We start from the raw sequence: 107,008 nt of genomic DNA on the forward strand, positions 1-107,008 counted from the left end.
TCATGCCTGATGACCATAGCGAGCTGGTCCCACCCCTTCCCATCCCGAACAGGACCGTGAAACAGCTCCACGCCGATGATAGTGCGGATTGCCCGTGTGAAAGTAGGTAATCGTCAGGCTCCTTATGCAGTACGTCCAGAACCCCGGTCGCTCCGAAAGAGCACCGGGGTTCTGGCGTTTGGGCGCCGGAAATTCTCGAAAGAATTAAAAGAACGATCAAGACTCGCGCATCTGCAATCAGGCAGGAATATCCCGAGTGCAATGCAATATTCCCTAATACGTCGATGTAATCGGCCCGGTTCAAATCGAACTTACTATAGGGATAGCGGGCATAGTGCTCAGCGACCAAGGCGCAGAGACCGGTGATATCGAGCTCGCGAGCAGAGCCATATCGGGCAGACCAACTCGTAGGGCAACTTCCAATATGTTCGTACGCGTACTCCACAGTGCGTCTGCTAACCCTGCGGCCGCATGTAAAGCGCTTTCGCCCAGATAATAACTATTGCTACGCTTGCATTCAATCGCCCAAGCGCCCAGTCGCCCGCCTTCCTGTATTTACCGCCAAACAAAAAGCCCGTCACTTGCGTGACGGGCTTTTTCATTTCATCGCCAAATTACAACGGCGACTAAAATCGCTTACCGCTCCAGGAACGGACGCAGCTTGTCTGCGCGGCTCGGATGCATGAGCTTGCGCATCGCCTTGCTTTCGATCTGGCGGATACGCTCGCGGGTGACGTCGAACTGCTTGCCCACTTCTTCGAGCGTGTGATCCGAAGTGGTGTCGATGCCGTAGCGCATGCGCAACACCTTCGCCTCGCGCGGCGAGAGCGCTTTGAGCGCCTCGTCGATCGCAGCGCGCATGTTCGCGTGGATCGCTGCATCGGCCGGCGAAGCCGAGCCTGCGTCCTCGATCATGTCGCCGAGCGTTGCGTCGCCGTCGTCGCCCACCGGGCTTTCGAGCGAGACCGGCTGCTTGGCGATCTTGAGGATGCCGCGCACCTTCTCTTCGGTCATGCCCATGCGCGCGGCGAGATCGGCCGGATGCGCTTCCATGCCCGTCTGCTGCAGGATCTCGCGCGAGATGCGGTTCAGCTTGTTGATCGTCTCGATCATGTGCACCGGCACGCGGATCGTGCGCGCCTGGTCGGCGAGCGCGCGCGTCACGGCCTGACGCACCCACCACGTGGCGTACGTCGAGAACTTCCAGCCGCGGCGATATTCGAACTTGTCCACCGCCTTCATCAGGCCGATGTTGCCTTCCTGGATCAGGTCGAGGAACTGCATGCCGCGGTTCACGTACTTCTTCGCGATCGAGATCACAAGACGCAGGTTGGCCTTGACCATCTCGCCCTTCGCCTGACGCATCTTTGCTTCGGCGGCGGTCATGCGGCGGTTGATGCCCTTGATCTGCTGGAGCGACAGCGACGCAGCCGCTTCGATCTCGGCGAGCTTGCGCTGTTCGGCCTGGATGGCCGGCAGGCTACGCTCGATGGAGGGGCCGTACTTGCTCGATGCAGCGGCGGCGCGCACGCCCCATTCGAGGTCCGTCTCGTGGCCCGGGAACTGCTCGACGAAGGCTTCGCGCGGCATGCCGCAACGGTCCACGACGATCGCCAGCACGTTGCGCTCGATCGCACGAATCCGCGCGACCTGCTCGTGCAGCAGCGTGCACAGACGGTCGATGGTGCGGGCCGTGAAGCGGATCGGTGCGAGTTCGCGCTGAATGTCCGCGCAGATCTGCATTTCGGCGGCCGATGCGCGCGCGTTGGCGTCCGTCGTGCACGCCATCTGTTCGAACAGCGTGCGCACGCGTGCGAAGATCGCAAGGCTGTCGGCCTTCAACTGCGCGAGCAGGGCTTCGTTGGCCTTGCTGTTATCGGCGTCATCGTCGTCGTCGCCGTCGGCGTCATCCGATTCTTCGTCGTCCGATGCCTGCGCTTCGGTTTCTTCGCTCGTGTCGGCGTCGGCCATCGCGGGTTCTTGCGTGGCTTCGTCGCTGCCGATGCCGTCGACGAGTTCGTCGATGCGCATTTCTTCGGCCGCGATGCGGTCGGCGTCGGCGAGAATCGTCGCGACGATCGACGGGCAAGCCGCGATCGCCTGGATCATTTCCTGGAGGCCGTCTTCGATGCGCTTGGCGACTTCGATTTCACCGGCGCGCGTGAGCAGCTCGCTCGAACCCATTTCGCGCATGTACATGCGCACGGGATCGGTCGTGCGGCCGAATTCCGAGTCGACCGTCGAGAGCGCGACTTCGACTTCCTCGTCGGCTTCGTCGTCGGCCTGCGAGTCTGCGCGCGTATCTTCGTTCAGCAGCAGCGTGTCGGCGTCGGGCGCCTGCTCGTAGACCTGCACGCCCATGTCGTTGAACGTGGCGACGATGGTTTCCAGCGCGGCCGTCTGCGCGAAGTTATCGGGCAGGTGGTCGTTGATGTCAGCGTGGGTCAGGTAGCCGCGTTCGCGGCCGAGCTTGATGAGCGCACGCATTTGATGCTGGCGCTTTTCGAGTTGCGAGCCGCCGTCCATCTGAATCGTATCGCCGGTCTTGTCCTTGGCTGCGCGGCGGGCGGGGCGGGCAGACGAGGGCTGCACGTCTTCCCGGTCATGGCTTGTCAATACAATCTCCTCGAAAGGAATTGCCCAACGAGGGCAAAAAGGGTCACGCGCCAGCGGCGTGGCGTCCTGGCGATGACGAAAAATTGCAGGGGAATGGGCGGGGGCGCGTGCCGGTTCCGCCGAGCGAGCGCCAAACGCACAATGGCGTGGCGGCCTGGATTTTCGTGCAATGCAGAAAGATCGCGTATGGTAGTGCGTTACGCCACGTGAGGCAACCGTAATCGTCGCGCCGACGCACCAGACACGCTTGCCCGGGGTCGAAACGAATTTGAAAGGTCGTCAAAATGGCGTTTTGGGTGCTTCGCGGCTTTCCACAAGCGTAATTAGACGCGACTCCCGGTTAATGGTTCGCACGTTTCATAGGCGGGCTAAAAAACATGCGCGATGCCTGGAATTGCGCTGAAGTGGCGCCTGGTACACGAGACACGCTGCGATCGATCCCCACTATGCCGATTGCAGTGCGCCGCAATATCAATAAGAACGCCCGGCCATGCATCTGCGTTGACCGCCGCGCGCCTGCTGACGCGTTATTGAGGGAATTGAATTCGTTGCACTCGCCTTCACTTGCCTTGCTCACGGCGCAGGCTCGCCGCACAGGCACTGTGCCGCGCAGCGCGACGCGGGCGTTGTCAGCCGACGTAGAGCTCATAGGTAGAAAGCAAACGAAACGTTACGGATGCGCCGGGTTGCGCATTGCCGTCTTGTTTATAGGCTATAGGCGAGCGTCGCGAAACGCGGTGCCTCGTTGTGCAGCAGCTCGTGCGCAGCCAAAAGGTAACCGCGTATGGGATTTTTGCCTTGTTGCTACGGCTTGCGGGACGTCGCAGCCAACCCACAAGGCCCATGGAAGCCTCTCCAACCCCAGTTGGCGCGTCTTTTAGTCTGTTGGCGCTCACCAGCTGAGACCCATCGCGCCGCGACCGCTCCCAAATCCGGTTACCTGATGCGCGCCATGCGCGGCAATGGCTAGCCGGGCGGCCACAACGGCGGCACTCATCCGGGCCGCTCTCTCAACTCCTTCAGTCCCTTGATCACGACGAGCAGCGCGCGGCCGTGCTCCTCCGAGCCGTCCCACACGTCGACGATGGCGTTGCGCAGCAATTCGTTATACGCGGCCGCATGCCGCGAGGCGGGCTTCACGCCGTAGAAACTGCATAGCTTATTGAATGACGCGCTCCGGCGCAGCCTGCGGCCGTTCGACAGCCGGAGCCGCGAGACCGTTGGCTGGCTGACCCCGGAGAGGCGCGCTATTTCACTGGACGAGCGCGTGTCGGCCGATAGCTGGCGCAGCAGTTCCTGAACGGGAAAATCTGTGTCTGGGGCTTCCATGCCATGCATTATACCTATACAGTAACGCTTATTGAATTGCTCGCCGGTTTGGCGGGCGCTGCATTCCGAGGAAGTCGATGGCACTGAAACACCTACCGCCCACGTTTTGCTGGTCCAGGATCGGATCGGAGACGGGAGAAGATCTCCCCACGATCGTCCTTCGCAAGGAGTGGGAGCGGCGGCTGGGTGGCGGGCGGTTTCTGTGGGGCATCAATCAGTCGCTCGGCAGCAGCGCGCAGGTTGCCGCGCTGCGCACGGGATTTTTGCTCGCGCTGTTCTCGCCGGCGGCAAGCCGTCCGCGAGTCGCTGACGTCAAGCGCGAGGACGCGCTCGTCTGGAACGCGTGGGTGGACGCAAGCGGCCAGGTGCGGCCGCTGCCGCAGCACGTGTTCGTCACGAGCCGCACGCGCTTTCCTTCGGGCAAGCCGCGCGATCATCACTACGCGCTCGTGTGCGCGTCGCCCACGGAGCTCAGCATCGGTAGCAGCCTGCGCGTGCAGCCCGAGCGTCTGCGCAGCGTGAGCACGGCGAAGGCGCCTTGCGCCTCGCAGGGCACGGTGGTGGTGGACCGCGTCGAGCGCGCGGCGCCAAGGGCGGGAGCGGATTTCGGCGCCCGGGGTTATCCGGTCGCGTTCGGCGTGGAGCTCGAGGCACCGTATTTCGTGCGTCTTGCACAGCCCACGCGCGTGAAGGCGCGCGACATGGCTGCGCTCCACGAGGCGGTGCGCAACGCCGACTTCGAGGCCTGGCTGGCGCTCACGAAGCGTCTGCGCGGCGAGGCGCCGGCGCAGCATGCGCGCGGCGTGACGAGCGATCTCTTCGACTTGCTGGCGAAGGCGCGCGACCTGGGCGCAATGCGCTCGACTTCGCGCGATACCGATTTCGACACCTGCGCTGAAATGCCGCGCAGCCGTTGTGGCGAGACTTCGGCGCTGCTGGCGCGCGGCGTCACGCGCGAACTCTTTGCGCGCGACCTCTTCGATATGGTGCCGGCGGAATGCACGACGCCCGTGAGGCGAGGCGGCGGCCCCCGTGTGAGGGGGGCGTCGTTCGGAGCCACGGTCAAGGAAACTTCCTACGGGACGCAGCCTGGTGGCCTCTCCCAAGGAGACTTGCTGTGCGGCGCCGACTGGACGCAATTAACGATGGAGCTGTATGGCGATCAACATCCGTTCAAGCGAGGCCGAAGCCGCCCGACGCTTTCTTGAGGCCAGCCGCAACGTCGATCAGGCATTTCGCGCCATGCGCGTCGTGCATGACGAAGCGGACGACTCAGACCCGACACTCGCCTGCGGCGAGGCCCAGTCTCGTCTCGATCTTGCGCTGGACGAACTGGCCCGCGCGCAGGCGCTGTTCGACTCGGTTGCGCGCGTGCAAGGCCGAAGGCGCGCCCGGGGAGGGATGGATGCATGACCGATCGCGCCGAACCGGGGGAACCGACCGAACCGACCAGGCAGACCAGGCAGACCAGGCAGACCAGGCAGACCAGGCAGTGCAAGCGGGCGGAACGCCGCGATGACGCAAGCGGCAGCACAAACCGGCGTCGGCCCCATGGCGCTGGTGGCTGTCGAGCAACGGCTCGCACCTCACCGGCGCATCGTCGATGACGATCTCGCCGCCGCGCTGCTTCCCGCACCCGCCCGCTGGCTCATTGCGTTGATGGGCGCACGCACGGCAGCGCGCATGGCCGCGATGGCCGAGCGCAAGTATCCGGGCCTGTGGGGCGGCATGCTGTGCCGCAAGCGTTATATCGACGAAAAGCTGCTCGAAGCGCTCCCGCAGATGGAAGCGTTCGTGAATCTGGGTGCGGGCTTCGATACGCGTGCTTACCGGCTGCTGCACGATAGCCGCGTGCATGCGTGGGAGCTGGATCAGCCGGTCAATATCGCGGCTAAACGCAAGCGCCTGGCGAAGCGTTTCGGCGCGATACCGTCATTCGCGACGCTCGTGGCGGTCGACTTCGAGCATCTCGCACTCGATGCCGTGCTGGCCGCGCAAGGCTACACGCGCAACCGGCGCACCTTCTTCGTCTGGGAAGGCGTCACGCAATATCTCGATGAAGCCACCGTGCGCGCCACACTTGAAATGCTTGCGCGGGCCGCGCCCGGCAGCCGCCTCGCCTTTACCTACGTGCGCCAGGATTTTCTCGAGGCAAATGTGCCGCAAGGGCAGGAGGCGCTCTACCGCCGCTTTGTCTCGCCACGGGCGACCTGGCGTTTCGGCCTCGATTGCGAGGCCGTGCGCGCGTTTCTCGCGCCTTATGGCTGGCGTGTGATCGAGCAGCCCGAGCCCGAAGCGCTCGCGCGCCGCTATATCGCGCCCACCGGTCGGCCGCTCACCTGCATGCCGATCGAACGCACGGTCTACGCCGAGCGCGTGTAGCGCCTCCCAATGCGGCAGGTGGCAGGCGGCCTGCGAGTTGCGCCAAGAAGCGCCGACGCACTATTCCCGTGGTGGCTGCGCCTTGAGTTCGAGCAGTTGCGCGACGAGCGGCCAGCGCCCGGCGGCTTCCTGCCAGGCGTTCTCGGCCTGCACGTCGAAGTAGCGCTCGGCGTCCACGCCCTCGACGAGTCGCGCGAGCGCGTCGATATCGCCGGGCAGGGCCGCATTGCTGCGCGCGCGCCGTCCGTTCAGCCAGCCTCGCAGCGCCATTTACTTGCCTCCGTCCACCCAGACGCCGTCCGGCGTATGGATCACATAGCCCGTGGGCGTGGTCATCATCACGGTGGCTTCGTTTTCGCCCACCATGCGCGTTTGCGGCAGGTTCGTCGCGTACTGCGCGAGCGGCTGGGCGCCCGGCAGGAACGGGCTGCTCGCGACGAGGTTCGAGAGCAGTTGCGCGAGCGCGAGAAAGCTCGTCGGCGTAGCGATCGTGACTGGGCCGCCCGCGTGCTCCGTGCCCGCGGGCAAGCCCACCACCTTCACGCCCACCGGCACGTGCACGATATTCGGCGTGGGGATTTCGCGCATGCCGGCGATCTGGTTGTCTTCGCCACGTAGCGCTGCGCCGTGCTCGGGCACGAACACGATCACGGCCTTGCGGCCCGATTGCGCGACCAGATCGATCAGTTTGTCGACGTCGCCGAGCAGCAATTTCAGGCGGATCGGCCAGGACTGCAGGCTCGTGAGTTTGGCGTCGGCGCCGGGCATGCGGTTGCCGTCGTGCAGCGTCACCGTGTTGTAGTAGAGCGCGACCGGGCCGCCACCGGCCGCGAGGCGCTGCTTGTACCAGCGCGCGAGCACGTCATAGTCGCCCGTGAGCGGTGAGCCGTCGAACTCCTTCATGGCCACGGGCACGCCGTCGTTCGGCGGGATCGTCACGCCCGGCACGCCGATTTCCTTGATCACGGTGCCGCGGAAGTCGTCGAAGCGGCCGTTGTGGTTGAGCAGCGCGTTGGGTTTATAGCCGGCCTGGGCGAGTTGCGCGAACAGGTGGCATTCGGGCGGCGCCGGGTCGTAGAGCGCCTTGTGTGCTTCCTGCCCGCAGGTCGCGCGCAGCACGCGGATGGCCGCCGGGCCGCTATAACTCGCAGCGGAGCTGAAGTTCGTGAAGACGTAGTCGAAGCGCGAGAAGAGCGGGTTGTTGCGCATTTTCACGACGTCCATATCGTCCCACGAGAGCGAGCAGATATGCACCACGATGATGTCGAACTGCGCGTTCGTATCGGTCGTGAGCGGCGTGAAATTCACGTGGCGGCCTTCCTCGTTGGAGCGGAACGCGGCGAGCTGCTGGTCGTAGCTGCCCGCCTGGTCGTTGCGCGGCTCGTCGCCGTTGCGGTTGTTCGCGTTGCCGCCCTCGTCGCCGTTCCTGGCGGACGCGCTGGTGGCGTTCGCGACCAGCGTGCCCGCGCCCTGCCACAGCGGCACCGCGACGAGCGCGATCAGCACGAAGGTCGTCACGCGAATCCAGCGGTTGACGAGGAAGTAGAGCAGCACCGCGAGCACCGCGCTCACGACCATCGCGAGCGAGACGACGCGCCCGCTCAGCTCCAGCATGTACGACGGCGTGAAGGTGAGCAGCACGGGGAGCTGCGAGATCGCCCGGCCGATGGGCGGCATGTCCGACTCGTGATAGACGAGCGCGATGCCCGCGATCACCGCGAGTACGTTGCGCGCGTTGCGCAGCCAGCGCATTTTCACCGGCAGCAGCAGCGCGAACGCGAACAGGATGTTCAGCAGCCAGTCTGCTTTGAGCTTGCCGAGCGAGTAGAGGTACAGCTTGGCTACGAAGTAGAGATTCCAGAGGCCCATGTTCAGTCGCGTTCCAGCGTGAATTTCGTGTCGTTATGGCGTGTGCGCATCGTGTGTGTTTCGTGCCCTGCTTTGTGCCTGATTTGTGCGTGCGTTGTGTTTGCTTTGCGCTTGCGCCGTGCTTGCCTTGCGCCGCTCACGGCCGGCGCGCCGGGTTGCGCCGCTCGGGCCGGCGCCGCGTGAAGAGGTTCTCGAGCGCATCGAAGAATGCATCGACGAGACGCAGATAACCCTGCCAGCTCAGCGCGATGAGCTCGACGAGCCCGTTCAGCGGCGCGTCCTCGCGCGACACGTCGTCCCATTCGAGCCAGGCGTCGGCGCGCCCGAACGTGCACTCGACGAGCCGGCGCTCGCGCTCCATGGTCAGGTTCTCGAAGCGCACGCCCAGATGCCCGTCGACCAGACGCGCGACCACGGCCGGGAAGTCATGCTCGAGCGTGCCGCGCGAGAGGCACACGTTCACGCGCTCGCCGGCTGCGAGCTTTTCGGCGCCGGCTTCGGCGGGCAGCACGAGGCCTAAGCCGCCCATCGAATAGTTCTCGGTCTTGCAGGCGAGCGTGCGGCCGTCGGGCAGCGTGAGCATGGCGGGCACGCGCAGCGGGATGCGGTGCGCGACGCGCACCTGGCGCGCTTCCTTCGCCACGCCCACGGCGAGGCCGAGCACCGTGAGGTTCACGCAAGCCCAGAACAGGTTCATGAACACCGTGGCGGGCTCGTCGCTGTGCCAGATCGTGAGCCGTCCGATGCCAGCCAGAATGGCGACCACGTTGATGCCGAGCAGCACGAGATACGGCGTGGAAATGGTCCAGTCGAGATAGTCGCGCTCGATGTGGCCGCCCTTGGAGGTCACGTTGAACTTGCCGAGCTTCGGGTTGATGAACGCCATCGTAGTGGGCAGCACGATGTACCAGGCGAGCACGCTCTCATAGGCTTCGGCCCAGAACGAATGGCGGTAGCGGCCCTGGATGCGCGAGTTGGCGGTGGCGCCGATCAGCAGATACGGCAGCACGTAGGCGAGGATCACCGGCGCGGGCGTGTTGATCACGTGCAGCCCGAAGAACAGGAACGCGCACGGCATCACGAGGAAGATCAGGCGCGGGATGCCGTAGAAGAAGTGCAGCATGGCGTTGCTGTAGCACAGGCGCTGGAAGAACGAGAGCCCCTTGCCGAACCACGGGTTGTCGATGCGGAAGATCTGCGTCATGCCGCGCGCCCAGCGGATGCGCTGGCCGATATGGTCCGCGAGGCTCTCGGTCGCGAGGCCCGCGGCCTGCACGGTGCGCAGGTACGCCGAGGTGTAGCCCGCGCGGTGCAGGCGTAGCGAGGTGTGCGCGTCCTCGGTGACGGTCTCCACGGCAATCCCGCCGATCGACTCGAGCGGCTTGCGCTTGATGATCGCGCACGAGCCGCAGAAGAAGGTGGCGTCCCAGAAGTCGTTGCCGTCCTGGATCAGCCCGTAGAAGAGACTCCCTTCGTTGGGCACGCGATGGAACGTGTCGAAGTTGCGCTCGAACGGATCGGGCGAGAAGAAGTGGTGCGGCGTTTGCACCACCGCGCATTTCGGATCGGCGAGGAAGGTGCCCACCGTGGTCTGCAAAAACGAGCGCGTGGGGATGTGGTCGCAGTCGAAGATCGCGATCAGCTCGCCATCGGTGAGCGGCAGCGCGTGATTGATGTTGCCGGCCTTCGCGTGCATGTGCTCTTCGCGGCGGATATAGCCGATGCCCGCCTGCGCGGCGAAATCGCGGAATTCGTCGCGGTCGCCGTCGTCGAGGAGGTACACGCGCAGTTTCTCGCGCGGCCAGTCGATCGTGCTGGCCGCGAACACCGTTGGACGCACGACCGAGAGCGGTTCGTTGTAGGTCGGAATATAGATGTCGACGGTCGGCCAGTCGGCGGGATCGTCGGGCAGCACGCTCGGCTTGCGGCGCAGCGGCCACGCCGTCTGCACATAGCCGAACACGAGCACGACCCACGTATAGAGCTCGGCGGCGAACAGCACGTAGCCCACGAAGGCTTCGGCGGGGCTCGACAGATGCAGCGTCTGGGTGCTGCGCCACCAGATGTAACGGCCCGTCATGAGGATCGAGAGCATCACCATGAGCATGGTTGCAAGATGCCCCGGGATGCGGCGCGCGACCATGACCATGAGCCACACGAGGAAGAACAGCAGCACCTGGCCGCCGAGCGGCAGCGGCGTCGTGCAGATCGCGACCGCCGTGACGAAGGCGAACCATAGCAGGCACTGGCGCAGGAAGGGCACGTGGTCGAGCGTGGCGGAGAACTGCTCGAGGCGCGCGCGGATGCCGTCCCAATCGATGACGGGCAGCCGCGTCCCGAGCATCGCGCGAGCCTTCGCGGTGCGCCGGTAGAGCGGCCCGATACGCTTGTCGAGCCACAGGCGCAGCGCGATGCGGTGCGGATGCGGCGCATCGCGCTGCGAGCGCAGGTCGGCGGCGAGGCGGCGGCGCACGCGGCGCGGACGCAGGAACAGACGCAGGAGCCACGCGCGCGTGCTGCGGTCGTGGTCCATGTCGAGTTGCTCGACGATCTCGCGGCCCAGCGCCGCGAACGCGAGCGCGGGCCAGTCGCGCTTGCCGGGACGCGGCGGCCGGAAGAACAGGCGCAGCAGCCATGGGCCGAACGCCGCGTCGGCGGCGACGCTCAGCTTGCGCGCGCCCGCCTGGCGCAGACCTGCCCACAACGCCGACCATAGCCTGATCGCCTGCGCGCGGATCATCGGCTGGCTCCCGTTGCGCCTTTGCGCATGCTGTCCTGCCCGTCCCGCGCCCCGGCGGGCGCATTCGTCGACCAGTGCGAGATCCACGAGGCGATGCCGTTCAGGTCGTGGGCGGTCTGCGAGGCGGGCGCGCTCATGCAGAAGTTCGCGCCACCCGCGAGCGCGGCGGGCACGCCCGTATCCGCATGCACGAGATACGGCAGCATGGCGGGGCCCAGGCGCGCGCGCAGCAGCGCGACGAGATCGGTGTGCAGCGGCCGCGCGGGCACCACGCCATTGGCGACGAACACGGCACGCTTGCCCGCGCGCGCGAGCGCCGCGGCGAAACGCGGCAGTGTCGCGCAGGTGGTGGCGTCGGGCGTGAGCACGCCGAGCACGAGATCGGCGGCATCGATTGCCTGGCGCGCGTGCGGCGAAGGCCAGGGCGCGGCATCGATGAGCGCAATGGCGTGCGCCGGGAGGTCCACACGCGCGAGGCGCTCGCGCAGCCAGTAGCGATGAGCGGCGAGGTGCGTTGCGCTGTCGTCGTCTTCTTCTTGCGGCGCGCTGCCCCAGGGGAGCACGAGCACGCCGTCGTCGCTTTGCAGCGCGGCGCGGGCCCAGCCGTCGCCGGTGGGGTTCGCGTTATGCAGATCGGTAACGAGACCTTCGCGCGCGCTCTCGCGCAGGCCGAAATGCAGCGCCAGCACGTTGCGGGGATCGCATTCGACGGCGAGCGCCGCGTGCTCGCGCGCGGCAAGAAGGCTCGCGAGCGCGGCGGTGAGCGTCGAGCGGCCCGCGCCGCCCACGGCGGAGACGATCGCGATAGTCCTCATGAGCGGGGCTCCGCAAGGTTGTCCGCCGCGGCGGGAGCGGTGGGCGAGGTGTGGGCGTGGGGCACGGCCGAAGGCCGCCGCATCACGACATCGGTACGGCGCTTGCCGCGAATCACGAGCGCGCCCAGTTGCGGCGGCAATTCGAGCGGCCGGGCCCTCGCGGGCTTGGCCCAGTTGGGCACGAAGCGTCCGAGGCGCAGCCGCCACGCGAGCCACCAGAGCGGCGCAGCGAGGATCAGCCCCCAGACGAAATAGCCGAGGAAGGTGTTCATGTCAGTCTCCGCCGGGCCGCCCCAAGGAGACTGACGGCCCCCTCGGGGGGCAGCGAACGCGGTGAGCGTGGGGGTCGTTTCATGTCAGTCTCCGCCGGGCCGCCCCAAGGAGGCTGACGGCCCCCTCGGGGGGCAGCGAACATAGTGAGCGTGGGGTCATTTCATTCTCTTGAGCGGCAGCGACACCGGGCGCGGCTCGGCGCGCGGCGCCTTGCTACCGCCCGCTTGCCACGCGATGGGTGCAAGCGTCGCGGCAGCGGGCAGCGTCGGCAGCAGACCGCCGGTTCGAGGCGCGTCGTCCGGCGCGGCGCTATTGCTGTTGCCGTTGCCGGCGGGCGCGCGAGCCTCCGACGCGGGCGTCGCCTGCGGTGCAGCCGGTGAATGCGGCGCGTTCAGCGCGAGCCAGCCCGAGTAGTCGGGCGGCGTTTGCGTCTCGATCTCGTCGGTCAGCGTCTCGAGCAGCGCCGTGATCGAGTTCGGATCGCCGCAGCGCTGCTCGCCCTGGAAGAGTTCGGCGAGCGGGCGCTTGAACACGCGCTGGAGCACCGCGTCGGCGTCGCCGATGCGGCAGGCGAAGAAGAACACGTAGAGGCTGTCGCCCGCCGCGCTCATGATGTCGCCTGCGCGCCGCTGCACACAGGCCTTGAGCGCGTCCACATGGGCCACGTCGGACATCAGCGCGAGGCGGATCAGCACGCTCGGCAACTGGATCACCCGGCTGCGCTCCACGGCGGCGCCCACGAGCTCGACGAAGCGCGCCGCACCGACGTAGCCGGTCTCCTCGCCGTGCATCACGCCGGCGAGCGCCTGGCGGTAGTCGGCGGGCACGGGCCGCGAGTACACCTGGCCTTGCAGGCTCTCGACGATCGCCTCCACCTGCGAGAGCGTCGTGTGGCGCGGCACCACGCGGTTCGCGCCCAGATTGAGCATGAGCGATTCGTAGCGCAACGCCACCATTTCCTCGCGCACGATGATCTTGAGCGCGTTGCCGCATTGCAGCCGCAGCGTGTGCACCTGCCCGGCGAGCGCTTCGAGCTGGCGGCTCGCGCCGAATTCGAGGATCACCGTGGCGGCGACAGCGGTGCGCGCGGCGACCAGCGCGGCTTCGTTGTCGTCGACCACTTGCCAGCTGGGCGGCAGCGCGCGCTCGTTGAGCACGGCGTCGCGCGAGACGATCACGCGGCCCTCGTCGGGCGCGAGCAGACCCACTTCGCCGGGCGAGCGCTCGAAGGTGCCGCCCGGGTTCGTGATCATGAGTCGATGATCGATGGCCGCGAAGCGCAGCGGCAGCGACTGGCTGCCGAGTACGGCAACGCCTGAACGCCAGAACGCCACTTCCCAATGGAACTGGCCCTGCGTTTGCAGCAGCTGCGCGGCGCCGGCAAAGCGCGCCTGGAAGGCGGCGAGTCCGGACTGCTCCTCACTGAGGCCTGGCGGCTCGGCCAGCAGCAGCACGCCGTGGCGGTGCTGCGTGCACCAGTTCGCGAGCTGCGCGCCCTGGCGCGCGAGCGTGGCGGGGTCGTGCCAGGCGAAGAAGGCCTCGGCGCCTTCGATGTAGAACTGGCTCGCGGGCGCCGCGCACCGGTTGGCAAGCGCGTCGAGCGCCTCGATCAGCACCTGCGTACCGTCGCGCTCCGGCAGTGGCGTGAGCGAACAGACGTTGGCCCAGTGATGCGTCGCGCCGGGACGGTCGATGTCGATGCCGTGATCGCGCAGCGTGGCCACGATGCTCGCGCCGTCACGCGTGGAGAGCACCGTCGCGGGGCCTTCGAGCGCGGCGGCGGCGGTTTGCCAGAAGAGCGCGTCGCGCGCGGGTGACGCGCTGGCATAGACCACATGCACCTGGCCCGAGCCGAGCGCGGCGAGCGCGGGCGGCAGGCCTTCGATGGCGAGCGGTGCGCGCTGCGAGAGGCGCGCGAGCAGCGACGGGTGCGGCTCGCGGCCGGCGCTGGCGCCGGTACTGATACCGGCAGCGGGCGCAGCCGCACGGGCGTCAGCGGGCCGCCGCGTGGACTGCACGGGCTTCGTGGGCTGCGCCGGTTCGGACACAGGGTCGCGTGCGGGCTCGTTCATCGTCGGGTCTCGGGCAGCGCGGTTGGCGTCGAAAGCTTCATGTCAATAATCCGGGTAGGGCCTCACCGGCGTTGGCGGGTAAGGTACCGGGCCATGCTGCGGCGAGAAGAAGTAGCGCAGATACACGAGGCCCACGTTCGGTGCGTAATCGCGCGAGCGGTCGAGCCGGAAGCGGCCGCCCGCCACGAAATGCGGCGTGACGCGGTATTCGAGCGCCGCTTCGACGGCGTAGCTGAAGCCGCCGCCCGAGCCGCCGCCGAAGTACGGATTGCCGGCCATGGCCTGCAAATCCGGGCGCGTGGGGAAGAACGGCGAGCGGTCCTCGTTCGTCAACGACATGCCGACACTGCCGTCGATCTCCCACGAGAGCCTTTTGTAGCGGCCTTTCCAGTCGAGCGGGATGCCGACCGAGAAGTAACGCTGCGGGCTGTAATAGCCGCCGTTGCCGAACGTGTAGAAGTGCTCGTTCTTCGAGTATTGCCAGTAGTTGAGCGTGAGGCCGCTCGACACGTCCTGGTCGGGCCGCTTCCAGACCGTCCAGCCGTAGCCGCTGCGCACCTTGAACTCCTGGTTGGTCGGCACGTTCGAGCCGGTGAGCAGGCCGAAGCCCACGCTCGTGAAGAGCGTGCCGGGCCCGAAGTCGTGCGCGCCGCGCAGTGTGGCGCTGTTGCGCACCACGCCGCCCCAGGTCTCGCCGGTGACCGGATCGCGCCCACCCGCCCAGGACACGAGGCTGCTCGTCATGGCGCGGCGCGAGACATCGAAGGACACCGAAGCGCGCGGGAAGTCGTAGCGATACAGGAAGCCGCCCAGCACGCTCGTGATCGGGAAGCCGAGCGGCGTGGAGCCGATATCGGCGCGCCAACTGGTGTTCGCGCGGCTGTACTCGTAGCCCGCCGCGAGCGCGACGCCCGTGGCGGTCTCGTTGATCGCGGGAATATTGGCGTTGCCGAGCGCCGGAGCCTTGCCGTAGTCGTAGATGCCCTCGCTTCCCGCGGGCAGTGTGCCGGCGTTCAGGTAGACCGTATCGGCGTGGAAGAAATAGTGGCCCGTGTAGCCATTCGGAACGCGCACGTAGAGCGGAATTTCCGTGGCGTGCAGCTCCGAGATGCCGGAGTCGCCCGAGAGGTTCGACTGATACCACTCGGTCGCGACCTGCCCCTGGCGGCGGTCCTGGAGCCCCTGGAGCGCGCGGCCAGCGGAGGTGAGGCCGTCGGCGCCCGGCTGCTCGCCCGCGGCCCGCTCCTGTGCGAGCGAGCCGCGGTAGAGATTCGCGGCGTCGTCGTAGTCGCCGCGCGACTGCGCCACGCGCCCGGTCTGGGTGGTGACGTCGGAGCGCTCGGGGTAGCGCGCGCGCAGCGGGTCGACCACGTCCTGCGCCTCCTGGTCGAGCCCCTGCGCCGTGAAGCGCCGCGCGATTGCCAGGCGCGTGTCCACATCGTCGGCGGGAGTGTCGGCCAGTACATCGCGCACCATCGCGGCGGCCTCCCCGTCGCGGCCCATGCGCTCCAGCATGCGCGCCACCGTGAGGCGCGCATCGGCGTCGCCGGGCTGTTGCGCCAGCACCCGTTGCGCGGCCGCCATCGCGCCTTTGTAGTCGCCCTTCGCTTCGAGCAGGTCGGCTTGCTCCAGCAGCCAGCGGCGGTTCGACTTGAGCCGCCCGGGCACGGCGTCGAGCGTGCGATGCGCGCTCGCGAGGTTGCCGCTTTCGATCTGCCGGTCGGTCGCGCGCACGGCGAGGCGCAGTTCCTGGTCGTCGAGATTCGTGCGCTCTTCATCGGTGAGGCCGGGGCGTGCGCGCGTGGCGTCGATCCACCTGGCCCAGTCGTCGTCGCGATTGGCGGCGGCGAGCAGCTCGCCATAGCGCACGCGCGCGCCGTTGGCCGCCGGGTCGTCGGGGTGCGCCGCGAGCCAGTCCTGCACGAGCGCGAGACCCTTGTCCGTTGCGCCGATGGCGATCCATTCGCGCCCCACCGAGGCCAGCATCTGCGGGTCGTTGGCCGCGCCGGCGTCGGCGGCGGCGGCATCGAGTGCGGCGCGGGCCTCGTCGTTCTGGCCTTGCGCGATCAGCCGGCGCGCCTCGCCGAGCTTTTTCTGCGCCGCGAGACTGCCCATCAGGCTGCGCATGCCGGCACTGCGCCCGGCGGCCGGCACGGCGTCGAGCTGGGCGGCGGCGCCGTCCACGTCGTCGACGGAATTCAGATAGAGCGCCGTGGCGTAGCGCATGTCGGGTGACGGCGAGACCTTCAGGCCGTCGTCCACCACGTCGCGGCCCAGCTTGGGCAGCCCGAGATCGCGGTACAGGCGCGCGAGCGTGAAGCGCGTCCAGGCGTCGTCGGGCGTGAGGCGCACCGCGTCTTCGAGCTTGGCGATGGCCGGGCTCTTGCGGTTCTCGGCCAGCAACTGGTCGGCCTGGATCGAGAGCAGCTCGGCGTGCAGGCGCTTGAGTTCCGCCGTGGAGCCCGCGAGGCGCGGCGCCGTGGCGGAGATCAGCGGGCCGATCTCGCTGTCACGATGCGTGGCGCGCAGCACGGTCACGAGGCTGCGCAGCGCGTCGATGTCGGGCGTTTTCGCCTCGACGAGCGGGCGCAGCACGGCTTCGGCCTCGGCCCACTTCTTCTGCGCGATGAGCGAGTCGGCCAGGATGCGCGAGGCGTCGGCGTTGCCCGGATCGAGCTTGAGCGCTTCGCGCGCGAGCGTCTCGGCCTCTTCAGGCTTGCCCTGGCTGTTGGCCGCGCGCGCCTTCGAAAGGGTGCCCCAGATCGCGGCCGTCTTTTCGAGACTGCGCCACTTGCCGGCGTTGTCGGGGTCGAGCGTGATTGCGCGCGCAAACCATGCGCGCGCCTCGTCGTGGCGGCCTTCGCGCAGGCGCACGAGGCCGAGCGCGCCGAGCGTCGCGCCGTCGTTCGGGTTCGCGCGCTGGGCCGCTTGCAGCGAGGCTTCGGCATCGTCGAGATCGCCGCGCTGCAGTTGCGCGAGGCCGCGGTTGCGTGCGGCCGCGCCGGGGCCGGCCAGGCGCGCGCGTGCCGTGGTGGCGGCGTTGCCCGAAGCATTGCGCGAGGCGATGCTCGCTGGCGGCACGTAGCTTCTGCCGCTGGCCGCCGCCGCGTTGGCCTGCGCCACGGCTTTCGGCCCGAGCTTCTGCGCGAGGTCGGCGACAGTTTGCTGGGCGTCGGTGTCGTCGGGCACTTCCTGGAGATAGCGCTGATACCAGACGTAGTAGGCCGGGTCGTCGCGGCCCGCGCTGTTGAGCGCGCTGCGCCAGTCTTCGAGTGCGCGCGCCCGGTTGCTGTCCTGGCGCCGATAGACGCCGTAGATCAGATTCAGGCCTTCGATGCGCGTGCCGGGGCGGTCGGTGAGCAGGTCGCCCAGTGTCAGCGCGGCGACGGTATCGTTCGGGTTCTGCTTCACGCGCGCCCGCAGCTCGCTGATGGCCTGCACGCGGCCGTGGTCCGTGCCGGCAATGATGCGGTAGTAGTCGCGCGCGAGGTCGCCACTGGGCGCACCGTGCGGGAACAGTTTCCTCATGCGAGCCGCGGCTTCCTCGCTCTTGCCCGCGCTGGAGAGCAGGCGGATCTGTGCAAGCTCGTTGCGGTCGGTCGTGGCGAGACGGTATGCGTCGGCGAGTTCCTGGGTCGGGCTTGCGTTGGGCGCGGTTTTTCTCAGTTGCGCGAGGATCTTGGCCGCTTGTGCCGTGTGGTTCGAGCGCAGCTCGATCTGGCCCATGAGCGCGAGCGCGTCGACCTGCTGCGGATCGAACAGCAGCGCTTTCTGCACGAGGCCGCTGGCGACGTCGGGGCGGTTCTTCGCCATCCACATGCGCGCCGCCGAAAGCAACTGCGCGGCCTGCGCGTTGGGCGCGGCCGCGTTCGCGGCAGGTTGCGGAGTGTTTTGCGCGCCTGCTGCGTTCTGCGCTCCCGGAGCGTTTTGTGCGCGCGCGAAACATGGCAGCGCCGCGATCAGGAGCGCGAGCAGCGGCGTGAGGCGCGGGTTGAAGCGCGGGCCGGAGTGCGGACTGAAGCGCCGACTGAAGCGCGAGGTCAAGCGCGCGCTCGGGCGCGGTGCGCCTGCGTATTCGTTCAACGTGGCGCCGGGCATCGGGTCGTCCATGCGGGCGCGACGCGGCCTTGCGCGTCGAAGTGGTAGAGGCCTTGCATATAGCCGAGGCCGAACAGCATCAGCACGCTGCTGTAGTAGCCGGGCGGCGACTTCTGCGCGAGCGTGCGGCTGCGCGCGACCTGTGCGTCGGCGAGGTCGGTGCGGCCCAGCGCGGAAAGATACGGCGCGAGCGCCGCCGAGAAACCGCCGTTGCCTTCGTTCGGACCCGGCGCGCCGCTCTGCGTGTCCACGCGCTCGGGCGGGAAGCCGTGCGCGGCCACGAACGCCGAGAGCGGCGCGAAGGTGGCGAGCGTGGCGCTGCGCAATGGATCGTCGCTGGCGAGCATGCCCGCCCACAGATAGACGCGGATGGCGTTGTAGGCGCTTTCGGCGTGGGTCTGCGCGTCGGGGGCGAAGGCGCCCTTGTTGCCGTTTTGAACTCGATAAACCACCCAGTCCGGCGAGTAGCCGTGCGGTGCCGTGTCGTTCACGAGCTTCGTCGAGCTGGCGAGCAGCGACCTCCATTCGAGCGCTTCCGGCGCTTGTTGCAGCGCGAGCGCGAAGCGACGCATGAGTTGCAGCGGCACATAACTCGGATTGAGCCGCCACGTGTTCTTATCGAGCTTGAAGCCCGCTGGCCCCGGCAGCACCGTGCGGCCGAGCCCCGGCAGATCGGCGCTCTCCTGGCGCACCACGTTGCGCGCGACCAGCATGCCGAGCGCGGTATAGCGGCGCACGTTCCAGAGACGTCCCGCTTCGAGCAGCGAGTAGGCGATCCAGAGGTCGGCGTCGCTGGCGGAGCTCGTGTCGATCACGCCCCACGCGGGCTTGGGCGCGGGCGCGCCGCTCGCAGCGCTTGCCGCCGGGCTTGTGGAGGCGCCGGATGCGCCGGATGTGCCGGATGCAGCGAATGTGCCGGATGCGGGCAAAGCCGCGCCATCCTCGCCGATATCGGTGCGCCCCCAGATCCACGCGGGCAGATGCGTGGCGAGATCGCCTTGGGCGAGATTGTTCTCGGTCCACGCGAGGATCTTGTCGAAGCTCGCGCGGTCGTTCGCGACGAGCGCGAAGAACAGCGCGTAGGACTGGCCCTCGGACACGGTGACCTGGCGCGGCGTGCTCGCGTCGATGACGCGGCCATCGGCGCTCAGCAGATCGTGTTTGAACATGTTCCAGTCGGGCCACGCGCAGGCGGGCGCTTGCGCCGTTGGGGCTGCCGGCGCTATCGCCGCGCCGCCCGCGCCCGCTTGCGCGGGCGGGCTCGCGGCCTGCGCCGCATCGACGGACAGCAGCGGCGCGAGCACGCAGGCGCCGGCCGCGAGCCAGCGCGCGAGGCGCGGCGCACGGCGGGACACGAGGCGGGACACGCGGGGAGCCGCGCATTGAGCCGCGCGGGAGGCCGTGCGGTGGGCCAATAAGCCGTGCATCGTCAGTCTCCGGTGCGGCGCGAGGCCATGCGGCCCAGTGCCCAGAACACCGTGAACGCGACGATGAGACCCGCGAGAATGCCCGCGAGCGCCATCAGCGACGGATAGCGCGAGATATGTACCCACAGGCGCGCATACCACGGCAGGTCGCCGACGAAATAGCGCTCGCCCACGCGCAGGCCTTCCACGTCGCCTTGCCGCACGACGCTCAGGTCGCCGCGCATCCGCGCGACCTTGCCGCTGTCCTGCATGGCGTCGAGCACGTCGCCGAGCTGCGCCGAAGACGTGCTCGCGAGCGCCACGACGCTGCGCCCCGAAGCCAGCGGCGACTCGAAGCCGACCAGCGCGGCCATCGGCCCGCCGAGCGAGACGATCGAGCGGCCCTTGGGCGTGTCGTTGTCGTCGTTGTCGTCGTCTTCGGTGCCGCCGAGCCAGCCCGGCCAGCCGCTCTTCTGGTCGCGCGTCGCCACTTCGGTCTTGCCGCGCTCGATGAGAAGCGGCAGGTCCTTGCCCCACTTCGCGAGCAACTGCGCGGCCGAGCCCGAGCCGATCACGAGCAGGTCGTCGCCGCTCACGCTGTCGATCTGGCTGGCGGGCACGAGCTTCACACGCAGCGAGGGCAGGCCGGTCCACTGGCCCATGTGGCCGAGCATCGTGAGCACGGCTTCCTGATCCTGCGCGTCGGGCGCGTCGGGGATTACGACGGCGGTTTCCGAGAGGTCCGCCATGCGCGTGAACGGATAGCCGCTGTTGGCGAAGTCGGCGAGGTTCGGCAGCGCGGTGTAGTGCGCAAAGCCGCTGAAGTCGACCACCGAATCGGGGTCGATGGCGGCGCGCGCGATATCGGCGGCCGACGAGGAGCACAGGCTCGCCTTCTGCGAGTCGATATGAAACTGGAACTGGAACTGGTTGTTCGAGCCCACGCGGAACGCCGGAATCTCGATGTTGCTGGTGGCGCGCGCATCGGTGCCCGAGAGCACCGGCACGGCGATGCGCGCCTCGTCGGAGGCGCGCGTGACCGGCTTCAGGCGCTGCGAGCGCACAAGCTGGTCGTTGATGCTCACGTTGAGGATCGAGTCGTTCCAGCTGGACGGCGCCGTGTAGCGATAGCGGATGTCGAGCGGCACATTGCTGCGGGCCCACGCATAGAGGTCGGCCGGCACGCGCATGTTCACGTGGATCGCGGGCGGGTTGTAGCCCGAGACCTGCAACTGCTGCGGATCGCTCACGAGTTCGCGCAGCAGCACGGGACGGTCGGTGGGCACCCAGTTGGGCGCGTCGTAGGGCTTGCGCGCCGGGCCGAGATCCACCGACTGCACCACCACGCTGCTGCCGGCCATGCCGGCCTGGCCGAGCACGAGCGCGTCCGCGGCCTTCTCCAGCTCTTCGGGCGTGCGGCCCGCGAGCACGAGCAGCTTGCGTCCCGAGCCCGGCGCGGCGGCGGGATTGGCCATCACCGTGATCGTCGGGCCTTTGATCTCGGGCAGCGCGATGCCTTCGGGCACCTGACCCGGCAGCGCGAGCGCGATGGCGTTGGCGTCGGCGGGCGCCGTGCGCACCACGGGGAAGCGCGCGCCGCGATAGCTCGCGAGCGCGCCGAGCCACGACGAGACCACGCTGGCCGCGTGCAGCGCGGGCAGGCCCGCGTTGGCGGCGAGCACGAACGGCACGCGCACGAGGCGGTAGTCGTGCTGGTCGAAGAACGGCGCCGGCAGCAGCGCGAGACTGTTGGGCAGATCGACGGCGGCCGTATCGAGCGTGAGCGTGGTTTCGGGCGCCACGTCGGTCCACAGCGTCGAGTGATGCGGGTCTTCGCAGTGATCGAGCGTGTAGTGCGCGATCATCTGCACGCTGATGCGGTTGAAGTCGGTAAAGAGGCGCGGGTCGAGATTGATCTCGCTCGTCACGAGCTGGCCGGCCGTTTCCTTCACGAGCGGAATGGTGGCGACCACTTCGCCGTTCACGAGTACTTTCAGGTGCGACAGCGCGTAGATCAGCGAAGGCGAGTACGTGTAGACGAGTCGCAGCTTCGCGCCGGTGACCACCTCGTCGGTGCGCACGTCGGCATTCAGGTAGCCCGTGGGGTCGATCCCGCGCAGTTCCATCGTGCCGTAAGAGCCCATCTGGCGCAGCGTGAAGATGTGCTGGCGGGGCTGGCCGAGCGCGGCGGGCGCGGCATTGGCGCCCGGCGGCGCAGCGATGGTGCCGGGCGCGGTCTGGACGACGGCGGGGCCGGTGCCGCCCGCAGTGGTAACGAGCGCGCCGGGCACGCCGCCCAGTGAGGCAGCGGCGGGGGGGCTTGAGGCTGCGGCGGTGCGTGAGGCTGCGGCGGTGCGTGAGGCTGCGGAGGCCGCCGATACTGGCGATGTCGGCGCGGGGGTTGTACCTGGTGCGCCTGGCGTGGCAGGCGCCGTCGCGGATGCCGCTGCGCCGGGTGTCGTCCTGACGGCTGGCTTGACGGCCGGTTGGTCGGCGGCAAGCAGGCTGGACGCCAGCAGCAGCCCTGCCGTCAACGCGCCAAGGCGGACAGGTACGGAAACTCGCATCGCAAACGGCCCCTTATTTTCTTGTTCGCGACGGCGACCTCCGCTATGCATCGTCAGCCGTCTGGTTATATTCGTGGTCTCGCATTGCCAACCGTAATTGGGGTCTTGCGCTGACGCATCTTGAAAGTCGTCGGAGTTTATCCGACTCTCGTCAAGTTCGGCAGAAGATTGCTAACCGGTTAACGACCACGCGCGCCGAGGACGATGCACGGCCACCGTTAGCCGGATCGCGTCGATCAGTGCGCGTGCGGCGGGCGAAGGCGCGCTGTCCGCGCGCAAGGTGAGGCCGATTTCGCGCCGCGTGTTCGAAAGCGACACGTCGAGCACCGCGAGCTGGCCCGAGGCAATTTCGTAGTGCAACTGCTGCGCGGATACCGCCGCGATCATCTCCGTATCCATCAACAAGCCGCGAATCACCGCGAGGTCGGCGGTCTCCACGCTCGGCATCGGCGGCTTGAGCTTCAGGCGCTTGAACTGCGCTTCGAAGAGCCCGCGCGCGGGCGAATGGATGTGCGGAACGATCCATTGCGCATCGCGCAGGTCGCTCACGCTCAGGCCCTTTTGCTGCGCGAGCGGGTGGCCATTGCGCGCGAGCACGACCATGTCTTCGGCCATCAGGCGCTCGTTGGCGAGGCCGCTCGCCGCATCGTTTTCGCGCAGCGCGCCGAGAATGAAATCGACATCGCCCGCGCGCAAGCCCGCCACCAGCGAGTCATAGGCGCTTTCGTCCGTCACCACGCGCACGCCGGGATGCAGCGCACTCATGCGCGCGATGGCGGCGGGCAGAATCAGCGTGCGGCCGAGCGGCAGGGCGCCCACTGTCACCGTGCCGCGAATGGTGCCGTGCAGCGCAGCGATATCGTCGGGCACGTGACGCAGTTCGTTTAGCGCGCGCCGCACGTGCAGAAGAAAAATCTCGCCTTCGGGCGTGAGCTGCACGCCGCGCGGGCTGCGGTGAAACAGCGTGATGCCCGAGCCGATTTCAAGCACGCGCATCGCGCTGCTCACGGCGGGCTGGCTGATGCCGAACGCGCTGGCGGTGCTCGGCATGTGCCGATGGCGCGCGAGCGCCACGAAGAGCTGCAGGCGCCGCGTATTGAGCAGCCACGCGGGCAGCGTGCCCTCGGGCAAGGCGCGGCGGGGCGTCTGGCGCGCCGCGCACCACTGCGCCAGCGCTGCCAGTTCGAAAAAGGTGCGTGCGCAACGATTCAGCACCACGCACCCCACCGCCGTGGGCACCATGCCGGAAGGTTTGCGCTCGAAAAGCGGCTCGCCGAGCGCTGTTTCCAGCTCCTGCACCGAGCGCGTGACGGCCGATTGCGCGCGATACAGCGAGGCGGCGGCGCGCGTGGCGCTGCCTGTGTCGGCGACGAGACGGAACGCGCGCAAATGCGCGAGGTTGAGCAGATCGGCGGGACTCATGCAGCCCCCGCGATCAGATACAGACGCTCGGCCGAGAGGTCGGGGCTCTTCTTCGAGATGCGGGTGTGCGCTTTCATGAGGGCCTCCACGCGTGCGTCTTCGCCATTGAGCAACGCGCCGACGATGGCATGGTGCTGCCGATGCGCGTATGAAAGCATCATGTGCTGCTGTTCGCGCGCCGCCTGGTCGAATACCTGGGTGGCCGGAGCAACGAACGGAATCTTGTCGTTCAGGCCGCGCGCCGCGCTGACCGTATGATTCTGCGCCGCTTCCACGATTGGCGTCTGGAAACGGCCATGCGTCGCCGCGTAGTGCATGTGCTGCCTGAGAGCGATGCTGTGAAGCCGCACGCTTCGCGCTTGCGGGACGAAGCCGTCGCGCGAATGAACGCGCAGGCGTGGTAACGTTGGGCGCGCGCCGCCACTGCGCGCGCATTTATGAATAACGCAAAAAACGAAGAGAAAGGAGCAGAACGTGGTCTACGAAATGGCGCACATCTCCGTGCTGGCCGGCAAGAACGCCGAATTCGAAGCAGCCGTGGCGCAGGCCTTGCCGCTATTCCATCGCGCACGCGGTTGCACCGGCGTCGAACTGCAGCGCAGCGTGGAGGAGCCGAACCAGTACGTGCTCGTCGTGCAATGGGACACGCTGGAAGATCATATGGTCCACTTTCGCGAATCCGCTGATTTCCAGGCATGGCGCGGCCTCGTGGGCCCGTACTTCGAGAAGCCGCCGGTCGTGGGGCATACGCAGGTGGTGGTGAAGTAAGCGCCGGGCCAGCGCAGAAATCACCCTGGTTTGATCCATGTACATACATGGATTTACATCGCTGTGGATACTGTCTATATTCCAAACACCATAGATCCCGCCCATGCAACTGGAAATGCACACAACCAGGGTGTTCAAGAACGGTAATTCGCAGGCGGTTCGCATCCCTGCCGATCTTGCCTATGAGCGCAATGATATCGAGGTTGAAATCGAGCGCGTAGGGGACGAAATTCGCATTCGCCCAGCACGCCGGACGCTGGGTGGCGTGCTCAAGAAATTCGCGAAATTCGGGCCCGAATTCATGGCGGAGGGGCGTGGCGGGCAGGGGCAGGCTGATCGCGAGGACCTGTGATGCCGCGTTTCATGCTCGACACGAATATGTGCATCTATCTGATGAAAAATCAGCCGGAGCAGGTGGCGCGGCGTTTTGCGCAATGCTATGTCGGCGACGTCGTCATGTCGGCAATCACCTATGCCGAACTCGAATATGGCGTCGCCGTTTCTGCTGGCCGTGCACGGGAGAAGCGCAATCTTGCCGCGCTCGTCGAAGACATACCGGTTGTACCATTTGACGCCGCTGCCGCCGTTGCGTATGGACCCATTAGGGAGGCGACGCGGGAGCGCAAAAAGGATCATCTGGACAAGCTGATCGCCGCGCATTCGGTCGCGCTCGAAGTTTCGCTGGTAACGAATAACGAACGCGATTTTGCCCACTATCCGGGCGTGAAAGTGGAGAACTGGCTCAAGGAGTAGCCACCGCACCCGCGCATCCCCTACCCGTCCATCGGCGCGTTGGCGCCAGTCATTTGCGTTGCTCCGCAGTCCCGGATGCCGCGACGATCTGCCGGGCAACTTCGGCAAGCTTCAGGCTCTGATTCATGGCGCGCTTGCGCAGCGTCGCGTAAGCGGCCGGCTCGGACATCTTCTGCTGCTCCATCACGATGCGCTTCGCGCGATCGATCAGCTTGCGCTCGGCCAGTTCGTTCTCGGCCTGGGCGAGCCGCTCGCGCAATTGCGCTTCCTGGGCGAAGCGCGCGAGCGCGACTTCGAGAATGGGCGCGATACGCTCGCCCGCGAGGCCCTCGACGAGATACGCCGTCACGCCCGCATGCACGGCCGAGCGAATGAGCTGCTGGTTTGCGTCGTTGCTGAACATCAGCACGGGACGCGGCGCCGTGGCGTTCATCGCGGCGAGTTGTTCGAGCGTGTCGCGCGAAGGCGATTCGGTGTCGATGATGATCACGTCGGGCTGCTCGCGCTCGACGGCGCGATGCAGCGCTTGCGGCGTCGCGGGCTCGACGAGCATCGCGTAGCCGAGACGTGCGAGCGCCTCGCGCAGATCGCCGATGGGCTTGTCGGTGTCGGTTACGAGCAGGACGCGGAGCATGGTGTTTCGGTGATCGGCGGTAGGGGGAACTTCGACGGTGATCGGTCGAACGTGCAACATTCCAGCAAGTTCCAGCAAGGTATGTGCCAGTTGTTGCGATGCACGCAAATGAGGCTGGCACTGTGGCGGCTGCATGGAAAGGGGATATGGGCGACGGTGTGGTGCACCGCGAAAGTGCGTTGCGCGGCGCGCCGCACTCAACTGGCGCAGTGCCGGGATTTGAACGATGCAGGAATCACGGCTCGCGCCCGTCGCCTAATTCGCAACTAACAGCCAGCCCCGCCAAACAACTTCAAACAGTGAGCGAGGTGGAGAAAAGAGGCTCTCCCTCACCAGGACATTCGAAGCAAGCAACGCGGTGGCAAAAACGCAGCGGTAAAAACGCAGCGGCAAAAAAAAGCGCCGGCATGGCCGGCGCGCATCGAAATCCCACCCCCTCGGTGTATCAGCCCGTTTTACGAACCGGCGGAAAGCGTCGCTTGCTGCTGCCGATGCCGATGCGGCGGAAACGCTCCTTCTTGGTCTCTTCCTCGAAGTGCGAAAGCGAGACCTTCACGAGGTCGGTGCTCGAGACAATGCCGACGAGTCGCATCGACTGGCGATCGGACACCACCGGCAGACGCTCGAGCCCATGCACGGCCAGGCGCGCGGCGATCCGGCGGCAGGTTTCCTCAGGTACCGCCACGTCCGGCGAGCGCAGCGCGAGCAGTGCGCCGAGCGGCTGGTCGAGCGCATCGCTGGCGTCGCCCGCGCGCACCGCTTCCAGCATCGCGCGGTCCACCATGCCAAGCACGGCGCCGTCGCGCACCACGGGCCAGGCGCGGCGCTTCTGCGTCGGACCGAAGTATTGCGCAAGCGCCTCGCGCACGCTCACGGTGGCGTCGATCGTCTCGACGTTGCGCGTCATCACTTCGTCGACATAATGGCGCTCGAGCGGATCCACGCCGTACTCGCGATAGATGTGATAGCCGCGCCGCGCGATCTTCTCGGTCATGATCGAGCGCTTCATGACGACCGTTGCGAAGCCGTGCGCGACCAGCGTGGCCGTGAGCAGCGGCAGGAGCGCGTTGGCGTCGTGCGTGAGGCCGAAGGCGAACACGATGGCCGTAAGCGGTGCGCCGAGCGTGGCACCGAGCGTCGCCGCCATGCACACGAGCGGCCAGAGCGCGGGGTCGCTGCCGGGCAGCACGGGGCTCAGCACGCAGCCGAGGCCCGCGCCCAGCATGAGCAGCGGTGCGAGCACGCCGCCCGAGGTGCCCGAGCCGAGCGCCACGACCCAGATCACGGCCTTCACCACGAGGATGGCGATGGCCACTTGCAGAACGATGTGCTGATGGAGCAGGTCGCCGATCACGTCGTAGCCCACGCCCAGCGCGCGCGGCTCGATGAAGCCGCCGATGCCCACCACGAGGCCGCCGATCGCGGGCCACCAGGACCAGTGCAGCGGCAGGTGCGCGAACAGGTCCTCGACCTTGTAGAGCGCTGCCGAAAGCCCCGAAGCCAGCGCGCCCGAGAGCAGCCCGGCGATCACGCACGAGAACAGCGCGAGCGCATGCGGCGTCGGCGTCTGCATCGCGAAGAGCGGCTCGGTGCCGAAGAACGCGGCGCGCGCGAAGCCCGCCACGGCGCACGCGAGCGCGACCGGCAGGAAGCTGCGCGGGCGCCATTCGAACAGCAGCAGCTCGACCGCGAGCAGCACGGCGGCAACGGGCGTGCCGAACACGGCCGTCATGCCCGCGGCGGCGCCGGCGACGAGCAGCGTCTTGCGCTCGGCGGAGGTGAGCCGCACGCACTGCGCGAGCAGCGAGCCGATCGCGCCGCCCGTCATGATGATCGGGCCTTCCGCGCCAAACGGTCCGCCGCTGCCGATCACGATGCCCGAAGACAGCGGCTTGAGCACGGCCACTTTCGGCGACATCTTGCTCTTGCCGAACAGGATGGCCTCGATGGCTTCCGGAATGCCGTGGCCGCGGATCTTGTCGGAGCCGTAGCGCGCCATCAACCCGACGATCAGCCCGCCCACCGCCGGCACGGCAATGACCCAGAGCCCGAGCGTGTTCAGCGCGGGCGAATGGTCGGCGAACGAGAAGCGGCCGTAGAAGAACAGGTTCGTGAACCAGTGGATGAGGCTCAGGAGCACGAACGCGGCGAGTGTGGCCAGCGCGCCGATGACAGCAGCGAGTGCGCTGATGCCGGGCAGACGCGCGTTGGCCGAAAAGTCGCGCTTGTGGGAATCGTCGAGATGCATGGTCGTCAAAGATCGATTTGCGGAATGGTGAAAGTGCCGTCGAGCGACTGCAGCTCTGCGCGATGGAGTTCGGCAAGGCGCGAAAGCAGCTTTTCGCCGCCATCGAGCAGATGCACTTCCACCTGGCGTCGATCGCGCTCGCTCACGCGCCGCTCGACGAGGTCGAGCGCCTCGCAGCGCGAGACCAGCGCCACCACGCCGTGATGCTGCGCCTGCAGGCGCTCGGCAATCTCGCCGATGGTCGCCCAGGCGCGGCCCGGATAACCCTTCACGTGCAGCAGCAGCAGATATTGCAGCGGCGTGATGCCTTCGCCCTGAGCCGCCTGTTCCGAGAAGCGCTCGAAGCGGCGCATCTGATAGCGGAACTCGGACAATTGCTCGAAATCGGTCTTCGCCAGACCGCGCGCGTTGTTCTTCATTGGGAATTCAAATTGGTGCGATTCGAAATGCGAATATATCACAATATGATATTTCCGGGCGGACCTTTCCGGCGTGTGGCGTGTAATGCCCAACAGGCGCAATACGCGCAATACGCGCAACCCGCTCGGGAATGCGCGAGGCTCAGGCGCTCTGGCGCTGTAGCGGCTGGGCTTGCCGGTACAGGCCCGAGATCAGATCCGCCTGCGTGACGATGCCCACGAGGCGCCGCTCGCCGTCCACCACGGGCACGTGGTGGTGGCCGCGTCCCGCGAAAATGCCGAGCAGCTCCACGATCGGGGTTTCGCCGGAAATGGTGCGAACGTGCGTGCTCATGATCGTGCTCACGTGCACGCCGTCGGCGGGATGCGCGGCGAGGCCGCTGCGCAGCGAATGCATCAGCGCGCGCAGCGGGTGGCGGCCGAGGCCTTCCTCAGCGAGGTCCGCGCGCGTGACGATGCCTTTCACGTGGCGCTGGGCATCCACGACCGGCAGCGCCTTGATGTCGTGCCGCTTGAGCAGCGTGCGCGCTTCGCCTGCCGTCGTCGCCGGCGTGATGCTGACCACGTCGCGCGTCATGACATCGGCGCAATTGAGCTCGCCGAAGCTGCGCGCATAAGCGCGAATCTCGGTTTCGCGCAGCAGGGTTTCGAGGTCGTCGGTGTCGATGTCGAGCAGTTCGTCGCGGTCGCGCAGCACGGCTTCGAGATCGGCGCGCGAGAAGCCGCCCGGCGTGGTCGCGGGCTGCACGGCCTTGGGCGGCCGCGCCGCGTGCGGATAGCGGTGGCCGGTAGCCGTGTGATAGACAAGCGCGGAGACGAGCAGCGTGAAGGATTGCAGCGCGACCGGCTCGAACACGAACTCATAGCCGAGCCCGTGCACGGCGGGGCCGCCGAGCACGGCGGTGAGGGCCACGGCGCCCGAAGGCGGATGCACGCAGCGCAGCGTGAACATCGCGCAAACCGCCACGCCGATGGCGACGGCGGCCGCCTCCACCGGATCGTGAATGAACATCGCACTGGTCACGCCCACGGTGGCGGAAACGAGATTGCCGCCGATGATCGACCACGGCTGCGCAAGCGGGCTCGCCGGCACGCCGAACAGCAGCACGGCGGAGGCGCCCATCGGGGCGATCAGCCAGGGGATAGTCGAGGAGTTACCGAGCAGAAAATGCGAAACGGCGCCAGTAACTGCAATGCCGACCAGGGCGCCCAGGCCCGAGCGCAGGCGCTCGCGCCAGCGCAGGGTAACGGGAGACGGAGCGAAACGCGTGAGCCAGCGAAGAATTCTGAAGCGTGACACGGTTGAAATGCCGATAAAAGGTGCGGAACCAAAACGCAGAACTGCGTCCCCTCCGGAGCGCCCGGGATTTTTTTGAGACCGCGATTGTATCGCAATGTGATATATGTTGCGACGCGTTGTCGCTGATACTTGCAATTTGGGATGGATCGCCGGCGACCCGCATTCAAAGCGCCTCGATGTAACAAAACCCCCGCATTTGTAACTCGGCGCCCCCGTGGCACCGTGCGGCGCCGCGTTCGGTTACGCTGGCGAGCGTCCCGTGTGCTGCGTCCCTGGTCTTGCTAACTTGCGCGAGCCAACCCTTTAGACCGGTGCCGGTTGACGCGGCAACACCGCATTCCAACAATCGACACGGACGAAAAAATCGCATGAAGAAGCTCTTTTTTCTGGGCGCGCTGTTCGCGTGGTTCAGCGCGTCGCTCGTATTCGGCACGAGCGCATTCGCGCAGGGCGTCGATCAGTCGGACCCGCAGGCGCTCATCAAGTCGGCCACACAGCAGGTGCTGGACGAAGTGCGCACCAGGTCCATCGCGCCCGACGACATGGCGCGCATTCGCGACATCGTCGACCGGGACATCCTGCCCTATGTCGACTTCCACCGCACCACGCAGCTCGCGATGGGCCGCCACTGGCGCACCGCCACGCCCGCGCAGCAGCAACAGATTGCCGGGCAGTTTCAGTTGCTGCTGATCCACCTTTACTCGGGCGCGCTCGCGCAGCTCAAGCCCGATCAGCAGATCGAATACGCGCCCATGCGCAACGCGCCAGGCGACACCGACGTGGTTGTGCGCGCACTCGCGCAGACGAGCGGCAACCCCGTGGAAATCGACTACCGTTTGTACAAGACGCCCCAGGGCTGGCGGCTCTACGACCTGAACGTGATGGGCGCCTGGCTGATCCAGACCTACCGCGCACAGTTCAACGAGAAGATCCAGCAATCCGGCGTGGACGGGCTGGTCCAGTTCCTCACCTCGCGCAACCAGGAGCTGGAGGCACGCAAGCCTTGAGCGCCTTGACTTGAATGCCTTGAGCGCGGGCGCTCGCGCCCGTCGCCGGCTTTTATTTCTTGCCCGCGTTCAGCCTGATCCGCGCTGCACGCACTACCCTGAATTCAGGCGCGCCCGATGCGCGTCCCACCCGACCGCCCGACCAGCCAACGCTTCGACATGAATTTCCAGAGCCCGCCTGAGAGGCCATACTCCGACTCGCCGAACGGACTGCCGTCGAGCCGCCGCAACCGCGTCTTCGCGTCGAGCACGCCCACGCTGCACACGCTTGCCGCGCTCGTCACCGGGGGGCTGGTGGTGTGCGGCCTCTACTTCGGGCGCCCGATGCTCGTGCCGATCACGCTCTCGGTGCTGCTGAGCTTCCTGCTCGCGCCGCTCGTGAACGCGCTGCGCCGGCTGCATATCCCGCAGTTCCTCTCGATCCTGATCGCGGTGCTTGCCACCGTGCTCGCGCTGGCGGGCGTGGGCGCGCTGATCGCCGCGCAAGTCGTGCAACTGGCCGCCGACCTGCCGCAGTATCAGGAAGCCATCATGGAGAAGGCGAAAACGGTGCAGGAAAAGACCGTGGGCCGCGCCGACTCGCTGATGTCGCGCGCCGCCACCGAGCTTCAGCGCATCACGCCCACGCCGCCGCCCGCGCCGCCGCAGCCGCGCGGGCGCGCCGCGCGCAACCAGCCGCAGCAACCGATGCCGGTCGAGGTCCACACGCCCGCGCCCACGCCGCTCCAGCTTGCGCGCAAGGCGTTCGCGCCAGCGATCGCGCCGCTCGAGACCGGTTTCATCGTGCTCGTGGTGACCATCTTCATCCTGCTGCAGCGCGAGGACCTGCGCGATCGCCTCATTAGCGTGTTCGGCTCCGACGACCTGCACCGCACCACCACGGCCATCAACGACGCCTCCGAGCGGCTCTCGCGCTACTTCGTCGCGCAACTGGGCGTGAACGTTTCGGTGGGCTGCGTGATCGCCGTCGGGCTTGCGGGCATCGGCGTGCCGGGCGCGCTGCTGTTCGGGGCGCTCGCGGCGCTCCTGCGCTTCGTGCCCTACATCGGCATCTGGATCGCCGCGATCCTGGCGACATTGGTGGGCGCCGCCATCCAGCCGCAGTGGACCATGGGGGTGTCGACGCTGATCTTCTTCATCGTCGTCGACGTGGTGGCGGGGCAGTTCGCCGAGCCGATGCTCTATGGCCGCCGCGCGGGCCTTTCGCCGCTCGCGGTGGTGGTGGCGGCGATCTTCTGGGCCTGGCTCTGGGGGCCGGTCGGGCTCGTGCTGTCCACGCCGCTCACGCTGTGCATCGTCACGCTCGGCCGCTACGTGGACCGCCTGAACTTTCTGACCATCCTGCTCGGCGACCAGCCGGCGCTCACGCCCGCGCAGACCTGCTACCAGCGCCTGCTCGCCGACGACCCGCACGAGGCGCTGCTGCAAGCCGACCGCCTGCTCACGGAGATGCCGCTGATCGACTATTACGAGCAGGTGGTGTTCGAGGGCCTGCGTTTCGCGCGTAACGACGTGCTGCGCGGCGTGCTGCCCGCCGAGCAGCTCGCGCGCATCAATCAGGCGCTGCTCGATATCGTCGAAGACCTGGAATCGGTGGACGACTCGCGCCATCTCGCCAGCAGCGAAGGCGAGAGCAAGCGCAAGTCCGCCGAAGGCGGCGACGAGGCGGCGCTGGCGATTCCCCGCGATGGCCGCGCCGTGCTGTGCGTGCCGGGACGCGGCACCTTCGACGAAGTGGTGGTGGCGATCGTCTGCCAACTGCTCGCGCGCGCCGGCATTCCCTGCACGGCGACGACCTACGAGGAGGTGCGCAACACGCGCGCGGGAATGGTGGACGCGCTATCGACACATGCGATCTGCGTGGTGTCGCTGGACACGGCCGAGTCGCCGCCGTATCTGCGCAACCTCGTGCGGCGCTTGCGCGAGCGTGCGCCCGCCGTGCCGATTGTCGTGGGCGTGCGCGCGGTGCGGCGCGAAGAGGGCCTGAGCATCGCCGACGATGCGCTTACGCACCTCGCCGCCACGCTGCGCGACCTCGTGGATGAGTGCGGCGCGGCGCTTATGACCAGGCCCGAAGCCAGGCCAGAAGCGCTCGAGCACAAGCCGGCGAATCTGGGAATGTGACAGTCATGCTGGCGTCACATTGAGGCACGAAGATATGCAGCCCTATGCCCCTCTGGTTGTGGCATTGCCAGGAGACATGAAGTGCTGAGCCCTCACGAGTTTGCAACGCTGATGCTGATCCGCCACGCGCCGGAGCAGATCGACATGGACCGCCACGAACTCGACATCTTGCTTGAACGCCAGCTTGTCGCGCTCGAACGGCGCGACGAAGGCCGCCATCTGCCGTCGCTCACGGTGGCGGGCCGCTCGCTGCTCGATGCGCTCGGCCGCGTCGAGCCCGTGTACTTCGAGCCTGTGTACTTCGCGCAAGAGGACATGGGCGGCTTCGACGCGCATTGAGGTCCGCGTTGAAAACTATCGATGGCCCCGGGGCGCACACAAATTCGCGCAAAAAAATGCGCCGACAGTTGCCCGCCGGCGCTCATAACTTTGACTCTGCATGGTCCCAGAATGAACGGGGACAGGGTATGGCGCTCCACGTGCAGGCCGGCAAGTCATTTGGCCCGCTGCGTTGCGCCATGATCTGATTGACGGCGATTGCCGCGCCGCGCTGTATGCGGATAAACCCGTTTCTCTGCAACCCTGGCGATGCGCGGCGGGTTCACCAGTCGATGCGGTGCTTCTCTTCGGTTTCGCGATGACGATGATCGTCGTCGCTGTGCAGGTAAAGGCTCGTCGTGCTGAGCGAGGCATGGCCGAGGTTGTCGCGCACGAGCCGTAGATCGACGTCGCCGTCGGCCATGTGCGAGCCCGCGCTGTGCCGCAGCCAGTGCGCCGACGCGCTTTCGAGCCGCGCCGCGCGCGCCGCGTTTGCGGCGGCTCGGGCTGCTGCGGCTTCCGCTGCCGCTTCTGTCTGCGCCGGCGTTGCGCCTCGTGCCGCGTGTTCCGCCCCGGCGCCCGCGACCACCTCTGCTTCACGTGCGGCCACCTCGCGCAGACGTTGCGCCGCCCCCGCGAAGATCCCCTTGATGATGGTATGCAGCGCCGCGCGCGTGAGCGGCTTTGTCGACTTGCCGAGCGGCAGCACGAGCGGCGTGGTTTCGTGCGGCGCGGGTAGCGCGGCCAGGCCGCGGTCGCGGCGGTAGCGCGCGAGTTCCGCCATCATCTCGGCGCTGGCGGGCACGAGCCGCCGCTTCTCGCCCTTGCCGAGCACGTCCAGCCACCAGCGCTGCGCACCTTGTGCGTCGCGGCGCGCGAAGAAGTCGCCCATCGTGTTCGTGCCGACTTCGGAGATGCGCAGGCCGCCCAGATAAAGCAGCGTGAGGAGCCAGCGTGCGCGCGAGTGGCGTTCGCGTTGCCGCTCGCTCTCGCGCGGCAGGCTCTCGACGTAGGCCTTCACGTCGTCCCAAAGCTCGCGTTCGAGGTAGCGCGTGATGCGCGGCGGCGCGCGGCGCGAGCGCTGACGCGAGAGCGACAGCGGATTGCCCGCGAGATAGCCCGCGCTCACGAGCCATGAGAACAGCGCGTTGAGGATCACCATCGCCTGACGCTGGCTTGCCGCGGAGAGCGGGCCGTAGAAAGGGCGCCAGCGCGGGTCGTCGCGTGCGTGCTTGCGCCCGCCGCCCGCGACCCAGCGCGCCGCGGGCTGGGGATCGGCGAGAAAGTGCTGATACGCAAGCAAATCCTCATGCGTGAGCGACGAAAGCGGCTTGCCGAGCTGCACGATCGACCAGAGGAGAAGCCGCTCCGCTTCCTTGCGATAGGTCTCGAAGGTCGCCTTCGAGTCCGCGACGCGCGCGAGCCACGCGCGGATGGCGTCGAGGTCGTTGGTCGCCGCGATCTGCATGCGGGCGTTCGCGCGGTTCGCGCCATCGCGGCCGTCGAGATCGGCGGGCAGGTCGAGCGCGTCTAGCGCGTCTAGCGGGCGCGGAGCGAGAAGGGCGGTTTGCATCGCGATGCGCTGGTGCTGACGCCGCCGCGGTCCTTGCCAGGCAGCAAGCAACCGCGGTCAGGCGCGTTCAGCATTCAATTACTTGCCAATGCCGATCAGTTCGACTTCGAACGTGAGGTCGCTGTTGGGCGGAATCGGGCCAACAGCGCGATCGCCATAAGCGGTTGCCGCCGGGCAGGTCAGCTTTGCCTTGCCGCCGACTTTCATCGTCTGCAACCCTTGCGTCCAGCACGGGATCACTCGGCCAAGCGGAAAGGATGCCGGGCCGCCGTGTTTATCGGAGCTGTCGAATTCGGTGCCGTTGGCAAGCGTGCCGCGATAGCTCACGCGCACGACGTCGTTGGCGGTCGGTTGCGCACCGGTGCCTTGTTTGATGTGCTCGACCACGACGCCCGAAGGCAGCTTCTCGACGTTGCTGGCGGCGAACGCCGTCGATGCGATGGCGGCGGTGGCAAGTACGGCAATCAGTGATTTCATGCGATGTCCTCGTTGAATGGCGCACCGATTATATCGGGAGCCTCGCTCGAACCCGGATCATCGCGGATGAGGCAGGGCAAACGAAGCGGGCGCAAACCGCGCGCCCGCATGAACGATCAGAGACCGCTGACCGTCTTGACCGTCACCCACTGGCCGTTCTTCACCTGATAGACGGTGGACGAACCGTTCTTCAGCGAGCCATTCGCGTTGAACTCGATATGGCCGGTGATGCCGTCAAAGCTGATGCTTTGCAGCTTCGCGCGATAGTCGGCGGGCTTCGTCGAATTGGCTGCCTGCATCGCCTTGATGGCAGCCCATGCCGCGTCATAGCCGAACGGTGCGTAGGAGAGCACGTCCTCGCCGTACTTTTGCTTGAAGCGTTCGGCGAACTTCGCGCCTACCGGCGTGCTGTCGAGCGGCCGACCGTATTCCCATGCCATGGCGCCTTCGGACACATTGCCCGCGAGCTTGATGAAGTCGACGTCCTTCACGCCGCCGCCGCCCACGTACTGCGCCTTGATGCCGAGCTGGCTCATCTGCTTCATGATGCCGGCGGCCTGCGGATTGAGGGCGCCCACGAAAATCAGATCGGGGTTCTTGCTCTTGATGGTCGTGAGCTGCGTCTTGAAGTCCGTCGCCTGGTTTGTCGTGTACTCGCGGTCGATGATGTCGCCGCCGTGCGCTTTGACCGCCTTCACGAATTCATCGGCTTCGCCCTGGCCGAACGCCGTGCGGTCGTCGATAACGGCGATGCGCTTGGCCTTCGTCGTCGTGACCGCATAGGCGCCCGCGGTGCCCGCGTTTTGCGCGTCGCTCGAAATCACCATGAAGACGTTCTTGAAGCCGCGGCCGCTGATGACCGGGTTCGTGGCGGCCGGATCGATGTCGGGCAGGCCCGCTTTTTCGTAGAGATCGGAAGCGGGGATGGTCGTGCCCGAATTGAAGTGGCCGACCACCACCGATACGCCTTCGTCCACGAGTTTTTGCGCGACTTGCACGCCGACGCGCGGGTCGGCCTGATCGTCTTCAGCGACAAGCTGGAACGAGACGGGTTCGCCGTTGATCTTGACGCCTTGTGCCTTGGCGTCGTCGAGAGCCATTTTGACGCCATTCTCCAGATCCTTGCCGTAATTGGCGTTGGGTCCGGTGAGCGGGGCGGCAAAGCCGATCTTGACGACGGTATCCGCGCGAGAGGCGAGCGGTGCAACAGCGAGAAGTGCTCCAACTGCAACAGCGACAGGGGTGAGAGTCTTCGCAAAGCGCATGTTGTTTTCCTTTGATGGTGTCGAGCGGACCGCTGCGAATGAGAATCGCCGTAGCGAAGCGCCGAAAGCGACTATAGAAAGCCAATATCGCGCCGTCTTGAACTTTCGCGACGATTCCTATGCGCATTTCGGCACAGCAGACCAAATCGAAGCAATTAGGGCAAATACGGCGAGCCATCAAATTTATTACTTGTTATTTCTTTTTTCCTTTCATTTTGGGGTGGGGCTGTTTTTGCGTTTTCGCGTTTCCTTGTTTTCGTGTCGGTCTATTAGCGTTGCCCCTGTGCGGGGCGGCACCTACTTTTCTTTGCCGCGGCAAAGAAAAGTAGGCAAAAGAAAGCCGCTCAAACCGCCAGTGCGACGCAGTACACCTCTTGCCGTTAATCGGAGCGGTTCCGGAGCGTCTGTCATCACGCGCCGTATAACAGAGTGACTAAGGGCTCATACCTCCGGCGGCGCTACGCGCGCCGTGGGGCATAACTCCAAACAATCAGGATGCCTGTGCATTGACGCAGTGCATGCGCAGTCGAGTGCCCAGGCAGCACGCTGGGTTTCCCTTGCATACCCGACCGCTGCGCGCGCAGCGAGCAGCGGGATGTGCGGGCCCTTTGTCACTATGTTTGAAGGCGCGAGGTGACGGATGCCCCGGAACCACTTCGATCACAGGCAAGTGGTGGACGGCGTCACACTGGCGGTTTGAGCCGCTTTCTTTTGCCTACTTTTCTTTGCGGCTGCAAAGAAAAGTAGGTGCCGCCCCGCACAGGGGCAACGCTAATAGACCACCGCGAACACAAGGAAACGCGAAAAAACCAGGCACGAAAATAGTAAACAGACCTAAGTGGCACACACGCCATAAATTTCCACGCTCACCGCGCGCAGCGCCTCGATCATGATTTGCGCCGCAGGCGACAGCAGGCGATCGGCGCGCGTGATGATACCGAAGTCATCCATCTGGCAATCCATCGGCAGCGGCAGCACCGCGACCATGCCGTGCGCCGCGTAATAGTGCGCCACGTCCTCGGTGAGCACGGCGATCATGTCGCTTTGCTCCAGCACACGCGTAATGAACAGCAGCGCGGGCGTCTCCACCACGTTCGAGGGCGGCGCGAGGCTCGCGCGCTGGAACATCAGCTCGAAGCGATGGCGCAGCACGCTGCCCACGGGCGGCACGACCCACGTGGCGCGCGCCACGTCGGCGAGCGCGAGCGGCGCATGGGCGGGCTCGCGCGCCGCTTTCGGCGCGTCTTCCCGCAAAGGCGCTTGCGCCGCCTTCAGCAGCGGATGCCCGGGCCGCACCACGGCGCACACCGGCTCGCCCGTGAGCGGCTCATAACGCAATTGCAGCTTGTCGTGCTCGGCGGAAAGCCGCCCGAGCACCACGTCGAGTTTTTCCTGCGCGAGATGTTCGAGCAGCACGTTGCTCGCGTCGATTTCCACCGAGACGCGCATGTTCGCATGCATGCGCTTGACCGCTGCCACGGCAGCGGGCAGCACGCGCACGCCCGGGGAGGTGATCGCGCCCACCGCCACGTGACCGAGGCGCCCCGCCTTTAGCGCGGCAAGTTCCTCCTGTGCCTGGTCGAGACTGCCGAGCACGGCGCGCGCGTGGCGGATCAGCGCGTCGCCGTAGAGCGTGGGCCGCATGCCGCGCGGCATGCGTTCGAACAGTACCGCGCCCAGCATCTCCTCCAGCTCGCGCAGGAGCTTCGAGGCCGCGGGCTGCGTCATGTTCAGCGCCGCCGCCGCGCGGTGAATATTGCCTTCCTCCGCAAGCGCGACGACCAGCAGCAACTGACGCGTCTTGAGCCGCGTGCGCACATACCAAGGGCTCGAATCGAGCATGTTTCGCCTGTCTGTCCCAGATAGTTCTTGGTGTTTATACCAATGCCGATTTCGATATCGAAAGCGTCCGATATTTCATTAGAAGGTTATCAGACTTCTCCCTAGACTAAGCCGAACGTTATCCCATACAAGACCCAGGCGATGTCGGCAACGAAACCCAAACTGCGCTCCCAACAGTGGTTCGGCACCACTGACAAGAATGGCTTCATGTACCGGAGCTGGATGAAGAATCAGGGCATTCCCGATCACGAATTCGACGGTCGTCCCATCATCGGCATCTGTAATACGTGGTCCGAACTGACGCCTTGCAACGCGCACTTTCGCAAGCTCGCCGAGCACGTGAAGCGCGGCATTTATGAGGCGGGCGGTTTTCCGGTGGAGTTCCCGGTTTTTTCGAACGGCGAATCGAACCTGCGCCCCTCGGCGATGCTCACGCGCAATCTCGCGTCGATGGACGTGGAAGAGGCCATTCGCGGCAATCCCATCGACGCCGTGGTGCTGCTGTGCGGCTGCGACAAGACCACGCCCGCGCTCTTGATGGGCGCGGCAAGCTGCGATGTGCCCGCCATCGTCGTGACGGGCGGCCCGATGCTCAACGGCAAGCTCGAAGGCAAGGACATCGGCTCGGGCACGGCGGTGTGGCGCCTGCACGAATCGCTCAAGGCGGGCGAGATCGACCTGCATCACTTCCTCTCGGCCGAGGCGGGCATGTCGCGCTCGGCGGGCACCTGCAACACCATGGGCACGGCCTCGACGATGGCTTGCATGGCCGAGGCGCTGGGCGTCTCGCTGCCGCACAACGCGGCCATTCCTGCCGTCGACGCGCGCCGCTACGTGCTCGCGCACATGTCGGGCATCCGCATCGTGCAGATGGCGCTGGAGGACCTCACGCTCTCGAAGGTGCTCACGCGCGCGGCGTTCGAGAACGCGATTCGCGCCAACGCGGCCATTGGCGGCTCGACCAATGCCGTGATTCACCTGAAGGCGATTGCGGGGCGCATCGGCGTGCCGCTCGAACTCGAAGACTGGATGCGCATCGGCCGCAACACTCCCACCATCGTCGATCTGCAGCCTTCGGGCCGCTTTTTGATGGAGGAGTTTTATTACGCGGGTGGCCTGCCCGCCGTGCTGCGGCGCCTGGGCGAGGCGAATTTGCTGCCGCATCCCAATGCGCTCACGGTCAACGGCAAGTCGCTCTGGGACAACGTGCGCGCGGCGCCCAGTTACAACGACGAGGTGATCCGTCCGCTCGACAAGCCGTTGATCGACGATGGCGGCATCTGCATCCTGCGCGGCAATCTCGCGCCGCGCGGCGCGGTGCTCAAGCCCTCGGCGGCCACGCCCGAATTGCTCAAGCATCGCGGCCGTGCGGTGGTGTTCGAGAACTTCGACCACTACAAGGCGACGATTGCCGACGAGTCGCTCGATGTCGACAAGGACTCGGTGCTCGTGATGAAGAACTGCGGCCCGCGCGGCTATCCGGGCATGGCCGAGGTCGGCAACATGGGCCTGCCGCCCAAGCTCCTGCGCCAGGGCGTGAAGGACATGGTGCGCATCTCGGACGCGCGCATGAGCGGCACGGCCTACGGCACGGTGGTGCTGCACGTGGCGCCCGAAGCGGCGGCGGGCGGGCCGCTCGCGGCGGTGCGCAACGGCGACTGGATCGAGCTCGACTGCGAGGCGGGCCGGCTGCATCTGGACATCAGCGAAGAAGAATTGAAGCGCCGCCTGAGCGACGTCGATCCGGCGGCGGCGCCCGGCGTGGCGGAGCAACTGGGCAAGGGCGGCTACGCGCGCCTTTATGTCGATCACGTCTTGCAGGCCGACGAAGGCTGCGACCTCGACTTTCTCGTGGGCCAGCGCGGCGCCGCCGTGCCGCGCCACTCGCACTGATGTGAGACGAAACGATGACGAATCCGCACGCGCTTGAACCCGTCGCGACCGAGGCCCGCTCGGGCGGCGAGAGAGCGGTTTGAGCGCACTATGAGGGCGCAGTGAACGCGTGGCCCCATGCACTCTTTCTGGCAGGACTGACGACATGAATACGACCCCGAGCACGACCCCGAGCACGAACACCGGACCGCGTTATCGCGGCATCTTTCCGGTGGTGCCCACCACCTTCACCGAGACCGGCGAGCTGGATCTGGAAAGCCAGAAGCGCGCCGTCGATTTCATGATCGACGCGGGCTCGGACGGCCTGTGCCTCCTCGCGAACTTCTCCGAGCAGTTCTCGCTCTCCGACGACGAACGCGAAACCATCACGCGCACCGTGCTCGATCACGTGGCGGGCCGCGTGCCGGTGATCGTCACCACCACGCATTACGGCAGCAACGTATGCGCGGCGCGCAGCAGGCGTGCGCAGGAGCAGGGCGCGGCGATGGTCATGGTGATGCCGCCGTATCACGGCGCAACCTTCCGTGTACCCGAGCAGCAAATCTACGAGTTCTACGCGCGCGTGTCGGACGCCATCGATGTTCCCATCATGATTCAGGACGCGCCCGCGAGCGGCACCGTGCTTTGCGCGGCGTTTCTCGCCCGCATGGCGCGCGAGATCGAGCAGGTGGCGTACTTCAAGATCGAGACGCCTGGCGCCGCGAACAAGCTGCGCGAACTGATCCGCCTCGCGGGCGCGGCGGCCGAGGGCCCGTGGGACGGCGAGGAAGCCATCACGCTGCTGGCGGACCTCAATGCGGGCGCGACCGGCTCGATGACGGGCGGCGGCTTTCCCGATGGCATTCGCCCGATCATCGAGGCGCATCGCGCGGGCCGTCTCGACGAAGCGTTCGCGCTCTATCAGAAGTGGCTGCCGCTCATCAACCACGAAAACCGCCAGGCGGGGCTGCTCGCCTGCAAGGCGCTCATGAAGGAGGGCGGCGTGATCGCGTGCGAGCTGCCGCGTCATCCGCTGCCCGCGATGCATCCGCAAACGCGCGCCGAGCTGATTGCCATTGCGCGCCGTCTCGATCCGCTCGTGCTGCGCTGGGGCAAGTGATTGATTCGGGATGCAGATTAACCAGATGAATGGTTTCGATAAAAAGGCAGGGGCCGTCATGAATGCGTCGAATGCGTCGTATAGCTTGGCCGTCGTCGGCGTGGGCAAGATTGCGCGCGACCAGCATTTGCCCGCCATCGCGGGCAACCCCGGCTTCGCGCTCGTGGCGAGTGCGAGCCGCAATGCGCAAGTCGAGAACGTGCGCAACTACACCGATATCGACGCGCTGCTCGGCGCGGAATCCGAACTCGATGCCGTTTCGCTGTGTGCGCCCCCGCAGGTGCGTTATGCGCAGGCGCGCGCGGCGCTCGAAGCGGGCAAGCACGTAATGCTCGAAAAACCGCCCGGCGCAAGCGTGAGCGAAGTGGAGGCGCTGCGCGAACTGGCGCGCCAGCACAACCGCACGCTATTTGCCACATGGCATTCGCGTTGCGCGAGCGCCGTCGAACCGGCACGCGCCTGGCTTGCCGAGAAAACGAATCGCACGATCCGCGCGGTGCACGTGCGCTGGAAAGAGGACGTGCGGCGCTGGCACCCCGGCCAGCAATGGATCTGGGAGCCGGGCGGCCTGGGCGTGTTCGATCCTGGCATCAACGCGCTTTCCATCGTCACGCGCATCCTGCCGCGCGAGGTGCTGCTGCGCGGCGCGACGCTGCATGTGCCGAGCGATTGCGCGACGCCCATCGCCGCCGAACTCGATTGCATCGACACCGATGGCGTGCCGGTGCGCGCCGAATTCGACTGGCGGCACGGCCCCGTCGAGCAATGGGAGATCGACGTGGAAACCACGGACGGCCTGCTCTCCATCGCCGAGGGCGGCAAGCGCCTGGCCATTGCGGGCGAGCCGGTCGAACTGGGAGCGGAGCGCGAATACGCCGCGCTTTATGAGCGCTTTCACTGGCTCATCGCGCACGGCGCGCAGGACGTGGACGTGCGCCCGCTGCGGCTCGTGGCCGATGCGTTCCTGCTGGGCCGGCACGTCGAAGTCGAAGCCTTCGGGCATTGAACCGAACCGGTTTGCAGCGCGTTTCATCACTGCGGTAACAACGACATCAGAGACTCATCAGAGGAGACAACAGCATGACCAGCAAGATCCGCCGCTTCACCCTGCGCGCCGTATTCGCGGCCATGTGCATCGCGCCGCTCGGCATCAACATGGCCGCGCACGCCGATGCGCCCACCAAGATCGGCTTTCTCGTGAAGATGCCCGAGCAGGCATGGTTCATCAACGAGCAGAAGGCTGCGACGGCACTCGGCCAGAAGGAGCACTTTTCGGTCGTCAACATCGGCACGCCCGATGGCGAGAAGGTGCTGGCCGCCATCGACAACCTGGGCGCGCAGGGCGCGCAAGGCTTCGTGATCTGCGCGCCCGACGTGCGTCTCGGACCGGCGATCCAGGCGCGTGCGAAGCGCTACAACATGAAGTTCGTGACGGTGGACGACCAGCTTGTCGATTCGTCGGGCAAGCCGCTCGCGAACGTGCCGCACCTGGGCATGTCGGCGTTCAAGATCGGCAACCAGGTGGGCCAGGCGATCTCGGATGAAATGAAGCGGCGTGGCTGGAAGCCCGAGGAAGTCGGCGCGCTGCGCATCACCGATTATGAATTGCCCACCGCGAAGCTGCGCACCGATGGCGCGACGCAAACGCTGCTCGCCAACGGCTTCAAGAAGGACAACATCTTCGACGCGCCGCAGAAGACCACCGACGACGAAGGCGGCTTTAACGCAGCCTCGCCCGTGCTCGCGCAGCATCCGAACATCAAGAAGTGGGTGGTCTACGCGCTCAACGAAGAAACGGTGCTGGGCGCCGTGCGCGCAACCGAGCAATTGCACCTGCCCTCCGCGGACGTGATCGGCGTGGGCATCAATGGCGCGGGCGAAGCGTTCGCCGAGTTCCAGAAGAAGCAGCCCACGGGCTTCTACGGGACCATTGCGGTGAGCTCGACGAATCACGGCAAGGACAGCACGCAGAATCTCGTCGACTGGATCCGCGACGGCAAGCAGCCGGCCGCCGATACGCAGACCACAGGCAAGCTGATGACGCGCGATAACTGGCAGACCGTGCGCACCGAGCTGGGCATCTAAGGCACGCGCAAGAGCAAGGGCAGGAATGCAATGACTGAAACCATGACTCAAGCGAGTGCGCAAAGCGCGGCGAACGTGGCGGCTCAACAGGCACAGCAGGGGCGGCAGGGGCGGCCGGCACTAAAAGCACTGGAGGCGCGACAGGCGGAAAGCGGGCAGCGCGCGTATCTGGAGCTCGACGGTATCACCGTGAGCTTCCCGGGCGTGCGCGCGCTCGACCGCGTCTCGCTGGCGGTGCGCGCGGGCGAAGTGCACGGCCTGATGGGCGAGAACGGCGCGGGAAAATCCACGCTGCTCAAGGTGCTCTCGGGCGTGAACCAGCCGCAGGAAGGCACGCTGAAGCTCGACGGCGTGGAGCAGCGCTTCACGACCACGCGCGCGGCGCTGGACGCGGGCATCGCGATCATCTATCAGGAATTGCATCTCGTGCCCGAGCTCACCGTGGCCGACAACCTGATGCTCGGGCAATTGCCCAACCGCCTCGGCGTGCTGGACGAGCGCACGCTCGTGCAGCGCGCGATGGATGAACTCAAGCGCCTGGGCGAGCGCATCGACCCGCGCACGCCGGTGAAGCATCTCTCCATCGGCCAGCGCCAGATGATCGAAATCGGCAAGGCGCTCATGCGCGACGCGCGCGTGATCGCCTTCGACGAGCCCACCAGCTCGCTCTCGGCGCGCGAGACCGAGAACCTCTTTCGCATCATCAACGCGCTGCGCGCGGACGGCCGCGCGATCATCTACGTCACGCACCGCATGGACGAAGTGGATGCGCTATGCGACCGCGTGACGGTGTTCCGCGACGGCAAGCGCATCGAGACCTTCGAGTCGGTGGCCGACCTCGACCGCAACCGTTTGATTGCCGCGATGGTGGGCCGCTCGATCTCGGACGTCTACGGCTATCGGGCGCGCGCGGCAGGCGACGTGCTGCTCGAAGCGAAGGGGCTGATGGGGCCGGGGCTCGCCGAGCCCGTGTCGTTCACGGCGCGGCGCGGCGAGATTGTCGGCTTCTTCGGTCTCGTGGGTGCGGGTCGCTCCGAGCTGATGAAACTGATCTACGGCGCCACGCGTGCCAGCGCGGGCCACGTCGAACTCAACGGCAAGCGTGTGAACTTCGCGAGCCCGCGCGACGCCGTGCGCGCGGGCATCGCGCTGTGCCCCGAAGACCGCAAGCAGGAAGGTATCGTCGCGATTGCCTCGGTGGCGGACAACCTCAACATCAGCGCGCGGCGTCACTTCAGCCCCGCGCGCTTCCTGCTCGACGCGAAGCGCGAGCGCGCGCTCGCGCAGGATTACATCCAGAAACTCGCGATCAAGACGCGCAATGGCGATACCGCCATCGGCACGCTCTCGGGCGGCAACCAGCAGAAGGTGATCCTTTCGCGCTGGCTCGCGGAGCGCATCGAAGTGTTTTTGATGGACGAGCCCACGCGCGGCATCGACGTGGGCGCGCGCGCCGAAATCTACAACCTGCTCTACGAGCTTGCGGAAGCGGGGCGCACTGTGATCATGGTGTCGAGCGACCTGGCGGAGGTGATCGGCGTGGCCGATCGCATCGTCGTGATGCGCGAAGGGCGCATCGCGGGCAGCGTGCCGAAGGCCGGGGCCACGCCCGACGAACTGATCAAGATGGCGCTGCCGCGCTAAAAGCAGAATTGCCGCGCGCGCCTGCAAGCACAGCCGCGCGCGATCCGAACCGATGATGAACCAGAGATGAGTCAAGCCATGCAGCCACAGGGCACGCCAACCGTCAACGAAGCCGCCGCGCCAATCACGCCTTCGCGTGCGCGCGCGTGGGACATGATCAACAAGTCGGGCATCGCGGTGGTGTTCGTGGTGCTGTTCGCGGTGCTTTCCGCAACGGTGCCCGACTTCCTCACGACCCGCAATATTCAGGGCCTGCTGCTTTCCGTGACGCTGATCGGCTCGATTGCCGTCACCATGATGTTCGTGCTCGCGTTGGGCGAGGTCGATCTTTCGGTAGCGTCGATCGTGGCGTTCTCGGGGGTGGTGGCCTCCACGGTCATCACGCAGTCGCATAGCGTGGTGCTGGGCATCGCGGCGGGCGTGCTCGCGGGCGGCGCCGTGGGCCTCGTGAACGGCGTGCTGATCGCGCGCTTCAAGATCAATTCGCTGATTGCCACGCTGGCGATGATGGAAGCGGTGCGCGGGCTCGCGTTCCTCACCTCGAACGGCGACGCCGTGATGATCTCGGAAGAGCGCTTCTTCGATCTGGGCGGCGGCTCGTTCCTCGGTATTTCGTATCCGATCTGGAGCAACATTATCGGCTTCGCGGTGTTCGGGTTTCTGCTGAAGAAAACCGTGTTCGGCAAGAACGTGCTGGCGGTGGGCGGCAATGGCGAAGCGGCGCGGCTCGCGGGTCTGCCGGTTACGCGCATCAAGATCACGGTGTTCGTGCTGCAAGGGCTCGTGACGGGCTTTGCGGGCGTGATGCTGGCCTCGCGCATGAGCTTGGGTGATCCGAAGACTTCGGTGGGGCTGGAATTGGGCGTGATCTCGGCGTGCGTGCTGGGCGGTGTTTCGCTCACGGGCGGCGTGGCTACGATCTCGGGTGTGCTGGTGGGCGTGCTCATTATGGGCGCCGTGCAGGACGCCATGAGCCTTATGAATGTGCCTACGTTTTATCAATATCTGATTCGTGGCGGCATTCTGCTGCTGGCTGTGTTGTTCGATCAGTTTCGGCGTAGCAGGCGGGCGGTGTGAGGTGTGGGGCTGCGAGTTTTTATTCGCGGTTCCTTTCTCTTTTCGCGTTTTTATTCGCGTTTCCTTGTTTTCGTGTCGGTCTGCTAGCGTTGCCCCTGTGCGGGGCGGCACCTACTTTTCTTTGCCGCGGCAAAGAAAAGTAGGCAAAAGAAAGCCGCTCAAACCGCTAGTGTGACGCCGTCCACCTCTTGCCGTTAATCGGAGCGGTTCCGGAGCGTCTGTCATCACGCGCCGTATAACGGAGTGACAAAGGGCTCATCCCTCCGGCGGCGCTCCGCGCGCCGTGGGGCATAACCCCAAACCATCGGAATGCATGTGACTCGATGCAGTGCATGCATATTCGAATGCCGGTGCAGTACATGTGATCTCCCCTGCATACCCGACCGCTGCGCGCGTAGCGAGCAGCGGGATGTGCGGGCCCTTTGTCACTATGTTTGAAGGTGCGAGGTGACGGATGCCCCGGAACCACTTCGATATAAGGCAAGTGGTCCACTGCGTCACACTAGCGGTTTGAGCCGCTTTCTTTTGCCTACTTTTCTTTGCGGCTGCAAAGAAAAGTAGGTGCCGCCCCGCACAGGGGCAACGCTAATAGACCGACACGAACACAAGGAAACGCGAAAAGCGAAAAGCGAAAAGCGAAAAGCGAAAAGCGAAAAGCGAAATATTTACGTCTCCAACGCCGCTCCACCCAAAATGATATTGGCATCCGCACGCGCATTATCGAGCTGCACGACACTCGCTTGCCTCGCCGCAAGCGCATCGCGATTCTCAATAGCCGTGAGTATCGCCTTATGACGCGGCAGCGAAAGTGCATGCGTATTCGGATGCCGGCTCGTGAGCTTGATCGACTCCGAGAGCGCAAGCGAAAGCATATTCCCGATATAAGCGAGCATGTCGTTGTGCGTGGCCGCCATGATCGCGCGGTGAAACTCCAGATCAGGTTCGAGCAGATCGGCCGCCGTCTTGGCCTGCTCCATGCGTGCATAGGCGGCGGTAATGCGCGCCCGGTCTTCGTCGCTGGCGGAAATGGCGGCAAGCGCGGCCGCCGCGGGTTCGATGATCTGCCGCACCGTCATCAGCGAGCGGAAGAACTCGCCTTCGGGAATGCTGTTCACGGTCCAGTACAGCACGTCGGGATCGAGCATGTGCCACTCTTCGCGCTTGCGCACCACGCTGCCCACGCGCGGCTTGGACACCACAAGCCCCTTGGCCACCAGCACGCGCGTGGCCTCGCGCAGCACCGGACGGCTCACGCCATAGCGCTCGCACAGGGTGGGCTCAGCGGGCAGGCGCTGGCCGGGCGCGAGCTTGCCGCTCACGATCTGCATGCCAAGTTCCTGCACGATGCGCCCGTGCATGCTCTTGCGTTTCTCTAGATTGCGGTAATCCATGTCTGTCCTGCCGGAACATCCGGACCGCTCGCAACATTCGCAACATTCGCAATGTTCGCAATGTTCGAAACGTTCGGTCTGGATGATCCGTTCGGACACTCCCTGTGGTAAATGCCCGGTGTGCTCGATGTACCCGGCGCGCTCAGTGCGTGGGGTTGGCGCGCATGGCCCGATATTCCCGCCGCACGATATCCATGAGTTCCGCCACCGAGGTAAGCGCACTTTTCTGTTCGTAGGTCACGCGGCCCCGCTGCATCAACATGATGCGGTCCGCGATATCGAGCGTCTGCGCATAATTGTGCATGATCATGATAATGGATAGGCCGCCTTTTTCCTTCAATCGCATCACGAGGTCGATGATGAGCCCAGCCTCGCGCGCGCCCATTGCGGCGAGCGGCTCGTCAAGCAGCAGGATCTTCGCATTCGAATGCACGGCGCGCGCCACGGCAATGGCCTGGCGCTGACCGCCCGAAAGGCGTTCGACGGGTAAATCCACCGAAGGCACGTGCACGCCGATATCGTCGAGACACTGCGCGGCGCGCTCGCGCATCTGCTTGTGGTCGAGCAGCCGGAACGGCCCGCGCCGCACGATCTCGCGGTTCAGGAACATGTTGTGGTAAATGCTCAGCGAATTCGCGAGCGCGAGATCCTGATACACGCATTCGATGCCGAGCGCGCGCGCGTGATCGACCGAGCGCAATAGCGTCTCCTGGCCGTCAATATGAAGCGTGCCGCCCGTCTGCTGATGAAAACCCGTGAGTATCTTTACGAGCGTGGATTTGCCCGCGCCGTTGTCGCCGAGGATGCCCAGAATCTCGCCCTTGCCGAGCGTGAGCGAGACGCCGTCGAGCGCCGTTACCGCGCCAAAGCGTTTCACGAGCTTGTCGCCGCGCACCGCGAGCGGCGCATCGGGTGCGCTGAGTGCGCTGGGTGCGCCTGTTGCGCCCGTTGCGCCGGGGGCCGCGCCCATGCCGGGAGAGGTGGTTTGCGATTCGTCCATCAGCGGCCTCCCTTGCGGCGCAGACGTCCGACGTGGATATTGAAGACCATGGCGGCCAGAATCGCGGCGCCCAGGATGATGTTGAACGTGAATGCGTTGATGCCGATGAGCGTGAAGCCGTCGTTGAGTATGCCGAGCACCGCCGCGCCGATGAGCCCGCCCACGATGGTGCCCGAGCCGCCCGTGAGCGGCGTGCCGCCGATCACGGCGGCGGCCACGGCGAGGAACATGATCTGGTTGCCGCCCGCCTGCGGGTCGATGGAGGTGATGCGAAAGGCTTCGAGAATGCCGGTGAAGCCCGCGAGCACCGCAGCGATAATGAAGTTGCCGAGGCGCAGCCGGTTCACGTGGATGCCGGCCTCGCTCGCGCCGAGCGGGTTCGCCCCCGCCGCCTGCGTATGCAAGCCCCAGCGCGTGTGCCGCAGCAGCACGTGCATCGCGAACGCGATGGCCACGGTCCAGATAATTTCGCTGTAGCCCCACGCGCCCATGAAGGCGGAGAACGTGGGCGAGCCCGGCGTGGCGGCAGGCGTGCCGCGCGAGACCGTGAGCGTGATGCCGTTGATGAGAAAGAGCGTGCCGAGCGTGGTGACGAACGAGGGCAGCCGCAGCCATACGGTCACGGCGCCATTCACGAAACCGATGAGCGCGGCGGCCACCAGCCCCGCGATCACGGCGAGCCACATGGGCGCGCCCGCGTCATTGGCGAACACCATGATGAACGGCGCGAACGCGAACACCATGCCCGACGAAAGATCGATATCGCCGCCGATCATCAGCATGATTTCGCCGAACGCGATGATCGCCACCGGCGCGATGAACTGCGAGAGATTGACGAGGCTGGCGTTGGTGAACAGGAAATCGTGGTTCGCGAATTCGAACCAGGCGGCCAACAGCACGGCCACGAGCAGGATGCGCAACTCGGGCGCCCATTGCGATGCGAATGAAACGCCCGCGCGCCGGGGCGCGCGGACTGCTTCGACGTTGCCGGATTCGTTCACGGTATCCATCACGACTTGATTGCGCCGCTCATCGGGACGATTTGCGGCTTGGTGGTCTTGCCTTCATAGCGCGTCGAGGTATTCAAATACGGCTCGACAGTCGACTTCGTCACGAATTTCAGTCCCGTATTGATATCGGCCGGACCGACCAGTCCGCCCGAGGCGAGGAACACGAAGGCCTCCATCACAGTGTAGAACCCCTGCACGTAGGGCTGCTGGTCGATGGTGAAATCGAGGAAGCCTTCGTGAATGAGCTGGACCGTGCTGGGCAGCAGATCGAAGCCGCCGCCATGCACGCCCTTCTCGGGCAACTTCGATTCCTTCATCACCTGCGCCACGCCCTGCGTGCTGCCCGCATCCACGGCGAACATGCCCTTGAGGTCCTGGTGGCCCAGATAGAACGACTTGATCTTCGAAAGCTCCTCGTTGACAGTCGCGCCCGTGGCCACGGTCTGAATGTCGATCTTCTTGCCCGACTTCTTGATGGCGTCGCTCGCGCCGTCGAGGCGCGGCTGGATATTGAGCTGCCCCGGCGTCGCGATGAAAAGCCCGACCAGTCCGCTGTCGATGAGGCTCACGATGCGCTCGCCCATCTGGTAGCCCGAGAGATACAGGTCCTGGCCGATATAGGCGAGGCGCGGATTATGCTTGCCGCGCGGTGCATCGGCGTTATAGGCGAACACCGGAATGCCGGCGTCGAGCGCGGCCTGGATGGGCTTGTCGAACGCGCCCGGGTCGACGATGGGCACGGCAATGGCGTCGGCTTTCGCCGCGATCGCCGAATTCACGGCGCGCACCATTTCGCCTGCGTCCGAGGTGGCCGAACCGGTCCACTGATAGTCCATGCCGAGCAATGCGCAGGCATCCTGAATGCCATATTGGGTGGGCACGAAAAACGGGTTCGTGGTCACATGATTGACGAATACGATTTTCCACTTCTTGTGCGAGGGAAAGGCCCCTTCTGCTGCCTGCGCCTGCGAAATCAGTCCGCCCGCGCCGCCGCCTAGCGCGCTCATGAACGAGAGCGCGGCGCCTAGCCCCGCGCCCTGCATCAGTCCTCGCCGCGCGGCGCTGAACGCGCCACCGTTGTGCTCCTGGTCGTCATCCCGCTGCTGTGCCATGTCTTCCTCCGGCTCTCTTCTTCGTGGGTCGATGTGGTCGACGTTGAGTCGATCGCGTGCAGATTCTGGACGGCACCGGCAGTGCGCTGGGCAGCGCAGGACGGTGGCGCAAAGACGTGCAACCCCCATGCGGGGAGCGTCGCGCCAGGCGGTACCGAAAAAATGGTAGTGCAGCGCGGTTGCGCCTCCTAATCCATGTATACCCCTAACTAGTCCGACTATTGGCGGAGCGGGTAACGACGGGTAACCAAGGCGGGTAACAAAGCGCTTACGACGCGGCTTGTTACGCGTCGCGCCTCATGCCTGCCTCATGGGTGGCTCATGCGAGGCTCATGCGTGGCTCAGGCCTCGCGTGGCGGCGCGGCGGCGAGCTTGGCCTGATCGAGCGGCGCGGCCGGCTGCGTGCGCCGGCGCGATGCGCGCGCGGCACCCTTGCCGCCGCCGGTGGACTTGCGGCGCGCGGCGTGGCGCTCGGTGGCGCGCTGCAACAGACAGAACGCGCAGAGCAGCGCGCCGATCACGATGCGCGTCCACCACGAGCTGAGCGTGCCATCGAACGTGATGAGCGTCTGGATCGTGCCGAGAATGCCCACGCCGAACACCGAGCCGATCACATAGCCCACGCCGCCCGTGAGCAGCGTGCCGCCGATCACGGTTGCGGCGATGGCGTCGAGTTCCATGCCTTGCGCCTGAAGACCGTAGCCCGAGAGCACATAGAGCGTGAACACCACGCCGCCGAGCGCGGAGCAAAAGCCCGAGAGCGCATAGACGGCGATCTTGGTGCGCGCGACGGGCAGGCCCATGAGCAGCGCCGAGCGCTCGTTGCCGCCGATCGCGTAGACGTTGCGCCCGAAGCGCGTGAAGTGCGCGATGACGATGCCCGCCGCGAGCATGGCGAGCGCGGTGAGCGAACCCGTGGTGAGCGAGCCGCTGCCCACGGGAATGCTGAATTGGGACAGCGCGTGAAAGCCGGCGTCGTTGATCGGGATGGATTCGGTGGTGATGAGAAAGCAGGTGCCGCGCGCGAGAAACATGCCGGCGAGCGTGATGATGAAGGGCTGCAGCCGGAAGCAATGAATGAGCGCGCCCATGGCCGCGCCGTAGAGCGCGCCGAACAGCAGCACGAGCGGCACGACCACGGCCACGGACCAATGCAGCTTCTCGGTGCCCACGGCGCACAGGATCGTGGTGAGCGCGACCACGGCGCCCACGGAAAGATCGATGCCGCCCGAGATGATCACGAAGGTCATGCCGATGGCCACGATCAGCAGGAACGCATTGTCGACGAGGAGTCCGAATAAAACCTGGAGCGAGAAGAAGCCGGTGTACATCACCGAGCCGAAGCCGAACAACGCCGCGAACAGCAGCACCGTGACGACGATGGGCAGCACGCGCGGATCGACGAAGCGCGAGATGGCGCGGCGCGATGCGGCGAGCGCGCCGGCGGCGGCGGGGGCGTTGTCTGCGCCGGCAGTGTTGCTTGTATTGCTTGTATTGCGGTTAGCGGGCGATGGGCGGTTCATGCCTGGGTTTCCCGAAGTCTTTATTGATGTCCCGGGCCCTGGACCCGTGCATGGCGCGTGAGCGCGATGCGCCTGAGTTGCTGGGCGGCGAACGCGCGCGCAGCGGGCGACTGGATCACGCACACGCACAGCACGACCACGGCCTTGACCACGAGCGTGGCCTCGGGCGGCACGCCGATCGAATAGGTGGTGTAGGTGAGCGTCTGAATGATGAGCGCGCCCAGCACCGTGCCGGCCAGGCTGAAGCGCCCGCCCGAGAGCGAGGTGCCGCCGAGCGTCACGGCGAGGATCGCATCGAGCTCGAGCAGGAGGCCCGCGTTGTTGCCGTCGGCGCTGCGCACGTTCGAGCTGATGAGAATGCCGGCGATGGCCGCCGTCACGCCGCAAAATGCATAGGTGCCGAACACCACGGCCTGCGAAGAGAGCCCCGCGAGCCGCGCGGCCACGGGATTCACGCCAATCGAGCGGATGAAGAGGCCGAGCGCCGTGCGATTCACGATGAGCACGGTGAGCACCGTCACGGCGATGGCGATCCATACGGCGCAGGGCACCAGCGCGAGGTAGCCGCCGCCCGCATACAGATAGCCTTTCGCGCCGATGGGGATGATCTGTCCGCCCGTGAGCAGTTGCGCGACGCCGCGCCCGGCCACCATGAGGATCAGCGTGGCGATGATCGGCTGCATGCCGACGAAGGCCACCAGCAGCCCGTTCCACATGCCCGCGAGCAGGCCCACGGCGAGCGCCGCGCCAAACGCGGCGCCCACGCGCGAGGGGTCGTCGGCGAGCACGGTGGCGGCTGCCGCGCCCGCGATCGCCACCACGGCGCCCACCGAAATATCGATGCCGCGCGTGGCGATCACGAGCGTCATGCCGAGCGAGACCACGGCGAGCGGCGCGGCGCGCATCAGGATGTCGATGGGCGCGCCGAACAGATGGCCGCCGAGCAACGTGACGGAAAGGAAATTCGCGCGATGCGCGACATCGACGGCGAACAGCGCGACGAGCGTGAACGCGGGCCACACGAGCGGATGCTTGAGCAGCAGCGCGAGCCACGCGGGCAGGCCCGAACGCGGACCTGAAGGTGAACTTGAAGGTGAACTTGAAGATGGGTGCAGGTTCATTTGCGATCTCCGGCAATGAGGCCGTAGACCTCGTGCTCGGAGCGCGCCTCGCCCGATAGCTCGGCCACCTTGCGCCGGTCGCGCAGCACGGCGATGCGGTCGCTCACGCGCACCACCTCGCTGATCTCCGAGGAGATGAAGAGAATGCCGAGCCCCTTCGCGCAGAGCGCGCGCACGCGGTCCATGATTTCGAACTTGGCGGCCACGTCGATGCCGCGCGTGGGTTCGTCGAGAATCAGCAGGCGCGGCTCGGTCGCGAGCCAGCGCGCGAGCAGCACCTTCTGCTGATTGCCGCCCGACAGCAGGCCGATGGGCTGCTCCGCATCGCGCGCCTTGATGCCGAGTTGCGCAATATACGCATTGGCGAGTTCGCGTTGGCGCGCCCGCCCGATCATGCGCCACCAGCCGCGCCGCGCTTGCAGCGCGAGCACGATGTTCTCGCGGATCGAAAGCTCGGCGACGATGCCTTCCTTCTTGCGGTCCTCGGGACAATACGCCATGCCGTGACGAACCGCGTCGCGCGGCGAGGCGAGCTTCACGGTCTCGCCGTTGATGCGCACGGCGCCCGCGTCGGCCCGGTCCGCGCCGAACAACAGACGCGCGGTTTCCGTGCGCCCCGAGCCCAGCAGCCCGGCGAGGCCGAGAATCTGGCCGGGCCGCACTTCGAGATCGAGCGCATTGAGCACGCCGCGGCGCGCGATGCCCTGCGCGGCGAGATATGGCTCGCCGGTTTGTGCGGGGGCGCCAATGGCGTTTGCCTCATCAACGCCCGGCGCACGAGTCGGCTTGCTGGCGTGGGCGAGCCGCTCATCGGCGTGCTCATCGGCATCATTCACGCCCACCATCTTGGCGACCAGCGTCTGCACCGGCAATTCGGCGGCGAGATATTCGCCTTCGCGCTCGCCGTTGCGCATTACGGTGATGCGGTCGGAGATCGCATAGGTCTGCTCAAGAAAATGCGTGACGAACAGAATGGCGATGCCCGACGCCTTCAGCTTGCGCAACACGTCGAAGAGGCGCGTGACCTCGCCCTCGTCGAGACTCGAAGTGGGCTCGTCCAGAATCAGGATGCGCGCATCGACGGAAACGGCGCGCGCGATCGCCACCATCTGCTGCATGGCGATGGGGTAGGTGTCGAGCGATTGCGTGACGTCGAGCGAGAGATTGAGCCCGGCGAGCGCTTCGGCCGCGCGCCGGTGGATCGTCTTCCAGTCGATCAGGCCGCGCTTGCGTGGCTGGCGGCCCGCGAAAATATTCTCCGCCACCGAGAGATTCGGGCAGAGATTGACCTCCTGATAGAGCGTCTGGATGCCCGCGGCCTCGGCCTCCTGAGGCGTCGCGAAGCGCACGGGCTGACCGGCGAGACGGATCTCGCCGGCCTCGGGCTCGTGCACGCCCGTGAGCACGTTGATGAGCGTGGACTTGCCCGCGCCGTTCTGGCCCATCAACGTGTGGACCTCGCCGGGGAAGAGGCGGAAATCGACACCGTCGAGCGCGCGCACGCCGGGGAACGTGCGCGTCAGGCCGACGGTTTCCAGCAACGGCGTGGGGCTCATGCGTGCGTGCACCTGCTTGCGGTTTGCTTGCGCCGGGTTTGGGCGCGGGTTGTGCGTGGTACGTGCGCTCAGTACTTGCGCGACGGCAGCGTCTGCGCCGCCACGTTCTCCGGGAACACCGTCTCGTTCGTGACGATGCGCTTGGGCAACGACTTGCCCGCCACCACGTCCTTCACGGCGCTCATGAGTTGCGGCCCGAGCAGCGGGCTGCATTCCACATCCACATTCATCTTGCCGGCGATCATCGCCTGGAAGCCGCCCTTGGTAGCGTCGAACGACACCACGCTCACATCCTTGCCCGGCTTCATGCCCGCTTCTTCCATGGCCTGGATCGCGCCGAGCGCCATGTCGTCGTTATGCGCGTAGACCACGTTGATCTTGTTTCCATACGTCTTCGCGAAGGCCTCCATCACCTGCTTGCCGCCCGCGAGCGTGAAGTCGCCGCTTTGCGAGGCAATGATCTTGAACTTCGGATCGTTCTTGATCACCTCGATGAGACCCGAGTGACGATCGTTCGCGGGCGCCGAGCCCACCGTGCCCTGCAATTCGACGATATTGACGGGGCCCGGATTGCTCTTGTAGTGATCCTCGAGCCACTTGCCCGCGCGGCGGCCTTCTTCCATGAAATCGGAGCCGATCATCGTCACATAGAGCGACGGGTCTTTCACGTCGATATTGCGGTCGGTGAGGATCACGGGAATCTTCGCGCGCTTCGCTTCCTGGAGCACCGGCTCCCAGCCCGATTCCACCACGGGCGAGAAGGCAATCACGTCCACCTTCTGCGCGATATACGAGCGGATCGCCTTGATCTGGTTTTCCTGCTTCTGCTGGGCATCCGAGAACTTGAGATTGACGCCCGCGTCTTTGGCGGCGGCCTTGATCGATACGGTATTGGCGGTGCGCCAGGCGCTTTCCGCGCCCACCTGCGCGAAGCCCAGGGTGATCTGTTTGTCTTCGGCGTGCGCGACGCCCGCCGCGAACGAAAAAGCCGCGGCGGCGGCGATGAGGCCGCTTGCCATGCGAGTAGCCAGTTTCATGCGTGTCTCCGATGTCGCTTGATTGTCTTCGCTTAGTAGTTCTTTGTTTAATTCACAGCGCCTTCGCCCGCGTCCCTCAATGGCCGGACTGTGCCGCGAGTCGATCGCGCCATCCCAAACCAGCGTTTATCCGCTATGGTTAAAGCCGCTGGCTACCCACCTTGAAAGATTCAATAGCCAAACTATATTCAACTGCCAACCCGGTTTTTATTAGCGTTTTCCCGATCTTTCACCCTTATATAGTCATGCTATTTATGGGTTTTTCTCACTAAGTGGGCAAAGCCATGAACACTCGCAAAACCAGGCTCCGCTCGGCCGCGTGGTTCGGCACCATGGACAAGAACGGCTTCATGTACCGGAGCTGGATGAAGAATCAGGGCATCCCGGAACACGAGTTCGCGGGCAAGCCGATTATCGGCATCTGCAATACATGGTCGGAGCTCACGCCCTGCAACGCGCACTTTCGCAAGCTCGCGGAGCACGTGAAGCGCGGCGTGTACGAGGCGGGCGGCTTTCCCGTGGAATTTCCCGTGTTCTCCAACGGCGAATCGAACCTGCGGCCCACGGCCATGTTCACGCGCAATCTCGCTTCGATGGACGTGGAGGAGGCCATACGCGGCAACCCCGTGGATGCGGTCGTGCTGCTCGTGGGCTGCGACAAGACCACGCCCGCGCTGCTGATGGGCGCGGCGAGCTGCGATGTGCCGGCGATCGTCGTGAGCGGCGGGCCGATGCTCAATGGCAAGCACGAAGGACGCGACATCGGCTCGGGCACGGTGGTATGGCAATTGAGCGAGCAAGTGAAGGCGGGCAAGATTTCGATGCATGAATTCATGTCGGCGGAAGCGGGCATGTCGCGCTCGGCGGGCACCTGCAACACCATGGGCACGGCTTCCACGATGGCGTGCATGGCCGAAGCGCTGGGCGTGACGCTGCCGCACAACGCCGCGATTCCCGCCGTGGATGCGCGCCGCTACGTGATCGCACATTTATCGGGAATGCGAATTGTCGAGATGGCGCTAGAAGACTTGCGGCTCTCGAAGCTGCTCACGCGCGCGGCATTCGAAAACGCGATTCGCACGAATGCGGCCATTGGCGGATCGACCAACGCGGCCATTCATCTGAAGGCAATTGCGGGGCGCATCGGCGTGAAGCTGGATCTCGACGACTGGACACGCATCGGCCGCCACACGCCGACCCTCGTCGACTTGCAGCCCTCGGGCCGTTTTCTGATGGAGGAGTTCTATTACGCGGGCGGCCTGCCGGCGGTACTGCGGCGCCTGGGCGAAGCGAAGCTGCTGCCGCATCCCGACGCGCTCACCGCGAACGGTCACACGCTATGGGAGAACGTGCGCGAAGCGCCCAGCTACAACGACGAAGTGATCCGCCCGCTCGCCAACCCGCTCGTTCAGGACGGCGGCTTGTGCGTGCTGCGCGGCAATCTCGCGCCGAACGGCGCGGTGCTCAAGCCCTCGGCGGCCACACAAAAGCTGCTCAAGCATCGCGGCCGCGCCGTGGTGTTCGAAGACTTCGACGACTACAAGGCGCGCATAGCCGATCCCGCGCTGGACGTCACAGCGGACTCGGTGCTCGTGATGAAGAATTGCGGGCCAAAGGGCTATCCCGGCATGGCTGAAGTGGGCAACATGGGCCTGCCGCCCAAACTGCTCGCGCAGGGCGTGACCGACATGGTGCGCGTGTCCGATGCGCGCATGAGTGGGACGGCCTACGGCACGGTAGTGTTGCACGTGGCGCCCGAAGCACGCGCGGGCGGGCCGCTTGCAATTGTGCGCGACGGCGACTGGATCGAGCTCAATTGCGAAAAAGGCACGCTGCGCGTGGACATTGGCGACGAGGAGATCCGCACGCGGCTCGATGCGTGGGCCGCCGCGAAACGGCCCGAACCGGCGGACGGCAGCGGCTATCGCAAGCTTTATGTCGAGCATGTGTTGCAGGCTGACGAAGGATGCGATTTTGATTTTTTGGTGGGCTGTCGTGGGGCGGAGGTGCCGAGGCAATCGCATTGAAGGAACGCGCAGGCGCGTTGCGTGAGAGTTTGTTGGTGTTTTCTTGTTTTTCGCGTTTCCTTGCGTTCCCCGCGTTTCCTTGTTTTCGTGTCGGTCTGCAAGCGTTGCCCCTGTGCGGGGCGGCACCTACTTTTCTTTGCAGCGGCAAAGAAAAGTAGGCAAAAGAAAGCCGCTCACACCGCCAGTGTGACGCAGTGGACCACTTGCCCATTATCGGAGCGGTTCCGGAGCGTCTGTCACCACGCGCCGTACAACGGAGTGACAAAGGGCTCATCCCTCCGGCGGAGCTACGCGCGCCGTGGGGCATAATCCAAAACCAGAGGAATGCATACGAATCGATGCAGCGCATGCGTGTTCGAGTGCCCGTGCAGTACGTGTGGTTTCCCATGCAGACCCGACCGCTGCGCGCGTAGCGAGCAGCGGGATGAATGAGTCCTTTGTCACTGAGTTTGAAGGTGCGAGATGACGGATGCCCCGGAACCACTTCGACCACGGGCGAGTGGTGTACTGCGTCACACTAGCGGTTTGAGCCGCTTTCTTTTGCCTACTTTTCTTTGCGGCTGCAAAGAAAAGTAGGTGCCGCCCCGCACAGGGGCAACCCAGGCAGACCGACACGACCACAAGGAAACGCGAGGAACGCAAGGAAACGCGGGGAACATAAGAAAGCGCGAAAAAACGAATACAAAAAACCGGCTCACCATGCACGCGCCTTAAAATAAGTTGCCAACACAACCAATTAAAAGGCACCCCAAAAAATAAAAACCTACATCTCAACAACACCAGGAATAGCAACATTCGGATCAACATCGGCACCATAATCCACGCCTTCGACCCCAAACCCAAACAGACGCAGAAATTCCGCCTTATAGCCCGCGAAATCGGTGGTGGCATAGAGGTTCTCGTCGGTGACCTGATCCCACGCCGCCTTCACGCGCGCCTGGATTGCCGGATCGAGCTCCTTATAGTCGGCGCGCAGTCGCCCTTCATCATCGAGCACCGGCGCAGCGCCGTAAAGAGAGTCGCGATAAAGACCATAAACCTGCTCAATACAGCCCTCATGCGTACCGCTTTCCTTCATCGCCTTGAAAAGCAGCGCAAGATAAAGCGGCATGATGGGAATCGCCGAGCTAGCCTGCGTAACCACGGCCTTGAGCACAGCAACGCGCGCATCGCCCGAGCGTGCCGCGAGCCTGGCGCGAATGCCCAGCACCTTCTGATCGAGATCCTTCTTGGCCGCGCCAATCGATCCATTCCAGTAGATGTCGTGCGTGATCTCCGCGCCAAGGTAGGTGAATGCCGTGGTCTTCGCGCCATCGGCCAGCACGTCCGCTTCGAGCAGCGCGTCGATCCACATCTGCCAGTCCTCACCGCCCATCACGGCCACCGTGGCGTCGATCTCGCTTTGCGTCGCCGCTTCGAGCACCGTTTCCTTGATGATTTCCTTGTCGGTGTCGATGCCGCGCATGCGCAGCGTCTTGCCCACGGGTTTGAGCGTGGACACATGCACTGCGCCCGTGACCGGGTGCGTGCGGCGCGGCGCGGCAAGGCTGTAAACCACGAGGTCGACCTGGCCGAGATCGCGCTTGATGGTCTCGATGGTTTCGCGCTTCACGGCGTCGGAGAACGCGTCGCCGTTGATGGTCTTCGCGTAGAGCCCTTTTTGCGTAGCGAACTTCTCGAACGCGGCGGTGTTGTACCAGCCCGCGGTGGCGGGGCGGGTGTCGGTGCCTGCGCGCTCGAAGACGACGCCCAGCGTGGCCGCGCCCGAGCCGAACGCCGCCGAAATGCGCGCGGCGAGCCCGTAGCCCGTGGATGCGCCCAGCACGAGCACGCGCTTCGGGCCGTGGGGGATGGGGCCGTGTGCGTCGACGTATTCGATTTGCTGCGCGACGTTGGCTTCACATCCCACGGGATGGGCGGTCACGCAAATGAAGCCGCGAACGCGCGGTTCGATAATCATCAGACTTCTCCGTATTTCGCAGATGCATGCAGGAACGGCCGGCATTTTAGCGCGAGCCAATAATCCGGGCCATGGCGGCCCGTTTATGGGCTGGGCGCGTGTCGGCGGCTCACGCGCGAGCCTTATTGCGCGGCGGCCAGCGTAGGCGTGCGCTCGCCGAGACAACCGAGCCCCGCCAGCGTCGCCTCGATGGCCGCGTCGAGCGGCGTGTGCGGCTCGCGGCCGAGCGTTGCGACGAGTCGCGCGTTGTCGAGTTGAAGCGTTTCGCGCCACAGGTAGCGCATCTCCAGCATCTCGCGCGGCGTCGCGGCAAACGGCGCCGCCGCATAAATCAGCGGCCACGGGAATGCCTTGCGCTGCGCGTGCAAGCCATGACGCTGCGCGACGCGGCAGATGGCGGCGGCCATTTGCGTGCCATCGGCGTCCCAGTGCCCGCCCATATGAAAGCGCGCGAAGGGCGCGAGTGTCGTGCGCATCTCGATCAGTTCGAGAATCGCACGGGCGACATCGGGCACATAGGCCCATGCGTGGCCCACGCCGCGCACGCCCGGCTCGCGCACGGTGCGCACGGGTTGTCCGGCCTTTACGAAACCCTGCGCGAGCCAGCTATTGCCCACGCGCGGGCCGAAAAAGTCGCCGGCGCGCACGATGATCGAGCGCACACCGTGCGCCGAGGCCGCTTCCAGGCGCTGCTCCAGGGCGACGCGAATCGCGCCCTTGCGCGTGCGCGGCTGTTGCGGCGCGTCCTCGCCGACGAGCGGCAGCGCTTCGGGGCCGAAGTTGTAGACGGTGCCGGGCAGCACCACAGTGGCGCCCACGGCTTGTGCGGCGGCGAGCGTGTTGTCGATCATCGGCAGCACGAGTTCGGCCCAGCGCCGGTAGCCCGGTGGGTTGACCGCGTGCACGATCACGTCGCAGCCCTGCGCGGCGCGCCTCACGGCGGCGCGGTCCATGACGTCGCCGTGCAGCCGTTCGACGCCGCGGCTGGCGGGCGCGGTGGCAATCGCATGGGTTGCGCTCGAAGTGCTCGAAGCACCCGAAGCACTTGCCGTGCGCTGCAACGCCCGCACGCGCCAGCCAGCGCCGATCAACTGCCGCGCGACCTCACCGCCGATGCCGCCGCCCACGCCCAGCACGAGCGCCGTGCGGCCCGTTTCGAAAGATCCCGTAGCCATGTCCGTTCTCCGTTTGAAGCGTTTCGATGGCGTGATTCTGCGCGTCTCGCGACATATAAAAAATTGCCGAAAGCTGTGTGGCGGCTATACATTTATGCATGGGCTCACCCCCACACACACTGACCAGATAGAAGGTTACGAAACGATGGACATCATGGACGAACGCGAACCGAACTGGGAGTGGTACCGGAGTTTCCTGCAGGTCCTGGAAACCGGTTCGCTGTCGGCAGCCGGGCGTTTGCTGGGGCTCACGCAGCCCACCATCGGCCGTCACATCCAAAGCCTCGAAGCCGCACTGGGGCTCACGCTTTTTACGCGTTCGTTCGACGGGTACTCGCCAACCGAAGCGGCTCATGAGTTGAGGCCCTATGCGCTCGAGCTTGCGGCGACCACGGCCGCGTTTCGGCGAGTGGCGAGCGGCTACGGGTCCGGGGTTCGCGGTGCGGTACGGGTGACGGCGAGCGAGGTGATAGGCGTCGAGGTTTTGCCGCCGATATTGACCGCTCTGCGCCACGCGTATCCGGAACTGACCATCGAACTCGTATTGTCGAACAAGGCGGACGATCTTTTGCGTCGTGAAGCAGACATCGCGGTACGTATGTTCCGGCCCGTCCAGGAGGCACTGGTTGCGAAGCGCATTGGAGCGATCGAAGTCGGTTTGCACGCTCACGAACGCTATCTGGCGCAACATGGCGTGCCGGCGTCGATGAACGAGTTGTCTCGCCACACGATGATTGGCTTCGATCAGGAGACCGCATTCCTTCGCTCGGTCGTGGAAAAGAATAAAGCGTATATGCGAAGCGGCTTTGCATTTCGGGCCAACAGCGACCTTGCCCAACTGGCTGCGATTCGCGCGGGATTCGGCATTGGCGCGTGTCAATCGCCCTTGGCGGCAAGAGACGGGAGACTGGTCAGAGTGCTCCCGGGTGCGTTTTCACTGACGTTGGACACGTGGGTCGCCATGCACGAAGATTTGCGCGGGAGTGCTCGCTGCGCAGTGACATTTGCGGCGCTGGCTTCAGGTCTGAAGGCGTATATACACGGCACGTTGCCGGAAAGGTGATTCTTCAAAAAGGCCCGCGTTCTGTCCTTCACGGGATCTCGCAGCAACTGATCCGGTGGACCCTCTTCGACGACAACGCCGCCATCCATAAACAGAATCTTGTCGGCAACCTTTGGGTTGCATTGCCGGCGAGTCCGACTTTGAAAGCAGTCGCAGCGCAAGCTCGCGGGCCGCATCCTTTTTCATGCCGTGAAGTCTTGCACGCCATCCAGCCAGACCTCGCCGCTGTTCAAGGTCTCCAGATGGTTGATCGAACGAAGCAGCGTCCCCGGTCACGGCCCGAGAGTCAAGCCGCGCTTGCGACCTCGATGACAGGTTCGCAGCGAATCGGAAAATTGACCGAATTCGCGACGTAGCACTTCTCGTGTGCGGCGTGATGGAGTTGCCCGGCAAGGCTGGGGTCGTCGCCGGCGCGTATCGTCACGCGCGGATGCAGCACGACCTCGCTGAAGCGTCCCGCCTCATGGCCGCCATCGATCATGGTGCCTTTCGCCTCGTCCACGTAAGCAAGCACCGCGATGCCCGCATCGGCGCACAGATGCAGATACCAGAGCTTGTGGCACGCGCTGACCGAGGCCACGAGCAGTTCCTCGGGGTTCCAGCGATCGCGGTCGCCGCGAAACGCCGGATCCGACGAACCGGCGATGGCGGGTTTGCCCGCCGCTTCGATCGTATGATCGCGCCCGTAGTCGCGATAGCCCGAAGTGCCGGTGCCACGATTGCCGGTCCATTGCACGGTTACTGTGTACTTGTGCTCTGTGTGCGCCATTTCGGTTCCTTGTGCTGTCGGTCAGCGCGCATTATCCCATCCCGGGCGTCTGCCGGGCTGGCGCACCGTGTGCCCGATCTCGCGGTGAACGCATGGCGATGCGCTACGCATTTTTAGGTGAAATTCGGTCGAATTTCAGGGGAATTTCAGCAGAAGTCATCGATCCCGGCGATAATCGCTGCGATTAGCCACCACTGCCTCTGATCGCAGCGCCTCACCCGGCGCGCCTACGCCACGCGCCGTTCGACGAAAACAAGAATTCACGCGACAAATTTATGTATTCGATCTTGCCCGCGTTCGTATCCGCCTTGTTTCTCGGGTTCGGTGTGTACGTGCTGCTCACGGAAGGCGTGACGCGCCTTTCGTTGCCGTTCGCGGCGATGTGCGGGACCACCTTCGTCTGGCAAGGTACCTGGGCGTTCCTGTTCCAGATTTCCGAGCCCGATCTTGCGGCGGCGTTCGTCAAGTTCGGCTATCTGTTCATCCTGTTTCTGCCCACGACGTTCTATCACTTCGTGATCGAAGTGACTACGCGGCGCAGCGAGCGTCCGCTGCTCTTCGCCTCGTACGGTTTGAGCATCGTGCTCGCCATGGTGCTGCTGGTGAGCAACGAGGTGGTGTCGGGCTACGGCAGTTTCTTTTTCGGCAAGTATCCGCGCGCGGGATTGCTGCATCCGGTGCACGTCGCGCAGACCGTGCTGCTCGCGCTGCGCAGCGCATGGCTGCTGCTCGCGGCGCGGCGCCGGACCCACGCGCGCGACCGCCGCAAGCTGCTCGATCTCTGCTTGCTGAGCCTGTGTCTTTACGGGCTCGCCGCATCCGACTACGCGGTCAACTACGGCATCGCGTTCTATCCGGTGGGTGCCATCTTCATCGCCGTGAGCCTTGGCATTCTCGCCGTGACTATCGTGCGTTACGGCCTCATGCGCCCGTATTTGCTAGCGGCGACCGTGGCGCACGAAGTGGCCACGCCGCTTGCCGCGATCGGCATGCACGCCGAGGAAATCGGCAACGTACTGCCCGAACTCATGCGCGGCTACCAACTGGCCGTGCAGCACCAGTTGTGCGTGGATGGCCTCTATCCGGGACAGTCGGAGCGCCTTTCGTCGCTGGCCTCGTCGATACAGCGCCAGGTGGACAGCACCAGCACCGTCGTCGAGATGTCGCTTGCGTCGTTTACGCTCGACCGGCTCGACCGCCGCACCTTCGAGGCCTGCTCCATTCGCTCCTGCGTGAACGCGGCGCTCGAGCGCTTTCCATTCCGCTCCGGCGAACGCGAACTGGTCAAGGTCTTGCCGATCGACCCGCAACTGAAGTTCTCGGGCTCCGATTCGCTGATCGTGTTCGTGCTGTTCAATCTGCTCAAGAACGCGTTGTTTGCGATTCACGCGAGCCATTCGAGCCATTCAAGCCACTCGAGCGGCAGCGGCCGTGTGGAAATCGGGGCGACGAACGAGGATGGCTATTGCGTGCTGCGCTTTTCCGACAACGGCCCCGGCATTGGCCCCGACGTGCTCCCGCATATTTTCGAGCCGTTCTATTCGACCAAGTCTCACGGCAAGGGGGCGGGCATGGGGCTCGCGTTCTGCCAGCGCGTGGCTCTCGCGCTGGGCGGCGCGATTGCCTGCGAATCCGAGGCCAATGTGGCGACCACGTTCACGCTTCATCTGCCCGAACCGGGGTCCGCCGCCGACCGGGCGCTCCACGATCCGGCGGGCAAGCCCCGCCGTTGGGCGGCGGGGCAGGACTACCCGGGTTGAATCGATTGACGGCCTGAATCTGGCCTGAATCTGGCCTGAATCTGGCCTGGATATCACGTCGACATCACGTGGATATCGGCTGGATTCGCGCCTTGGTTGGCCCGTTTGTTGGCCCGTTAATTGGCCCCTGCGGGCAGAATGAACTCATATTCCTTGACGCGCTCGATGATCCCCGGCGGGAAACGGCGAATCCGCTTGTCGGTGCCGGCAAAGAGAATCTGCTGATAACCGAGCGAAACGGGACGCCCGTCCACGCAAAAGCGAAACACCAGATAGGCGGAGCATTGGCGCACCTGGAAGGTATTCAGATAGCAATCGACGCGTTGAAACGGAAACGTCTCTTGCACATATTCCTGGTGCGCACGCTTCGTGACGAAGATACCGCCCGCCGCGAGCAGATTATTGTGGATGCATTCGTGGAACCAGCGCTCGCGGCAAATACCCTGCCATTCGAAATAGCGGGCGAAGTAAGTGTTCATGAACGCATTCGAATCCTTGAGGTAAATGTCGATGACATGATGGAAGGTCTTGCTTGGCGTGGCTTCCATGATTTCGTCGGAAAGGCCATGGGCGCCACGGGAGAGCACAGCGGGGATCGATTCACGGGCATTCATTGAAGTGCTCCAGATGAAGATGGCCGCAAGCGGCGGCCACGCATGCCTTCGATGTTTGAGGACATGCGCCAATTCTCTTCGTCTTCCCTTGCCGCCAAAACCGGCTTCATCACATAGTCGAGACGATCTTCCGGAAGCTCGAGTGTGGTGGGTCGTATGCAAACGCGCACTCGCGTGCCGGTGCAAACGATTCCGTACGTCCGAATGCGGGATGAAGGCCGTCCGGGGCATGTGCAACGGTTGCCGGGCGCGCCCGCGAGGCCGCATAATCTGGCAGCTTGCGGTGCGCCGTGCGCAATGAGTGGTGCATCGCGTCGCGTCGCGGGTCTGTAGCGAGTACTGAGGCCATTACATGAGTTCCATCGTCAGACAGCCGGTTTTCTACCCCGTATCCGTGGTTTTCCTCGACGACAGTGTGGATTTTCTTCACGCACTGCGCGGCTTCTTCCCCAATGCGTCCACGCATCATTTCTTCACCTCGCAGGCCGAGGCGCGCGCGTTCGTGGAGGCACACGGCGCAGGCGGCGCGGGCCGCAGTCCGATGTCGGGCGCGGTGTGGTCGGAGTTCGAGAAGCGCGGCGGCAATGCGCTGGGCCAGGACGCAATGGCCGACGCCAACCGCTTCTCGGAAGTCGCGGCCCTCGTGGTGGATTACGACATGCCGGGGCAGGACGGGCTCGAATTTCTTGCCTCGTTGAAAGACGCGAACTGCACGCGTATCCTGCTCACCGGCACTGCAAACGAATCGCATGCCGTGGACGCGTTCAACGCGGGGCTCATCGACTTCTACCTGAAGAAGACCGATCCGGGCATGACGCGCAAGCTCGCTCAGGCGCTTGCCAATGCGCAGCGCAAGTTCTGCGCGGTGCGCGGGCATATCGGCGTGCACGGCGTGGGCGCGGCCTATGCCGGGCGGGGCACGGCCGAGGAACTGGAGGCGCTCGTGCAGCGCGAGCGTATCGTCGAATATTATTGGCGGCCTGAGCAGAACGCCGTGCTCACGTTCGACGCGGCGGGCAACGCGGGCGTGTTTCTCGCGTGGGACGCCCACGACTGGGCGGCGCAATGCGATGTCGTGACCGACGAGGGCGGACCCGCCGCCCTGCGCGAGGAGATGGAAGGGCGCCGCATCATGCCGGTGTTCTGGCCCGGCGAAGCATACCGGCCGGGCATGGCCCGGGTGGAGTTCGCGGTGCCGCAGCCGGTGCCGGGCACGCAGGACACGCACGTCAGCTGGAAGCGCATCGACGGCCTGGAGCTTGCGCCGGAATTCGTAACCTATGCACAGTGGTTGCGTTCGCAACGGCCTGCTTGACTTAGCGATGTCATCGCCGGTGTGATAGCGTGAACAGGCCCTGGCAAACGCGCGGCGCAGCGGATGGCGGTCCTCCGGCGTCGCGCTGTCAAAGGACCAACGCAGGACAAACGCATGCAGACCACCGAACTTACCGATTGGCACCAGTTCATGGAGCTGACGACCCAGCTCGACGGCTGGGCATTTCGCGGGCAGCAAAACGCCCAATGGCGGCTGGAGAGCTCGCTTTCGCGCTATATGCGCGATTTCCTCGGCGACCCCAGCCAATGGCGCGCGCGCGAGGAACGCGCGATCCGGGTGTTTCGGCGCAAGGCGCACAACTTCCTCGCGCATCCCGCCATTCTCGCCGACGACCTGCGCTGTCTCGCGCTCATGCAGCACCACGGCGCGCCCACGCGGCTGCTGGACTTCACGAAGAGCCCGTTCGTGGCGGCCTTCTTCGCGCTCGAACGCGCAACCGGCGACTCCGCGGTCTACGCGCTGAACACGCCCGCGCTCTGGAACAACCGCGCCCGGCCGAAAGCCGACCCGGTGCTCACGCGCGACGTGATCGACCCTCGCGTGCCGGGTCACTTCGAGCGTTATTTCTTCTGCAATACCAATGAAATCCTGTGGTCGGGCGAGCCCACCGAAATGGACGACCGGCTCGTGGCCCAATCGGGCACTTTCGTCGTGCCGGGCGTGATTGACCGGCCGTTGCAGAGCATCCTCGACGGCTACGAAAGCAACGAGGAATTGCTGCATCAAATCGTGTTGCCCGCGCGCATCCGCATGGACGCGATGAAGTGGCTCTATCGCATGAACATCACGAATGCCTCGCTGTTTCCGGGGCTGGATGGTCTCGCGCGCTCGATAGGCGTGGAGCTGGAGATCGTGTGGTCGGGGATGATGCAGGCGCAGTGAGGGGCGGGTGGCGCTGGGAAGCCGTCTGGAACCCACAGTGGCCAAGGCTGTTTTAATGAAACGGACCTGTGCGTTTCATATGCAAGCGGCTCTGGAGTCAGTGCTCGACGGGGATACCCGCGCCGTTCAGCACCACACGACGCGGTCGTATGCGACCGTGCGCCGGTAGACGTTCTTGCCGCGCCAGCTCGAATACTCCATGTACGCGCAGTCGAGCACCACGATCCAGTTTGTTACGTTCATTGCCATCCCCATAGTTGGTTTGGTTTGAATGCAAGACTAGTCTACGTCTGCGATTTGTGGGACGAATTCGCGAGCAAAGCGAGGTTAACCGCTCAGTTCTCGTATTTGCGTTGCGCGCCAGCAACTCTTCCGCCCCACGCCTCGCCTTACACATTGCGGCGCAACCGCGGTGCCCGGGCATGCTAAAACCCTGCGCCGCCCGCACGTGCCCGGGCTCCAGGCGAAAGAACCGCATACGCGTGGATTCAGGTTTGCCAAAACGTGGCCGTTAACCCTGTTATTAACCGTCTCGTTCACCGAGTTGCACCCAGCCAACCGGCTGGCCCGCTGGCCCAATTCGCGAGTTCCAGGCGATTGCCGCCCGGCTCGCCGTACCCGGCAGCGCACCGATTCCGCCCAGGCAAGTCTCTTACCGATGATTACCGCTCCACTTCCGCTCGATGAGGATCTGCGCCTGCGTTCGCTCAAGCGTCTCGAGATTCTCGACTCGGAGCCGGAAGAGGCGTTCGACCGCATCGCGCGGCTGGCGGCGTGGGCGTTCAAGGTGCCCATCGTGCTGGTCTCGCTCGTCGACGAGGATCGTCAGTGGTTCAAGGCGCGCCATGGGCTCGCGACGTGCGAGACGCCGCGAAGCGTATCGTTCTGCGCGCATGCGGTGTTCAGCAAGCGCATGCTCGTGGTCGAAGACGCACTCGACGACGAGCGCTTTCTCGACAATCCGCTCGTGCTGGGCGCCCCGCACATCCGCTTCTATGCCGGCGCGCCACTGCTGCTCGCCGACGGCCAGGTGGCGGGCACGCTATGTCTCATCGACACCGTGCCGCGCAGCTTCGACCCACACGACGCCGAAGTGCTCGCCGGCTACGCGCAGCTCGTGGAGCGCGAACTGGAAGTGCGCTCGCAACTGATCCGCTTGCAAACGGCGCATGAGCGCGACCGCCGCTCGCTCGCGATCAGCGAGGCGCGCTTTACCACGGTGTTCAAGGAAACGCCGGTCGGCAATGCCCTCGTCGATCTCGACGGCCGCTTTCTCGACGTCAACCAGGCGTTCTGCGCGATCGTGGGCTACAGCGAAGACACCTTGCGCACGCTCACGTTCGCCAAGGTCACGCATCCCGACGATCTCGCGGAGGACCTCGCGCTCGTGGCCGAATTGCTCGCGGGCAAGCACACCGCCTACGCGATGGAGAAGCGCTACATGCGCCCGGACGGCACGGCGATCTGGGTCAGTCTGGCGGTGACGCTCGTGCGCGATGCAGCGGGCGTGCCGCTGCATTTGATCGCCGCCGTGCAGGACATCGACAGCCGCAAGAAGAGCGAGAAGGCGCTGCGCAACTATCACGTGGAGCTGGAGGAACGCGTGCGCGAGCGCACCGCCGAGTTGCGCCGCAGCCGGGATGCGTTGCAGACCATTACCGATAACCTGCCCGCGCTGATTGCCGTGGTCGATCGCGACCTGCGCTATCGATTCAACAACGAGGCCTTCAGGCGCGTGTTCGGCACGCCGTCGGTGGCACTGCGCGGTGCGAGCATTCAGGACACGCTAAGTCCCGAGGTGTTCGAGTCATTGCAGCCGCTCTTTGCGCGTGCGCTGGCGGGCGAGCGCGTGACCTGCAACGAGGTGCGCTATCGCGCCGACGAAGAGCGTGTGTGGTGCACCACCTATATACCCGCCGAGCGCGAAGGCAAGGTGACGGGTTTCTACGTGATGTCGCACGACGTTACCGAGCAGCGCCGCACGGAGCAGCGTCTGCGCGAGAAGGCGCTGATCGATCCGCTCACGGGGCTCGCGAACCGGCGTGCGCTGCAAGAGGAACTGGGCGCGATACTCACGCATGTGGGCGCCGTCGCGCTCTTTTTTATCGACCTGGACGGCTTCAAGGGCATCAACGACCGCTTCGGCCACGATACGGGCGACGCGTTGCTGCGCGAGGTCGCGCGTCGCCTCGCGGCAACGGTGCGCGCGGGTGACATGGTGAGCCGCCTCGGCGGCGACGAGTTCGTGGTGGTGAGCCGGGGCGTGGCCGATGCGCCCGGCGCGGAGCGCATCGCGCAGGCGCTCTGCCATGCGCTCGCGCGTCCGTTCGTGGCGGGCGGCACGATTGTGGAGGCCAGCGCGAGCGTGGGTGTGGTGTTGCGAGGCACGGGCGATGCGGCGCGAAGTGTGCGTATGCACGATACGCTTGCGCTCGCCGATGCCGCGATGTACGAGGCGAAGCGCGCGGGGCGCAACACCTGGCGTCTTGCGCGCCACACGGCAGCGGACAAGGTGAAGCTCAACGAGACGCGCTATCCGGCCGAGAAAGCGAAGAGCAATGCGAAAAAGCACAGCGAGTTTTGACGCATGTAATACCGCACGTAATACTTTAGGACTTCTCTTGTTTCGCTGGGCGTTGCGTGTGTGGAATATGGCTAACTCCCGGGCCATTCCATTCACGCGAACATGAACTCCGCAATCGTCGTTATTCCCACCACCGGCGCAGCAGAACTCGAATGCGCAATTCAGTCGGTCCTCGACCAGACCGTGCCTACCGACGTGCTTGTGATTTTCGACGGGCCGGCCTTCGCGCGGCCCCTCGCGTTGCCAGCCGATGCGCGCGTGCACACGCTGGTGCTGCCGTTCAATACGGGCGGCGCGCGCACGAGCCGCATCCCGGCCTCGCAGCGCGGGCGCTGGTACGGCGCTCGCGTCATGTGCGCGGCTGGCTATCTCGTGAACAACGACTACGCAATGATGCTCGATCAGGACAACTGGCTGCGTCCCGACCACGTGGCGTCCTGCATCGCCGCGCTCGAGTCGCGGCCGGCTGCGCCATACGAAGCGGTGTATGCGCTGCGCTCGATCCATCGCAAGGACGGCAGTTTCGTTTGCCGCGACGACTGCGAAAGTCTCGGCCTGCATCATGGCGTTAGTGGCAGTCTGATTGACACGAGCTGCTACTTCTTTCGCACCGACTTTCTCATGAAGATTTCGCACTTCTGGCTGTGGGGCTGGGGCGGCGACCGCCGCTTCCTGCTGCGCCTTGTGCAGGCGCACGGCACGGACTGCTTCACGGGCACGGGGCGCTATACGGTGCATTACCGCCTGGGCGGCAACGAGGGGTCGGTGCCCGAGGCGCTGTTCGCGGAGGGCAACGCGCACATGCGGGCGTTGCACGGCGCAGCGGCGCCCATGCCCTGGGCTGTCGAGTGAGCGGGCACGGGCACGGGCACGCACTACGGCCCGACCGGCTTCATTTCACGGTCTGCACCACCTCGAAGCCTTCGAACTCGGGATGGCTCAGATAAGTCGGACGGCTCTGGCCCGCATTACCCGCATTTCGATGAGCGGCGCGAAACGCATCGGAGCGCGTCCAGGCTTCGAACGCGGCATGGCTTGCCCAGATCGTGTGGCTCGCATAGAGCACGTGGTCCTCGCGCTGCGGGCCTTTGAGCAGATGAAATTCGATGAAGCCGGGCACCTCCTTCAGGTGCGTATCGCGATTCTTCCAGACATCCTCGAACGCGGCCTCCGAGCCCAGCGCGACCTTGAAGCGATTCATGGCGATGTACATGCGGCATTCCTTTTGTTTAGCGAGTTTGGCGAGTTTGGCGATATTCGATTATGCATGCGCCTCCGCCGCCACGGGCGGGCGCAGCCCGCTGACCGCCGCGGTAAGCCCATGCCCATCCACATTGTTGCGCAGCACGAGTTGCAGCTCATGCCGCTGCGCAATGCGCATCGCAATCGAAAGCCCGAGTCCGCTACCCGTGCCCTGCACATGGCTCGCCCGGTAGAAGCGATCGAGCACGCGCCCGAGATCCTCCTCGGGAATGCCGGGCCCATTGTCCACGACTTCGAAACCCAGTTGCTCGCCCGTGCGCGTGAGCACGAGATCGATCTTGCCGCCTCGCGGCGTATAGCGGATCGCGTTGTCGAGCAGATTGTTCAGAAGCGTGATGAGCCCGTGCGGCTCGGCGGACACGTTGCAGACGTCGCCTTCGGTCACCGGCGCGCGCATTTCGAGGCCGAGGTCGATGCCCCTCTCCTCCGCGAGCAGCGAGAAGTCGCCAATGGCCTGTTCGCCCAGCCGCCGCAGACTCACCACGGCGATGGGCAGCGTGGGTTGCGCGTCCTCGCGCGCGAGCGTGAGCAATTGCTGCACGAGCCGGATGAGGCGGTTCAGGCGGGTTTCGATACGCCCGGTCGTTTGCGGCTCGCCAGTGAGCGTGCCGTCACGCAGCGCCGCCTGCAATTGCAGCTTGAGCGCCGCGAGCGGCGAGCGCAATTCGTGTGCGGCGTCGGCAATGAAGGTGCGCTGCGCCTGCGAAGCGGCATTCAGGCGCTGCAGCAGGTCGTTGAGCGCCTCCACTAGCGGACGCAGCTCGATGGGCACCGAGCCGTCCAGCTTGATCGGCTCCAGCGCGTTGTACGAACGCGCGGCCAGCAGCGCGCAGAGGGCGCCGACGGGCGCAAGCCCGCGCGCCACCACGAGCAGCACGAGCACGATGGCCACCGGCACGAACAGCGCGAGCGGCCAGAGCGTATGCAGCGCGAGCCGCAGCGCCAGCGCTTCGCGCACGGAAATGGGCTGGGCCACCTGCACGAAGCGCCCGGACTGCTGCACGCCGAAGATGCGCCAGTGCGTCTCCGCCTGCTCGATCGTATGGAATCCTTCCGGATTGCGCGGCAGCGGCGCATCGTGCGATGTATGGTAGATCGGCGTGCCGTTGGCATCCCAGATCTCGATGAGAATGCGGTCGTCGGCGATGCCCTGCAGGTCGGGCGCGGCATGCTCCGTGTGGCCTTCCTTGAGGTTCGACGGCAGCGAGAGCGCCACGGCGCGCAGTTCATAGTCGAACAGCTCGCTCGCCTCGTCATGCGCAGTGTGAAAGATGCCGAAGCCCGCCACGGCCGAGCCGGCCGCGAACCCGCAGATCAGCCAGCCCAGCAGCCGGCGGCGGATCGATCTCATTCGCCCCTCTTCAGCCGGTATCCCACGCCGCGCACCGTGACGATCTGCTCCGCGCCGATCTTGCGGCGCAAGCTGTGCACATGCACTTCGATCGTGTTGCTGCCCACCTCTTCGCCCCAGCCGTAGAGCCGTTCTTCGAGCTCGGCCTTGGTGAACACGCGCGCGGGCTCCTCGATCAGCACGTGCAGCAGCGCGAATTCGCGCGGCACCAGCGAGACCGGCGCGCCGCCCTGGGTCACCTCGTGCGCGGCCGGGTCGAGCGCGAGGTCGCCGTGCGTGTAGACGGGCTGCTTGCGGCCCGTGCGCCGCCGCAGCAGCGCGCGGGCGCGCGCGGCCAGTTCGTCGAGGTCGAAGGGCTTGACGAGGTAGTCGTCGGCGCCGGCGTCGAGTCCGCCCACGCGGTCCGTCACGCTGTCGCGCGCCGTGAGGATCAGGATCGGCGCTTCGCCGCCGCGCCGCCGGTAGGCGGCCATGACGCTCACACCGTCCTTCTTCGGCAGCCCCAAGTCGAGCAGGACGAGGTCGTAGACATCATTGGCGAGCGAAAGCTCGGCCTCGCGTCCGTCTTTCGCCCAGTCGACGGCATAGCCTTCGCGGCGTAGCGCGTCGAGCACGGGCTCGGCAATCATTTCGTCGTCTTCGACGAGCAAGAGACGCATCGTGGTGCTCCAGGTCGCTTCTTCTGTCTGCAATTGTCGCTCAGTCGCGCACATGGCATCGCCTTCGTCACGCATCAAGGTCCGTATTCCGTCTTTCGCACGGCGCTTTGCCGTGCCTCGTCCCGTGAGGCGCATTGTGCGGGCGGCACGCTTATGCAAGCCTTAAGGGTACGATCGATGCGCGCCCGGTGCCTCAATGTAGGTAAAACGTAAGCCATGCGCAATTGCCGATTTTCGATAACACGTCGATTAATGACTCTCTAGCATGGTCTTCAACATCCAGCGCGGCTCCGACCGCGCGGGCCACCATTACAACGCGCTCGTGGCCCTGATCTCCGTGGTGTTTCCCGTCCTGGACTATGCTTATTTTCTGGAGAAGAGTGAAAAGCGAGCGAGTGAGCGGCTGCGATATGCAAGACAGCAGGAGTTGAAGCGATGTCCTCAGTGTCCTATACAGAGACGATTGGTTCGCGCACGTACCGTTTCGCGGACCTCAAGACCTTGCTCGCCAAGGCGAGCCCGCTGCGCAGCGGCGACCAGCTCGCGGGCGTGGCGGCGGCGAGCGAGGAGGAGCGCGTCGCCGCGAAGATGGCGCTCGCCGGCGTGCCGCTCAAGACCTTCCTGAACGAGGCGCTGGTGCCTTATGAGGAAGACGAAGTCACGCGCCTGATCGTCGATACGCACGACAGCCAGGCGTTTGCGCCGGTCTCGCATCTCACCGTGGGCGATTTTCGCAACTGGCTGCTCTCGCCCGAGGCGGACAGCGCGACGCTCGAACGCGTGGGGCCGGGCATCACGCCGGAGATGGCGGCGGCGGTCTCCAAGCTCATGCGCAACCAGGACCTCATCGCGGTGGCGAAGAAGCGCCCCGTGGTCACGCGCTTTCGCAACACGGTGGGGCTGCCTGGGCGCATGTCGGTGCGCCTGCAACCGAATCATCCGACCGACGACATAAAGGGCATCGCCACATCGATGCTCGACGGCCTCATGTACGGTTGCGGCGACGCGATGATCGGCATTAATCCGGCCAGCGATAGTCTTTCCGCCATCGTCAAGCTGCTCGCGATGATCGACGGCTTTCGCGAGCGCTACCGCGTGCCGACGCAATCGTGCGTGCTCACGCACGTCACCAACACAATCGCGGCCGTGGAGAAAGGCGCGCCCGTCGACCTCGTGTTCCAGTCGATCGCGGGCACGCAGAAGGCCAACGCGAGCTTCGGCATCTCGCTCGCGCTGCTCGGCGAAGCGCGCGACGCGGCGCTCTCGCTCAAGCGCGGCACGGTGGGCAACAACCTCATGTACTTCGAGACGGGGCAGGGCAGCGCGCTCTCGGCCAACGCGCATTACGGCGTCGATCAGCAGACCTGCGAGGTGCGCGCCTATGCCGTCGCGCGCCGCTTCGAGCCGTTCCTCGTGAACACGGTGGTGGGTTTCATCGGCCCGGAATATCTCTACGACGGCAAGCAGATCATTCGCGCGGGGCTGGAAGACCACTTCTGCGGCAAGTTGTTAGGCATACCGATGGGTTGCGATATCTGCTACACGAACCATGCCGAAGCCGATCAGGACGACATGGACACGCTGCTCACGCTGCTGGGCGCGGCGGGCATCAACTTCATCATGGGTGTTCCCGGCGCCGACGACGTGATGCTCAACTACCAGAGCACCTCGTTTCACGACGCGCTTTATGTGCGCGACTTGCTCGGGCTGCGGCGCGCGCCCGAGTTCGAGGAGTGGCTGGAAACGATGGAGATTGCCGACGCGAAAGGTGCGCTGCTGCCCACCTCGCCGCGCGTGCCGCTGCTGGCGGGCGCACCTGAGTGGATGGGAGTGAACCCATGAGCGACGCCGTCGAAAAAAATCCGTGGGCTGGGTTGAAGGCGTTCACGAATGCGCGCATCGCGCTGGGCCGCGCGGGCAACGGTCTGCCGACCGCGCCGCTGCTTGCGTTCGATCTCTCGCGTGCGCAGGCGCGCGACGCGGTGCATCAGCCGCTCGACGTCGAGGCATTGCGGCACGACCTCGAGGACGCGGGCTTCGCGACGCTCAGTGCGGCGAGCGCCGCGCCCGACCGCGATCATTACCTGCGGCGGCCCGATCTCGGGCGGCGGCTCTCGGACGAGAGCCGCGCGGCGCTGGCCGATGCAGGCCGCGCGAGCCGCGAGGGCAAGGAAGGCAACGCAAGCGGCGCAGGACCCGACATCGTGTTCGTGATTGGCGATGGGCTTTCCGCGTTCGCTGCGGCAAAGCAGGCCTTGCCACTTTTGCGAGCGGTGCGCGAGCGCCTGAACGCGGATGCCGCGGCGGGCCACGGCTGGCGTGTCGGCCCTGTGGTGGTGGCGCGCCAGGCGCGCGTCGCGCTCGGCGATGAGATCGGCGAGTTGATGGGCGCGAAGCTCGTGGCGATGCTCATCGGCGAGCGGCCGGGTCTGAGTTCGCCCGATAGCCTGGGTGTGTATCTCACGTGGGCGCCGAAGGTGGGTTGCCACGATGCCATGCGCAATTGCATCTCGAATGTGCGGCCCGAGGGCCTGCCGTATGATGCGGCCGCGCACAAGCTGCACTATTTGCTCGCGCATGCGCGGCGGGTTGGGATTACTGGCGTGGGCCTCAAGGATGGTAGCGATGCGCTTCTGCCTGCGGCGCATGTGGGTGAGCGGTTCACGTCTGTGTAGCGGATGTTTGTATCGCAGCGGTTTTTTGCGTTTCCTTGTATTCGTGTCGGTCTGCCTGGGTTGCCCCTGTGCGGGGCGGCACCTACTTTTCTTTGCAGCGGCAAAGAAAAGTAGGCAAAAGAAAGCCGCTCAAACCGCCAGTGTGACGCAGTACACCTCTTGCCGTTAATCGGAGCGGTTCCGGAGCGTCTGTCATCACGCGCCGTATAACAGAGTGACTAAGGACTCATCCATCCGGCGGCGCTACGCGCGCCGTGGGGCATAATCCAAAACAATCAGGATGCCTGTGGATCGGTGCTGTGCATGCGCCTTCGAGTGCCCAGGCAGAACCCTTGGTTTCCCCTGCAGACCCGACCGCTGCGCGCGTAGCGAGCAGCGGGATGTGCGGGCCCTTTGTCACTAACGTTGAAGGTGCGAGGTGACGGATGCCCCGGAACCACTTCGATTAACGGCAAGAGGTGGACGGCGTCACACTGGCGGTTTGAGCCGCTTTCTTTTGCCTACTTTTCTTTGCGGCTGCAAAGAAAAGTAGGTGCCGCCCCGCACAGGGGCAACGCTGGCAGACCGACACGACCACAAGGAAACGCGAAAAAAGCATACTCCGCGCTCAGTTTTATTTATGCGGTTGTATTAGCGATTATTTATTCAGATATCTGATGATTTACCGGCCGAGCCACAAACTTACCCGGGCTCGTGCCGGTGAGGCGCCGAAACATACCGATGAACGCCGACGAAGTCGCATAGCCCAAGTCCAGTGCCACCGATTCCACGCTGCGCCCGGCTTGCAGCAGCGGCAACGCGCTCACGAGACGCAGGCGCGCTCGCCACTCGGTCAGCGACATGCCCAGTTCGCGCTGCGCGTGCCGCATCAGCGTGCGCTCGCTCATATGGAACGCGGCGGCCAGTTCGGCGAGCGGGCGGTTATCGGCGGGATTGTCGTGAAAGACTTGCAGCACGGTGTTCAACTCGGGGTTGTCCGCGTGCGGGAGATAGCTGCCGGTGGTGGCGCAGGTGGAGAGCAGGTCCACCAGCACGCGCAGCAGCCGCGCGCGCGAAGGCGATTCGCTGCCGTCGTGTCCGGCGGGCGGCAGCGCGCGCAGATGTTCGAGCATCGTGCGCACGAGCGGCGAGACCATCATCGCGCAGGTTTGCGCGGGCATGGCGCTGCACAGTTCGCGGCTGATGTAGACCGAGCAATGCACGGTCTCCGCATGATTGAAGCCGACGTGCTCGGTGCCCGGCGCAATCCACAGGCCCATATGCGGCGGTGAGAGAAAGTACCCCTCGCCGGTCGTGACCTCCGTGATGCCGCTGAACGAATAGACGAACTCGCCCCACGGATGCCGCATCGTCGGATAGCGCGCGTGCGACGGCAGGTGCTCGGTGCGGAAATACACCGGCACGGGCAGCGTGTCGGCGAACGGCGGCGGGCTCACGTGCTGCAACACGTTGCGCGTAGTCGTGGTGGCCTGAGGGCGGGATTTCGGCATGGCGCGAACGGATGCGACCTGGCTGGGACGACGGGCAGTTTTTTCCGTGAGCCTGTTACGCGTGAATGAGCGTTCTGCGCAAGGCGGCGAAGAACAACTCAGATTGCAGGCGCTCGCTTTGCACCTGGTCCGCGACCCGTTGCGCGAGGTCGGCGGCCACGGGCCGTAGCGCGCGACCGGTCGAGCGCGCGAGCACTTGCGATGCGCACGCGCGCTCCAGGTAGTAGAGATCGTCGAACGCGTAGTCGATGCGCTCGCCGCACACCACCACGCCATGATTGCCGAGGAAGCCGATGTCCTTGCCGGCGAGCGCATGCGCGATGCGCTCGCCTTCTTCGGGGCCGAGCGCCAGGCCGTTATAGTCGCGATCCAGCGCGATGCGGCCGTGGTAGCGCATGGCGTTTTGCGAGAGGGTGGTGTCGAGCCCGCCGTCCTCGGTCAGCGTGAGCGCCGTGGCGTAAGGCATATGAGTGTGCAGAACGCAGGTCTTCCCGGCGATGCGATGGATGGCCGCGTGGATGAACATGGCCGTTGGCTCCACTTCGTGCCGGCCGGCGACCAGGGAACCGGCCGCATCCACGATCACGATGTCGTCGCCGCCCACCTCGCTCCACATCAGGCCGCGCGGGTTCAGCAAGAAGAGTCCATCCTCGCCGGGAAGCGCGACGCTGAAGTGATTGCAGACGCCCTCGCCCAGCCCGTAATGCGCGGCAGCGCGCAGCGCAAGGGCGAGATCGGCGCGCAATTTTTCGACTTCCGGGTCGTGAAATATGGCGGGAAACTCGTTCATCGTCTCATCTCCTGTTTCGGGCCGGGCGTTGCCGAATTTCGTGGTGCGTTGCGTGGCTGCCCGGCGGGGTTCAGTTTCCCGGCTAGTGGCGTTGCTGTCCAGCCCCGCCGGGAGGATTCGATTGTCGATTTATTGGACGCGCGCGTGAACCCGCGCAGGCTGGGTTTGCTCCTCGCGCAGCCGGTAGCGCCGGTTCAACCACGACGCCGCCACGACGCAAATCGCGAGTGCGCCCGTTGCCGCAGCCTCGATACGGTGCTCCTCGCCCAGCAACATCATGATCAGCACGCCGCAGATGAACGCGATGACCGCCCACGTCAGCCACGGAAAGCACCACATCTTCAACTGAAGGCCGTCTTTCGCCAGCTCCAGCTTGGCGCGCGTCCGAAGCTGCGAGACTGCGATGACGAGATACACGAGCAGCGCGATCGCGCCCGATGTGGCCAGCAAAAAGCTGAACACCTGCTCGGGCACCAGGTAGTTCGCGATCACCGTCAGGAAGCCGAACGCGGTGGAGGCCAGCACGGCCGCGCGCGGCGTACCTGCGTGGTCGGTCGTGCGCAGCATGGCCGGTGCGTCGCGCCGCGCGGAGAGCGAGTAGAGCATGCGCGACGCCGTGTAAAGCGCCGAGTTCAAGCAGCTCGCGACCGACAGCAGCACGACCACGTCGATGATGGCCTTCGCGTTCGGCACGCCGATCAGTTCCATCGCGCGCTGATACGAGCCCTGCGACGTCAGGAGCGGATCGGTCCACGGAACGAGCGCGGTGACGACGAAGATCGAGCCGAAGTAGAACAGCGAGATGCGCCAGATGACCGAGCGGGTGGCGCGCACGATCTGCTGACGCGGGTTATGCGATTCCGCGGCGGCAATGGTGACGATTTCCGTGCCCATGAACGAGAACATCGTGGTGAGCATGGCCGCGAAGACGGCGCCGATACCGTTCGGCATGTAGCCGCCGTTCGCCACGAGCCGCGAGACGCCCGACACGCCGGAATGCGGCAGGATGCCGAGAATCGCGGCGCCGCCGATGCAGATAAAGACGACGATGGCGACCACCTTGATGAGCGCGAACCAGAATTCGAATTCGCCGTAGTTCTTGACCGAGAGAAGATTCGTGACGGTCAGGATGAACGTGATCCCCAAGGCATAGACCCACGTTGCAATGGAGGGAAACCACGTATTGAGGATGGTGGCGCCGGCGGTGGCTTCGATCGGGATGACCAGCACCCAGAACCACCAGTACAGCCAGCCGATCGTGAATCCGGCCCAATGGCCGATGGCGTGATCGGCATAGGTGGAAAACGAGCCGCTGTCGGGCTGCGCCGTGGCCATTTCGCCCAGCATGCGCATGACGAGCACGACGAGCATGCCTGTGAACACATAGGCGAGCAGGGCTGCCGGCCCGGCCTCTGCGATGGCGTGGCCCGAGCCCACGAACAACCCCGCACCGATCACGCCGCCGATGGACATCATCGTCACGTGCCGCTGCTTGAGTCCGCTGCTTAATTTCGCGTCCTTCGATACCTGCATGTCTTCTCCGATGTCAAACATTTGAGTCCAGTGCAGCGCACAAAGTCTCGTTGGCCCAGAAAAGTGAGTCAAGGGAGAATCCATGCGCGCTTGATAGTGGCGCGGTTCCGCATAAGGAATGCGGCTGGATCCGTTTTTTTCCGCGCCTACTGGATGAAATCCGATTGCCGATCGCTACACATAGAACGATTGCGCCATCGTCAGGCATCGAAACGACGCTGTCCTTGAACCGAGCCATAGCGCATGACGATGATTTCGGACTACGGATGTTTTACGCAGTGGACAGTGCATGTACACACCTGTTCGCGGCACTGACGCACTCAGGCGGCGATCCGCCATCCCTCACGCATAGCGCGCGAGAAACATGTCGGCGGCGGCTTGCGCGATCTGCTGCTGTTCGTCTTCGCCTAGCGGCGGCTGTCCCATCGTCACTTGCGGCCAGAACGCAAACGCCTTCACGAGCCCATGCAGTTGCTGCGCGGCGAACAGCGGATCGTCGACGCGCAGGCGGCCGTCGGCGGCGGCCGCGCGGATCCATACCGTCACGTCTTCTTCGCGCTGCCCGAGGCGCGCCACCATGTCCCGCGCCCGCTCGGGCGAGTGGATGCCGGCTCCGATCGCCACGCGCGCGAGCGTGAGAAACGCGTCGTCGGCCATGAGGCGCAGCTTGCGCAGCAAGAGCGCCAGCAATTGCTCGCGCAGCGGGTCCGCTGCGCGGTACGCGCTCGGAGCGCCACCCGCGCTGGCGTCCCAGAGCTGATGCAGGATCGCCTCGAACAGTGCCTCCTTGCTCGGGAAGTGGTTGTAGACCGTGCGCTTCGAAACGCTCGCGCGGGCCGCGATGCGGTCCATGCTGGTGGCGTCGTAGCCGGCGGCGAGAAATTCCTCGATGGCCGCTTCGAGTATGGCGGCGCGCTTGCGGTCGGTCAGGCGTTGGGGGGCGGAGGCGTTTGGATCCATGCAGGGATTTTACTGTGCATCGCCAGCCGGGCTGAATCCGGGTCTTACTCCACGGACAGGCGCGCGCCGATCCGGGCGGCGGCGTCGCGAAGCTCCTCCAGATGGCGCGCGGCCATTTCCTCCACCTTGAAAAGCCGCTCGATCCATACGATGTTGACGCAGCCGGCAATGGAGCCATCGGGCGCCGCGATGGGCACGGCGAGCGCGGACAGGCCGTCGTTGTATTGCGCCCGCGACTGGTCATACGCGCCGCCGAAGTTGCGCTCGCGCGCGCCGTAGCCCTGGCGGCGCGTTTCATTGATCAACTGCCGGACGTAGCGCCCGTCGTGCGCGCGCTCGTCGCCGGGCCGCTGCCCCTGGCGCAACGCTTCGAGCAGGGATTCGCGTTCCTCGTCGGGGCAGAACGCCAGATACGCGCGGCCGACCGCCGAGCGCAGCATGTTGATCTCATATCCGAGCTTGTCGCGGTTGACGACGAAGTACGAGCGCTTGCGGTTCGACTCGCAGAGCGCCATCGTCGTGCCGCGCCGCACCGCGAGGTCCGATGGCCAGAGGATGCGGGCCTGCAATTGGTCCAGCTCCGTAACCGCGCATTCGATCAGATGATCCACGCGATCGAGGCGCCGCGCGCGCGCCTGCAACGTATAGCTCGGACGAAAGAGCCCATCGGCCAGTCGCTGCCAGATCAGCCCCTGGCGCTCCAGGGTCAAAAGAATACGCAGCAATGTGGCCTTGGGAATGCCCGTGTGCAGATGCAGGTCGTGCAGGCTGGCGGCCTGAAGTTCCTGCAGGGTCTTGAGCGTGACGAGGCCTCGTTCGAGGGCGTCGATGGTCTTGACTTTCGGTGACCACATGGCCGGAATCCGTTGCGTTTCACTGAGTGAAATCATCTCAGAAATCGCTGGGTTGCGCATCCCGGCTGTTCTACGCTTGCTTCAATCAAGGAGAGAGCGATGGAGACAGTCAAGAACATCCTGTTCGTCATGTGCGATCAGTTGCGCTGGGACTACCTGTCCTGCTACGGCCACCCGACGCTGCACACGCCGAACATCGATGCACTGGCGCAGCGCGGCGTGCGCTTCGAGCGCGCCTACGTGCAAAGCCCGGTTTGCGGCCCGTCGCGCATGTCGTACTACACGGGCCGCTACGTGGCGAGTCACCGCGCGTACTGGAATTTCGTGCCGCTGCCCGTTGGCGAGCTGACGCTTGGCGACTACCTGCGCACGCGCGGCATGCGCGTCGCGCTCGCGGGCAAGACGCACATGGTCGCCGACAAGGCGGGCATGCAGCGCCTCGGCATGAGCCATGAGTCGCCGGACGCGGTGCTGGTGGAGGAGTGCGGCTTCGAGCCGTTCGATCGCGACGACGGCATTCACCCCGGCCTCTTCGGCAAGCGCGTTCAAACGCCGTACTGCGATTACCTGCGCAGCAAGGGCTACGAGGGCGACAATCCCTGGCATGACTACGCAAATTCGGCCGAAGGACCGAACGGCGAGATTCTGAGCGGCTGGAAGATGCGCCACGCGTCGAAGCCGGCGCGCGTCAGCGAGGAGCACTCGGAAACGCCGTATATGATCGACCGCGCGATGGCGTTCATCCGCGAGCAGGGCGACGCGCCCTGGTGCCTGCACCTGAGTCTGATCAAGCCGCACTGGCCGTACATCGTGCCCGCGCCCTACCACGACATGTATGGCCCCGAGGACGTGAAGCCCGCCGTGCGCACGCTCGACGAGCGCGAGCATCCGCATCCGGTCTACGGCGCGTTCATGAAGCACGATGAGAGCGTGAGCTTCGCGCGCGACGAGGTGCGCGAAACGGTCGTCCCCACTTACATGGGACTCGTGAAGCAGATCGACGATCACCTCGGCCGCCTGTTCGCGTTCCTGCGCGAAACCGGCCGCGACCAGGACACGATGATCGTGTTCACGAGCGATCACGGCGACTATCTGGGCGACCACTGGCTCGGCGAGAAGGAGCTCTTTCACGATGCGTCGTCGCGCGTGCCGCTCATCGTCGTCGATCCGCGCCCGGAGGCCGACGCCACGCGCGGCACGGTCGAGCGACGGCTCGTCGAGGCGATCGATCTGCTGCCCACTTTCCTCGATGCGGCGGGCGTGGAAATTCCCGCTCATATCGTCGAGGGGCGCTCGCTGCAACCGCTGCTGCACGGTGCGCCTGACGTATCGTGGCGCGATGCGGTCTTCAGCGAGTTCGACTATTCGTTCCGTTCGCGCACGCGCACGCTGCTGGGCCGCGATCTCGACGGCTGCCGCTGTTTCATGGTGTTCGACGGGCGCTGGAAATACATCCATTACGACGGCTTCGCGCCGCAACTGTTCGATCTCGCGGCAGACCCCGACGAACTGAACGATCTGGGCCGCGATGCGCAACACGCGAGCGTGCGCGCCGAGTTGCATGAGCGCCTGTTCGACTGGCTGCGCCATCGCACCTTGCGGCAGACGGCGCCGGCGCGCTTCGTCGAACGCTGGACGGAAGTCTCGGAGAAGGGCGGCATCCTGCTCGGCGACTGGTAATACGTTAGTGGAAGCACGGGGGCGCCGGCCCCCCAACAGCGGTAGAGCAGGCAAAATTATTCAGACATGCAGGAGACACCATGTATCGCCTCATCGCAGCCCATTTAGTGGCGCTGGCGCTGGCGTTACCGGCCATGGCGCACGCCGCCACGACGCTGGTCGTCAACGCCTTTCTGCCGCCACAGCACATCTTCAACGTCGAGGTCATGAGGCCGTGGGCCGAGGACGTCGAGCGCGCCACCCAGGGGCGCGTGAAGATCGTCTTTCCGCCCACCAGCATCGGCTCGCCGCAGCAGCAGTGGGACGTCGTGCGCAAGCGCATCGTGGACGGCGCCTATATCTTCAACGGCCTCATCCAGAACAAGGCGAGCCTCGTGCAGCTCGCGCATCTGCCGCTCGGTTCGTCCTCCTCCGAAGGCATGTCGATCGCGCTCTGGCGCACCTACGAAAAGTATTTCGAGCGGGCCGGCCAGTATGGCGACGTCCATCTGCTCGCGCTCGTGGTGTTTCCGGCCGGCGAGATCTACAGCCTCAAGAAGCCCGTCACGTCGCTTCAGGCGATACACGGCGTGAAATACTGGGCACTGCCAGGTGTTGCCTCGACGCTGATGGATCGCGGCGGCGCGGGCGTGGTCGCCACGCCCGCCGCGAAAATGAGCGAGCTGGTGGCAGGCGGCACCGTGGACGGCTTCGCCGGTATTCCCGAGATGGACGCCGCGCGCTTCAACGTGGTCCGCTACGCACGCTACGAAACGACCGTGCCGGGCGGCATTACCGCGCCGAGCTTCTCGCTCTTCGTGAACAAGCAGGTATGGGCGTCGATCGCGCCGGCCGACCGCGCAGCCATCACGGCGCTCTCGGGCGAGGCATTCGCACACCGCATGGCCGCGATCGACGCGGCGAACCAGCAAGCGCGCGCACAAGCCGTGGCGAACGGGCTCAAGCTGATCGATCCGCCGCCCGCGTTCGTCGCCCAGTTGCGTGCGCTGGCGCAGCCGATGGACGCGCACTGGATCGCCCAGGCGAACCGCTTGAACGTGGACGGCGGGGCCGCACTGGCTTACTACCGTGACGAAGCCAGGCAGGAGGCAAGATGAGCCACGCGAATCCTTCCGCCGCATTGCAGCCGCCCGGGATGCTTGCCGACGACGCGAGCAGCCCCCGCGAGCGGGCCGCCTCACGCTGGCTGCGGCGTGTACTTGGCGCAGTCGTCGCGCTCGTGCTGCTCTCGATCATGGGCCTCACGTTCTGCGACGTGTTCATGCGGTACTGGTTCTCCGCGCCCATACGCGGGGCCTCTGAGATCGTGCGCTTTGCCATGGCGATCCTCATTTTCTCGGCGTTTCCGCTCGTGACGCTCAGCCAGCAGCACATCACGGTGAACCTGCTGCATGGGCGTTTCGGACGCCTCGGCAGCTGGCTGCAACACCTGTTCGTGCTGCTCGTGAGCCTCGTGGCGGTCGGCATCATGACCTGGCAGCTCGCCAGCGACGGCGCCGACCTCGCCCACAACCGCATCACCACGACCGTGCTGGAATGGCCGCTTGCGCCGCTCAGCTACTACATGAGCGCACTGTCCGGCGTCACGCTGATCGTGCTGCTCGCGCTCACTGTCGATCACTTCGCCGCGCTCGGCCGCAAGGAAACGCCATGACACTCGCACTTTCCGGCTTCGCCGCCGTTTTGCTGTTCGCGTTCGTGGGCGTGCCGCTCGGCTTTGCGATGCTCGGCATCGGCGTGGGCTCGTTCGCGCTGATCCGCGGCTGGGAGCCCGCGCTCTCGATGGCCGGCATGACGATCGCCGACCTTGCCGCCAACGAGAATCTCTCCGTGCTGCCGATGTTTATCCTGATGGGCACGTTCATCTACAAAGCCGATCTGGCCGAGGAACTTTACGACGCGGCCAACGCCTGGATCGGCCACTTCAAGGGCGGCCTCGCACATGCCACGGTGCTGGCCTGCGCGGGTTTCGCCTCGATGTCGGGCAGCTCGATCGCCACGGCGGCCACCATGACCAAGGTCGCGATGCCGCCCATGCGCCGCCACCGTTACTCGGACAGCCTCGCTGCCGGCTGCGTGAGTTCGGGCGGCACGCTGGGCGCGCTGATTCCGCCGAGCTTTCCCTTGCTCATCTACGGAGTCCTGACCGATCAGGACATCGGCAAGCTGTTTATCGCGGGGATCGGCCCAGGATTGCTGCTGGGCTCGCTGTTCCTGCTCTCGATCTGGTGGACGGTGCGGCGCGATCCCGCCAAAGGCCCGCGCGGCGAGCGCGTGGCCTGGCGCACGCGCTTCGCCAAGCTCGGCAAGATCTGGGGCGTGCTCGCGCTGTTCCTGATCGTGGTTGGCGGCCTGTATAGCGGCATTTTCACGGCCACGGAGGCATCGAGCGTTGGCGCGACGGGCGCGCTCGTGTTCGCGGGGCTGCGCCGCAAGCTGAGCTGGGCGCTGCTGTTCGAGTCGCTCGTGGAAGCGGGCAAGACCACCGCGATGATCTTCGCCATCGCCTTCGGCGGCATGGTGTTCGCAAACTTCATCACGCTCTCGGGCCTCACGGCCACGCTGGTCGCCTGGATTCACGCGCTGCATTTGCCGCTGCTCGGCGTGATCGCGGTCATCACCTGCATCTACATCGTGCTCGGCTCGCTCATGGAAGCGCTCGCGATGATGCTGCTCACCATTCCCGTGTTCGCGGCGGTGGTGCAGCCGCTTGGCGCGAACATGATCTGGTTCGGCATTTACGTGGCGATGATGATGGAGATCGGCATGATTCATCCGCCCGTGGGCATGAACGTGTTCATGGTGAAGACCATGTTGCCGGAATTGTCGATTCGCACCATTTTCCGCGGCACAGTGCCGTTTCTCTGCGCGAACATCGTGGCGCTGGTGGTGGTGATTCTCGTGCCGGACATTGCGCTCGGACTGGTCCACCTCATGCGCTGAACGCCGACCGCCTGGCGCGCGCTCGCGCGTCTACCCGTAATTGTCCTGGGGTGGCCGTATCGCACCACAACGCGCCGCCCGCTCCGCTCGCCGTGTCCCGGCTGCCTTGCCCGGCGGCCGCGCGCGCCCGATTGTTTGCGATTCGCGAATGACGTATTCGGGCGTTATCCGGTACTGATTACGGGGTGCTTGCGACTATCTTTGCCACGTCGATTCCGATGGCGTCCAGCACAGTGATGCATGTCGCGTCGCACACCGTTTTTCGAACATACCGATGGCGCGGCAGCCGGCCGGCCCAAGGAGACAGAGATGAAATCGAACACATGGGACTCGGCCTACGAGTGGAAGGCCGTGACATTGCTGGCGCTGGGCTTCGGCCTCGTGGGCCTCGACCGCTGGCTGATCGCGCCGCTCTTTCCATCCATCATGAAGGACCTGAACCTGAACGCGCAGGATGTGGGCAACTGCATCGGCATACTCGGCCTTTCGTGGGGCGTGTTCGCGGCGGTCATGGGCGGCATGTCCGACAAGGTGGGCCGGCGCAAGGTGCTGATTCCGGCGATCATCGCGTTCTCGCTGCTCTCGGGCTTTTCCGGCCTCGCAGGCAGCTTCGTGAGCCTGCTGGCCGTGCGCGCGCTGATGGGCGTGGCCGAAGGCTCGTTCTGCCCGACGAGCTTCGCGGCCACGGCCGATGCCTCGCACCCCAAGCGCCGCGGCTTCAATCTCGGGCTTCAGCAAAGCGGCTTCGCGTTGTTCGGGCTTGCGCTTTCGCCGATCATCGCCACGCAACTGCTTGGCGTGATGAGCTGGCGCTGGGTATTCGCGCTTGTCTCGGTGCCGGGCCTGATTCTCGGCCTGCTGATGTATCGCCTGATTCGCGAGCCGCAGGATGCGGGCGCGCCCGCCGCCGACGCATCCGCTGCATCGGCCGCGCCGGTCGAGCGCGGCCATTGGCGCGACGTGCTTCGCAGCCGCAACATTCCGGTGGCGATGGTGGCGCTCTTTTGCGCGATGACGGGTGTGTTCGTGCTCGGCGCCATGCTGCCGCTCTACCTCACGCAGTATCTCGCGCTCGACATGCAGCACATGGGCATGGTGGCCTCCGCCATCGGCTTCGGCGGTTTCGTCGGACAGTTTGGCTTGCCGGGGCTTTCCGATCTGCTGGGCCGGCGCGTGGCAAGCGTCATCGGCTTCGTGGGCACCGCTGCCATGCTGATCGTGTTTCGCGGTCTCGGCGCACAGCCGCTGGAACTGTTCGCGGTGCTGTTCGCGGCATCGTTCTTCACGCTGGGGCTCGTTTCGCTGCTCTCGGGACCGGTCGCCACCGAGGCCGCGCCGGCCGGCATGGTCTCGACTTCCATCGGCCTCGTGGTGGGCGCGGGAGAAATCTTCGGCGGCGGCGTGGCGCCTGCGCTCGCGGGCTTCGTCGCCGCACACTTTGGTATCCAGAACATTTTGTGGCTGCCGATTGGCGCCGTCATGCTGGGCGTACTGGTGAGCCTCCTGCTCAAGGAAACCGCGCCGGCCAGCCTGCGCCGCCGCGAGGCGGTTGCCGCTGCCGCGCAAATTCCCGTTGCCGGGCGAGCGGAGTAGTATCCGCGCAGTACCTGAGCGGTACCTGAGCAGTACCAGCGCAGTGCCGGCGGGCCATCCACGTTCCCCTCTCTTGCCACGCCGCCCGTGCCGCGGCGGCGTGGCGCAACAGAATCGGGCCCTATACTTGGACGGCCCGAACCCATAAAGAAGAGAGGAGCATGGACCGATTTCTGAGTATCGAAGCCTTTGTGCGCGTGGCGGAGACCAGCAGCTTTGCGGAAGCGTCGCGGCAGCTCGGCGTGACCAGTTCGGTTGTCACGAACCGTATCCAGCAGCTCGAAAAATTCGTCAACGCGCCGCTCTTTCATCGCAGCACGCGGCATGTGCGCCTCTCCGAAGTCGGCGAGGCGTTTTATCGCGAATGCGCGGAGGTCGTGGGGCGCGTCAACGAGCTGACCGACCAGATGCGCGAACTGCGCGCGACGCCCACGGGGCGGCTGCGCATCCAGATATTGCCGGGCTTCGCGCTAGGCCATTTCGGCGCGCCGCTTGCCGAGTTCAACCGGCGCTATCCGGGCATCCAGCTCGATGTGATCGTCAACGACCGCGTGGTCGATCCGATCGAAGAAGGCTTCGACGTGGCATTCCAGATTTTTCCGCCGATTTCCGAATCGCTGATCGAACGGCGGCTCTTTTCGGTGCGGCGGCTCTTTTGCGCGACGCCCGCTTATGTGGCGGAGCATGGCGCGCCGCAACATCCGCGTGAATTGCTGCAGCACACCACGGCGCTTTATTCGGGTTATCCCTCGCGCAATCGCTGGACGATGACGCGCGGCGACGAAGTCGTGGACCTGGAACTGCCCGGCATGATCCGCTCGAATTCGGTGCATTTGCTGCGCGATTACGCGCTCACGGGCGGCGGCGTGGTGTGCCTGCCCACGCTTGTGGCGAGCGCGGCGCTGCTTGAGGGATCGCTTGTGCCGATCCTTACTGATTACCATCTTTCTTCGTTGAGCTTTGCGGCCGTTTATCCGTCCACGCAGCGCCAGGCGCTGAAGGTGAAGGCGCTGGTGGAATTTCTGGCTGAGTATCTGGGACCCGAACCCGCGTGGGATGTGCCGTTGATCGAGCGCGGTTGGGTGCGATAGGGTTTTTGCTTTTTTTTCGCGTTTCCTTGTATTCGTGTCGGTCTATTAGCGTTGCCCCTGTGCGGGGCGGCACCTACTTTTCTTTGCAGCGGCAAAGAAAAGTAGGCAAAAGAAAGCCGCTCAAACCGCCAGTGTGACGCCGTCCACCACTTGCCTGTGATCGGAGCGGTTCCGGAGCGTCTGCCACCACGCGCCGTACAACAGAGTGACTAAGGACTCATCCCTCCGGCGGCGCTGCGCGCGCCGTGGGGCATAACCCCAAACCATCGGAATGCATGTGACTCGATGCAGTGCATGCGTATTCGAGTGCAAGTGCAGTAGGTGTGGTTTCCCCTGCATACCCGACCGCTGCGCGCGTAGCGAGCAGCGGGATGTGCGGGCCCTTTGTCACTATGTTTGAAGGTGCGAGGTGACGGATGCCCCGGAACCACTTCGATTAACGGCAAGAGGTGGACGGCGTCACACTGGCGGTTTGAGCCGCTTTCTTTTGCCTACTTTTCTTTGCGGCTGCAAAGAAAAGTAGGTGCCGCCCCGCACAGGGGCAACGCTAATAGACCGACACGAAAACAAGGAAACGCGAGGAAAAGCGAAGGACCGCGAAGGCACAGCGAACGCCCCACCCGATTATTTGCAAACCGCGAATACCGTAGTCGCCCGCCCACTGGTTGTTGTCTGCGCGCAGCGCACCTAAAGTAAAACGCAACACACCTTCCAAAACAGGAAACAGGAGACAGCCATGCCCGATACCTCATTCCACACCGTTTTCGGCTCGCTCGATCACTACCGCAAAGGCGAGATCGAGATCACGAGCGGCGACGCCCGCCACTATGTTTTCTCGAACGTCTTCGAAGTCGCCGCACAGTCGGCGCCTTATGAAAAGGTCGTGGTCGGCAAGAACCTCGAATACGTGATGGAGGTGCTGCGCGCGGAGGGTCAGTCGCGCTGGTTCGCCTGCGCGCACGATGAGTTCGTGATCCTGATGGATGGCGAAGTGCGCATCGACTTCATCAAGCTCGATACGCCGCCCACGGGCACTACGGGCACCGTCGCCGCGGGCGAGGCGCCTGCGGGCCGCAAGATGGGCCACGTGGTGTTGCGCAACGGTCATCAGGCGCTGCTGCCCGCCGGCTGCGCCTATCGCTTCAGCGCACAGAAGACTGGCGTGGCGCTCGTGCAGACCATGGTCGGCGAGCTTTCGGTGCAGAAGTGGGCAGACATCTGCCTGCACTGAACGCACAGCCCGAAAACGAACACCCCGGAACTGAATACCCGAATACAGGAGACACCAAATGGCCAGCCTCGAATCCCACGACCACTCCGTAAGTTTCGCCGCCGACACCGTGTGCGCGAGCGAGCCCGACGCCGTGACCGGCTATTGCCGCTTCAAGCTCGGCGCCTTTGAATTCACGCGCGACGAATATTTCGTCAAGGTGCTGTGGCCCGCGAAAGGTCAGATCCGCACGCACGCCATTCCCGCCGATGCCTTCCTGCGCGCGATGATGCGCGACGTCGCCTGGGGCTTCTTCTACGGCTGGGTGAATTTCGACCACGTGTTCGGCACGCGCAACCACTATGGAAAGGTGGACGTCTATGCGGGTTCGTTCAACGGCATCATGAAGGACGCCGGCGTGGACTATATCGAGACCTTCGACGCGCCCACCATCATGGCGACCTTCAAGGCGATCCTGCACGACTGGACCAACGAAGGCTTCGATCCGTTCGCCGCGCCCGAGGAAACCGGCACCGCGTTTGGCCGCAAGCACGGCGAGAACGGCGCCGCCATCGAGCGCACGCGCATCGCCACGCGCCGCATGCCGGGGCTCGAAGGCGACTCGCCGCTGCGCGACGACCTGCCCGTGAACCGTGCCTTCGCTGACGTGTCCCAGGACGATCCCGAGGTGCATGTCGAGCCCGGCTTCGAAGGCGAGCTGCATGCGTTCAACCTCTTCAAGTACCTCTCGCGTTCGGACGTCACGTGGAATCCCTCGGTGACTTCGGTGTGCGGACAGAGCCTGTTCTGCCCGACCACGGAGGAATACATCCTGCCGGTTTTCCACGGCAACGATCGCGTCGAATGGTTCCTGCAACTTTCGGACGAAATCGTCTGGGATATCGGCGACAAGAACACGGGCGCGCCGCGCGCACGCATCACGATGCGCGCCGGCGACATCTGCGCCATGCCCGCCGATATTCGCCACCAGGGCTACTCGACCAAGCGATCGATGCTGCTCGTCTGGGAGAACGCGACGGCCGATTTGCCCAAGCGTTACGAGCGCGGCGATCTCAAGCCGTATCCGGTCGAGTTCTAAACGAGTGTTGCAGCTAGTCAGCATGCCTGAGCATCAAACGAGGATTTAATCATGCAAACGCAATTGTTCATCGACGGCCGTTTCGTTGACGCCGTCGAAGGCGGCACCATCGACGTGCTCAATCCGCACGACGGCTCGCTGATCACGAAGATCGCCGCAGCCACCGCCGCCGATGTCGATCTGGCCGTGGCCGCCGCCACGCGCGCGTTCCCGCAATGGTCGGCGATGCCCGCCGCCGAGCGCGGCCGCCTGCTGCTGCGTCTGGCCGACGCCATCGAAGCGAACGGCGAAGAGCTGGCGCAACTCGAATCGCTCGACACGGGGCACCCGATTCGCGACTCGCGCGCGCTCGACGTGCCGCGCACGGCGGGGTGTTTTCGCTACTTCGGCGGCATGGCCGACAAGCTGCAAGGCTCGGTGATTCCCGTCGAAACGGGCTTTCTCAACTACGTGCAGCGCGCACCCATTGGCGTGGTCGGGCAGATCGTGCCGTGGAATTTTCCGCTCATGTTCACGAGCTGGAAGATGGGCCCGGCACTCGCGGCCGGCAACACGGTCGTGCTGAAGCCATCGGAAATCACGCCGCTCTCCACGCTGCGCATTGTCGAGCTGATGGCGGAAGTGGGCTTTCCGGCGGGCGTGGTCAACATCGTGACGGGCTATGGCCACACGGCGGGGCAACGGCTCGCGGAGCATCCCGGCGTGGGCAAGATCGCCTTCACGGGATCGACGGCAACGGGGCGGCGCATCGTCGAGGCCTCGCAGGGCAACTTGAAGCGCGTGCAGCTCGAACTGGGCGGCAAGGGTGCGAATATCGTATTCGACGACGCCAATCTCGACGCCGCGATCAACGGTGCAGCCTGGGCGATCTTCCACAATCAGGGGCAGGCCTGCATCGCGGGCTCGCGTCTCGTGCTGCACGAGCGTATTGCCGATCAGTTTCTCGAACGCTTCGTCGACCTTGCGGCGTCGATTCGTGTTGGTAATCCTTTGGATCCCGAAACAGAGATGGGGCCGCTCACGTCGCTGCAACATCTGGAGCGTGTGAAGGCTTATGTGGAGCTGGCGCGCGATCAGGGCGGGCGCGTGCTCGCGGGCGGCAGCGCACCGCAGGACCCGGCGCTCGCCAACGGCTACTACGTGCGCCCCACGGTGATCGAGGCGAAGACGCCGAACGATCGCATCGCTCAGGAAGAAGTATTCGGCCCGTTCGTGACCGTGCTGCGCTTCAAGTCCGACGAAGAGGCGCTCGCCATTGCCAACGGCACCGACTACGGTCTCGGCAGCGGGCTCTGGACGCGCGATCTTTCGCGTGCGCACAGCATCGCGGGCAAGATTAACGCGGGCATGTGCTGGATCAACTGCTATAAGCGCGTGAACCCGGGCAGCCCGTTCGGCGGCGTTGGTCAGTCCGGCTACGGGCGCGAGATGGGCTTCGAGGCGATGCACGACTACACGGAGGCCCGCTCGGTGTGGGTCAACGTGGACGCCCAGGTGCCGCCGCACTTCAAGCGCTGAGGCCGCCATGGATCGCTTCGTCTATCAGGGCTTGCCGTCGCGCGTGGTGTTCGGCTGGGGCAACCTCGCGCGGCTGCCCGAGGAAGTGGACCGGCTCGGTGCGCGCCGCGCGCTGATTCTCTCGACGCCCGAGCAGCGTCCGCTCGCCGAGGAAGTCGCGCGTCTGCTGGGTGAACGCGCGGCGGGCATTCACGCCGAGGCGGTCATGCACGTGCCCGTGGAGGTCGCGCGGGCCGCGTGCGAAAAGGCGGCGGCGCTCGACGCGCAATGCTGCGTGGCCGTGGGCGGCGGCTCGACCATTGGCCTTGGCAAGGCCATTGCGCTCGAATCGTCGCTGCCGATCGTCGCGGTGCCCACCACCTATGCGGGCTCGGAGATGACACCGATCTACGGCCTCACCGAAGGGCGCCTGAAGAAGACCGGGCGCGATTCGCGGGTGCTGCCGCGCACGGTGATCTACGACCCGTCGCTGACCGTGTCGCTGCCCGCGGGCATTTCGGCGGCCTCGGGCGTCAACGCGATGGCGCACGCGGTGGAAGCGCTCTACGCGGAAGACGCCAACCCCGTGATCAGCCTGATGGCCGAAGAATCGATTCGCGCATTGGGCGAGGCGTTGCCGGCCGTCGTGCAGCGTCCCGACGACGTGGCGATGCGCAGCCGCGCGCTCTATGGCGCGTGGCTCGCGGGCAGTTGCCTGGGCGCGGTGGGCATGGCGCTGCATCACAAGCTTTGCCACACGCTGGGCGGCACGTTCAACCTGCCGCATGCACAAACGCACGCGATCATGCTGCCGCATACGGCGCACTACAACCACGCCGCCGCGCCGCAGGCGCTCGAACGCGTGGCGCGCGCGCTGGGTGCGGAACAGGCGGCGCAGGCGGGGCCACGGTTGTATGCTTTGAACGCGTCGCTGGGCATTGCGATGGCGCTCAAGGACATCGGCATGCCCGAAACGGGCCTCGACGAAGCGGCCGATCTCGCGTGCACGAATGCGTACCCCAATCCGCGAGCGCTGGAGCGCGAGGCAATCCGCGCGTTGCTGCAGCGCGCGTGGGAAGGCGCGGAGCCTCAATAGCCGGATCACGCCGTGTGAGCGGCGCACCAAGCCACAAAGCAAACGAAAGGAGACAGCCATGGAGACAACCGTGGAGACAGCCACGTCGGCGCAAGGTACCGAGGCCGAGCGGGCCTTGACGGAACAGGTGGTGGCGCGCTTCGCGAACACGCCCGACGCGCGCCTGCGCACGCTGATGCAAAGCCTCGTGCAGCATCTGCACGCTTTCGTGCGTGAAGTGGAACTGACCGAGGCGGAGTGGTTCGCGGCCATCCGCTTTCTCACCGAGACGGGCCAGATGTGCGACGGTGTCGTGCGCCAGGAGTTCATCCTGCTGTCCGACACGCTGGGCGTGTCGATGCTGGTCGACGCGATCAACCACCGCTATGCAACGGGCGCGACCGACACGACTGTGTTCGGTCCGTTCTATATCGAGGGCATGCCGGAACGCGCGTATGGCGAGAACATGGCGTTCACGCCGGGCACGCCCGCGCTCGTGCAGGGCCGCGTGCTGTCGACCAGCGGCGAGCCCGTGGCGAACGCGCTGCTCGACGTGTGGCAAACGGCGGACAACGGCATGTACTCGGGACAGGATACCGCGCAGCCGCACGGCAACCTGCGCGGCCGTTATCGCACCGACGCCGAAGGCCGCTACGCGATCCGCACCATCGTGCCCGTGTGCTATCCGATTCCCACCGATGGCCCGGTGGGCCGCATGCTCCAGGCGACGGGGCGGCATCCGTGGCGGCCCGCGCATCTGCACTTCATGATCACGGCGCCCGGTCACAGCACGCTCGTGACGCACCTGTTCAACCAGAACGATCAGTATCTGGACTCGGACGCCGTATTCGGCGTGAAGCCGTCGTTGCAGGTGGACTATTGCGAGCGCGCGGCGGGCGATGCGAACGCACAGCGATTCGGCTTCGAGGGCGGCTATCGCGAGGCCAGCTACGACTTCGTGCTGGAGCGCGCATGAGACCGTCGACGCGCTACTACGCGGTGTTCGCCACCGACAAGCCCGGCATGCGCGAAGTGCGCGAGCGCGTGCGGGCCGTGCATCGCAGCTATCTGCGCTCGGCCGCGCAGCACGGCGTGTTCGTGAGGCTTGGCGGCTCGACGCTTGCGCCGCAGTGCGATGCGCTCAACGGCACGCTGCTCGTGATCGAAGCCGAAGGCTACGACGACGTGATGCGCTTCGTGCGCGACGACCCCTATGCGCTGGCGGGCGTGTTCGAGCGGGTCGAGATCCGGCCGTGGGACTGGAATGTTGGCAATCCTGAGCAAAGGGTTTGAGCGATGAACGATCGATTCCTGTGCTGTGTCGACGCGGTGCCTGATGGTGGCGCATGTGTCGTCGACGGCTCGCCTGGCGACGGTGCGGTCGTTGTCGTGCGGCGCGGCGCATCGGTGTGGGCCTACGTCAATCGCTGCCCGCACTTCTCGGTGCGGCTCGATTTCGAACCGGGCGAGGTCTGTACGTATCGATCGACCGTGCTCATGTGCGCGCATCACAGCGCGCTGTTCGCATTCGAGGACGGCCGCTGCATCGAGGGACCGTGCGAAGGCGCCGCGTTGACGCCCGTGCCGGTGCACGTCGTCGGGACCGATGTGTGGGCGGGCGCGGCGGGGTGATCGCGCGCTCGTCCAGCGATCTGGCGGGACGATATTTACACCGGTTAGTTTACTTCTCTCAAAAATAAACTACACTGCGGAGTCTACTTTTGTGGGAAGACTCCATGGCATCGATCCCTGATTTCCTTGGCCGCATGCTCGGATTCGCCGCCGCGCGCCGTTCGCGCGTGATGTCGGACGGCTCGCCGCAGCACGACGGCATGCGCTTTCGCAACGTGCGTCCGCGTCCGGAGGAGGGGCTCGCGAAGACCCTTGGCATCGCCTGGAACGTGCTGTTCAGGAAGCCGCGGGGCACGGCGCCGGCGGGCGCGCTGCCCGTCGACGCGCTGAGCCGGGCCGATCTCGATGCCGCGCCCGAGCGCAGTCTCTACCGGCTCGGCCATTCGACGCTGCTGCTCAAACTGCGCGGCGAATACTGGCTCACCGACCCCGTGTTCGGCGAACGCGCCTCGCCGTTCAAGCGCATGGGCCCGAAGCGTTTTCACGCGCCGCCCATCGCGCTCGCGGACTTGCCGCCGCTGCGCGGAGTGATCCTCTCGCACGATCACTACGACCACCTCGACCGCGAGACCGTGCTCGCGCTCGACGCCACCACGAGTGTGTTTCTCACGCCGCTGGGCGTGGGCGACCGGCTGATCGAATGGGGCATCGACGCAGCGAAGGTGCGCCAGCTCGACTGGTGGCAGAGCGCGGACGTGGCGGGCATCACGTTCACGGCCACGCCCGCGCAGCACTTTTCGGGGCGCAGCCTGTTCGACGGCAACAGTACGCTGTGGGCCTCGTGGGTGATCGCCGAGGGCGATCTGCGTGTGTTCTTCAGCGGCGATACGGGTTATTTCGAGGGCTTCCGCGAGATTGGCGAGCGCCTTGGACCGTTCGACGTCACGTTGATCGAGACCGGCGCTTACGACGCGCAGTGGCCGTATGTGCATATGCAGCCCGAAGAAACGGTGCAGGCGCACCTCGACTTGCGTGGCCGCTGGCTCGTGCCGATCCACAACGGCACCTTCGACCTGGCGATGCACCGCTGGCAGGAGCCGTTCGAGCGCGTGACGGGGCTGTCGCTCGCGCGGGGCGTGGCGCTGGCGACTCCGCGCATGGGCGAGCGGTTCGATTTAGGGGAGCCGCAGCGAGGTGAACGCTGGTGGCGCGAAGCGGCGGGTGAGAACGAGGCGACGGGCGGACGGGCGCGCGGTTGGCTGTGCAGGGAGGCGGGTGGGGTGAAGCCATGAGGGGTTATCGGTTCCGTCGCGGGTGTCCGTTTTTGTCGACAACGACTCCCGGAGGGAGTCCCGCATTGACAATGCGGGCACAGACCTAAGCGAGCATTAAAGCGCGGTCCCCGCGAGCGCGCGCCGGTACCACGCATGGAAATGGCGCATGCCGTCCTCGAGCGGCGACTGATACGGCCCGGCGTCGCTCACGCCGCGCCGGGCGAGCCGCAGGCGTCCCGCGTCCATGCGTTCGGCAATCTCGTCGTCTTCGATCATCGTTTCCAGATAGGCGGCGCGCTGGGCCTCGATGAACTCGCGCTCGAAGGCCGCGATCTCCTCGGGGTAGTGGAACTCGATCACGTTGAGCGTTTCTTGCGGCCCCTTCGGATAGAGCGTCGAAATCACGAGCACGTGCGGATACAGTTCGATCATCTGGGTCGGAAAGTACGCGAGCCAGATGGCGCCGAAGTCGGGCGCGGCGCCGCCGCGATATTCGAGCAGGCGGTCGTGCCACGCGCGGTACACGTTCGAGCCCGGCTGCGCCAGCGCAGCGTTCACGCCCACGCGCTGCATGCTGTAGGTATCCGCGAACTCCCAGTCGAGATCCTCGCAGGTCACGAAGCCTCCGAGCCCGGGGTGAAAGGGCGCGACGTGATAGTCCTCCAGATAGACCTCGATGAAGGTCTTCCAGTTGTAGCGGCACGTATGCGTTTCCACGTGGTCGAGCACGTAGCCGGAAAAATCGAACTCGGGCCGCGCGAACACGCTGGCCATGTCGCGCGCCGGCTCGCGCGGCCCTTCGTAGAGGAGTCCATGACAATGGCGCAACGCGAAGCGTTCGAGATTGCGGCAGGGCTTGCGCTCGAACTCGGGCGCACCGATCAATTCGCCGCGCGCATCGTAGGTCCAGCGGTGCAGCGGGCAGACGATATTGCCGCCCGTCGCCGCGAGGTTGCCGCGTGTGTGTGGTGCGTGAACGGCGTTGCCGCTGTTGCCGCCGTTGCCGTTGTTGCTGTGGCGGCCGTTGCTTCCGCAATTTCCATCCAGGCCGCCCAGCATTAGTGCCTGCCGGTGGCGGCATACGTTGGAGAGCAGTTGCACGCCTTTGGCGCCGCACGCATCGCGCACCAGCACGCGGCCGCCTTCGTCCTGCGGCAGACGGCGCCAGTCGCCGGGTTCCGGCACCCACTGCTGGTGGCCCACGTAAAGCGCCGATTGCGCAAAGATGTGCGCCATCTCGCGCTCGAATAGCGCCTCGTCGAAATAGGCGCTGGCGGGTAGCTGCAATGGGCTCGCTGTCGCATCGGGCGGCGGGGCGAGATGCGTCAGGTTGCTGATGTCGTTCATCGATCGATTCCTTTCGGTTGGACGCGGACGCCGCACCGCGCCGTGCAGCGCGCCGGCGTGCTCACGCCTCCAGCGTGGCGTCCCGTTGCGCATTCAGTCGCACTACGCGTTCCTGTTTCGCGAGCCGCGGACACGTGCTGCACATTTCGCCATCGCGGCGGCGGTAGTGGTAGCAGCAGGTCCGGCGTTCGAGTGCGAGCGCGCGCGAACCGTCGCTGCGTTCGAACGCGAAGTAGCCGCCGCAACCGTCGATATCGAGTGCGGCCAGCCATTGGCGGCCTGTCGCTTCGATATCGGCATGGCGCCACTCGGGCCTCGCCTTGCTGGCCGCGAGCAGCGCGGCCAGCACCACGTCGGCTTGTGTCCCGCGCGCGGTGACCGGATTCACGCGGATCACCGCTGCGAGGTCGTCGTGGATCTGCGCGCAGCTCGCGGCAATCTCGCACGCGGCGAGTGCGATCAGCGTGCCGGTGTCGCCCACTGCGGGCGCGTGGTCGTGCAGACGGACCTCGCGCGTCCAGCCTTCGGCAATGGGCTGCGCGAAGGACGCGAGCGAGAGCGCGCGCCGCGCGGCATGCACGCCGATCACGCTCAGATACACGGGCTGCCAGATCAGGATGCCCCAGCAGCGCGCCGCCCAGTAGGCGCGTCCCGCCTCGGGGCAGGCCCGCGACCAGTGCGCGAGCAGAGCGTCGAGCGCGGCGCGGTTGCTTTCGCACGCATGCGGCGCGGGACACACGTGAAGCGGGTCTTGTCCGCTAGCGGGGGGCCGGGCGAGCGCTGGCGCGGACACCACGCCGCGCAAGCCCGGCACGAGATGAGCAGCGAGCCGCAGCATGTCCGCCAGTGTGCGGTTCGCCGCCATGCTCATGCTGCTACCGTTGCCATGGCGGCCGTCGCTACGGTGGCCACGGCAGCGCGCTCGCCGGTCGCGAGCAACGCCCGTTGCGCATCGCGTCGCCCCGCAAGGGGATTGCGCAGATTGCCCGCCATCTTCAGGTTGCCCGCAGGGTCGGCGAGATTGACCATCTGCACGTTGTTGCCCAATTGCAGGCGATTCAGGCACGAGTGCAGGAACTCGGGCGCGAACAGGTCGTACTCGGCGAACTTCTGCGCAAGCTCGGGATGCTCGGCCTGATAGCGCGCGACGCTGCGCGCCACGGCGTTCCAGAATACGTCTTCGCTACAGCAGCCGTGCTCGACGAGAATCTGGTTCACGTAGCGGAAGAAACCATCGAATACGTCGATAAAGATCGCCAGCAACTTGACGTTCTCGGGCACATCCACGGCAAGGCGCTTCACGTTCTCCGGCAGCTTTGCGTCTTTATTGAGGATTGCAGATTCTTCGGCGATATCTTTCATGATCGCGCGTACCGGCACGTGATTCTCGAGCACGAGAATGAGGTTTTCGCCGTGCGGCATGAAGACGAGGTCGTGCGCGTAGAAGCAATGCACGAGCGGCGCGAGATACGCGTCCAGGTAGCGTTCGAGCCAGCGCTCGGCACCCAGCCCGGACGCCTCGATGAGCGCGGGCAGCAACGCGCGGCCATGGCGGTCCGTATGCAGCAGCGCGGCCATGGTCATGAGGCGCTGGCCGTCGCCGGCGAGTGCGAGCGGGTTTTCGCGCCACAGCGCGGAGAGCATTTTCTTGTAGGGCGTATCCGCCTGCACGGCGGCTTCGTAATAGCGGTTGCGAAAGCCCATCGACGCCACTTCGCGCAGGATCGTGAAGCCCTTGCTTTGCAGATACGGGTCGTTCGCGATCATGCTTTTGATGAAGTCGTTGATGGCAGGCGTGCCCGACATGTAATAGGGCGAAAGCCCGCGCATGAAGCCCATGTTGAGGATCGAGAGCGAGGTCTTCACGTAGCGTTTCGAGCGGTCCGAGACGTTGAAGAACGTGCGGATCGACTGTTGGGCGAGATAGCGGTCGTCGCCGTAACCGAGGCAGATGATGCGGTTCGTCGCCACGTAGGCGGCGAATGCGATGGAGAGCTTGTTGAACCACTGCCACGGGTGCGCGGGCATCAGACGGTAGTCGTCGAAATCGCAGCCGCGCGACGCCACGGTGGCCCGGAAGCGGGCGATGGCTTGCGCGCCGAGTTCTTCGTCCATGAGCCGTGCGTAGTCGAGGTCTTCGGCGCAATGGAACGCGGCGTTGTCCTTGTGCACCGCGAGCCATATCACCTGGATGGTCGATGCGGCTTCGGGGGCGTATGCGCGATAGTCGCCCGCGTCGAAGCCGAGCCGTCCGTTGTTGGCGACAAAGCCGGGGTGCCCTTCGCTCATCGCGGTCTCGATAGCCTGGAAGCCGGCCTGGAAGTCGGCGCTGAGCAGCTCGGGCGTGTCGGGGCCGGCTTTCACGGTTTTATAAGCGGCGCCATAGAGTGTGCTGCTGATTTCGTCGAGATAGATCGGCAGCATTGCTTCCTTGATGCCAAGGCGCGCTTTCACGTCGAGAATGAACGCGAGCGCGTCGAGCGGCTGCGCGGCGCCGTCCTGGGTGCAGACGATCGTCTCCGGCCGGATGCTCCAGTGGCGTAGCGCGAGCAGCCGGGCTTCGAAGGTATAGCTTCGGGTGCCGTCGTCGGATTCCAGTTCGTAGCTTGCGTAGCCTTCGCCCATAGCGTCGCCGGTTCGTAGCGGCTCGACGATCAGTTCATGCGCGTACTCCGCGATGGCCTTGCGCACCAGCATGCGGTTCGCTTCGCACCAGACTTCGGGCGTGAGGTGCGCGCTGGCTTCATGCGGCGCGAGCAGCGTGTGTTGCATCGACGGTTGGGCGAGGTGTTGAGTCATGATGTGGCGTCCTTTTAGAAGTCCTGTTGAATGGCAGCGTAAAAATCCGCCCGCGTGCAGAACGCGAGCGAAGCGGTTTTTTCGCGGAACGGCACGTCCTTGTCGTAGACGAAGCCCATCGCGCGATTGAGTGCATGAATGCGCGTATTGCGCGCGTCGGGCTCCACCACGATGCGCTCGGCGTTCAGGCGCTCGAACAGGAATGCCATGAGCGTGCGGAACACATGGCGCGTGTAGCCGGGCACGGGCGTCGCGGTCGGCCCCACGAAGAGGTGCATGCCGAGGTCGCCCGCGCGCACCGTGTAGTGCTCGCCGGCTTCGTCGTGGGCCGGGTCGTAGCTCTCGAAGAGGAAGGCGGGCGTGCCGTGGCGCAGGCCGAGCCAGGCTTGCGCGTGGCCCGAGTCTTCGATGGCTCGATAGAACGCGGCCACTTCGTCCACGCTCTTGTCGCGCATGTTCCAGAAGGCCGCGCGCTCTTCGACGAACCAGCGGTGGAGCGCGGGCGCGTCGCGCTCGGGTTCGAGCGGGCGAATCTGGAAGCCGTGCGGGCTGGCGGCCCGCGTCTCGTCGCGCGCACGGGTGATGGTGGACGCGCAGCTCGCGGCGCGCGGCGGCGCGTGATGCAGCGCGATTTCTTCGGCAACGATTTCAGTTCGCACGGACGGTGACTCCTGAGTCGGTTAGATCGCTGGAAAGGGGGCCTGTGACGGTCTGGTGCTCTGCATCGGACAGATTGGATGTATCGGATGCAGCGGACACATCAGCGGCGCGCGGACGGTCGAGCAGCCAGACGCTTAGCAACGCCGTGAGCACGAGGCCCGCCGAGGCGATGAGGAACGGCGCGCGCAGTCCCGTTGCATCGACGATTGCGCCAGCCGCGAAGGAGGCGAGCAGCACGCCCAGGTTCTGGAAGAAGTTGACGACGCTGTAATCGGCGGCATACGAGGCCGGCGTGCTGAGCGCGAACATCGTCACGTCGAGTCTCACGACGATCTGGAAGAGCGCCCAGCCGAACATGATCCGGCCCGCGACGATCGCGAGCGGCGTCTCCACGCCTTGCAGCAGCATGCCTGCGGTGCACAGCAGCAGGTTCGCGCTCATCTGGTTGGGCAGGCCCTTGCCGCGCGCGGCAAGGCGCTTGTTGATGCGCAGCGCGGCGAGCGCGACCATGCCGGGAATCGCGAAGACGAGTCCCGAGGCAAGCTCGCTAGACGAGCCGGTCACGTCTTGCCAGTACGACGACATGAACGGCCGGATCAGATACACGCAGAAGTCGAACGCGAGCATGAGCAGTGCGAGCCGCAGGATCGGCATGCGTTCGCGCAGGCCCGAGCGGATCGCCTGCGCCTTCGCTCCATCGGCATGATCGGCACGATCGGCACCAACGGCTTCGTCGCCCGCGTCGCTGGCGTCGGTCAGAAAGCGGCAGCGCCGCGCGATGTGATGCGTCCGGATCAGCCACATGCAGATCACCATCTGCACGAAGTCGCCCGCGGCCATCGCGAAGATACAGTGATGCGCGTCCCACACTTGCATGACGAGGCCGCCCGCCACCGCGCCCGCAATCGCGCCGAAGTGCACCACCACGGACAGCACGCCGATGGTATGCGCGTGCGACGCCTTCGCTTCGAGTCGCATCATGTACGGGTACATCAGCAGATAGCTGCTTTTGCACATGAACATCGCGAGCGAGAGCACCCAGAAGAGCGGCACCGTGGCTGCGAAATAGCTCGCGACCGAGAGCACGCCCGCCGCGCATTGCGTGTAGACGAGCAAATGCATGGCATCCAGTCGCCTGGCAATGCGCGCCCAGACGGGCAGCGTGAGCATCACGACGATGGAGATGCACGCCACGTATGCGCCCGCGTGCACGGGGCTCGTCACGCCGTAGCGCGCGGCGAAGAACTGTGGATAGAACGGGATCAGGATCGCGTCGCTGACGACTGCGAAGGTCGTCATCAGAATGATGGTGTTGCGCAGATTCATCGTGTCTCCAGCGGCGCCTTCACGAACGCTTCCGTATCGGGCACCGAGAAGTCCTGTAGTGCGATGCGCCGCTCGATCTTGTAGTGCTCCACGCCGGTCAACTCGCGCAGGATGCAGGAGTTGCGATAGCAGCTCATGCCCAGATCGGGATTGGTGAGCCCGTGGCTGTACAGTCCGGCGTTCTGCACGAAGATGTCGCGCTCGTTCACGTCGATCGCGTAGTTGCGCGAGAGCCGGTAGCGGCCCTTGTCGTCCCAGCGGATGCGCTCGCGAATGCCGTCGATGAAACCCGGGACGTTCTGGCCGTAGCCGGTCGCGAAGATCGCGCCGTCGGTGGTGTGCGCGAATTGCACGCCTTCGTCGCGCTGCGCGAAGCGCAACTGGAAGCGCTCGCCGGCACGGTCGTAGTGGCAGCCGGTCAGCTCCGAATTGGCGATGAGCCGCGCACGCAGGTTGCCCCGGCTGCGCCGGTCGTCGAGCAGGTCGTAGATCTGGTTGATGAGCGAGGCGTTCACACCTTTGTAGAGGCTGTCCTGCCTCGCGATGATGCTCTCGCGCACGTTGCCAGGCAGGTTGTAGAAGTAGTCGATGTAGTCGGGCGAGATCATCTCCAGCGTGAGCTTGGTGTTCTCCATCTGGAAGAAGCGCGGCGAGCGCGTGATCCACGTGAGCGAATAGTCGTGCTCGTCGCTTTCCTTGAGCAGGTCATGGAAAATTTCGGCGGCGCTCTGGCCGCTGCCGATCACGGCGATCGAGCGTTTGCTCTGCAATTCGCGCTTGCGCGCCACATAGTGCGCGCTATGAATGCAATGCTCGCGCACCGCTTCGCAGCACGGCGGCAACTGCGGCACCGATCCCACACCGATCACGAGGCGTGTGGCACGGTGCGCAAACGGCGCACCGCTGCGCACGTGGCGTCCGCTCACCACGTAATGGCCGGCGCCGCCGTCGCCCTCCACGTATTCCACGCGTTCCACCAGCGAGCCGAACGCGATGCTCGAAAGCTGGCCGATCGCCCATTTGCAATAGCGGTTGTATTCGGCGCGGCTCAAATAGAAGCGCTCGCGAATGTAGTACGCGTACAGCTTGCCTTCCTGCTTGCAATAGTTGAGAAAGCTGAACGGGCTCTTGGGGTCGGCGAGACTCACGAGGTCCGCGAGAAACGGATTCTGGAGCGTGGTGTCGTCGATCAGCATGCCGGGATGCCAGTCGAAATCCTCGTTGCGTTCGAGGAACAGGCCGCGCAGATCGCGAATCGGCTCGGCAAGACACGCGAGGCTCAGATTGAACGGCCCGAGGCCGATGGCGATGAAGTCGAGCACGCCGGAATCGGGATTCGATTTGAGGTTAGGCATGCTAAGAATTGAGTTTCGACTGGAGCCGGACAAAACCATGTTGAGACACCTCATCGATGGACGAAGACGGGAAGGGTGGTAAATGAGAACGATTCGTGTTTGCGAATCATAGGAAACTCGATCGGGCATGGCAAGGGGAAAACGCATCATGCTAAGGATCCCGAATAATTCACTGACCCAACATGCATCAGGCCGCGTGAGCGCATTAGATCGGGAAAGCCCGAGCGCATCGGCACGCGAGGGGGATCGACCGATGGGCGCGCGGCGCGCGCAAAGCGGACCGCTTGGGGCGCTTTTTATCTGAAAATCTTCATACGAAAAACCCTGTAGGCGATGGGGAGATTGGCGCAGTACCGCGCAAGGCGTCCTGACGAATTTCTGCCAGAGGCTTTCAAAAGACAAAAGGCTTTGCTAATATGCCGCCCGATATGTAATGCGAATGAGTCGCATTTATATTCAACGGCGCACGCTCCTTGGGGAAAGCGCCCCAACTCTGGCCAATATGAACAATCAACGAACGACACGCCGTACAGGGCGCAGGCTCCATCGTCCAGTGCGGATGGCCGCCTGGCTGACGTTTGCCGCCGCGGCCCAGTCCGCCTTTGCCCAGTCCGCAGCCAAGCAAGCGCTGCCCGCCGTGAAAGTGAGCGCCGCCGCCGAGACCGACTCGCCGCTGCACCTGGAAACGCCGGTGTCGAACGGCGCGCTCGGTACGCGCTCGCAGCTCGACACGCCGTTCTCGACCACCGTGGTCACGGGCGAGGACCTCGCGGACCGCCAGGCGAACAAGCTCGGCGACGTGTTTGCCGGCGACGCCTCGGTCACCGACAACAGCAACGCCTATAGCGCGTGGGCGACCTACATCACGATTCGCGGCCTGCCGATCGACTGGCAGAACGGCTTTCGCATCGACGGCAATCCATTCATCTCGTATGGCATCACGATGCCCTACGAGAACCTCGAACGCGTCGAGTTGCTCAAGGGACTCGGCGGCTTCATGTACGGCTTCGCGCAGCCGGGCGGCGTGGTCAATTACGTCACGAAGAAGCCGGACAAGGACCCGGTTACGAGCTTCGACCTCGGCTATCGCATGGACGGCGTGCTCACCCAGCACGTCGATTTGAGCCGGCGCTTCGGTCCGGATGGCATGTTCGGCGCGCGCATCAACTACACGCATGAAGCGGGCAAGACCTACAACGCGGGCGACATCAACCGCAACTCGCTGGCGCTCGCGCTCGACGGGCAGCTCACGCGCGACCTCCAGGTCTACTTCAACGCGATCTATCAGCAAAGCCGTTCGAGCGGACAGATGCCAGCCATCTACACCGGCAGCTACACGGCCGCGAGCCTGCCCGCGACGATCAGCGGCGGCACCAACTGGCTCGCCGGCACCGACCAGCATCTGAACACCAACCTGCAGCTCTACACGGCCGGCGTCAAATATCAGATCTCGCCCGACTGGACCTTCAACACGTCGGCGAGCTACAGCAAGTCGACGCGCGACCGCAACGAAAGCACGCTCACGCTGCTCGACCAGGCTGGCAACTACGCCGATAACCGCTGGAACGGCGACGAAGGCCATCAGGACATCTACTGGCAAGGCACTTTCGAAGGCAAGGTAAAGACCGGGCCGCTCACGCACCAACTGGTGTTCGGCGCGGCGGTCCAGCATCAGACCAATGATTACGGCACGGCGGCGGGCACGGTGATCAAGACGCTCGGCGAAGGCAATCTCTACGAGCCCAACCCGTTTCGCTACTACTCGGGCAGCGGCTTGCAGAAGTACCGCGCGAGCGAGATCAATCAGAAATCGCTTTTCGTGAGCGATACCGTCGAGTTGACGAGTCGCTGGTCGCTGCTCGCGGGCGTGCGCTACACGAATTACGATCAGGAATCCTTTGCTGAATCGGGCGCGACCACTTCGTCGTATGGACAGAACGGTGTCTTTACGCCGACCTTCGCGCTCATGTACAAACTCGAGCCGCGGACCACGCTCTACGCGAGCTATGTGGAGTCGCTGGAGCCCGGTCAGATCGTTTCGGATATCTATGCAAATGGCGGATCGGTGCTGCGCCCGCTGCGCTCGCGTCAATACGAGGTGGGCATCAAGAGCGAGCACGCACGCTGGAGCGCGAATGCGGCGCTGTTCCGCATCGAGCGCGGCGCGAGTTACGCGAACGACCAGAACGTGCTCACGCAGGACGGCGATTCGATTTACGAAGGCATCGAAGCGGGCGGCAGCGTGCGTCTTGGCCGCAACTGGCTGGTCGCGGGCGACGTCATGCTGCTCGATACGTGGTACGCGAAGGGGCAGCAGTACAACGGCAAGCGCGTGGCTGGCGCGCCGCAGTTCGTTGCGGCGGCGCGCGTGAGTTATGACGTACCGTTCGTGCCGGGCCTGCGTGTGGGCGCTGACGCGAAGTACACGGGCAATACGGAAGTGCGTCCCGCAGGCAACCTGGAGACGGGCGGCTATATGCTCGTGAACGTGGGCGCGAACTATATGACGCGCATCGGGGGGCACGATGTGACGCTGCGCGCTGCCATCGATAACCTCGCGAATCGGCGGTACTGGATGTTCCAGTACGATAATTACATCGCTCCGGGGGATCCGCGTACTGTTAGCGTGAACGCGAAGATTGATTTTTGAGGGAGGGCGCTGAGCGCTTGGATTTTTTTTTCGCGTTTCCTTGTGTTCGTGTCGGTCTATTAGCGGTGCCCCTGTGCGGGGCGGCACCTACTTTTCTTTGCAGCCGTGTACAGACTGGAGACATGGTTGACACATGTACGGGGACATCGTTGACACATGATGTTCAGGTTTTTGCTGTCTTCAGGTCAAGTGTCGTGAGGCGGTGATGCGCGAACCAGAGCTCGATG

87 protein-coding genes, 1 rRNA gene and 1 pseudogene are annotated in these 107,008 nt (G+C 65.3%); 41 read left to right on the forward strand and 48 right to left on the reverse strand.

Annotated features, from left to right (window positions below; all coding sequences use genetic code 11):
• Positions 1 to 5 precede the first annotated feature (5 nt).
• Positions 6 to 119, forward strand: a 5S ribosomal RNA gene (rrf, locus tag L5014_RS26210).
• 336 nt (positions 120 to 455) lie between these two features.
• Here rrf and L5014_RS26215 read toward each other — a convergent pair.
• The 3 genes from L5014_RS26215 to L5014_RS26225 all read right to left on the reverse strand — a co-directional run bounded on the left by L5014_RS26215 (position 456) and on the right by L5014_RS26225 (position 3,945).
• On the reverse strand, positions 456 to 602 hold the full coding sequence (locus L5014_RS26215; RefSeq protein ID WP_238466718.1) for a hypothetical protein: 147 nt from the start codon (positions 600 to 602) through the stop codon (positions 456 to 458).
• Between the two features lie 34 nt (positions 603 to 636).
• A complete protein-coding gene (gene rpoD, locus L5014_RS26220) occupies positions 637 to 2,616 on the reverse strand; it encodes an RNA polymerase sigma factor RpoD (protein WP_274389520.1) in 1,980 nt (659 codons plus the stop codon).
• 993 nt (positions 2,617 to 3,609) lie between these two features.
• Entirely contained in the window at positions 3,610 to 3,945 is a 336-nt protein-coding gene (locus L5014_RS26225; protein WP_238466719.1) for a helix-turn-helix transcriptional regulator, read from the reverse strand.
• Positions 3,946 to 4,022: 77 nt separating this feature from the next.
• Here L5014_RS26225 and L5014_RS26230 point away from each other — a divergent pair.
• From L5014_RS26230 to L5014_RS26240, 3 genes and pseudogenes are all read left to right on the forward strand, one after another.
• Positions 4,023 to 4,772, forward strand: a pseudogene (locus L5014_RS26230) (hypothetical protein); the annotation flags it as partial.
• Positions 4,773 to 5,100: 328 nt separating this feature from the next.
• On the forward strand, positions 5,101 to 5,358 hold the full coding sequence (locus L5014_RS26235; RefSeq protein WP_238466720.1) for a hypothetical protein: 258 nt from the start codon (positions 5,101 to 5,103) through the stop codon (positions 5,356 to 5,358).
• A 102-nt stretch (positions 5,359 to 5,460) separates the two neighbouring features.
• Positions 5,461 to 6,327, forward strand: a complete 867-nt coding sequence (locus L5014_RS26240) for an SAM-dependent methyltransferase (protein WP_238466721.1) — start codon at positions 5,461 to 5,463, stop codon at positions 6,325 to 6,327.
• Positions 6,328 to 6,387: 60 nt separating this feature from the next.
• On the opposite strand, the gene L5014_RS26245 is transcribed toward L5014_RS26240, so the two are convergent.
• The 11 genes from L5014_RS26245 to L5014_RS26295 form a co-directional block, all read right to left on the reverse strand.
• A complete protein-coding gene (locus tag L5014_RS26245) occupies positions 6,388 to 6,597 on the reverse strand; it encodes a BcsR/BcsP family cellulose biosynthesis protein (protein WP_238466722.1) in 210 nt (69 codons plus the stop codon).
• Complete coding sequence (gene bcsG / locus L5014_RS26250) at positions 6,598 to 8,196, reverse strand: cellulose biosynthesis protein BcsG (RefSeq protein WP_238466723.1); 1,599 nt, start codon at positions 8,194 to 8,196, stop codon at positions 6,598 to 6,600.
• 136 nt (positions 8,197 to 8,332) lie between these two features.
• Positions 8,333 to 10,936 (reverse strand): UDP-forming cellulose synthase catalytic subunit, encoded by a 2,604-nt coding sequence (bcsA, locus tag L5014_RS26255; protein ID WP_238466724.1) that lies wholly within the window; start codon positions 10,934 to 10,936, stop codon positions 8,333 to 8,335.
• Entirely contained in the window at positions 10,933 to 11,751 is an 819-nt protein-coding gene (gene bcsQ, locus L5014_RS26260; protein WP_238466725.1) for a cellulose biosynthesis protein BcsQ, read from the reverse strand. The genes bcsA and bcsQ overlap by 4 nt, the downstream gene beginning before the upstream one ends.
• Complete coding sequence (locus L5014_RS26265; RefSeq protein ID WP_238466726.1) at positions 11,748 to 12,023, reverse strand: hypothetical protein; 276 nt, start codon at positions 12,021 to 12,023, stop codon at positions 11,748 to 11,750. Before L5014_RS26265 ends, bcsQ begins: the two co-directional genes overlap by 4 nt.
• 156 nt (positions 12,024 to 12,179) lie before the next feature.
• A complete protein-coding gene (bcsE, locus tag L5014_RS26270; protein WP_238466727.1) occupies positions 12,180 to 14,096 on the reverse strand; it encodes a cellulose biosynthesis protein BcsE in 1,917 nt (638 codons plus the stop codon).
• A 42-nt stretch (positions 14,097 to 14,138) separates the two neighbouring features.
• Positions 14,139 to 18,206: a cellulose synthase subunit BcsC-related outer membrane protein gene (locus tag L5014_RS26275; RefSeq protein WP_238466728.1), complete on the reverse strand. Its 4,068-nt coding sequence runs from the start codon at positions 18,204 to 18,206 to the stop codon at positions 14,139 to 14,141.
• Positions 18,176 to 19,483 carry a cellulose synthase complex periplasmic endoglucanase BcsZ gene (bcsZ, locus tag L5014_RS26280; RefSeq protein ID WP_420800143.1) on the reverse strand — a complete coding sequence of 436 codons (1,308 nt, stop codon included), beginning with the start codon at positions 19,481 to 19,483 and terminating at the stop codon, positions 18,176 to 18,178. The genes L5014_RS26275 and bcsZ overlap by 31 nt, the downstream gene beginning before the upstream one ends.
• A gap of 140 nt (positions 19,484 to 19,623) precedes the next feature.
• Entirely contained in the window at positions 19,624 to 22,167 is a 2,544-nt protein-coding gene (gene bcsB, locus L5014_RS26285) for a cellulose biosynthesis cyclic di-GMP-binding regulatory protein BcsB (RefSeq protein ID WP_238466729.1), read from the reverse strand.
• A gap of 171 nt (positions 22,168 to 22,338) precedes the next feature.
• On the reverse strand, positions 22,339 to 23,589 hold the full coding sequence (locus tag L5014_RS26290) for a LysR family transcriptional regulator (protein ID WP_238466730.1): 1,251 nt from the start codon (positions 23,587 to 23,589) through the stop codon (positions 22,339 to 22,341).
• Positions 23,586 to 23,906: a hypothetical protein gene (locus tag L5014_RS26295; RefSeq protein WP_238466731.1), complete on the reverse strand. Its 321-nt coding sequence runs from the start codon at positions 23,904 to 23,906 to the stop codon at positions 23,586 to 23,588. Before L5014_RS26295 ends, L5014_RS26290 begins: the two co-directional genes overlap by 4 nt.
• A gap of 157 nt (positions 23,907 to 24,063) precedes the next feature.
• Here L5014_RS26295 and L5014_RS26300 point away from each other — a divergent pair, with 157 nt between their 5' ends.
• From L5014_RS26300 to L5014_RS26310, 3 genes are all read left to right on the forward strand, one after another.
• Positions 24,064 to 24,357 carry an antibiotic biosynthesis monooxygenase family protein gene (locus L5014_RS26300; protein ID WP_238466732.1) on the forward strand — a complete coding sequence of 98 codons (294 nt, stop codon included), beginning with the start codon at positions 24,064 to 24,066 and terminating at the stop codon, positions 24,355 to 24,357.
• A gap of 115 nt (positions 24,358 to 24,472) precedes the next feature.
• Positions 24,473 to 24,709 carry an antitoxin gene (locus L5014_RS26305; protein ID WP_238466798.1) on the forward strand — a complete coding sequence of 79 codons (237 nt, stop codon included), beginning with the start codon at positions 24,473 to 24,475 and terminating at the stop codon, positions 24,707 to 24,709.
• Entirely contained in the window at positions 24,709 to 25,110 is a 402-nt protein-coding gene (locus L5014_RS26310) for a type II toxin-antitoxin system VapC family toxin (RefSeq protein WP_238466733.1), read from the forward strand. Before L5014_RS26305 ends, L5014_RS26310 begins: the two co-directional genes overlap by 1 nt.
• 49 nt (positions 25,111 to 25,159) lie before the next feature.
• On the opposite strand, the gene L5014_RS26315 is transcribed toward L5014_RS26310, so the two are convergent.
• The 4 genes from L5014_RS26315 to L5014_RS26330 form a co-directional block, all read right to left on the reverse strand.
• The gene (locus L5014_RS26315) at positions 25,160 to 25,744 is read right to left on the reverse strand and encodes an ANTAR domain-containing response regulator (RefSeq protein WP_238466734.1); all 585 of its coding nucleotides are present in this window, start codon (positions 25,742 to 25,744) and stop codon (positions 25,160 to 25,162) included.
• 445 nt (positions 25,745 to 26,189) lie between these two features.
• Positions 26,190 to 27,992, reverse strand: coding sequence for a chloride channel protein (locus L5014_RS26320; RefSeq protein WP_238466799.1), 1,803 nt, complete (start codon positions 27,990 to 27,992; stop codon positions 26,190 to 26,192).
• A 5-nt stretch (positions 27,993 to 27,997) separates the two neighbouring features.
• A complete protein-coding gene (locus L5014_RS26325) occupies positions 27,998 to 28,411 on the reverse strand; it encodes a MarR family winged helix-turn-helix transcriptional regulator (protein WP_238466735.1) in 414 nt (137 codons plus the stop codon).
• Positions 28,412 to 28,553: 142 nt separating this feature from the next.
• Positions 28,554 to 29,711: an HPP family protein gene (locus L5014_RS26330; protein WP_238466736.1), complete on the reverse strand. Its 1,158-nt coding sequence runs from the start codon at positions 29,709 to 29,711 to the stop codon at positions 28,554 to 28,556.
• A gap of 368 nt (positions 29,712 to 30,079) precedes the next feature.
• Between L5014_RS26330 and L5014_RS26335 the strand changes: the two genes are divergently transcribed.
• The 3 genes from L5014_RS26335 to L5014_RS26345 all read left to right on the forward strand — a co-directional run bounded on the left by L5014_RS26335 (position 30,080) and on the right by L5014_RS26345 (position 33,181).
• Positions 30,080 to 30,718: an MlaC/ttg2D family ABC transporter substrate-binding protein gene (locus L5014_RS26335; protein WP_238466737.1), complete on the forward strand. Its 639-nt coding sequence runs from the start codon at positions 30,080 to 30,082 to the stop codon at positions 30,716 to 30,718.
• A 159-nt stretch (positions 30,719 to 30,877) separates the two neighbouring features.
• The gene (locus L5014_RS26340) at positions 30,878 to 32,842 is read left to right on the forward strand and encodes an AI-2E family transporter (protein ID WP_420800144.1); all 1,965 of its coding nucleotides are present in this window, start codon (positions 30,878 to 30,880) and stop codon (positions 32,840 to 32,842) included.
• An 81-nt stretch (positions 32,843 to 32,923) separates the two neighbouring features.
• Positions 32,924 to 33,181 carry a hypothetical protein gene (locus L5014_RS26345; protein WP_238466739.1) on the forward strand — a complete coding sequence of 86 codons (258 nt, stop codon included), beginning with the start codon at positions 32,924 to 32,926 and terminating at the stop codon, positions 33,179 to 33,181.
• Positions 33,182 to 33,443: 262 nt separating this feature from the next.
• Here L5014_RS26345 and L5014_RS26350 read toward each other — a convergent pair whose 3' ends face one another.
• The 3 genes from L5014_RS26350 to L5014_RS26360 all read right to left on the reverse strand — a co-directional run bounded on the left by L5014_RS26350 (position 33,444) and on the right by L5014_RS26360 (position 36,475).
• Positions 33,444 to 34,733, reverse strand: coding sequence for a tyrosine-type recombinase/integrase (locus L5014_RS26350; RefSeq protein WP_238466740.1), 1,290 nt, complete (start codon positions 34,731 to 34,733; stop codon positions 33,444 to 33,446).
• 78 nt (positions 34,734 to 34,811) lie between these two features.
• Entirely contained in the window at positions 34,812 to 35,210 is a 399-nt protein-coding gene (locus tag L5014_RS26355) for an FKBP-type peptidyl-prolyl cis-trans isomerase (RefSeq protein WP_238466741.1), read from the reverse strand.
• Positions 35,211 to 35,326: 116 nt separating this feature from the next.
• Positions 35,327 to 36,475 carry a branched-chain amino acid ABC transporter substrate-binding protein gene (locus tag L5014_RS26360; protein ID WP_238466742.1) on the reverse strand — a complete coding sequence of 383 codons (1,149 nt, stop codon included), beginning with the start codon at positions 36,473 to 36,475 and terminating at the stop codon, positions 35,327 to 35,329.
• Here L5014_RS26360 and L5014_RS26365 point away from each other — a divergent pair.
• On the forward strand, positions 36,474 to 36,908 hold the full coding sequence (locus L5014_RS26365; RefSeq protein WP_238466743.1) for a hypothetical protein: 435 nt from the start codon (positions 36,474 to 36,476) through the stop codon (positions 36,906 to 36,908). The two genes, L5014_RS26360 and L5014_RS26365, sit on opposite strands and share 2 nt — an antisense overlap.
• 401 nt (positions 36,909 to 37,309) lie before the next feature.
• On the opposite strand, the gene L5014_RS26370 is transcribed toward L5014_RS26365, so the two are convergent.
• Positions 37,310 to 38,317 (reverse strand): LysR substrate-binding domain-containing protein, encoded by a 1,008-nt coding sequence (locus L5014_RS26370; RefSeq protein WP_238466744.1) that lies wholly within the window; start codon positions 38,315 to 38,317, stop codon positions 37,310 to 37,312.
• A 141-nt stretch (positions 38,318 to 38,458) separates the two neighbouring features.
• Between L5014_RS26370 and L5014_RS26375 the strand changes: the two genes are divergently transcribed.
• From L5014_RS26375 to araH, 6 genes are all read left to right on the forward strand, one after another.
• Positions 38,459 to 40,210 (forward strand): IlvD/Edd family dehydratase, encoded by a 1,752-nt coding sequence (locus L5014_RS26375; RefSeq protein WP_238466745.1) that lies wholly within the window; start codon positions 38,459 to 38,461, stop codon positions 40,208 to 40,210.
• Positions 40,211 to 40,355: 145 nt separating this feature from the next.
• Positions 40,356 to 41,309, forward strand: a complete 954-nt coding sequence (locus tag L5014_RS26380; protein WP_238466746.1) for a dihydrodipicolinate synthase family protein — start codon at positions 40,356 to 40,358, stop codon at positions 41,307 to 41,309.
• A gap of 58 nt (positions 41,310 to 41,367) precedes the next feature.
• Entirely contained in the window at positions 41,368 to 42,315 is a 948-nt protein-coding gene (locus tag L5014_RS26385; RefSeq protein WP_238466747.1) for a Gfo/Idh/MocA family protein, read from the forward strand.
• A gap of 74 nt (positions 42,316 to 42,389) precedes the next feature.
• The gene (locus L5014_RS26390; RefSeq protein WP_238466748.1) at positions 42,390 to 43,394 is read left to right on the forward strand and encodes an arabinose ABC transporter substrate-binding protein; all 1,005 of its coding nucleotides are present in this window, start codon (positions 42,390 to 42,392) and stop codon (positions 43,392 to 43,394) included.
• A 30-nt stretch (positions 43,395 to 43,424) separates the two neighbouring features.
• The gene (araG, locus tag L5014_RS26395) at positions 43,425 to 45,038 is read left to right on the forward strand and encodes an L-arabinose ABC transporter ATP-binding protein AraG (protein ID WP_238466749.1); all 1,614 of its coding nucleotides are present in this window, start codon (positions 43,425 to 43,427) and stop codon (positions 45,036 to 45,038) included.
• Between the two features lie 66 nt (positions 45,039 to 45,104).
• Positions 45,105 to 46,115 carry an L-arabinose ABC transporter permease AraH gene (gene araH / locus L5014_RS26400; protein WP_238466750.1) on the forward strand — a complete coding sequence of 337 codons (1,011 nt, stop codon included), beginning with the start codon at positions 45,105 to 45,107 and terminating at the stop codon, positions 46,113 to 46,115.
• A gap of 665 nt (positions 46,116 to 46,780) precedes the next feature.
• Here araH and L5014_RS26405 read toward each other — a convergent pair.
• The 8 genes from L5014_RS26405 to L5014_RS26440 form a co-directional block, all read right to left on the reverse strand.
• On the reverse strand, positions 46,781 to 47,506 hold the full coding sequence (locus tag L5014_RS26405) for a FadR/GntR family transcriptional regulator (RefSeq protein WP_238466751.1): 726 nt from the start codon (positions 47,504 to 47,506) through the stop codon (positions 46,781 to 46,783).
• A gap of 142 nt (positions 47,507 to 47,648) precedes the next feature.
• Positions 47,649 to 48,506 carry an ATP-binding cassette domain-containing protein gene (locus L5014_RS26410; RefSeq protein WP_238466752.1) on the reverse strand — a complete coding sequence of 286 codons (858 nt, stop codon included), beginning with the start codon at positions 48,504 to 48,506 and terminating at the stop codon, positions 47,649 to 47,651.
• The gene (locus tag L5014_RS26415) at positions 48,506 to 49,516 is read right to left on the reverse strand and encodes an ABC transporter permease (RefSeq protein ID WP_238466753.1); all 1,011 of its coding nucleotides are present in this window, start codon (positions 49,514 to 49,516) and stop codon (positions 48,506 to 48,508) included. The genes L5014_RS26410 and L5014_RS26415 overlap by 1 nt, the downstream gene beginning before the upstream one ends.
• Positions 49,516 to 50,628 (reverse strand): sugar ABC transporter substrate-binding protein, encoded by a 1,113-nt coding sequence (locus L5014_RS26420; protein WP_238466754.1) that lies wholly within the window; start codon positions 50,626 to 50,628, stop codon positions 49,516 to 49,518. Before L5014_RS26420 ends, L5014_RS26415 begins: the two co-directional genes overlap by 1 nt.
• A gap of 341 nt (positions 50,629 to 50,969) precedes the next feature.
• Positions 50,970 to 52,151 carry a galactofuranose ABC transporter, permease protein YjfF gene (gene yjfF, locus L5014_RS26425; protein ID WP_238466755.1) on the reverse strand — a complete coding sequence of 394 codons (1,182 nt, stop codon included), beginning with the start codon at positions 52,149 to 52,151 and terminating at the stop codon, positions 50,970 to 50,972.
• 20 nt (positions 52,152 to 52,171) lie between these two features.
• The gene (locus L5014_RS26430; protein WP_238466756.1) at positions 52,172 to 53,272 is read right to left on the reverse strand and encodes an ABC transporter permease; all 1,101 of its coding nucleotides are present in this window, start codon (positions 53,270 to 53,272) and stop codon (positions 52,172 to 52,174) included.
• Positions 53,269 to 54,828 (reverse strand): sugar ABC transporter ATP-binding protein, encoded by a 1,560-nt coding sequence (locus L5014_RS26435; protein ID WP_238466757.1) that lies wholly within the window; start codon positions 54,826 to 54,828, stop codon positions 53,269 to 53,271. The genes L5014_RS26430 and L5014_RS26435 overlap by 4 nt, the downstream gene beginning before the upstream one ends.
• A 68-nt stretch (positions 54,829 to 54,896) precedes the next feature.
• Positions 54,897 to 55,847: an ABC transporter substrate-binding protein gene (locus L5014_RS26440; RefSeq protein WP_238466800.1), complete on the reverse strand. Its 951-nt coding sequence runs from the start codon at positions 55,845 to 55,847 to the stop codon at positions 54,897 to 54,899.
• A 302-nt stretch (positions 55,848 to 56,149) separates the two neighbouring features.
• On the opposite strand from L5014_RS26440, the gene L5014_RS26445 reads away from it, so the two are divergent.
• Positions 56,150 to 57,892 carry an IlvD/Edd family dehydratase gene (locus L5014_RS26445; protein ID WP_238466758.1) on the forward strand — a complete coding sequence of 581 codons (1,743 nt, stop codon included), beginning with the start codon at positions 56,150 to 56,152 and terminating at the stop codon, positions 57,890 to 57,892.
• Between the two features lie 763 nt (positions 57,893 to 58,655).
• Here the strand turns inward: L5014_RS26445 and fabV are convergent.
• On the reverse strand, positions 58,656 to 59,852 hold the full coding sequence (gene fabV / locus L5014_RS26450) for an enoyl-ACP reductase FabV (RefSeq protein ID WP_238466759.1): 1,197 nt from the start codon (positions 59,850 to 59,852) through the stop codon (positions 58,656 to 58,658).
• A gap of 122 nt (positions 59,853 to 59,974) precedes the next feature.
• Positions 59,975 to 61,027 (reverse strand): NAD-dependent epimerase/dehydratase family protein, encoded by a 1,053-nt coding sequence (locus L5014_RS26455; RefSeq protein ID WP_238466760.1) that lies wholly within the window; start codon positions 61,025 to 61,027, stop codon positions 59,975 to 59,977.
• Positions 61,028 to 61,181: 154 nt separating this feature from the next.
• On the opposite strand from L5014_RS26455, the gene L5014_RS26460 reads away from it, so the two are divergent.
• Entirely contained in the window at positions 61,182 to 62,090 is a 909-nt protein-coding gene (locus L5014_RS26460) for a LysR family transcriptional regulator (protein WP_238466801.1), read from the forward strand.
• A 286-nt stretch (positions 62,091 to 62,376) separates the two neighbouring features.
• On the opposite strand, the gene L5014_RS26465 is transcribed toward L5014_RS26460, so the two are convergent.
• Entirely contained in the window at positions 62,377 to 62,859 is a 483-nt protein-coding gene (locus tag L5014_RS26465; protein WP_238466761.1) for an OsmC family protein, read from the reverse strand.
• A 275-nt stretch (positions 62,860 to 63,134) separates the two neighbouring features.
• Here L5014_RS26465 and L5014_RS26470 point away from each other — a divergent pair, with 275 nt between their 5' ends.
• Positions 63,135 to 64,619 (forward strand): sensor histidine kinase, encoded by a 1,485-nt coding sequence (locus L5014_RS26470; protein WP_238466762.1) that lies wholly within the window; start codon positions 63,135 to 63,137, stop codon positions 64,617 to 64,619.
• Positions 64,620 to 64,735: 116 nt separating this feature from the next.
• Here the strand turns inward: L5014_RS26470 and L5014_RS26475 are convergent, their stop codons facing one another.
• On the reverse strand, positions 64,736 to 65,233 hold the full coding sequence (locus L5014_RS26475) for an acyl-CoA thioesterase (RefSeq protein ID WP_238466802.1): 498 nt from the start codon (positions 65,231 to 65,233) through the stop codon (positions 64,736 to 64,738).
• A 352-nt stretch (positions 65,234 to 65,585) separates the two neighbouring features.
• Between L5014_RS26475 and L5014_RS26480 the strand changes: the two genes are divergently transcribed.
• The 4 genes from L5014_RS26480 to L5014_RS26495 all read left to right on the forward strand — a co-directional run bounded on the left by L5014_RS26480 (position 65,586) and on the right by L5014_RS26495 (position 70,887).
• Positions 65,586 to 66,548, forward strand: a complete 963-nt coding sequence (locus L5014_RS26480) for a response regulator (RefSeq protein ID WP_238466763.1) — start codon at positions 65,586 to 65,588, stop codon at positions 66,546 to 66,548.
• Between the two features lie 114 nt (positions 66,549 to 66,662).
• On the forward strand, positions 66,663 to 67,451 hold the full coding sequence (locus L5014_RS26485) for an FRG domain-containing protein (RefSeq protein WP_238466764.1): 789 nt from the start codon (positions 66,663 to 66,665) through the stop codon (positions 67,449 to 67,451).
• Between the two features lie 658 nt (positions 67,452 to 68,109).
• The gene (locus L5014_RS26490) at positions 68,110 to 70,035 is read left to right on the forward strand and encodes a PAS domain S-box protein (protein ID WP_238466765.1); all 1,926 of its coding nucleotides are present in this window, start codon (positions 68,110 to 68,112) and stop codon (positions 70,033 to 70,035) included.
• Positions 70,036 to 70,137: 102 nt separating this feature from the next.
• Positions 70,138 to 70,887, forward strand: coding sequence for a glycosyltransferase family A protein (locus L5014_RS26495; protein ID WP_238466766.1), 750 nt, complete (start codon positions 70,138 to 70,140; stop codon positions 70,885 to 70,887).
• A 40-nt stretch (positions 70,888 to 70,927) separates the two neighbouring features.
• Here L5014_RS26495 and hmuQ read toward each other — a convergent pair whose 3' ends face one another.
• From hmuQ to L5014_RS26510, 3 genes are read right to left on the reverse strand one after another with little or no spacing between them, the layout of a single operon-like run.
• Positions 70,928 to 71,248: a heme-degrading protein HmuQ gene (gene hmuQ, locus L5014_RS26500; RefSeq protein WP_238466767.1), complete on the reverse strand. Its 321-nt coding sequence runs from the start codon at positions 71,246 to 71,248 to the stop codon at positions 70,928 to 70,930.
• A 48-nt stretch (positions 71,249 to 71,296) separates the two neighbouring features.
• Entirely contained in the window at positions 71,297 to 72,649 is a 1,353-nt protein-coding gene (locus L5014_RS26505; protein WP_238466768.1) for an ATP-binding protein, read from the reverse strand.
• Complete coding sequence (locus L5014_RS26510; protein WP_238466769.1) at positions 72,646 to 73,308, reverse strand: response regulator; 663 nt, start codon at positions 73,306 to 73,308, stop codon at positions 72,646 to 72,648. Before L5014_RS26510 ends, L5014_RS26505 begins: the two co-directional genes overlap by 4 nt.
• 444 nt (positions 73,309 to 73,752) lie before the next feature.
• Between L5014_RS26510 and L5014_RS26515 the strand changes: the two genes are divergently transcribed.
• Both L5014_RS26515 and eutC read left to right on the forward strand, forming a co-directional pair.
• Positions 73,753 to 75,150 (forward strand): ethanolamine ammonia-lyase subunit EutB, encoded by a 1,398-nt coding sequence (locus tag L5014_RS26515; RefSeq protein ID WP_238466803.1) that lies wholly within the window; start codon positions 73,753 to 73,755, stop codon positions 75,148 to 75,150.
• On the forward strand, positions 75,147 to 75,983 hold the full coding sequence (eutC, locus tag L5014_RS26520; protein WP_238466770.1) for an ethanolamine ammonia-lyase subunit EutC: 837 nt from the start codon (positions 75,147 to 75,149) through the stop codon (positions 75,981 to 75,983). Before L5014_RS26515 ends, eutC begins: the two co-directional genes overlap by 4 nt.
• A gap of 641 nt (positions 75,984 to 76,624) precedes the next feature.
• Here eutC and L5014_RS26525 read toward each other — a convergent pair.
• From L5014_RS26525 to L5014_RS26545, 5 genes are all read right to left on the reverse strand, one after another.
• On the reverse strand, positions 76,625 to 77,473 hold the full coding sequence (locus tag L5014_RS26525) for an AraC family transcriptional regulator (protein WP_238466771.1): 849 nt from the start codon (positions 77,471 to 77,473) through the stop codon (positions 76,625 to 76,627).
• 55 nt (positions 77,474 to 77,528) lie between these two features.
• On the reverse strand, positions 77,529 to 78,263 hold the full coding sequence (locus L5014_RS26530; RefSeq protein WP_238466772.1) for an aldolase: 735 nt from the start codon (positions 78,261 to 78,263) through the stop codon (positions 77,529 to 77,531).
• A 129-nt stretch (positions 78,264 to 78,392) separates the two neighbouring features.
• On the reverse strand, positions 78,393 to 79,796 hold the full coding sequence (gabP, locus tag L5014_RS26535; RefSeq protein WP_238466773.1) for a GABA permease: 1,404 nt from the start codon (positions 79,794 to 79,796) through the stop codon (positions 78,393 to 78,395).
• Positions 79,797 to 80,138: 342 nt separating this feature from the next.
• The gene (locus tag L5014_RS26540; protein ID WP_238466774.1) at positions 80,139 to 80,756 is read right to left on the reverse strand and encodes a TetR/AcrR family transcriptional regulator; all 618 of its coding nucleotides are present in this window, start codon (positions 80,754 to 80,756) and stop codon (positions 80,139 to 80,141) included.
• A gap of 44 nt (positions 80,757 to 80,800) precedes the next feature.
• Positions 80,801 to 81,610, reverse strand: coding sequence for an IclR family transcriptional regulator domain-containing protein (locus L5014_RS26545; protein ID WP_238466775.1), 810 nt, complete (start codon positions 81,608 to 81,610; stop codon positions 80,801 to 80,803).
• 99 nt (positions 81,611 to 81,709) lie between these two features.
• Between L5014_RS26545 and L5014_RS26550 the strand changes: the two genes are divergently transcribed.
• From L5014_RS26550 to L5014_RS26615, 14 genes are all read left to right on the forward strand, one after another.
• A complete protein-coding gene (locus L5014_RS26550) occupies positions 81,710 to 83,290 on the forward strand; it encodes an alkaline phosphatase family protein (protein ID WP_238466776.1) in 1,581 nt (526 codons plus the stop codon).
• Between the two features lie 80 nt (positions 83,291 to 83,370).
• Entirely contained in the window at positions 83,371 to 84,387 is a 1,017-nt protein-coding gene (dctP, locus tag L5014_RS26555; RefSeq protein ID WP_238466777.1) for a TRAP transporter substrate-binding protein DctP, read from the forward strand.
• Positions 84,384 to 84,944 carry a TRAP transporter small permease gene (locus L5014_RS26560; protein WP_238466778.1) on the forward strand — a complete coding sequence of 187 codons (561 nt, stop codon included), beginning with the start codon at positions 84,384 to 84,386 and terminating at the stop codon, positions 84,942 to 84,944. The genes dctP and L5014_RS26560 overlap by 4 nt, the downstream gene beginning before the upstream one ends.
• The gene (locus tag L5014_RS26565) at positions 84,941 to 86,233 is read left to right on the forward strand and encodes a TRAP transporter large permease (protein ID WP_238466779.1); all 1,293 of its coding nucleotides are present in this window, start codon (positions 84,941 to 84,943) and stop codon (positions 86,231 to 86,233) included. Before L5014_RS26560 ends, L5014_RS26565 begins: the two co-directional genes overlap by 4 nt.
• Before the next feature lie 309 nt (positions 86,234 to 86,542).
• Positions 86,543 to 87,826 (forward strand): MFS transporter, encoded by a 1,284-nt coding sequence (locus L5014_RS26570; RefSeq protein WP_238466780.1) that lies wholly within the window; start codon positions 86,543 to 86,545, stop codon positions 87,824 to 87,826.
• A gap of 161 nt (positions 87,827 to 87,987) precedes the next feature.
• Positions 87,988 to 88,917, forward strand: coding sequence for a LysR family transcriptional regulator (locus L5014_RS26575; RefSeq protein ID WP_238466781.1), 930 nt, complete (start codon positions 87,988 to 87,990; stop codon positions 88,915 to 88,917).
• A gap of 736 nt (positions 88,918 to 89,653) precedes the next feature.
• Positions 89,654 to 90,148, forward strand: a complete 495-nt coding sequence (locus L5014_RS26580) for a cupin domain-containing protein (RefSeq protein WP_238466782.1) — start codon at positions 89,654 to 89,656, stop codon at positions 90,146 to 90,148.
• Positions 90,149 to 90,206: 58 nt separating this feature from the next.
• Complete coding sequence (locus L5014_RS26585) at positions 90,207 to 91,226, forward strand: hydroxyquinol 1,2-dioxygenase (RefSeq protein ID WP_238466783.1); 1,020 nt, start codon at positions 90,207 to 90,209, stop codon at positions 91,224 to 91,226.
• Positions 91,227 to 91,277: 51 nt separating this feature from the next.
• Positions 91,278 to 92,744: an aldehyde dehydrogenase family protein gene (locus L5014_RS26590; RefSeq protein WP_238466784.1), complete on the forward strand. Its 1,467-nt coding sequence runs from the start codon at positions 91,278 to 91,280 to the stop codon at positions 92,742 to 92,744.
• A 7-nt stretch (positions 92,745 to 92,751) separates the two neighbouring features.
• Complete coding sequence (locus tag L5014_RS26595) at positions 92,752 to 93,819, forward strand: maleylacetate reductase (protein ID WP_238466785.1); 1,068 nt, start codon at positions 92,752 to 92,754, stop codon at positions 93,817 to 93,819.
• A 58-nt stretch (positions 93,820 to 93,877) separates the two neighbouring features.
• A complete protein-coding gene (locus L5014_RS26600; RefSeq protein ID WP_238466786.1) occupies positions 93,878 to 94,774 on the forward strand; it encodes an intradiol ring-cleavage dioxygenase in 897 nt (298 codons plus the stop codon).
• The gene (locus L5014_RS26605; protein ID WP_238466787.1) at positions 94,771 to 95,091 is read left to right on the forward strand and encodes a YciI family protein; all 321 of its coding nucleotides are present in this window, start codon (positions 94,771 to 94,773) and stop codon (positions 95,089 to 95,091) included. Before L5014_RS26600 ends, L5014_RS26605 begins: the two co-directional genes overlap by 4 nt.
• Before the next feature lie 3 nt (positions 95,092 to 95,094).
• Positions 95,095 to 95,430: a Rieske (2Fe-2S) protein gene (locus tag L5014_RS26610; protein ID WP_238466788.1), complete on the forward strand. Its 336-nt coding sequence runs from the start codon at positions 95,095 to 95,097 to the stop codon at positions 95,428 to 95,430.
• Positions 95,431 to 95,534: 104 nt separating this feature from the next.
• Positions 95,535 to 96,662, forward strand: coding sequence for an MBL fold metallo-hydrolase (locus L5014_RS26615; protein WP_238466789.1), 1,128 nt, complete (start codon positions 95,535 to 95,537; stop codon positions 96,660 to 96,662).
• A 96-nt stretch (positions 96,663 to 96,758) separates the two neighbouring features.
• Here L5014_RS26615 and L5014_RS26620 read toward each other — a convergent pair whose 3' ends face one another.
• From L5014_RS26620 to L5014_RS26645, 6 genes are all read right to left on the reverse strand, one after another.
• Entirely contained in the window at positions 96,759 to 97,991 is a 1,233-nt protein-coding gene (locus L5014_RS26620; protein ID WP_238466790.1) for an aromatic ring-hydroxylating oxygenase subunit alpha, read from the reverse strand.
• Between the two features lie 61 nt (positions 97,992 to 98,052).
• Entirely contained in the window at positions 98,053 to 98,856 is an 804-nt protein-coding gene (locus L5014_RS26625; RefSeq protein WP_238466791.1) for a siderophore ferric iron reductase, read from the reverse strand.
• 2 nt (positions 98,857 to 98,858) lie between these two features.
• On the reverse strand, positions 98,859 to 100,790 hold the full coding sequence (locus L5014_RS26630) for an IucA/IucC family protein (RefSeq protein ID WP_420800142.1): 1,932 nt from the start codon (positions 100,788 to 100,790) through the stop codon (positions 98,859 to 98,861).
• A 14-nt stretch (positions 100,791 to 100,804) separates the two neighbouring features.
• Positions 100,805 to 101,449: a GNAT family N-acetyltransferase gene (locus tag L5014_RS26635; RefSeq protein WP_238466792.1), complete on the reverse strand. Its 645-nt coding sequence runs from the start codon at positions 101,447 to 101,449 to the stop codon at positions 100,805 to 100,807.
• On the reverse strand, positions 101,439 to 102,776 hold the full coding sequence (locus tag L5014_RS26640) for an MFS transporter (protein ID WP_238466793.1): 1,338 nt from the start codon (positions 102,774 to 102,776) through the stop codon (positions 101,439 to 101,441). The genes L5014_RS26635 and L5014_RS26640 overlap by 11 nt, the downstream gene beginning before the upstream one ends.
• Positions 102,773 to 104,131: a lysine N(6)-hydroxylase/L-ornithine N(5)-oxygenase family protein gene (locus L5014_RS26645; protein ID WP_238466794.1), complete on the reverse strand. Its 1,359-nt coding sequence runs from the start codon at positions 104,129 to 104,131 to the stop codon at positions 102,773 to 102,775. Before L5014_RS26645 ends, L5014_RS26640 begins: the two co-directional genes overlap by 4 nt.
• A gap of 559 nt (positions 104,132 to 104,690) precedes the next feature.
• Between L5014_RS26645 and L5014_RS26650 the strand changes: the two genes are divergently transcribed.
• On the forward strand, positions 104,691 to 106,781 hold the full coding sequence (locus L5014_RS26650) for a TonB-dependent siderophore receptor (protein ID WP_238466795.1): 2,091 nt from the start codon (positions 104,691 to 104,693) through the stop codon (positions 106,779 to 106,781).
• Positions 106,782 to 107,008: the final 227 nt, after the last annotated feature.

Origin of the sequence: Paraburkholderia tagetis, from assembly GCF_022213065.1 — a bacterium.
Taxonomy (GTDB): Bacteria; Pseudomonadota; Gammaproteobacteria; order Burkholderiales; family Burkholderiaceae; genus Paraburkholderia; species Paraburkholderia tagetis.

Excerpts from the sequence above, each read along its gene's own strand:
- L5014_RS26370 (WP_238466744.1), bottom strand. The coding sequence starts at position 38,317 with ATGCTCGATTCGAGCCCTTGGTATGTGCGCACGCGGCTCAAGACGCGT.
- L5014_RS26340 (WP_420800144.1), top strand. The coding sequence starts at position 30,878 with ATGAATTTCCAGAGCCCGCCTGAGAGGCCATACTCCGACTCGCCGAAC.
- L5014_RS26495 (WP_238466766.1), top strand. The coding sequence starts at position 70,138 with ATGAACTCCGCAATCGTCGTTATTCCCACCACCGGCGCAGCAGAACTC.
- L5014_RS26530 (WP_238466772.1), bottom strand. The coding sequence starts at position 78,263 with ATGAACGAGTTTCCCGCCATATTTCACGACCCGGAAGTCGAAAAATTG.
- L5014_RS26620 (WP_238466790.1), bottom strand. The coding sequence starts at position 97,991 with ATGAACGACATCAGCAACCTGACGCATCTCGCCCCGCCGCCCGATGCG.
- L5014_RS26630 (WP_420800142.1), bottom strand. The coding sequence starts at position 100,790 with ATGACTCAACACCTCGCCCAACCGTCGATGCAACACACGCTGCTCGCG.
- L5014_RS26315 (WP_238466734.1), bottom strand. The coding sequence starts at position 25,744 with ATGCTCCGCGTCCTGCTCGTAACCGACACCGACAAGCCCATCGGCGAT.
- L5014_RS26420 (WP_238466754.1), bottom strand. The coding sequence starts at position 50,628 with ATGGCACAGCAGCGGGATGACGACCAGGAGCACAACGGTGGCGCGTTC.
- L5014_RS26365 (WP_238466743.1), top strand. The coding sequence starts at position 36,474 with ATGTTGTTTTCCTTTGATGGTGTCGAGCGGACCGCTGCGAATGAGAAT.
- L5014_RS26320 (WP_238466799.1), bottom strand. The coding sequence starts at position 27,992 with ATGCATCTCGACGATTCCCACAAGCGCGACTTTTCGGCCAACGCGCGT.
- L5014_RS26305 (WP_238466798.1), top strand. The coding sequence starts at position 24,473 with ATGCACACAACCAGGGTGTTCAAGAACGGTAATTCGCAGGCGGTTCGC.
- L5014_RS26525 (WP_238466771.1), bottom strand. The coding sequence starts at position 77,473 with ATGCCGAAATCCCGCCCTCAGGCCACCACGACTACGCGCAACGTGTTG.
- L5014_RS26460 (WP_238466801.1), top strand. The coding sequence starts at position 61,182 with ATGGACGAACGCGAACCGAACTGGGAGTGGTACCGGAGTTTCCTGCAG.
- araH (WP_238466750.1), top strand. The coding sequence starts at position 45,105 with ATGAGTCAAGCCATGCAGCCACAGGGCACGCCAACCGTCAACGAAGCC.
- L5014_RS26645 (WP_238466794.1), bottom strand. The coding sequence starts at position 104,131 with ATGCCTAACCTCAAATCGAATCCCGATTCCGGCGTGCTCGACTTCATC.
- L5014_RS26245 (WP_238466722.1), bottom strand. The coding sequence starts at position 6,597 with ATGGCGCTGCGAGGCTGGCTGAACGGACGGCGCGCGCGCAGCAATGCG.
- L5014_RS26585 (WP_238466783.1), top strand. The coding sequence starts at position 90,207 with ATGGCCAGCCTCGAATCCCACGACCACTCCGTAAGTTTCGCCGCCGAC.
- L5014_RS26360 (WP_238466742.1), bottom strand. The coding sequence starts at position 36,475 with ATGCGCTTTGCGAAGACTCTCACCCCTGTCGCTGTTGCAGTTGGAGCA.
- L5014_RS26595 (WP_238466785.1), top strand. The coding sequence starts at position 92,752 with ATGGATCGCTTCGTCTATCAGGGCTTGCCGTCGCGCGTGGTGTTCGGC.
- L5014_RS26240 (WP_238466721.1), top strand. The coding sequence starts at position 5,461 with ATGACGCAAGCGGCAGCACAAACCGGCGTCGGCCCCATGGCGCTGGTG.
- gabP (WP_238466773.1), bottom strand. The coding sequence starts at position 79,796 with ATGCAGGTATCGAAGGACGCGAAATTAAGCAGCGGACTCAAGCAGCGG.
- fabV (WP_238466759.1), bottom strand. The coding sequence starts at position 59,852 with ATGATTATCGAACCGCGCGTTCGCGGCTTCATTTGCGTGACCGCCCAT.
- L5014_RS26540 (WP_238466774.1), bottom strand. The coding sequence starts at position 80,756 with ATGGATCCAAACGCCTCCGCCCCCCAACGCCTGACCGACCGCAAGCGC.
- L5014_RS26480 (WP_238466763.1), top strand. The coding sequence starts at position 65,586 with ATGAGTTCCATCGTCAGACAGCCGGTTTTCTACCCCGTATCCGTGGTT.
- L5014_RS26570 (WP_238466780.1), top strand. The coding sequence starts at position 86,543 with ATGAAATCGAACACATGGGACTCGGCCTACGAGTGGAAGGCCGTGACA.
- bcsB (WP_238466729.1), bottom strand. The coding sequence starts at position 22,167 with ATGCGAGTTTCCGTACCTGTCCGCCTTGGCGCGTTGACGGCAGGGCTG.
- L5014_RS26545 (WP_238466775.1), bottom strand. The coding sequence starts at position 81,610 with ATGTGGTCACCGAAAGTCAAGACCATCGACGCCCTCGAACGAGGCCTC.
- L5014_RS26350 (WP_238466740.1), bottom strand. The coding sequence starts at position 34,733 with ATGCAAACCGCCCTTCTCGCTCCGCGCCCGCTAGACGCGCTAGACGCG.
- hmuQ (WP_238466767.1), bottom strand. The coding sequence starts at position 71,248 with ATGTACATCGCCATGAATCGCTTCAAGGTCGCGCTGGGCTCGGAGGCC.
- araG (WP_238466749.1), top strand. The coding sequence starts at position 43,425 with ATGACTGAAACCATGACTCAAGCGAGTGCGCAAAGCGCGGCGAACGTG.
- L5014_RS26490 (WP_238466765.1), top strand. The coding sequence starts at position 68,110 with ATGATTACCGCTCCACTTCCGCTCGATGAGGATCTGCGCCTGCGTTCG.
- L5014_RS26615 (WP_238466789.1), top strand. The coding sequence starts at position 95,535 with ATGGCATCGATCCCTGATTTCCTTGGCCGCATGCTCGGATTCGCCGCC.
- L5014_RS26650 (WP_238466795.1), top strand. The coding sequence starts at position 104,691 with ATGGCCGCCTGGCTGACGTTTGCCGCCGCGGCCCAGTCCGCCTTTGCC.
- L5014_RS26455 (WP_238466760.1), bottom strand. The coding sequence starts at position 61,027 with ATGGCTACGGGATCTTTCGAAACGGGCCGCACGGCGCTCGTGCTGGGC.
- L5014_RS26590 (WP_238466784.1), top strand. The coding sequence starts at position 91,278 with ATGCAAACGCAATTGTTCATCGACGGCCGTTTCGTTGACGCCGTCGAA.
- L5014_RS26475 (WP_238466802.1), bottom strand. The coding sequence starts at position 65,233 with ATGAATGCCCGTGAATCGATCCCCGCTGTGCTCTCCCGTGGCGCCCAT.
- L5014_RS26610 (WP_238466788.1), top strand. The coding sequence starts at position 95,095 with ATGAACGATCGATTCCTGTGCTGTGTCGACGCGGTGCCTGATGGTGGC.
- L5014_RS26560 (WP_238466778.1), top strand. The coding sequence starts at position 84,384 with ATGAGCCACGCGAATCCTTCCGCCGCATTGCAGCCGCCCGGGATGCTT.
- L5014_RS26445 (WP_238466758.1), top strand. The coding sequence starts at position 56,150 with ATGAACACTCGCAAAACCAGGCTCCGCTCGGCCGCGTGGTTCGGCACC.
- L5014_RS26290 (WP_238466730.1), bottom strand. The coding sequence starts at position 23,589 with ATGAGTCCCGCCGATCTGCTCAACCTCGCGCATTTGCGCGCGTTCCGT.
- L5014_RS26470 (WP_238466762.1), top strand. The coding sequence starts at position 63,135 with ATGTATTCGATCTTGCCCGCGTTCGTATCCGCCTTGTTTCTCGGGTTC.
- L5014_RS26485 (WP_238466764.1), top strand. The coding sequence starts at position 66,663 with ATGCAGACCACCGAACTTACCGATTGGCACCAGTTCATGGAGCTGACG.
- L5014_RS26435 (WP_238466757.1), bottom strand. The coding sequence starts at position 54,828 with ATGAGCCCCACGCCGTTGCTGGAAACCGTCGGCCTGACGCGCACGTTC.
- bcsE (WP_238466727.1), bottom strand. The coding sequence starts at position 14,096 with ATGAACGAGCCCGCACGCGACCCTGTGTCCGAACCGGCGCAGCCCACG.
- bcsQ (WP_238466725.1), bottom strand. The coding sequence starts at position 11,751 with ATGAGGACTATCGCGATCGTCTCCGCCGTGGGCGGCGCGGGCCGCTCG.
- eutC (WP_238466770.1), top strand. The coding sequence starts at position 75,147 with ATGAGCGACGCCGTCGAAAAAAATCCGTGGGCTGGGTTGAAGGCGTTC.
- L5014_RS26390 (WP_238466748.1), top strand. The coding sequence starts at position 42,390 with ATGACCAGCAAGATCCGCCGCTTCACCCTGCGCGCCGTATTCGCGGCC.
- L5014_RS26605 (WP_238466787.1), top strand. The coding sequence starts at position 94,771 with ATGAGACCGTCGACGCGCTACTACGCGGTGTTCGCCACCGACAAGCCC.
- L5014_RS26380 (WP_238466746.1), top strand. The coding sequence starts at position 40,356 with ATGAATACGACCCCGAGCACGACCCCGAGCACGAACACCGGACCGCGT.
- L5014_RS26410 (WP_238466752.1), bottom strand. The coding sequence starts at position 48,506 with ATGGACGAATCGCAAACCACCTCTCCCGGCATGGGCGCGGCCCCCGGC.
- L5014_RS26510 (WP_238466769.1), bottom strand. The coding sequence starts at position 73,308 with ATGCGTCTCTTGCTCGTCGAAGACGACGAAATGATTGCCGAGCCCGTG.
- bcsG (WP_238466723.1), bottom strand. The coding sequence starts at position 8,196 with ATGGGCCTCTGGAATCTCTACTTCGTAGCCAAGCTGTACCTCTACTCG.
- L5014_RS26440 (WP_238466800.1), bottom strand. The coding sequence starts at position 55,847 with ATGGCAAGCGGCCTCATCGCCGCCGCCGCGGCTTTTTCGTTCGCGGCG.
- L5014_RS26430 (WP_238466756.1), bottom strand. The coding sequence starts at position 53,272 with ATGAACCTGCACCCATCTTCAAGTTCACCTTCAAGTTCACCTTCAGGT.
- L5014_RS26625 (WP_238466791.1), bottom strand. The coding sequence starts at position 98,856 with ATGGCGGCGAACCGCACACTGGCGGACATGCTGCGGCTCGCTGCTCAT.
- L5014_RS26465 (WP_238466761.1), bottom strand. The coding sequence starts at position 62,859 with ATGGCGCACACAGAGCACAAGTACACAGTAACCGTGCAATGGACCGGC.
- L5014_RS26235 (WP_238466720.1), top strand. The coding sequence starts at position 5,101 with ATGGCGATCAACATCCGTTCAAGCGAGGCCGAAGCCGCCCGACGCTTT.
- L5014_RS26600 (WP_238466786.1), top strand. The coding sequence starts at position 93,878 with ATGGAGACAACCGTGGAGACAGCCACGTCGGCGCAAGGTACCGAGGCC.
- L5014_RS26225 (WP_238466719.1), bottom strand. The coding sequence starts at position 3,945 with ATGGAAGCCCCAGACACAGATTTTCCCGTTCAGGAACTGCTGCGCCAG.
- L5014_RS26265 (WP_238466726.1), bottom strand. The coding sequence starts at position 12,023 with ATGAACACCTTCCTCGGCTATTTCGTCTGGGGGCTGATCCTCGCTGCG.
- L5014_RS26580 (WP_238466782.1), top strand. The coding sequence starts at position 89,654 with ATGCCCGATACCTCATTCCACACCGTTTTCGGCTCGCTCGATCACTAC.
- dctP (WP_238466777.1), top strand. The coding sequence starts at position 83,371 with ATGTATCGCCTCATCGCAGCCCATTTAGTGGCGCTGGCGCTGGCGTTA.
- L5014_RS26565 (WP_238466779.1), top strand. The coding sequence starts at position 84,941 with ATGACACTCGCACTTTCCGGCTTCGCCGCCGTTTTGCTGTTCGCGTTC.
- L5014_RS26375 (WP_238466745.1), top strand. The coding sequence starts at position 38,459 with ATGTCGGCAACGAAACCCAAACTGCGCTCCCAACAGTGGTTCGGCACC.
- L5014_RS26640 (WP_238466793.1), bottom strand. The coding sequence starts at position 102,776 with ATGAATCTGCGCAACACCATCATTCTGATGACGACCTTCGCAGTCGTC.
- bcsA (WP_238466724.1), bottom strand. The coding sequence starts at position 10,936 with ATGATCCGCGCGCAGGCGATCAGGCTATGGTCGGCGTTGTGGGCAGGT.
- L5014_RS26355 (WP_238466741.1), bottom strand. The coding sequence starts at position 35,210 with ATGAAATCACTGATTGCCGTACTTGCCACCGCCGCCATCGCATCGACG.
- L5014_RS26415 (WP_238466753.1), bottom strand. The coding sequence starts at position 49,516 with ATGGATACCGTGAACGAATCCGGCAACGTCGAAGCAGTCCGCGCGCCC.
- L5014_RS26215 (WP_238466718.1), bottom strand. The coding sequence starts at position 602 with ATGAAAAAGCCCGTCACGCAAGTGACGGGCTTTTTGTTTGGCGGTAAA.
- L5014_RS26295 (WP_238466731.1), bottom strand. The coding sequence starts at position 23,906 with ATGCACTACGCGGCGACGCATGGCCGTTTCCAGACGCCAATCGTGGAA.
- yjfF (WP_238466755.1), bottom strand. The coding sequence starts at position 52,151 with ATGAACCGCCCATCGCCCGCTAACCGCAATACAAGCAATACAAGCAAC.
- L5014_RS26575 (WP_238466781.1), top strand. The coding sequence starts at position 87,988 with ATGGACCGATTTCTGAGTATCGAAGCCTTTGTGCGCGTGGCGGAGACC.
- L5014_RS26550 (WP_238466776.1), top strand. The coding sequence starts at position 81,710 with ATGGAGACAGTCAAGAACATCCTGTTCGTCATGTGCGATCAGTTGCGC.
- L5014_RS26275 (WP_238466728.1), bottom strand. The coding sequence starts at position 18,206 with ATGGACGACCCGATGCCCGGCGCCACGTTGAACGAATACGCAGGCGCA.
- L5014_RS26505 (WP_238466768.1), bottom strand. The coding sequence starts at position 72,649 with ATGAGATCGATCCGCCGCCGGCTGCTGGGCTGGCTGATCTGCGGGTTC.
- L5014_RS26310 (WP_238466733.1), top strand. The coding sequence starts at position 24,709 with ATGCCGCGTTTCATGCTCGACACGAATATGTGCATCTATCTGATGAAA.
- L5014_RS26405 (WP_238466751.1), bottom strand. The coding sequence starts at position 47,506 with ATGGATTACCGCAATCTAGAGAAACGCAAGAGCATGCACGGGCGCATC.
- L5014_RS26385 (WP_238466747.1), top strand. The coding sequence starts at position 41,368 with ATGAATGCGTCGAATGCGTCGTATAGCTTGGCCGTCGTCGGCGTGGGC.
- L5014_RS26325 (WP_238466735.1), bottom strand. The coding sequence starts at position 28,411 with ATGAAGAACAACGCGCGCGGTCTGGCGAAGACCGATTTCGAGCAATTG.
- L5014_RS26335 (WP_238466737.1), top strand. The coding sequence starts at position 30,080 with ATGAAGAAGCTCTTTTTTCTGGGCGCGCTGTTCGCGTGGTTCAGCGCG.